The following is a 113,972-nucleotide window of genomic DNA, read 5'->3' as shown; positions in this document are numbered from 1 at the left end:
AACTAAGTTCCAGCCCACTTGCTCTTACACAGACTGCGTATCTTTCGCATCATGGCGCCCCTAATCCAGACGCAGGATTCCGTCATGATTCGTATGCCTTTGGCAACCGCCAGTCTGTTGGCCATCGCTGTCTCGCTCGCTGGCTGCGGGGAAGACAAGGACAAGGCTGCCGCCGTGCAGGCACCCGCTCCTGCCGCCGTCGTCACCGCGCCCGAAGCGCCCGGACATCTGGACGATGCAGCCGCCAAAGCGGTGGTCGCCAACTACGCCGACATGGTGTTCGCCGTGTTCAGCGATGCCGAGTCCACCGCAAAAAAACTGCGCACGGCGGTGGATCAACTGCTCGCCCACCCCGACGACAAAACCCTGAAAGCCGCCCGTGATGCCTGGGTCGCCGCCCGCGTGCCGTACATGCAGAGCGAAGTGTTCCGCTTCGGCAACAGCGTCATCGACGAATGGGAAGGCCAGGTGAATGCCTGGCCGCTGGACGAGGGACTGATCGACTACGTCGCCAACGACTATCAGTCTGCGTTGGGTAACCCGGGCGCCACGGCCAACATCATCGCCAACACGCAAATCCAGGTCGGCGAAAATAAGGTCAATGTGACTCGCATCACCGGCGAAACACTGGCCAGCCTGAACGAGCTAGGCGGCTCCGAAGCCAACGTCGCCACCGGTTACCACGCCATCGAATTCTTGCTGTGGGGCCAGGACCTGAACGGTAACGGTCCCGGCGCGGGCAACCGGCCGGCCACCGATTACGTCGAAGGCCCCGGCGCCACCGGCGGCAACAACGACCGCCGTCGCGCCTACCTCAAGGCGGTTACGGACTTGTTGGTGAGCGATCTGGAGACCATGGTCGGGCACTGGAAACCCAACGTCGCGAGCAACTACCGCGCGACCCTGGAAAACGAATCCGGCGAAAGCGGCCTGCGCAAAATGCTGTTCGGCATGGGCAGTCTGTCCCTCGGTGAACTGGCTGGCGAGCGGATGAAAGTCGCACTGGAGGCCAACTCCAGCGAAGACGAGCACGACTGCTTCAGCGACAACACCCACCACTCGCACTTCTACAACGGGCTGGGCATCCGCAACGTTTATCTGGGCGAATATACCCGGGTCGACGGGCAAAAAATCAGCGGGCCGAGCCTGTCATCGCTGGTGGCTAAAATCGATCCGGCCACCGACACCAAGCTCAAGGACGATCTGAACGACACCCAGGCCAAGCTGCAAGCCATCGTCGACCAGGCCAATAAGGGGCAACACTTCGACCAGTTGATCGCCGCCGGCAACACCGACGGCAACCTGATCGTGCGTGATGCCATTGCCTCGCTGGTGAACCAGACCGGATCGATTGAACAGGCAGCCGGCAAGCTGGGGATCACCGACCTGAATCCGGATAACGCTGAGCACAGGTTTGATTGATTGATGATGCGGTGTGCCTGACACACCGCCTTCGCCAACAATACGCATGTCCCTGTAGGCGCTGCCGGAGGCCGCGATAAGGCCGGAACGGCCTTCGCGATGCCAATTGATCGCAGCCTTCGGCAGCTCCTACAGACGATCGTGTACGCCTGTGGGAGCAGGCTTGCCTGCGAATAAAACTCACCACAACGCCCCTGCAGGAAACCTATGCTTTCGCCGCGCCACCTAACCCCCACCCTATTCTTGGCCATGGCCTTGAGTGGGTGCGATGACGCCCCGCGTTTCACCCAAGCCGAGCCCGATGAAGAACTGTCGGGCGGCCGGGCGACGGTCAGGAAGTTCGATCAAAACGCCTTCTCGATGCCGTCTGCCAACCTCTCGCCCACACGACGCCTGGACTTCAGTGTCGGCAACAGTTTCTTCCGTAACCCCTGGGTCATTGCGCCCTCGACTACCACCGCTCGCGACGGGCTGGGGCCGCTGTTCAATACCAATGCCTGCCAGAACTGCCACATCAAGGATGGTCGTGGTCACCCGCCGGAACCTAACGCCGACAATGCCGTGTCGATGCTGGTGCGGCTGTCGCTGCCCAATGATCCGGCCTACGCCAGCGTCATCGAAAAACTCGGCGTGCTCCCAGAGCCGGTGTATGGCGGGCAGTTGCAGGACATGGCGATCCCCGGCGTCGCACCGGAGGCCAAGGTCCGGGTGAGCTACCACTCAGTGCCCGTCACCTTCAACGACGGCACGCGAGTTGAACTGCGCCAGCCCACACTGCAAATCAGTCAGCTCGGCTATGGCCCGATGCATCCGCAGACCCGTTTCTCTGCCCGCGTTGCACCGCCAATGATCGGCCTCGGCTTGCTCGAGGCCATTCCCGAGGCGGCGATTCTGGCCAATGCCGATCCCGACGATAAAAACCGCGACGGCATCTCGGGTCGCGCCAACCGGGTCTGGGATGACACCCAGCAAAAGACCGTGCTCGGACGCTTCGGCTGGAAAGCCGGGCAACCGAGCCTTGAACAGCAAAATGCTCACGCCTTTGCTGGCGACATGGGCCTGACCAGCCGCCTCAAACCCACGGATGACTGCACCGCCAGCCAGACTGACTGCCTTCAGGCCGCCAATGGCAACGGCGTCGACGGCGAGTTGGAGGTCAGCGACAACATCCAGCGTCTGGTGCTGTTTTACAGCCGCAATCTCGGTGTGCCGGCCCGACGGAATGTCGCCGACTCGCAGGTGCTGGCCGGGAAAAATCTGTTCTACAAGGCCGGCTGCCAGCAATGCCATACCCCGCAGTTCACCACAGCGGCTGACGCAGCTGAGCCGGAACTGGCGAATCAAGTCATTCGCCCCTACAGCGACCTGCTACTGCACGACATGGGCGAAGGCCTGGCGGACCACCGCAGCGAGTTCCAGGCTTCTGGAAACGAGTGGCGCACGCCACCGCTGTGGGGCATCGGCCTGATCGGGCAGGTCAACGGCCACAGCCAATTCCTGCATGACGGACGCGCGCGCAATTTGCTGGAGGCGGTGCTCTGGCACGGCGGTGAAGCACAGGCCGCACAACAACAGGTGCTGGCCTTCACCGGCGAACAGCGCGACGCGTTATTGGCGTTTCTGAATTCCCTTTAATGTAAAAGCTCACAGGAGCCGGACATGTTCCGCCCCAAACTGTTACTCAGCAGCCTGACCGCCCTCGCCGCCCTGGCCACGGCGGCCTGCTCGCCACAGGATCCACAGGCCGTGACCTCGGCGGCCATTGCCAAGCAGGTGATCTTGCCGTCCTACAGTCGCTGGGTGGAAGCCGACCGTCAGCTGTCGATCAGCGCCTTGGCGTTCTGCCAGGGCACAGCCACGCTGGACACCGCCCGCGCCGACTTCCTGTATGCGCAAAAAGCCTGGGCCGAATTGCAGCCATTGTTGATCGGCCCGTTGGCGGAGGGTAATCGGGCCTGGCAGGTGCAGTTCTGGCCGGACAAGAAGAATCTGGTGGGGCGCCAGGTCGAGCAACTGCTGAGCGCGCAACCGCAGGTCGATGCCAGCGCATTGGCCAACGCCAGCGTGGTGGTTCAGGGGTTATCGGCCTACGAATACATCCTCTACGACACCAGTATCGACATGGCCAATGCCGAGCAAAAATCCCGTTATTGCCCGCTGTTGATGGCCATTGGCGAACGTCAGAAAGGCTTGGCCGAACAGATCCTCACCACGTGGAACAGCAGTGACGGCATGCTCGCGCAACTGAGCCAGTTTCCTAACCAGCGCTACGCCGATTCCCACGAAGCCATAGCCGAGTTGCTGCGAGTACAAGTGACCGCGCTCGACAGCTTGAAAAAGAAACTCGGCACGCCGCTGGGCCGCCAGACCAAGGGCGTACCACAACCGTTCCAGGCAGAGTCCTGGCGCAGCAAGTCGTCGTTGAACAGTCTCGAAGCCAGCCTGATCAGCGCGCAAAACGTCTGGACCGGGGTCGACAACCATGGCCTGCGCGGATTGCTGTCGAGCGAGCAAAAACCACTGGCCGAAAAAATCGACGCCGCCTACGCAAAAAGTCGTGCCCTGCTCGCAGCCTTACAACCACCGCTGACCGACTTGCTTGCCAGCGAAACCGGACGCCAACAGCTCAACGCCTTCTACGACAGCCTCAACGAGGTCCATCGCTTGCACGGCAATGACCTGGCCAAGGCGCTGGGGATTGCCCTGGGCTTCAACGCAAACGATGGTGATTGATATGTTGCGACGTCAGGCTTTGGGCCTGGGTGGCCTGCTGCTCAGCGCGCTGACCTTGGGCGGCTGGTCGCTGTTTCGCCAGAAAGACGCCAGCCCCTTACTGTTGTCGGCACGCGACGACAGCGACGGGCAGCATTACGCCGTGGGTTATCGGCTGGATGGCACGCAAGCCTTTGCGACTCGCGTAGGCCAGCGCTGCCACGATGTGGTCAACCACCCGCACCTGCCGCTGGCGCTGTTCGTCGCCCGCCGGCCGGGTACTGAAAGTTACTGGCTCGACCTGCGCGACGGCCGCTTGCTGCAAACCCTGACCTCGCAGCCAAACCGGCATTTCTATGGGCACGCGGTGATCCATGGCAGCGGCGAATGGCTGTACGCCACCGAGAATGACACGACCGACCCGGGCGCGGCGTGCTGGGCGTCTATCGCCTCGTCAACGAACGCCTGGAGCATAGCGGTGAACTTTCCACCCATGGTGTCGGCCCGCATCAGGTGTCGTGGATGCCCGACGGTGAAACCCTGGTGGTGGCCAACGGCGGCATTCGCACCGAGGCTGAAAGCCGGGTGGAGATGAACCTCGACGCCATGCAAGCGAGTCTGGTGTTGATGCGCCGTGACGGCAGCCTGCTGAGCCACGAAACCCTGCGTCAGCCAATGAACAGTATTCGCCACCTGGCCATCGCCAGCGACGGCACGATTGTCACTGGTCAACAGTTCATGGGCGATGCCCACGAGCCTGCTGAATTATTAGCCATTAAACGTCCGGGCGAGTTACTCGTCTCTTTCCCGTTGGCTGACCACCAACGCCAGGCCATGAACCATTACACCGCCAGCGTCGCCGTTCATAACGATTTGCGTTTGGTCGCCTTGACGGCTCCGCGCGGCAATCGTTTTTTCATCTGGGATCTGGACACCGGCAACCTTTGGCTGGACGCGCCGCTGCCCGATTGCGCCGGCGTAGGTGCGGTGGCCGATGGGTTTGTGGTGACGTCGGGCCAAGGCCGTTGCCGATTCTATGACTGCCGCAAACAAGCACTGCAGGCAACGCCGATGGACCTGCCCATGGGCCTTTGGGATAACCATTTACACCTGGTTTGATGCAGCGCCGCCACAGCAGGCCTATCCTGCGTCAGCGAACCTGCAGTCGTAAGCAACGTTGCCCATTGGCAACACCGGGCCGAGGATTCAACCGACCCGGCGGATTCAACTGTCTTTCCAAGGAAACGGGATATGCTGCGTCGCCGCATGCTGATTATGTTGGGTGTTGTACTACTGGTGGTACTGAGTCTGGGCGGCTACAAGGCCTTCACCATTTACCGGCAGATTCAGGTTTTCACCAAACCCAAACCACCCGTGAGTGTCGGCGTGGCGACGGCCACCGAACAACCCTGGCAAAGCTTGCTGCCTGCGATTGGCAGCCTCAAGGCCCTGCAAGGGGTGGACTTGAGCCTTGAGGTGGCGGGTACGGTCAAAGCCTTGCAGTTCGAATCCGGGCAGAAGGTCAAGGCCGGCCAAGTGCTGCTGCAACTGGACAACGACGTCGAGAAGGCCCTGCTCGGGACAGCCGAGGCTGATCTGGGCCTGGCGCAAATCGAACATGGCCGTGGCAGCCAATTAGTGGACAGCCGGGCGATATCCCGTGGCGATTTCGACCGCATGGCGGCGCAACTGAAAAAGGCCAGCGCCACCGTGGCGCAATTGAACGCCTCGCTCGCGAAGAAACGCATCCTCGCGCCCTTTAGCGGCACCATCGGCATTCGTCAGGTGGACGTCGGCGATTACCTGCCCAGCGGCACCATGATCGCCACCTTGCAAGACATCAGCAGCCTGTACGTCGACTTCTATGTGCCGGAACAGGCGCTGCCGAAACTGGCGCTCGGGCAGGTGGTTCAAGTCACTCTCGCCGCCTATCCCACGCAAACCTTCGAAGCAAAAATCAGCGCGATCAACCCGAAAGTCGAAGACGCCACGCGCAATGTGCTGATCCGCGCCACGCTGCCCAACCCGGACAGCACCTTGCTGCCGGGCATGTTCGCAAACCTGCAAGTGCTGTTGCCCGGCGCGAGCACCCGTGTCCTGGTTCCAGAAAGCGCGATCTCTTACACGCTGTACGGCAACTCGGTGTACGTCGTGGAGCCGAAGAAAGACGCCGACGGCAAGCCGGAAAAAGACGACAAGGGCGAACCGGTCATGACCGCCAACCGGCGCTTCGTCGGCACCGGCGAACGGCGCAATGGTCTCGCGGTAATCACTAAAGGGCTGCACGCGGGTGAGCAGGTGGTCAGCGCTGGCCAGCTCAAACTGAATGCCGGCGCCAACGTTGCGATCAGTGTCGACAAGACCCTGCAAGCCGATCAGAACAGTCCGCCGCGCGTCGACTGATCAAGGAAATATTCATGGCTTTTACCGATCCGTTCATCCGTCGCCCGGTGCTGGCCACCGTGGTCAGTCTGTTGATTGTGCTCCTGGGTTTCCAGGCGTTCAGCAAGCTGTCGATCCGCGAATACCCGAAACTGGAAAACGCCCTGATTACCGTCAGCACCGCCTATCCCGGCGCCAACGCGGAAACCATTCAGGGCTACATTACGCAACCGTTGCAACAAAGCCTGGCCAGCGCCGAGGGCATCGATTACATGACCTCGGTCAGCAGCCAGAACGTCTCGCTGATCTCGATCTATGCGCGCATCGGTTCGGACAGCGACCGCCTGTTCACCGAATTATTGGCCAAGGCCAACTCCGTCAAGAACCAGCTACCGAAGGACGCCGAGGATCCGGTGCTGAGCAAGGAAGCCGCCGACGCCTCGGCCCTGATGTACATCAGCTTCTACAGCGCCGAGTTGAACAACCCGCAGATCACCGATTACTTGTCGCGGGTGATTCAACCCAAGCTTGCAACTCTGCCGGGTATGGCCTCGGCGGATATCCTCGGTAACCAGGTGTTCGCCATGCGCTTGTGGCTGGACCCGGTGCGCCTCGCCGGTTTCGGCCTGACCGCCAGCGACGTCACCGATGCCGTGCGCCACTACAACTTCCTGTCGGCGGCCGGTGAGGTCAAAGGCGAGTACGTGGTCACCAGCATCAACGCCGCCACCGAACTGAAATCGGCCGAAGCCTTTGCCGCTATCCCGCTGAAAGTCTCGGGCGACAGCAGGGTGCTGTTGGGTGACGTGGCGCGGGTGGAAATGGGCGCAGAGAACTACAACACCCTCAGTTCGTTCGACGGCACGCCGTCGGTGTACATCGGCATCAAGGGCACACCCAGCGCCAACCCGCTGGACGTGATCAAGGAGGTGCGCAAGATCCTGCCGGAACTGGAGCGCCAGTTGCCGCCCAACCTGAAGGTCTCCGTGGCCTATGACGCCACGCTATTCATTCAAGCGTCGATTCGTGAGGTGGTGAAGACCCTGATTGAAGCGGTGTTGATCGTTATCGTGGTGGTGTTCCTGTTCCTCGGCGCCCTACGTTCGGTGCTGATCCCGGTGATCACCATTCCGCTGTCGATGATTGGCGTGCTGTTCTTCATGCAGTTGATGGGCTACTCGATCAACTTGCTGACCTTGCTGGCGATGGTGTTGGCCATCGGCCTGGTGGTGGATGACGCGATTGTGGTGGTGGAGAACATCCACCGGCATATCGAAAAAGGTAAAACGCCGTTTGAGGCTGCTCTGGACGGCGCCAGGGAAATCGCTATGCCGGTGGTATCGATGACCATCACCCTGGCGGCGGTCTACGCGCCCATCGGCTTTCTCGAAGGCCTGACCGGTGCTCTGTTCAAGGAGTTCGCCCTGACCCTCGCCGGGGCCGTGGTGATTTCCGGGATTGTCGCCCTGACGCTGTCGCCGATGATGTGCGCCCTGCTCCTGCGTCACGACCCCAACCCCAGCGGCCTGGCGCATAAGCTGGATGAGCTGTTCAATCGGCTCAAGTCTCGCTACCAGCGCATCCTGCACGGCACTCTGAACACTCGCCCGGTGGTGCTGGTGTTCACCTTGATCGTGCTGTGCCTGATCCCGGTACTGCTCAAGTTCACCAAGTCGGAACTGGCACCGAACGAAGACCAGGGCATCATTTTCATGCTGGCCACCGCGCCGCAGACGGTGAACCTCAACTATGTGAATGCCTACACCGACGACTTCATCAAACTGTTCAAGGAGTTCCCGGAGTACTACTCGTCGTTCCAGATCAATGGATTTAACGGCGTGCAATCCGGGGTCGGCGGTTTCTTGCTCAAGCCCTGGAATGAGCGCAAACGCACGCAAATGGAGATCCTGCCCGAGGTCCAGGCCAGGCTGTCGAGCATTCCAGGTTTGCAGATCTTCGGTTTCAACCTGCCGTCGCTGCCGGGTACCGGCCAAGGGCTGCCGCTCCAGTTCGTGATCAACACGCCGAACGATTACGCGTCGCTGCTGCAAGTGGTCGACCGGATAAAAAAACGCGCGCTGGACTCCGGCAAGTTTGCCTTCCTTGACGTAGACCTGGCCTTCGACCGCCCTGAAGTCATCGTCGACATCGACCGGGCCAAGGCCGCGCAGATGGGCGTCTCGATGCAGGATCTGGGCAGCACGCTGGCGACCTTGCTGGGCGAGGCAGAGATCAACCGGTTCACCATCGAAGGCCGCAGTTACAAGGTCATCGCTCAGGTCGAACGGCCGTATCGAGATAACCCAGAGTGGCTGAACAATTACTATGTGAAAAACAGCAAAGGCAAACTGCTGCCGCTGTCGACGCTCATCACGGTTAGCGATCGCGCCAAACCCCGTGCGCTAAACCAGTTCCAACAGCTGAACTCAGCGATTATCTCGGGCTTCCCCACCGTGAGCATGGGCGAGGCCATCGACACCATTCGCCAGATCACAGACGAAGAAGCCCCGCCCGGCTACGCCTATGATTATGCCGGCGGCTCGCGGCAGTTCATTCAGGAAGGCAACGCCCTGTGGGTGACTTTCGGCCTGGCGCTGGCGATCATCTTCCTGGTGCTGGCCGCGCAGTTCGAAAGCTTCCGCGATGCCCTCGTCATTCTGGTGACGGTGCCTCTGTCGATCTGTGGCGCCTTGATCCCGCTGTTCCTCGGCTGGTCGACCATGAACATCTACACCCAGGTCGGTTTGGTGACCTTGATCGGGTTGATCAGCAAGCACGGAATCCTGATCGTCGAGTTCGCTAACCAATTGCGTCACGAAAAGGGGTTGAGTGCGCGGGAAGCGGTGGAACAAGCGGCTTCGATTCGCCTGCGTCCGGTGTTGATGACCACCGCGGCGATGGTGTTCGGCATGGTGCCGTTGATCCTGGCCACAGGTGCCGGCGCGGTCAGCCGCTTCGACATCGGCACAGTGATCGCGACCGGGATGTCGGTGGGCACCTTGTTCACCCTGTTTGTGTTGCCATGCGTGTATACGCTGTTGGCGAAGCCGGAGAAGAAGGCAGCGGTATCTGTACAGGGTGCATAGATAACTTGTTGGCGAGCCGTTTGACCCGGTGTGTCAGGCACACCGTCTCGCGAACAAGTTCGCGCCTACACAAGATTGCAACCCTGAAGACAAAGGCCCCGTAAACGGGGCCTTTGTTTTTTCGCGTTGATTCATTGCCGGAAACCGAACATGAACAACAGCAAATCATGGTCGGGTCTGGCGGTTACCTCAACCTTGGCGACACGCGGCAACGGGCAATGCCCCGCCCCCGCTTGTGCGCTCAATATCTGCGTTCCCGGTTGCTCCCACACGGTAAGAGCCAAGGATGCAATCCCCAACGCCCCTACCAGAAACAAACCTCGCGCTATTTCGAGTTTCATTACCGTAAGCCTTTGATGGCGCTGCCGAACGCCTTCTCGTAAACGTAGACCAGTTTCTGCTGATCTGCGGCACTGAACGACGAGTGGCGGCGCGATTGTGTCATGTTGTGATGGGTGGCCTGACGAGCCCAAAGGCGGCCTCGGAATTGCTCCAAATCAAGCAGCGCCTCCTCAATTCTGGCCTCTGCACCTCGCCCGCGACCCTCACGAATACGTGCTTGATGTATCGATAACTGTGCTGACAACGCCCCAAGTGCACAGTGTCAATGGGTGCTCTGCGTCACCGACGTGATGTAATAAGCGCATACAAAACACTCTCTACTGCATTATCGGGCAAGTCGATAGCAAACGCCGATGTTTGCAAAACCTTTACTCGGGCAACTACTGCAGGCGGTTGCAGCTGAGTAGAAGTCTCTAAAATCGCAGGGAATTTGTCCGCATCGAAAAGAGTTTTACCTTAGGCAGGAAACCATCATCGCCAGGTCATATGCATGTGAAAATTTTGTATTGGAGTTAATCAAGTGTAACTAGGTTTTTCGAAGTATCCGAAGTAACTAATAGCACTCAGCTACTAATCTATTACTTCAAATCCACTTGAAAACGGCAGCCATTGGGCTCCATGGTACTCAGGCTCACGCGCCAGCCTTCGTTTTCACAAATACGCTGAACCAGTGAAAGCCCCAGGCCCAAACCTTCACCACGCTGCTCATTCCCGCGCACGAACGGCTGGAACATGGCTTCGCGCTTTTCTTCAGGAATGCCGACGCCGCTGTCTTCAACCACGAAGCCGCTGTTTTCAAGGGTCAGACGAATAAAACCTCTGTCTGTGTAATGCAGTGCGTTACGCAGCAGGTTCCCCATCACCGCCAGCAGGAAGGTGGTGTTATAGAAGTCGCCGGAAGTCGCCGCTGGCTCGAAGATCAACCGCAGCCCCTTGCGTTCGATGGGCTCGCGCCACAGCGAGGTCAATTGCTCGGCCACCGCGCCCAGAGAAATCTTCGAGGCGTTGGCATCCTCACGCTGAGTACGCGCCAACATCAGGAAGGTCTGCACCAGGTCGCGCATTTCTTCACAGGCCCTGGCGATACGCTCCACCTGGGCACGCGCGGATTGATCGAGGCCAGTGTTTTCCAGCAGCAACTCACAGGAGCTGGCGAGCACCATCAACGGTGTACGCAGTTCATGGCTGACGTCACTGGTGAACAGCCGCTCACGGGTCAGGGCTTGGCGCAGACGGCCCAGCGTCGCATCGAACGCCACGGCCAATTCACCCACCTCATCGGCGGCATAATCCGGTGCCAACGGCGGCGCCAGCCCCAGCAATTGATCGCGGTGACGCACCTGCCGAGCCAATCGGACCACCGGTGCCATCACCCGACGCGCAAGGATCCAGCCGAGGAACACCGCCAACGCCAGCGCCAGCACGAAGCCCACCAGCACCACGGCGAACAGCACCCGTTCACGCTCTTCAAAATCGCTTTGATCCTGCAACAGCACATAACGCCGGCCGTCAACGATCTCGACCATCGCGTGATACGAGATATCGCCACGGAAAACTTCATGAAACCCTGAATCAAGGCTGCGCAAGTCTTTCGGCAGCGCAAAGTCGCCACGACCGTTGCTGAAGTAAAACAGTTGATCCGGTTCGGGACGATGATTCCAGTCACTCACGCTGTCCATCAGCAGCAAGCGATTCAGGTCTCCCCCCAACCCGGCGGAAATCAGTTTTTCTTCTACCAGATGGACCGTCGCCACGATCCCGAGGGCGAACGACCCGGCGACCAACGCACTCATCAGCGCAAACGCAATAATAATCCGCTGCGCAAGGCTTTGCTTAAACTCCATCACGGCCCTCGGCCAGGCGATAACCCACACCATGCACTGTTTGCAACAGTGGCTTGGCGAAGGGCTTATCGATCACCTGACGCAATTGGTGCACGTGGCTGCGCAGACTGTCGCTGTCCGGGCAATCATCGCCCCACAACGCCTCTTCAAGAATCTCGCGACGCAGGACATGCGGGCTCTTCTGCATGAGCACCGCCAGCAGCTTTAGGCCTACCGGGTTGAGCTTGAGCAAACGCCCGTCGCGACTGACCTCCAGGGTATCTAGGTCGTAGATCAGATCCGCCACCTGCAATGTCCGCCGCCCGCCGCCCTGGGCACGGCGCAACACGGCTTCAATACGTGCAGCCAGTTCGGACAAGGCAAACGGCTTGAGCAGGTAGTCATCGGCACCGGAGCGGAAGCCTTGCAGGCGGTCATCCAGTTGATCCCGCGCCGTTAGCATGATCACCGGCGTATCGCGGCGTGCATCCTCGCGCAGGCGCTTACAGAGGGTATAGCCATCAATACCCGGCAACATGATGTCGAGTACGATCAAATCGTAATGTTCGGTGGCCGCCAGATGCAGACCGGAAAGACCATCCTGCGCGCAGTCGACGGTATAGCCTTTCAAACCCAGGTAATCCGCCAGGTTGGCCAGGATGTCGCGATTGTCTTCCACCAGCAGGATTCGCATGGAGCACTCTCTCCGTATCAGTAATGACCTTTGAAGCTGGCGCAGCTTAAGGCGTCGAGACGCGTTCGGCCAGACCTTATGGTCAGACCGCCTCCTACAAAAACAATGCTCCCACAGTTTTCCGTTACTCAACAAAAAAAACCCCGCACAAGGCGGGGTTCTTTTTGAGTACAGCTAAGGGGTAAAGCTGGCTTACATCATGCCGCCCATACCGCCCATGCCGCCCATGTCTGGCATGCCGCCAGACGGTGCCTTGTCATCAACCACGTCAGCGATCATCGCTTCGGTGGTGATCATCAGGCTGGCAATCGACGACGCAGCCTGCAGAGCAGAGCGAGTCACTTTAGCCGGGTCCAGGATACCCATTTCGATCATGTCGCCGTATTCGCCGGTAGCAGCGTTGTAACCGAAGTTACCCGAACCCTGCTTGACCTTGTCGACAACAACGCTTGGCTCGTCACCGGAGTTGGCAACGATCTGGCGCAGTGGAGCTTCTACAGCGCGACGCAGCAGAGCGATACCGACGTCCTGATCAGCGTTGTCGCCTTTCAGACCGGAGATAGCTTGCAGCGAGCGAACCAGTGCCACGCCACCGCCAGGTACCACGCCTTCTTCAACGGCTGCACGGGTAGCGTGCAGGGCGTCTTCAACGCGTGCTTTTTTCTCTTTCATTTCAACTTCGGAACCAGCACCGACTTTGATCACTGCAACGCCGCCGGACAGCTTGGCCAGACGCTCTTGCAGTTTTTCTTTGTCGTAGTCCGAAGTGGTGTCAGCCACTTGAGTGCGGATCTGAGCGATACGCGAGTCGATGTCCGAACGAACGCCAGCACCGTCGATGATGGTGGTGTTTTCTTTGTTCAGCACAACGCGCTTGGCATTACCCAGGTGTTCCAGGGTAGTGGTTTCCAGGCTCAGGCCGATCTCTTCGGAGATAACGGTACCGCCGGTCAGGACAGCGATGTCCTGCAGCATTGCCTTGCGACGGTCGCCGAAACCTGGAGCCTTGACGGCTGCAACTTTGACGATACCGCGCATGTTGTTCACAACCAGGGTCGCCAGGGCTTCGCCTTCAACGTCTTCGGCAACGATCAACAGCGGACGGCCGGCTTTGGCCACTGCTTCCAGAACTGGCAGCATTTCGCGGATGTTCGAGATCTTCTTGTCAACCAGCAGGATCAGCGGGCTGTCCAGCTCGGCAACCATGGTGTCTGGCTTGTTGATGAAGTACGGGGACAGGTAGCCACGGTCAAACTGCATGCCTTCAACGACAGACAGTTCGTTTTCCAGACCAGTGCCTTCTTCAACGGTGATAACGCCGTCTTTGGTCACTTTTTCCATGGCTTCAGCGATGATGTCGCCGATGGAATTGTCGGAGTTCGCGGAGATAGTACCTACCTGAGCGATAGCCTTGGTGTCGGTGCAAGGCTTGGACAGCTTGCGCAGCTCAGCAACGATGGCGATGGTCGCCTTGTCGATGCCGCGCTTCAGGTCCATCGGGTTCATGCCGGCAGCGACGGCTTTCAGGCCTTCGTTGACGATGGCTTGAGCCAGAACGGTTGCAGTAGTAGTACCGTCACCAGCGTCATCGTTGGCACGGGAGGCAACGTCTTTGACCAGCTGCGCGCCCATGTTTTCGAAACGGTCTTTCAGTTCGATTTCTTTAGCAACCGAAACGCCGTCCTTGGTGATCAGAGGAGCGCCGAAGCTCTTCTCGATGATCACGTTACGGCCCTTTGGACCCAGGGTCGCTTTTACCGCGTCAGCCAGCACGTTTACACCAGCCAGCATTTTCTTACGGCCAACGTCGCCGAACTTAACTTCTTTAGCAGCCATGATCGTTATTCCTTAAATACTTTGTAGTAACGGGAAAGTGCGCGGGAGATGCTCAGGCTTCGACGACTGCGAGAATTTCGTTCTCGCTCATCACCAGCAGGTCTTCGCCGTCAACTTTCACAGTGTTGCTGCCGGAGTACGGGCCAAACACCACTTTGTCACCCACTTTCACAGCCAGCGCACGTACTTCACCGTTGTCCAGCACGCGGCCGGTACCTACAGCGAGGATCTCGCCACGGTTAGGCTTTTCAGCAGCCGAACCCGGCAAAACGATACCGCCAGCGGTTTTCGATTCTTCTTCGCTGCGACGGATTACGACGCGGTCATGCAGAGGACGAAGCTTCATTGTCGATCTCTCCTAATTGTGGTTTTTAACGTCCGGTGTCGACACCGGTGGTTTAGAACATCCGGCGTTGCCGGTTGCGGTTCGGCGAGCGAACCGCAGAATACGGTCTGGCGATTTCACCAGAAACCTTGCGGTGACCCATACATAAGGGCGAGCGAGGTGATTACAAGGCTTGAGACATAATTTTTTTGCGAAACGTATCAATGGTTATAACGCCAACGGCGCCCGCAGACGCCGCGTAGACCGTGGATACCCTTACTTGTCGCGATGCTCGAATTCACCTTCGATCACGGTGGGCTGGCGCTGACCGGGCTGAACCGCTCCTGCACGGCCAGGGCCAGCGGCTTGCGGTTCATCGGCAAAGGCACGTTGGCGCATCGACTGCGCTTCGGCGCGCTTGCGGATGCCATTGACCAGCACCCGACGAGTGACCGGCAGCAGGCAGATCAGACCCAGCACATCGCTGATGAAACCTGGAAGCAGAAGCAGGCCGCCACCGACGGCGACCATCAGGCCTTCAAGCATCTGCTGAGCAGGCAATTCGCCACGCGACAGGCTTTCACGCGCGCGCAAGGCGGTGGCGAAGCCGGCGACACGGATAAGAAACAAGCCGAGCATCGAGGTGGCGACCACCAGCAGGAAGGTCGGCAGAAAACCGATGGCCATGCCGACCTTGACCAGAACGAACAGCTCAAGCACTGGAAACAGCAGGAAGAGAAACAAGAAAACGCGCATCAAAGGAGTTCCTGAACGGAAGATGACTTCCAATAAACCCTATGTGACGTCGCGGAATCGTGAATTCAAGCTTCCTCGGCTTCTGCGACGGGCCATTTTTCGGCGTGGGCCAGTTGGACCAAGGCTTCGCGAACTTGTATCGGGGTATTACAAGACTGCGCAAAGGGTAACCAGTATATGCCTGCAGCGATGCGCAGGTGCAGGCCTTCGCTGTCGATTCCAACCAATTTCGCCGGTTCGCTTTGCGGCAGACCCGACAGCGCCACGTAATGGGCGATGGCTTTGCTGTGGTCTTCGTTCATGTGCTCGACCATGCTGGTTTCGGCCGCGCCAGCGAACGGGTTGGCCACGGCGACATCGTCCAGCCAGTGAATGGCTCCGAAGCCACCGATAAAGCGGTAGCGCACCGGGGTCAGGACCCAGAAGTCAAAATCGTGAGCGCTGTGATAGCTCGCAGACTCAGGGAAGAAGCGGTAATAACGCAGGGCTGCGGCGTCAATGGCGGCGCTGTCAGTCAGCTTCGAGGCTTCGGCCAGCACCGTGACCCGCCCAACCGCCTGCACATCCTCGGCCTCACGCTCACCCACCAGCATCGAGCACTTGGGATCTTTTTGCAGGTTGTGGGTGTGTTGCGCGATGCGGCTGATCAGAATCAGCGGACGGCCTTGATCGTCCAGGCAATAAGGCACCACCGAGCCGAACGGATAACCCGGCATCGACTTCGAGTGCGTGGACAGAACGCCACGGTATTCCTTGAGCAGCAGCTCGCGGGCTTGCTTGACGGCTTTCGCACTCATCTTGTAACTCCTGGGGGCATGTACCTGCGATAGAGAGACAAGATAATAATTATCACTGGCGTTTGCAAAGTGGGAACCCTCGTGACTCCACGGAGTGGACGCCCACAATGTGCCAGAGGCAAGTCTTGTGTAGGAGCTAATTCACATGAGCCTTGCTGCGCGACCTACCACGCCACCCCAAACCCTGCGGTATAGCGCGTCTTGTTCAGATCGCCATCCGAGGCGCCGCTGATGATGTTCTTCTCGGCCTTGAGGTTCAGGGAAGCCCAATCGGTCACCTTGTAGCGCAAGCCCACTTCAGAATCCAGGCTGTAGTCCGCCGCGCCGCTCAATGGTTTACCCAATTCGCCGTTGGTGAAGAACTCGACTTTTTTGCCGATCAGGAAGCGGTTGTAATCCCACTTGAGCGCCGCCGAATAGAAATTCTGTTTCGAACCATTGGAGAATTCGTAGTCAGTACGGTTGATCAGCGACCCCAGTGAGAACGCGCCCAACTGATCGTCCCAGAACTGGTAGCCTGGACCTGTACCCACCACACGCTGGCGTGCCAGGTCTTCGACATAGTCGCGCTTGTAGGTCAAGCGGCCTTCCCAGAACCATTTGTCGGTGAGGAAACGGTCAGCCGAGTATTCGGCGCTCCAGTTGTTGGTATTGACCGTACTGTTGTCGGTCGTCTCGCGGCTGTACTCACCCTTGGCGTTGTGTCGCCAGTCGCCGTGGCGCGCGGTGGTCTTGAAAGCGATGTTGTAATCGTCGGTATTGTTTTGCGCTCGCTGGAAGTCCAGCGCAAGGTCGACGTTACCCTTCCAGACAAAATCCGTAATCAGCGGTTTCGGGCTCATGATCAGTTGAATACTGGACAAGTCCACGGTTTTCGGCGGCTCGCCGTTGGCCAGAATCACCTTGCCGTCTTCGGCCGGCTTTAACGCCTTGGCGATTTCATTATGCTTGTCTTGGGTGACCAACAGTTTCTGGTCACTTTCCAGGGTTTTGACCTGTTTCCAGTCGACGTTGATGTCACCTGCGTAATCGGTGTGCAGCAACAACTTGCCGCCATCGAACACCGTGATTTTGCCCGTCAAGCGATCACCGTTTTTCAACCAGACGGTATCGGCGAGCAAAGGCATAGACACACTGGTAAGCGCGAGGCAAAGCAAGGATCTGGACAACATAAGCACGGGACAACTCAAATTCGCGGAAAATCGGGCATCATCCCCCAAGGACGACAGCGAACTATCAAAGACCCAATGAATAGGCTGTAGTTCCACATACCCTGTTACAGATACCGATAAACGGGAATTAAACGCGTGACCGATGACCGATAGGGCACTTGACCACGACAACGCGGCTGAACCCACACCCGCTGAAATACGCCGCACGGCACTGTACGTGACCCTTCATCAGGTTCCTGAAGGCAAAGTGGTGAGTTACGGACAATTGGCCGAACTGGCGGGCTTGGGGCGTGCCGCACGTTATGTCGGACGCACGCTCAGCCAGCTGCCGCAAGGCACTTCACTGCCGTGGCACCGCGTATTGGGCTCCGGTGGCAAGCTCAGTCTGGCCGTCGGAACCGTATCAGGCGACGAACAACGTGCCCGACTGCGTGCGGAAGGCGTCTCTATCTCCAATAATCGGGTAGATATGCGCCGTCATGGCTGGCGCCCGATAGAGCACAGCGGTTAGAGTGCGCCCTTTGTTTTCGTAATCTGAGGCAGACTCCAGCCCATGCCCCGTAAAACCTGGCGCGCCGCGCTCGACGCTTACGCCAATCCCTCGACATTCGTGCTGTTATTGCTCGGATTTGCCGCTGGCTTGCCTTACATGTTGGTGTTTTCCACGTTGTCAGTCTGGCTTCGAGAAGCCGGTGTTGCCCGTGAAACCATCGGCTATGCGAGTCTGATCGGACTGGCGTATGCCTTTAAATGGGTCTGGTCGCCCCTTTTGGACCAATGGCGCCTGCCGCTTCTCGGTCGACTCGGTCGCCGGCGTTCGTGGCTGATACTCGCGCAGTCTCTCGTAGTCCTCGGCTTGATCGGTATGGGTTTCTGCGACCCGCAAAAGCATTTGTCCTGGCTGATCGCCATGGCGGTCCTGGTGGCGTTCTCTTCCGCCACCCAAGACATCGCCATTGACGCCTATCGTCTGGAAATTGCCGAAGAAAGCAGCCAGGCCGCCCTCGCCGCCAGCTACATGTCGGGTTACCGGGTCGCCGCCCTGCTGGCTACTGCCGGCGCCCTGTACTTTGCCGAAGGTTTTGGCTCGACTGGCTTCAACTACAAGCATTCGGCCTGGGCCGGCACCTACTTTCTGTTTGGTCTGCTGATGCTGCCTGCGCTGATCACAACGATGGTGATGCGTGAGTCACCCGTTCCAATGCGCACTCAATTGTCCGCCGCACGTTACGGCTTCGGCCACCAACTGGCTTCGGTCTTCGTCCTGATCGTCCTGCTGGTTTCCGTTCCGGCGATGTTCACTCAGCTGTATTACACCGACTTCGCTGGCGTGCTGTTCGACGGCGGCAGTTGGGCTGACCTGTTCATGGAAGACCGCGCATTCCTGCGGGCCATTCTCTATACCCTGCTGACCGCGCTGTGCCTCTCTTCTCTCGGCCGACGCGGGCTGGCACCGGTGCTGACGCCGATCAACGACTTCATTCGACGCTATCGCTGGCAGGCATTCCTGCTGCTGGGTCTGATTGCAACCTATCGCATGTCCGACACGGTCATGGGCGTGATGGCCAACGTGTTCTACATCGATATGGGCTTCACCAAGGATCAGATTGCCAGCGTCAGCAAACTGTTCGGACTGGTGATGACCCTGCTGGGGGCAGGCGCAGGCGGGTTGTTGATCGTGCGTTTTGGCACCCTGCCGATTCTGTTCGTCGGCGGCTTCGCTTCCGCCGCCACCAACCTGCTGTTCCTGATGCTCGCGGACATGGGTCCGAACCTGAAGATGTTGATCCTGACCATTTCGCTGGATAACTTCAGTTCAGGTATGGCCACTTCGGCGTTTGTCGCGTACCTGTCGAGCCTGACCAACCTGAAGTTCTCCGCGACCCAGTACGCCTTGCTCAGTTCGATCATGCTACTGCTGCCACGACTGATCGGCGGCTACTCCGGGGTCATGGTGGAGAGGCTTGGTTACCACAACTTCTTCCTCGCCACGGCCCTCATGGGCATACCGACGCTGGTGATGATTGCCCTGCACTGGTCTATGGAAACTCGCCGCACTCGGGCTGCCGAAGCGGCCAAGGCCGCCGAGGAGCCTCCGGCAAAGCCCCCCATCGAGGCCAGCGAGACACCCGTCAGTAATCGCCCTTAGGCACTGACAAAAAAGCCCCGACTCGTGAGAGCCGGGGCTTTTTGTTGAAGCGCGATAAATGCTGTGATCTTACGACTCTTGAAGCACCCGAACCATGCGCTGAGGCGCAGGGATGGAGATATCCGCCGACCTCAACCGATCCCGCGCTTCAACGTTGAAGTGTGAAATCACATCGCCATAGTCGCCGGTCTTGGTCCAGACCCGCAGCGACAGGGTGATCGAGTTTTCACCCAGGGCCGCAACCACCGCTTGTGGCGCCGGATCCAGCAAGATACGCGGCTCTTTGGCCATTTCCAGCAACACCTTCAGCGCCTGCTTGAGGTCGGCATCGTGAGCCACCACGGTATCGAACACCACCTTGCGGGTTGGCTGACGATTGGTGTTGGTGATGATGCCATTGGACAGAATGCCGTTGGGCACGATCACCGTCTTGTTATCACCCGTGCGCAACACCGTGTGGAAAATCATGATGTTGTCGACCGTGCCACTGACGTTCTGGGCCTCGATCCAATCACCGATTCGAAACGGACGGAACAGCAGAATCAGCACTCCGCCGGCAAAGTTTGCCAGGCTACCCTGCAAGGCCAAACCGATAGCCAGGCCAGCAGCACCAATGGCAGCCACAAAGGATGTGGTTTCGACACCGATCATCGAGGCTACGCTGACGATCAGCAGAATTTTCAGAATGATGTTGGCCAGGCTGCTGATGAAGCCTTGCAAGGCCAGATCGGCATTGCGCAATGCGAGCAGACCGCCCAGTTTGCGCGTCACCACGTTGATCACCCACCAGCCAATGCCAAGGGTGATTACCGCCAGTAACACCCGACTGCCGTATTGTAGGAACAGTGGAATCCAGGCCTGAGTGACCTTTTCCAGATGATCGACTTGTGCGGTCAGATCCATGGGTATCTCCTTGTAACGGCCGGAATTCGGCTCGCAAGACGGAACGAAAGAAGCCAGGGCCCTATCGGTCCAGATGCAGACTTTTAAAAAGCTGACGTTGGCCTATGACAGCGGTCCGGAAATAGAGGTTCCCCTCTCCCAACTGACCGATCAGAGACCAGGCGTCATCCTGTCGACCGTTGGTCAGTCGCGGAAGTTATTGAATTGCAGCGGCATGCCGAACTCGTGGCCACGCAACAGCGCCATGGCTTCTTGCAGGTCATCACGCTTCTTGCCGGTAACGCGCACTTGCTCGCCTTGAATGGCGGCTTGTACCTTCAACTTGCCATCTTTGATGTGAGCGACGATTTTCTTCGCCAGCTCCTTGTCGATGCCCTCTTTGAGGGTCGCTTCCTGCTTCATGATTTTGCCGGACGCATAGGCGTCCTTCAGTTCCAGGCACTGCACGTCAATCTTGCGCTTGACCAGGCACAGCTTGAGGATTTCAACCATTGCTTCGAGCTGGAACTCCGCCTCGGCGGTCATGTTCACAGTCAATTCCTTGAATTCGAAAGTGCCTTTGCCTTTGAGGTCGTAGCGACGGTCCAGCTCTTTGACCGCATTTTCGACGGCATTCGTGACTTCGTGTTTATCCAGTTCAGACACTACGTCGAACGAGGGCATGTAATTTCTCCAGATGAATGGCGCATGCTGCGGAGGTACGCCTGACTTGACGGTAATAAATGCGCCGTCATTATAACGAGACTTTCCCTACATAAACTGCGGGCCTGCCATGTTGAATCTCGATTCTTTCATCCTGCGGCTGGTCGTGAACGGTTAATGGCCACTCTCTGGCATGTTCTCGGCGCCGGTAGTCTTGGGAGCCTATGGGCCGCGAGACTGGCGCGTGCCGGGTTGCCCGTACGCCTGATCTTGCGCGACGCAGAGCGGTTGGCAGCCTATGAGGCCTCGGGCGGTTTGACCCTGGTCGAGCACGGGCAGCCTCAGCTCTTTGAGGTGTGCGCCCAGACCTGGGACGCCGACGAACCTATCGAACGTCTATTGGTCGCGTGTAAAGCCTACGACGCCGAAAGCGCTGTCTCACAGCTGGCCCCGCGCCTGCAGCCCAACGCTGAACTGATCCTGTTGCAAAACGGTCTTGGCAGCCAGGATGCCGTGGCTGCGAAAGTGCCCCAGGCCCGCTGTATCTTTGCCTCAAGCACCGAAGGCGCCTTCCGCGACGGAGACTGGCGCGTGGTGTTTGCCGGCCATGGTTATACCTGGCTGGGCGATGCGAGCGATCCCACTCCGCCCGCCTGGCTGGATGAATTACAGTCCGCTGGCATCCCCCATCAATGGACGCCTGACATCCTCACTCGGCTCTGGCGCAAGCTGGCGTTGAATTGTGCAATTAACCCCCTGACCGTCCTCCACGACTGCCGCAACGGCGGTCTCCAGGCGCACAACTGCGAAATCGCCATGTTGTGCGCAGAGTTGACCGACGTGCTCAATCGCTGTGGCCAACCGGCCGCCGCCGAAGCCTTGCACACTGAGGTCGAGCGGGTGATTCATGCAACGGCCGCCAACTATTCGTCGATGTATCAGGACGTCGCCCACAATCGGCGCACCGAAATCAGCTATCTACTCGGCCATGTCTGTGCCGTGGCCGCCCGCCATCAATGCCCAACGCCTTACCTGACTCAACTGCAGACCCGGCTGGTGGGCCACCTGCAATCACGCGGTTTGCCCACGGACTAGAAAGCGCTACCCTGATGGCTTATCAATAGCCTGTGATTTGCCGATGCCATTGCGCCAGCGCCTAGAAAACCTACCGGTGGGCCAGAAGCTTCTGGCAGCCCTGCTGGTCTTGCTGACAACCGTGTTGTTGGTGGCCAACCTGACCTTCATCAGTGCGGCCTATTACATCTCCCAGGAAAGCATGGCACCGCAGGCCTTGCAGACCATCGGCCGACTGATCAGCACGCCCAACCTCACGGCCCAGGCCCTCAGTTCTGCCAACAACGCCCAGGCACTGCTCAGGGAGCTGAAAAGCTACAACCCCTTGCGCGCGGCAGCGTTGTACGACAGCAACGGCGATCGTCTGGCCGAGTTGCAGCACGATGACAAACTCAAGCTGCCCGAGCGCTTCAAAAGCGTCGAAAGCTGGCGTCTGACCGAGTTTCGCAGCACGCAACTGATCACCATCCCCAAAGGCGCCGGCCAGGAGCCCGGGCATCTGCTGCTGGTCGCCAGTAGCGAATTACCGGCCGCTTTTTACACCGGCACGTTCACCGCCAGCGCCGGGATTCTGGTGTTCAGCGTACTGCTCTGGCTGGTGGTCGCGCGGCAGATTCGGCGCCTGATCACCCAACCGATTTACCAGCTCGAAGAGCTTTCACGCCAGGTCACCCGCGAAGAAAATTACGCATTGCGGGCCGAGCCGGGCAACAACGATGAAATCGGCAACCTCGCAGAAGCGTTCAACACCATGCTCTCGCGGATCGAAGCCCGCGAGCAGCAACTCAAGCGCGCCCGCGACGACTCGCAAGACGCCTACGACCAGGCACAGGGACTGGCGGAAGAAACCCGCCACACCAATCGCAAGCTGGAACTCGAAGTGCAAGTGCGCAGCAAGATCGAGAAAAAACTCACCGGTTTCCAGAATTATCTGAATAGCATCATCGACTCCATGCCCTCGGCCCTGATCGCACTGGACGAGCAACTGTACGTCACCCAATGGAACCAGGAGGCCAGTGCGCTTTCTGGCACGCCGCTGGATGAGGCCCTGAATCAGCCGATCTTCCTTGCGTTTGAACCGATGAAAGCGTTTCTGCCGAAGATCAAAGAGACCGTCGAACGCCATACCGTGGCCAAGATCGAGCGGGTCACCTGGGTCAAGGACGATATGCCGCACCACTACGCCCTGACGTTCTATCCGCTGACCGGCGGCGCGGGACGGGGCGTGGTCATTCGGATCGACGACATTACCCAGCGCCTCTCGCTGGAAGACATGATGGTGCAGTCGGAGAAGATGCTCTCCGTCGGTGGTCTGGCAGCGGGCATGGCCCACGAGATCAATAACCCCTTGGGCGCGATCCTGCATAACGTGCAGAACATTCGTCGACGCCTGTCGCCGGACCTGCCAAAAAACCTTGAGCAAGCCGAGCTGATTGGCGTTCCACTGGCGACGGTCAATCAATACCTGGCCGGCCGCGAAGTGCCGCAACTGCTCGATGGCATCCAGCAGGCGGGGGCTCGCGCGGCGAAGATCGTCAGCCATATGCTCAGCTTCAGTCGCTTGAGTAACCGCAAAATGGCCCCTTGCGATTTGCCGGCGTTGATTGATCAGGCGGTGGAGATCGCCAGCAACGATTTCGACCTGACCATCGGATTCGACTTCAAGGGCCAGGCCATCACCCGTCATTTCGACCCCAACCTCGGCCCGGTTCCCGGTACCGCCAACGAGCTGGAGCAAGTGCTGCTGAACCTGCTGAAAAACGCCGCGCAAGCGATTCACCAGCGCGCCGACGACGGCCAGCCAGGACGAATCATCCTGCGCACCCGACTGAATCCGCCGTGGGCGGAAATCCAGGTGGAAGACAACGGCGTCGGCATGCCGGAGAACGTACGCAAGCGCACTTTTGAACCGTTTTTCACCACCAAGGAAATCGGTCAGGGCACGGGACTCGGATTGTCGGTCTCGTACTTCATCATCACCAACAACCATAAAGGCCAGATGGAAGTGCAATCGACCCCTGGCCAGGGCACCTGCTTCACCCTGCGCTTGCCGCTGGCGGGCAGCACGATCAACGCCCAGGAACAGACCCTTTCGGAGTTATGAGTATGGGCTTTCGCCTATCAAAGATTTATACGAAAACCGGCGACAAAGGCGAAACCGGCCTCGGTGATGGCCGACGCGTGCCCAAAGACCACCCACGCATCGAAGCCATCGGCGAAGTCGATAGCCTGAACAGTCAGGTGGGTGTGTTGCTTGCCGGACTGGCGGAGCAGGTCGAACACTTTCCCGGCTTAACGGAAGTGATCGAGGTCCTTGCCCCCTGCCAACATCGCTTGTTCGATTTGGGCGGCGAGCTGGCGATGCCTGAGTACCGGGCGTTGAACACGCAGGAAATCGAGCGACTGGAAGCCGCCATCGACCTGTGGAATGAGGAATTGGGACCGCTGGAGAACTTCATTCTGCCGGGCGGCTCAGCGCTGATTGCACAGGCCCACGTCTGTCGCAGCCTGGCTCGCAGTGCTGAGCGGCGGTGCCAGCAGTTGAATGCGCTTGAGCCGTTGGCGGGGGTTGGGCTGGCTTACATTAACCGGCTGTCAGACCTGTTGTTCGTGGTCGCGCGGTTGATTGCCAAGCGTCAGGGGATCGCCGAGATCCTGTGGCAGCCTGCGCCGAAGCCTTAATGGCGTCCCCATGTAGGAGCGAACTTGTTCGCGAGGGGGCGTGTCAGGCACACCCAGTCAAGCTCTCGCCAACAAGTTGGCTCTTACACAGGATTTGCGCCTGACTCATAATATGTCAGGCCAAAACGCCCGAATCCCTGCCACACCCTGCGCCCCGGATTCCCAGGCTTTCTGCCGCTCATCAGGCCCGACACCACCCAACAAAAACACCGGCTTGCTGAAACCGGCAATCAACTGCGACGCCAATTCCCAGCCCAGCGGCTGCGCGTCCGGGTGAGTCTGGGTCAATTGCACTGGCGACAAGGTGACGAAGTCCACGCCCATTTGCTCGGCCAAGGCCAATTCTTCAGCGTCATGACAGGATGCCGCCAACCAACGGTCCTCAGGGAACGGACGGCCCTTGCTGGCGTACTTACGCAGCTGAGCCGCCGTAAGATGCCAACCCGCAGCCGGAAAGTCTCCCAGCCACTCCAGAGGGCCTTTGAGCATCAGTTGCGCCTTGCCAGCACACAGGCCCACCGCATCCACCGCCAGGTCGCGGTATTTCGGGTCGTAGCCATTGGGCGTGCGCAATTGAATCAGCTTGATACCGCCCGCGATGGCTTTCTGTATCCCGCGCAGCAACTCGGGGGTCTCCAGGCCATCGGGGGTGATCATGTATTCAGCGGGTAACCGCGCCGCCGCCACAATCGGCCGGTTGGCCGCAGGGAAGTCGTAATCGGCCAACTCCCGCGCCGACACCCAAGCCAGTGGCTGGCCTTCCGCACCATGGGGTTCGCCGGTAAACGACGAGACTTCCCAGACATCCAGCAACACCTGTTTGTCTGGGTAATCGTGCTGAACCTTGATCAGCGGGCGCGCAGCACCGACGACGATGCCCAGTTCTTCGTGCAGCTCACGGGTCAGCGCCGTTTCGACCGACTCGTCGGCCTCGACCTTGCCTCCTGGGAACTCCCACAAACCGCCCTGATGCTGGGTATCCGCACGCCGGGCGATGAGGATTTTGCCGTCTATACCGCGGATCACGGCGGCCGCTACATGAACTCGTTTCACCGCACTGCTTCCTCTAAACCTGCTTTCTGCCAGCGCTGAAAAGCGGGCCACTGATAAATCGTCTCGACATACGCCTCGGCCTCAGCAGGCAACGCCACGCGGAATGTACGCAAGCGCACGGCCACTGGCGCGAAGAAGGCATCTGCCGCACTGATTTTGCCAAACAGGTACGGACCGCTTTCGGTCGCGGCAGCCCGGCATTCGGCCCACAGCGCAATCATGCGTTCAATGTCCGCCTGCGCTTCAACCGGAATCACTTCCAGCGCCTCATTCTGACAAAGGTCAAAACCCATGTTCGAGCGCAGTCCGAAAAACCCACTGTGCATTTGCGCACACGCCGAACGCGCCTGAGCTCTTGCAGCTATATCCTGCGGCCAAAGCTGCGCGTCAGGGAAACGTTCGTTCAGGTATTCGATGATCGCGAGGGAATCGGAGATGGTGCCGTGTTCCGTCTTAAGCAAAGGCACCTTGCCGGTAGGCCCGTGCTCAAGCGCCTTTTGCAAGCTGTCGGGCTGGTTCAGCCAGATGATTTGCTCGGTATACGGCACACCGACCATATCGAGTGCCAACGCCGGGCGCAGGGACCAGGAGGAAAACCGTTTGTCGCCGATGATCAGGTGCAGGCTCATGCCAATCCTCTCAAGGAATACTCGATGACCTGTAGGAGCTGCCGAAGGCTGCGAAGGCTGTGTGCCTGAAACTGCGCGGTGTTTTTATCGCAGCCTGCGGCAGCTCCTACAAGTCTGTGCGGTCTTAGGTGCGATATTCCGCGTTGATTTTTACGTACTCGTGCGACAGATCGGTAGTCCAGATGGTTTCGCGGCAGTCACCACGACCCAGCTCGATGCGGATGGTGATTTCTTCCTGGGCCATGACCGCCGAGCCCTGCTCTTCGGTGTAGGTGGTCGCGCGGCAACCCTTGCTGGCGATGCACACCGAATCAAGGAACACATCGATCTTGCTCACGTCCAGGTCCGGCACACCGGCACGACCCACGGCAGCGAGGATACGGCCCCAGTTCGGATCGGAAGCGAACAACGCCGTCTTGATCAGTGGCGAATGCGCCACGGCGTAACCGACGTCCAGGCATTCCTGATGATTGCCGCCGCCGTTGACTTCAACGGTGACGAACTTGGTCGCGCCTTCGCCGTCGCGGACGATGGCCTGCGCCACCTCCATGCACACGTCGAACACCGCCTGCTTAAGTGCCGTGAACAACGGGCCTTTGGCTTCGGTAATTTCCGGCAGCGCGGCCTTGCCAGTGGCAATCAGCATGCAGCAGTCGTTGGTCGATGTATCGCCGTCGATGGTGATGCGGTTGAACGATTTGTTCGCGCCATCACGCAACAGATCCTGCAACACGTTCTGCGCCACTTTGGCGTCAGTGGCGATGTAACCGAGCATGGTCGCCATGTTCGGACGAATCATGCCCGCGCCCTTACTGATACCCGTGACGGTAATGGTCACGCCATCGTGCTGGAACTGACGGCTCGCACCTTTGGGCAAGGTGTCGGTGGTCATGATCCCGGTGGCGGCAGCCGCCCAGTTATCCACCGACAGATCGTCAAGGGCGGCTTGCAGCGCGCCTTCGATTTTCTCGACCGGCAGAGGCTCGCCGATCACACCCGTGGAGTACGGCAGCACGGCTTCAGCACTGACGCCGGTCAGTTCAGCCAGTTTGGCGCAGGTGCGCTTGGCGGCCTCCAGGCCTGGCTCGCCAGTGCCCGCGTTGGCATTGCCGGTGTTGGTCAACAGGTAACGAACCGCGCCTTGCACACGCTGCTTGGCCAGGATCACCGGTGCCGCGCAGAACGCGTTGAGGGTGAACACGCCAGCAACGCTGGAACCCTCGGCGCAACGCATGACCACCACGTCTTTGCGCCCAGGACGCTTGATGCCGGCGGAGGAGATACCCAGTTCAAAACCTGCAACCGGGTGCAGTGTCGGCAAAGGACCAAGACCAACAGCCATTAAGTGCGCTCCTTGAAAACTCTCTGCGCCGCCCGCGTCGGAACGGCGAAATCAATGGAAAAACGCCGCGACGGCTAGAGCCGGTCGCGGCGCGGGTATTTCATATAAACAACGCCGGCTCGAACTTAGTCGATCTTACCGTGGCAATGTTTGAACTTCTTGCCCGAACCACACCAGCACACTTCGTTACGACCCAGTTTCTGGTCATTGCGAACCGGTGCCGTGGCAACGGCTACTTCTTCGCCGTCATCCATCAAGGCTTGAGGCTGCTCAAGACCCGGTGCGGCAGCGTGTTCGAATTGCATGCGCTGAGCCAATTCCTCGGCTTCGCGACGCACGCGCTCTTCTTCTTCGATCGGATCTTCGCGACGAACCTGAACGTGGGACAGCACACGGATGGTATCGCGCTTGATCGAATCCAACAGTTCCTGGAACAGCGAGAAGGATTCGCGTTTGTATTCCTGCTTCGGGTTCTTCTGTGCGTAACCGCGCAGGTGAATGCCGTGACGCAGGTGGTCCATGGTCGACAGGTGGTCTTTCCACAAATCGTCGAGGACGCGCAGCAGGATCTGCTTCTCGAACGTGCGCAGTGCTTCGGCGCTGGCTTGTTCTTCTTTCTCGTTGTACGCCGCCAGCAGCTCATGCATCAGCTTCTCGCGCAGGGTTTCTTCGTACAGGTGATCGTCTTCATCGAGCCACTGCTGAACAGGCAGCTTCACGCCAAAATCGCTGCTCAGCGAAGCTTCCAGACCGGCGACATCCCACTGCTCAGGCAGGGACTGTGGCGGAATGTGCTGGCTGACCAGACCGTTGAGCACGTCCAGACGGAAGTCAGCGATGGTGTCCCCAATGTTGGTCGCAGCCAGCAGGCTGTTACGCATGTGGTAGATCACTTTACGCTGTTCGTTGGAAACGTCGTCGAACTCGAGCAGTTGCTTACGAATGTCGAAGTTACGGCCTTCAACCTTGCGCTGAGCCTTCTCGATCGCGTTGGTCACCATGCGGTGCTCGATCGCTTCGCCGGACTGCATGCCCAGCGCTTTCATGAAGTTCTTCACCCGATCAGAGGCGAAGATGCGCATCAGGCTGTCTTCCAGCGACAGGTAGAAACGGCTGGAACCGGTGTCGCCCTGACGGCCGGCACGACCACGCAACTGGTTGTCGATACGACGCGATTCATGACGTTCGGAAGCGATCACATGCAGACCGCCGGCCTGGATCACTTGCTGATGGCGTTTCTGCCAGTCGGCCTTGATCTGAGCGATCTGCTCTGGAGTCGGCTCTTCCAGGCTGGCGACTTCCACTTCCCAGTTGCCGCCCAACAGAATGTCGGTACCACGACCGGCCATGTTGGTGGCGATGGTCAGCGCGCCCGGACGGCCGGCCTGGGCGATGATTTCAGCTTCTTTTTCGTGGAACTTGGCGTTCAGAACCTTGTGCTCGATGCCTTCCTTGTTCAACAGGCTGGACATGTGCTCAGACGTTTCGATGGTCGCCGTACCCACCAGCACCGGACGATTCTCGGCCAGACAGGCCTTGATGTCGGCAACGATGGCCAGGTACTTCTCGTCCGCGGTCAGGTAGACCAGGTCGTTGAAGTCCTTACGCGCCAGCGGCTTGTTCGGCGGGATCACCATCACGGCCAGGGCGTAGATCTGGTGGAATTCGAACGCTTCGGTGTCGGCTGTACCGGTCATGCCGGACAGTTTGTTGTACAGACGGAAGTAGTTCTGGAACGTGGTCGATGCCAGGGTCTGGCTTTCGGCCTGAATATTCAGCACTTCCTTCGCTTCGATGGCCTGGTGCAGGCCTTCCGACAAACGACGACCCGGCATGGTACGACCGGTGTGTTCGTCGACCAGCAGGATCTGACCGTCTTGAACGATGTACTCAACGTTGCGATGGAACAGCTTGTGCGCGCGCAGACCGGAGTAAACATGAGTCAGCAGACCCAGGTTGTGCGCCGAGTACAGGCTCTCGCCTTCTGCCAGCAGACCGACTTCGGTCAGCATTTCTTCGACGAACTGGTGACCGGCTTCGTTCAGTTCCACCTGACGGGTTTTCTCGTCAACGGAGTAATGACCGGCCTTGGTGACCACGCCTTCCACTTCCTCGATGTGTTGCTCGAGTTTCGGGATCAGCTTGTTGATTTCGGTGTACAGACGGGAGCTGTCTTCGGCCTGACCGGAAATGATCAGCGGCGTCCGCGCTTCGTCGATGAGGATCGAGTCGACTTCGTCGATTACGGCAAAATTGAGTTCGCGCTGGAATTTTTCTTCCATGCTGAACGCCATGTTGTCGCGCAGGTAGTCGAAACCGAATTCGTTGTTGGTGCCGTAGGTGATGTCCGACGCATACGCAGCACGCTTCTCTTCCGGCGGCGCGAATGGCGTGACAACGCCTACGGTCAGACCGAGGAATTCATACAGCGGACGCATCCAGTTGGCGTCACGACGGGCCAGGTAGTCGTTCACGGTTACCACGTGCACGCCTTGACCCGACAGCGCGTTCAGGTACACCGCCAGGGTTGCTACCAAGGTCTTGCCTTCACCGGTACGCATTTCTGCGATCATGCCTTCATGCAAGGTCATGCCGCCGATCAGCTGTACGTCGAAGTGGCGCATACCCATGACCCGCTTGCCGGCTTCACGGGCAACCGCGAAAGCTTCAGGCAGCAGTTTATCGAGGGTCTCACCTTTGGCTAAGCGGGCCTTGAACTCTGCGGTCTTGGCACGCAATTGCTCGTCCGAAAGGGCCACCATTTGCTCTTCGAAGGCATTGACGAATTGAACCGTCTTGAGCATGCGCTTTACTTCACGCTCGTTCTTGCTTCCGAAAAGCTTTTTTAACAAAGGTGCAAACATATCGACAGGATCTTCCACACATAGGAATGGAGGGCGGCCCCGTGAGTCGCCCGTGCAGCCCTCATGGCCGCATGCGAACGAGCATTCTACCCGGAAACGGTGGTGAAGAAAGTGGCGTTGTACCACGATGCTGACACAGCGTTTTAACGGGGCAGAACTACAAATAGGGCCGTTTTCTCAGACTTCAAGCCATCAACCGTAGAAGTGGCTCTTCTTAACCGCGTATGAAAGCACGGAATGCCCATCCAGCGAAGCTATAACGATGCTTTCTGCTAACATGGCCGATCAGTAACCCAAGGTGTCCGCTATGGCATTTCGCCCCCTCCCCGCACGGGCACCCGCCGTCTTGCTTCGTGAAGCAAAACCGCTCAAAGCCATCTTCCACCAGGCCCAACGCCTGGGCCACCTGCAACGCCTGCTGGAAAGCCAACTGCAACCCGCCGCCCGCGAACACTGCCACGTCGCCTCATGGCGTGAGGGCACCTTGCTATTGATCGTCACCGACGGCCATTGGGCCACTCGACTGCGCTATCAACAGAAGCGTTTGCAACGGCAGTTGGTGGCTTTTGACGAGTTTGCCAGCCTGACGCGGATTCTTTTCAAAGTGCAGCCACCGACGGTGCAACGCGGCCCGGAGGGGCATTGCGCTAATTTGTCGGCTGTGGCGGCTGAGAGTATTCAGGCTACGGCGGAGGGGATTAGTGATCCGAATTTGCGGGCGGCGCTGGAGCGGTTGGCTAGTCATGGGAAGGCCAAGCCCTGAGCCAAGGGTTGGGCCACTTGCTTCTTGATATTTCGCATCAGGTAACAGCTTGTAGATGGTGCAAACAGAGTCGTCTATTTGATGTTTCTCCAAGTGCATCTCAAAGCCTTCGATTGCTAGATCCTTGTATCGCTTCCACAGGCAATACATGCAAGGGCCGATGACTGGCGGTCAGGTTGGCTTCGACTGATAAGCCACACAGTTCTATGGGAAGATGTAGTTTGGCCCAGTCAAGATCTTGGGCGGGAAGGGAAAATTTTGTTCTCCTCCCGCTCAGAGTTTCTGGCCTGCATCGGACCACAATATCGGTCCCTACCACTTCCACGGCGCTTCCGTGAATACGGCAGTCGATGGCAAAACTGCTTTCAGAGTATTAAGGTACACATCAAACAACTCTTTCGACAAATGAACATCAAAACCAACGTCCAAACGTGTCTGATGAGCAATGATCATCCGCCTTTTTCTATCCACGGTAACGAAATTGCATGAATGCCAGTAAGGGTACGCTTCAAATTTTTTTTCGATCTCCCATCCCAGGAAAAATTTTGCGCCACCTATTGCTATCCCAACGGGACCGGCGAGCCCCCAAACAAAAGCAGGGTCCACGGCAATCAAACAGACAACAACAAACAGTGAGATGCCGGACAGCCATTTGAAGAAAGCGCCCATATTCTCAGGATAGTCAGGCCAGGATTCAACCTCGCCACCTTGGTCGGTGATTCGGTAGTTAAAAACTGTTTTTTGACGTGCGCCCCTTATCCATAGAAAAAGACAACAGCAAAGCACAATGACACCCGTATATACTAGAGAATCATCATTATCACCAAGCGGCTGAAAAAAGTAACCATACACAATGAGGCTTATCGGCAATAGTGTTGCAACCCCCATCGTGATGTCAACTAAATGCATGGGATGAGGGTGAGCCTTGATGGTCCAACGCATTAATGTTTTCCCCTCCAATACGGGTCTTACATGCTCTTTATCGTCAACATCTTGAGTTTCATTGCCTGATAATTTAGTCATGGTGCGTCCCTTAATTCGGCACAAGAATAGCGATTGATTTTTCTCGACCACCTAAGGTTTCTATTTGTAAAGTGCCAGGATCAAGGCTCGCGAGACGCGTACCTTTCTCATCAGATACGCCCTCTTTGTCTAATTCAAACTGAAAGCGATATCCTCGGTCGCCTTCACTAGAGGCTAGAATTTCGGGCGAGTACCAGACCTGCATCTCTATAAATTGGACGTTCTCGGTCAGTGGCACCCATGTTTGCCAAACAACACCTTTCCCTTCCGGGGGCATGTCGTAACGCCCGTCATCCGGGCCGTCGGTTTTTATGTGATCTGGCGTATGACCCAACAACCCCGGCTCGACGATTACCCCGTGCTTGATAAACGGTTCTTGCAACGACTGGTCTATCGCTTCTACAGGTAGTACATACAACGGCCGATGACTGGCAGCCAGGTTGGCCTCGACTAATGAGCCACGCAGTTCTACGGGAAGATACAGCTGGATCCAGGCGCCGTTCAGAACGGGGAATTTTTGATGCCCATTGGGGTGAACGTAGATAAGCTTTGTTCCATAGGTCGGTTTGACGTAGAGCGATGGGCTGAGTTGTATTTCAAGAAAGGCCCGTTGTTCCTCCAGATGTCCGGATATATCATCAGGATGACGCTCCTCGCGGGAACGCGACCATGTTCCTTTACGCAACCATTGACCAATCGCGTCACGCTTCAAATAGTTAAGGGCATAGGAGGCGAACAGGTAGATCAAGCCGGTTGCCAGGGCGGCGCCAGCTACCCAAGGCCCCATTGCAATCATTACAATCGTAGGCGCTCCAGAGGGTGCTAAACCGCCTGCAAGAATTTGAATGACAGCTATTGCCAAAAATCCGAAAACGGCCCCGCGTTTAATTTTCAAAAATACCTTATCTACTGACGACTCTGTTTTATTCAAATCATCAGCGATGTCCCACATTTCCGCCGTTGTAGCGATCAACGTAAATGCCCCCAACGCTATCATTCGAGCACTAAACCCCTTCAGATGCTTCCCCCAAGCTTTGGTGTGATCATCAGCATTACTCCAAAACGCCGCCGCTTTTTCGGTTATCCCCACCGGTTTTTTCTCGAGAATAGTGGTCAGCCCTTTGATCGCCTCCCACTTCGTCCCCACCACTAGCGCCATCAATGCACTGCCGGTGTACGCCATCCCCGACTTGATTTTTACCCAGTCCTTAGCATCCAGACTCCCATCCCGAGACAAATCGCGATAAACCAACGCGGTGTTAATCAAGTTGGCCAACACCACGCCATAGGTAATCGCGCCGGCGACTGACCCGTGCTTGGCACTCCATGCCGTCATTAACTCGGGCCATTTTATTCGGGCCAGACCTCTGGTCACCGACTTGGCGATGGCCTCCTGAATAGTCCGTACATGCCGTGACTTTTGGTAATCAAACAACACCGGCAGGCGCAGCAGGTGTTGTTTGATTGCCTCGTTCACGTTCGCGGCGATGCGGCCCAGTTCCTTGGCGCCGTAGGCCTTGCGCCTAAAAAACCATGCGCTCATCGCGCGGTTGTAATTGTTCTTCAGTGCTTGCAGGTCGGCCTTCCACTGGTGGTAGTGTTTCTTGAAGCCCGGATCGAGTTCTACGCGCTCGGGATGCCCCATCAGAAAATGGCCCACGAGCATGTTTCGCAACAGGGCGCCAAGGCTCTGGCTGCTGCTGTAGGCCAGACGACTGTCCACCGCCAGCAGGGCCAACAGGGTCTTTTCCCCGGCCTGTTTGCCGGCTCCGGTGGCCATCTCGCCCAGCGCTTTAAAGGTCAGTCGCGCCGTTTCGCTTAGGGCCAGCATCCAGGGTTTGTTGGCGATGTCTTCATGGCTGAGAAAGCCATTCAGCTCCGCGAGGCGACCGATCAACGAAGTAATGTCGTTGTGGTCATTGACCAGCTGGTTGGCCTCTTTATCCAAAGCATCTTTGATCTGTGTCGAAAACCCGAACCGCGAAATACCAAACAGGGTGGTGGCTTTCTGGTCTTGCTCCGCCAGCCATTTCGACGCGGCAGTGTCTTGGGCCATGGCTTCCATCAGGTCCGCGACGATGGTTTGCAGGTAGAGCAGCGTGTCGGGATTGGTGGTGTCGATGAACAGCTTCAGCGGCTCGGTGCCGATGCGCTCGGCCCAGGTTTGCAAGTCGGATTGGGTGTCGTGCACTTGCTGGCGCAGGAGCAGGCTCTTTTCCTGTTGGTCCTCGACAAAACTGCGGGCGGCTTTTAGATCAACCTCCCTTCGCCACTTGCTGCGATTTTCCCAGGTCTCGCGCAGGGCAGCGGACGGCTCGCTGCCGTATTTGGCTTTGATCTTTTGCGCCAGCCCTTTGGAGGGCAGGTCGTGCAGGCCTTGCAGGATGCCGATATCGGCCTGCCCCGCGCCTTCTTCGACATTGAGCTGTTCGAAATAGGCTTCAACGTCGATCAAGTATTCTCGGGCTTTGCTGTCATCGCCACGAACCGAGGCTGGCAGTAATTCAGGATCGCCGCCCACCCCGCACAGCTGCTCGACGACACCGGCCATGCTCAGTTTGTGTTCATGCGCCTCTTGCCACTCCTGAAACGCAGCCTGGTCGGCGATGAGTTGCATGCCCAGGTCTTCCATCACCGCCAGCGAGTCGTCGAGAGCGACCATCACCGAACTGAATTTGTCATCGACGCTGCCGGTCCAGATCACGTGGGCGGCCAAGGGCACCACATGCTGTGAGGGACCGACTTCAGAGACCGAGGGATGCGCGGAGTCAGCGAAACGGCCGTCGTGATTGATCGGCCAGACGTCGACGTCGGCGACGATGTGTTTATCCAGGTCCATCAATTGCAGGGCGTGCGGCACGTCCATGGTGCGGCAGTATTCTTTGAGGTTCAGCGGCTGCATCCACAGGGCACGGCTGTCGCTGTGGGAACGCAGGTGCTCACAGACGCGCCACGTCCATTGCTGCGGCGAAAAGGCAATGTGCAGCTGGTTATTGCGCGGGTACAGCAGGTAGTTGCGGATTTCACCGCCCTCAGTGCTGCGTAGATCTTGACCAATGTCGGCATCGCTCCAGACGATGCGCGTCAGGTTGGCGTCCAGCGCCGAGTAGCTGTATTCATGCAGGGTGTTGGCGGTCTCGTCGAAGACGTAAACATAGCCGCCGCGCAGTTGGCGCAAGGTGTAGGTGCGGGTTTTCAGCTTGGGCAACCTGGCCCACTGACCTTCGGCGCACAAGGGTCTGAGCTGGGTCGGATCGACGTCATAGCGCGAGCGGTCCAGCGCGTAACGCATAGGTACGACAGCGACCTCAGGGTCCTTGAACGGGCAGGTGGTCATGCCGGTCAGCGGTGTATCGCTGAAACGGTCGTTGCGACGCTGTTGCAGGTTGCCGTTTTTGTCAGTCATGGGCGGTGTCCTTGTGCGAACGACGGAAGTGGTCGAAAGCTTTTATGCGCAACACTGGCATCAAGCGAAAATACTGGGCCTGATCAAGGTCGGCAAAATGTTCGTCGAACATTGAAGGCGGGATATTCGATGCGTAAGACATAAGCGTTTCTTCTCGCTGGGCACGAGAACAAAGCCTATAGGTCGATTCCTAAAGAATCTGCGAGCGAGGGAGACAAGCTATGTGGGAAATGTCCTAGATTTTTGTGGGCCAGTCCTTAAAGGATTGGCATCGACAAATCTCCATAAAAAAAGGCCGCCCGAAGGCAGCCTTAAAAAAACTAAAAGGAAAGAGAGTACTAATTACACCGCCGCAACTGGACGCATGTAAGAGATCGGTGCGGTGCTGGCGTCTTCGAAGGTCACGACTTCCCAGGCATCTGTTTGCGCGATCAATGTGCGCAGCAGTTGGTTGTTCAGTGCATGCCCCGACTTGAAGCCACGGAACTCGCCTATCAGGCTATTGCCCAGCAGGTACAGGTCGCCGATTGCATCGAGGATCTTGTGTTTGACGAATTCGTCCTCGTAACGCAGGCCGTCTTCGTTCAACACGCCGTCCTTGTCGACCACGATGGCATTTTCAACGCTACCGCCGAGTGCGAGGTTGTGCTTGCGCAGGTACTCGATGTCACTCATGAAGCCAAAGGTGCGGGCGCGGCTGACTTCTTTCACGAAAGAAGTGCTGGAAAAATCCACGCTGGCACTTTGGGTGCGGTTGCGGAATACCGGGTGATCGAAATCGATCTCGAAACTCACTTTGAACCCTTCGAAAGGCAGGAAAGTAGCGCGTTTACCGCCCTCTTCCACTGTGACTTCCTTCAGGATGCGGATGAATTTCTTGGCTGCGTCCTGTTCTTCCAGGCCGGCAGATTGAATCAGGAATACGAAGGGTCCTGCGCTACCGTCCATGATCGGGACTTCGGAGGCGGAGAGTTCGACGTAGGCGTTATCGATGCCCAGGCCAGCCATGGCCGAAAGCAAATGTTCTACCGTGTCCACCTTAACGTCCCCGCTGACCAATGTGGTCGACAGGGTGGTGTCACCGACGTTTTCCGCACGGGCAGGGATCTGCACCATAGGGTCAAGGTCAGCGCGGCAAAACACGATGCCGGTATTCACAGGTGCAGGCTTGAGGGTCAGGTAAACCTTTTCCCCGGAGTGCAGGCCGACACCTGTGGCACGGATAATATTTTTCAGGGTGCGTTGTTTAATCATGGCATTGGCCGCTTCAGCGCAAGTTGCGAACTGGTATCAACAAAGGCTGGCGATGATAGCAGACCCGGCCTTTGCTGAACACCAATCACCCTAATACCCCTGATACATTTCATCAATCAGCCTGGCGACGTAGGAAAGCTGGGATGTCCAGGTAGTCCAAATCGTCGTTAGGGTTCATCTTCGCAGCCGCTTGAGCACCGGCGTGAGCCTGATTGCGCATCACGGTCGGACGATCCAGGTCGCGATAATTCACGGCTGGCATTTCCTGACGAGTAGCATGTTGTTGCACCGACACGCTTGCAGTTTGCATGGTGTTATCGATCACCTTCACAGGTTTCTCGATTTTCGCGCCCAGGCCAGTAGCAACCACGGTCACGTGCAACTCGTCACGCATGTCCGGATCGATAACAGTACCGACCTTGACCATGGCGTGCTCGGAAGCGAACGCTTCGATGATGCTACCCACGTCCGAGTACTCACCCAGAGACAGGTCAGGACCGGCAGTGATGTTGACCAGAATGCCACGGGCACCCTGCAGGTTGACGTCTTCCAGCAGCGGGTTGCGAATAGCTGCTTCGGTCGCTTCACGGGCACGGTTCGGACCGCTGGCGCAGCCAGTGCCCATCATCGCCATACCCATTTCGCTCATCACGGTACGCACGTCGGCGAAGTCGACGTTGATCATGCCCGGACGCTTGATGATGTCGGAGATACCGCGAACGGCACCGGCGAGTACATCGTCTGCCTTGGCGAAAGCCGACAGCAGGCTGGCGTCTTTACCGAGGATGGTCAGCAGCTTCTCGTTAGGAATGGTGATCAACGAGTCGACGCTTTCCGACAGCAGGCGGATGCCTTCGTCGGCGATCTGCATGCGTTTGCGACCTTCGAACGGGAACGGACGGGTCACCACCGCAACGGTGAGGATGCCCATTTCCTTGGCCACTTCGGCGATGATCGGCGCAGCACCGGTACCGGTACCGCCACCCATGCCAGTGGTGATGAAGACCATGTTGGTGCCTTGCAGCACTTCAGCGATACGCTCGCGGTCTTCCAGTGCGGCCTGACGGCCCACTTCAGGGTTAGCGCCAGCACCCAGGCCCTTGGTCACACCGGTGCCCAATTGCAGGATGGTGCGCGCACCAATGCTTTTCAGTGCTTGAGCATCGGTGTTGGCGCAGATGAACTCGACGCCTTCGATGTTGCTCTTGACCATATGGTTGACAGCGTTGCCGCCGCCACCGCCGACGCCGATAACTTTAATTACCGGACTTTGCGGGACATTGTCTACGAGTTCGAACATTTTCCCTCTCCTTTCATTCTCTAGTTTTTTCGCCTACTACCGTCTTCCCACTACTGCTTTTGAAACTTAAAAGTTTCCTTGCACCCAGCGCTTGAGGCGTTCAAGCACGGGGGCTTTAGCGTCATCACTGCTATAGCTACTGCTGCTATTGCTACTGATGCCGGACAACGAGATGCCGTCGGACTGTTTTTGCAGTCCGTACAGCAGCAGACCGACACCCGTGGAATAAATCGGGTTACGCACGACATCTGCGAGCCCTTTGACGCTATGCGGAACGCCCAGGCGCACCGGCATGTGGAAGATTTCCTCGGCCAGTTCGACCGCGCCTTCCATTTTCGAGGTACCACCGGTCAGCACAATGCCGGCCGGGATCAAATCTTCGTAACCGCTGCGGCGCAGTTCCGCCTGAATCAGGGTGAACAGCTCGTCGTAACGCGGCTCGACCACTTCGGCCAAGGCCTGACGCGACAGCTCGCGCGGTGGACGATCACCCACGCTTGGCACCTTGATGGTTTCACCGGCACCGGCCAGTTTCGCCAGGGCGCAGGCGTAGCGAATCTTGATTTCTTCGGCGTATTGGGTCGGTGTACGCAACGCCATGGCGATGTCGTTGGTCACCTGGTCGCCGGCAATCGGGATCACAGCGGTATGGCGAATCGCGCCTTCGGTGAAGATCGCGATGTCGGTGGTGCCGCCGCCGATGTCCACCAGGCACACGCCCAGTTCTTTCTCGTCGTCGGTCAGGACCGAGTAGGCCGAAGCCAGTTGCTCGAGAATGATGTCGTCGATTTCCAGGCCGCAACGGCGCACGCATTTTTCAATGTTCTGTGCAGCGTTGACCGCGCAGGTCACCACGTGGACCTTGGCTTCCAGACGCACGCCCGACATGCCCAAAGGCTCGCGCACGCCTTCCTGGTTATCGATCACGTAGTCCTGCGGCAGAGTGTGCAAGACACGCTGGTCGGCAGGAATCGCCACGGCCTGGGCCGCGTCCAGTACGCGTTCGAGGTCAGCCATGCTGACTTCACGATCACGGATCGCGACGATGCCGTGGGAGTTCAGGCTGCGGATGTGGTTGCCCGCAACGCCGACGAACGCCGAGTGAATGCGGCAACCCGCCATCAGCTGGGCCTCTTCCACCGCGCGCTGAATCGATTGCACAGTGGACTCGATATTCACCACCACGCCCTTCTTCAGGCCGCGGGATGGATGGGTGCCGATACCGACGATTTCCAGCGTGCCATCGGCCGCGACTTCGCCCACCAGCGCCACCACCTTCGAGGTGCCGATATCCAAGCCGACGATCATTTTGCCGCTTTGCACGTTTGCCATGGTCCTGCCTCTTGTCAATTCTTCGCGACGGCGGGTTTGTCCGTCGTAGGCGCTGCCGGCGTACGCCATCCCACGGCGAGGCCGTTGGAATAACGCAGGTCGATGCGCTCGATATTCGTGATCTGTTCTTTAAGCGTTTTTTCGTAAATGGCGATGAAACGGCGCATTTTTTCCACGAGGTGATCGCGTCCCAGCAACAACTCGATACCTGGGCCTGCACTGCCTGCGCCAGTGGTCAAGAACCAACTGCCGCGTTCACGCAACTCCAGGCGCGCGATGGAGAAGCCCAAAGGCCGCAACATCTGACTCAACACCTGGTACTGCTGCATCACTTGCTGTTGGGCCCGCTGCGGGCCGAACAACTGTGGAAGATGTTCGTAGTTAGCCAATTCACGCGGGGCAAACGCCTGCCCCTGGTTGTTCAACAAAGCCTCATCGCCCCAGCGTGCTACCGGCAGTTGCTCTTCCAGACGAATCACCACCTGATCGGGCCAGACACGTCTGACCTCGGCGTGGGCAATCCAAGGCATCTGCTCAAGTTCGGTGCGCATGCTTGCCAGGTCGATGGTGAAGAAACTCGCCGCAACATAGGGTGCGATGCGTTGCTGCACGGCTTGCTGACTGATGTAACTCAAGTCGCCTTGCACGTTGATCTTGGTGATCGGTCGGTCGGCGTAAGGCAGCAGGCGCTGAGCCGCTTCGTAGGTGCCGAAGCCCAGCACCACCAATAGCACTGGCCAAAACAGGAACTTGAAGAAACCGAAGTTGGCCTTGGGCAGGCGCGCGGACAGCGGCTCTTTGGCCACCATTCGACTGGCACCACGCGGTACCGGCTTGCGGCCGGGAACGGGGGGTTGCTGATGACGTAGCATCGCGCCTTGCATGGGATTAACCTCGCGCCTCAACACTGTCGGCCAGAATCGCCAACACCAACTGCTGGAAGTCCAGGCCGGCAGCGCGCGCTGCCATTGGCACCAGACTGTGATCGGTCATGCCCGGAACGGTGTTGACTTCCAACAGCCAAAACTTGCCGTCGGCGTCCTGCATGACATCCGCCCGCGCCCAACCTGCGATGCCAACGGCTTCGCATGCACGCGCAGTGAGATCTTTAAGCTCTTGTTCCTTGGCGGCATCAAGCCCGCACGGAATCCGGTACTGGGTATCGGAAGCCAGGTACTTGGCGTCGTAGTCGTAGAAACTGTGGGGCGTGCCTAGCCCAATGGGCGGCAGAATCTGGTCACGCAACGTGGCAATGGTGAACTCCGGTCCTTGAATCCATTGCTCGACCAATACTTGCGAATCGTAGGTGCAGGCGGCTTTCCAGGCGGCGATCAATTCGTCGACGCTGGAGACCTTGGCCATACCGATGCTGGAACCTTCATGCGCCGGTTTGACGATCAACGGGAAGCCCAGTTCCGCAGCCGCAGAAATACAGTCGTCAGCAGAGCTCAACACCGCATGACGCGGCGTCGACAAGCCGAGGCTTTGCCAAACCTGTTTGGTGCGCAGCTTGTCCATCGCCAGCGCTGACGCCAGGACGCCGCTGCCGGTGTAAGGAATTTCCAGGCACTCAAGCAGACCTTGCATGCTGCCGTCTTCACCACCACGGCCGTGAAGCACGATGAACGCGCGGTCGATCTTTTCGCTGACCAGACGCTGCAGAAAGTCGTCACCCACGTCGATACCGAACGCGTCGACGCCTGCACTTTGCAGCGCATCAAGCACGGCATTGCCCGACTTCAACGACACTTCCCGCTCGGCACTTTTGCCACCGAAGAGCACGGCAACGCGGCCGAAGGCTTTCGGCTCCAGCGTGGAGCGCAGGGAGGATTGAGTGACCTGGGTCATTTCAATTTGCCTTCGGTCGAGGCCACAACAGCGCCGACAAACAATGGGCTTTTCAGCAATTGCGGCGCGAGGCCACCGATATCACCGGCGCCCTGGCACAGCAGAATGTCGCCGGCACGCAGCAGCGGCTTGACCAGCGGCGCCAGCTCGACGCCACGCTCGATGTAGATCGGGTCCAGTTGCCCGCGCTGACGGATGCTTTGCGCCAATTTACGGCTGTCCGCGCCCGGAATCGGCTCTTCACCGGCCGGATAGACTTCCATCAACAGCAACACATTGGCCTCACCCAGCACCTGCACGAAGTCATCGTAAAGATCTCGGGTACGGCTGTAGCGATGTGGCTGATAGACCATGACCAGACGACGATCCGGCCAGCCGCCACGTACAGCGTTGATCACTGCGGCGACTTCACGCGGGTGATGACCATAGTCGTCGACCAGCATCACGTTGCCGCCTTCGACGGGCAGTTCGCCATAGATCTGGAAGCGTCGGCCAACACCCTGGAAGCCTGACAGGCCCTGCACGATGGCTTCGTCGGAAACGCCTTCGTCGGTAGCAATCGCGATGGTCGCCAGCGAATTGAGCACGTTGTGATTGCCCGGCATGTTCACCGAAACATCCAGCGGCTCGCGGTCGCGACGCAGCACGGTGAAGTAAGTCACCATGCCCTGCTGACGCACGTTGATCGCACGCACGTCGGCTTCTTCGCTGAAGCCGTAAGTCAGGGTCGGACGCTTGACCAGCGGCAGAATATCGCGCACCACCGGATCATCGATGCACACCACGGCCAGACCGTAGAACGGCAGGTTGTGCAGGAATTCGACGAAGGTTTTCTTCAGCTTGTTGAAGTCGCCTTCGTAGGTCGCCATGTGGTCGGCGTCAATGTTGGTGACCACGGCTACCAGCGGTTGCAAGTGCAGGAAACTGGCGTCACTTTCATCGGCTTCGGCGATCAGGTAACGGCTGGTGCCCAACTGCGCGTTGGTGCCAGCAGCGTTCAAACGGCCACCGATCACGAACGTCGGGTCCAGGCCACCTGCGGCGAATACCGAGGCGATCAGGCTGGTGGTGGTGGTTTTGCCGTGAGTACCGGCGACCGCGATACCGTGGCGATAGCGCATCAGTTCAGCCAGCATTTCGGCACGCGGCACCACGGGAATACGACGCTCAAGCGCGCTGGCGACTTCCGGGTTGGACGTATTGACTGCGCTGGAAACCACCAGTACGTCAGCGTTCGCTGTGTTCTCGGCACGGTGACCGATGAAGATGTGCGCACCGAACGACTCAAGACGCTCAGTGACGGGTGAAGCTTTCAGGTCGGAGCCGGACACCTGGTAACCGAGGTTAAGCAACACTTCGGCGATACCGCACATGCCCACGCCGCCGATACCGACGAAGTGAATGTTACGGATGCGGCGCATTTCCGGCTGGGGCATCGCTCGTTGATTCTCAACCATGGGCCACCTCCAGGCAGACTTCGACCACAGTGCGCGTTGCGTCAGGTTTGGCTAGGCGGCGAGCCGTGCGGGCCATGGTGTTCAATTGTTCGGGTTGCATCAAAACCTCTTTCAGGCGTGCGGCCATTTCGGCTACGCCTGTTGTTGCTTGTGGCATGACGAAGGCTGCACCTTCGCGGGCCAGATAGTCGGCGTTGCGGGACTGGTGGTCGTCGATCGCATGGGGCAAAGGCACCAGGAGCGAGGGCAGACCGGCAGCCGCCAGTTCACTGACGGTCAGCGCGCCCGCGCGACAGACCACCAGGTCGGCCCAGCCATAGGCTTGGGCCATGTCTTTGATGAAGGGCGCCACTTGCGCCTCGACACCGGCAGTGCGATAGCGCTCTGCCGTGATTTCGTCGTGTTTCTTGCCGGCCTGATGGAACACTTCAGGACGCAGCTCTGCTGGCAACAGCTTCAGCGCAGCCGGCAGCAATTTGTTCAGCGGCTCGGCGCCCAGGCTGCCCCCCAGAATCAACAGGCGCGGCTTGCGTCCGTCCAGGGCCTGACGCGGTGTTTCGAGGAACAATTCGCTACGCACCGGGTTACCCGTGGTGCGACGCTTGGACGAGGCAGGGAAGGTATTCGGGAAGGCTTCACACACGCGGCTGGCGAACCGCGCCAGATTGCGATTGGCCGTGCCAGCGATTGCGTTCTGCTCCTGAATGATCAAGGGCACGCCCGCCAGTCTTGCCGCCAGGCCGCCAGGCGCCGTCACGAAACCGCCCAGGCCCAACACGCACACCGGCTGCAACTCACGCACAACCTTGCGCGCCTGCATCAACGCCTTGAGCAATACAAACGGCGCCTTGAGCAACGTCATCAGGCCCTTGCCGCGCAGACCGGTCATGCTGATCAGGTGCAGCGGCAGGCCTGCCTGCGGCACCAGTTCATTCTCGATACCGCGTGGCGTACCGAGCCAATGCACGGTGTAGCCGCGCGCCTGGAATTCCCGTGCGCACGCCAGCGCCGGGAACACATGCCCGCCGGTACCGCCGGCCATGATCAGCACGTTAGCGCCCATGGGTCGACTCCTCGGCGAAGTCGCTCTCGTTGAACTCGGTTTCTTCACTGCCGGTATTGGTCCGCGCTTCCCATTCGATGCGTAGCAACAAGCCCAGGCTCGCGCAGCAAATCACCAACGAACTGCCGCCGTAACTGAGGAACGGCAAGGTCAGGCCTTTGGTCGGCAGCAGGCCGACGTTCACCCCGATATTGATCAGGAATTGACCGATCCACAGGAATGACAAGCCGTACGCCACATACGCCGCGAAATACTGTTTGGCCTTTTCCGCCCACAGGCCGATGTACATGCCGCGAATACTGACGAACACGAACAGCGCCACGGTCAGCAGCGAGCCGACCACCCCCAGCTCTTCGGCCAGTACCGAGAACACGAAGTCGGTGTGCGCTTCCGGCAGGTAGAACTGCTTCTGCACGCTGTTGCCCAGACCTACGCCGAACCACTCGCCACGGCCAAAGGCGATTAGCGCCTGAGTCAATTGATAGCCCGAACCGAATTGATCGGACCACGGGTCGGTGAAGGTAATCAGACGCGCCATCCGATACGGCTGCGCTTGCACCAGCACGAACACCGCACCTACGGCCAGAATCACCATCAGGCTGAAACGGAACAGACCCACGCCGCCGAGAAACAGCATCGCTGCTGCCGCGCCCATCATTACAACGGTGGCACCGAAGTCCGGCTCCATCAGCAACAGGCCCGCCATTGGCAGCAGTACGATGAATGGCTTGAAGAAACCCATCCAGCTCTCGCGCACTTCCTGCTGGCGTCGTACCAGATAACCGGCGAGGAAAATCACCACGAATACTTTGGCGATTTCCGAGGGCTGTACGTTAAACATGCCAAAGCCGATCCAGCGCATCGAACCGTTAACTTCACGGCCAATACCAGGCAGCAGCACCATGATCAGCAAGCCAAAGGCGCCGAGCAGCATCAGCCAGCCCAGACGTTGCCAGGTAGCGACCGGAATCATCATGGTGGCGACGCAGGCACCCAGGCCCAGAACGATGTAGAACAAATGACGAATCATCATGTACAGCGGATTGCCGGACTGCACGGCGGCCACTTCCGACGACGCGGAAGTGATCATCACCAGGCCCAGGCCCAGCAACGCCAGGCAACCTGCCAACATCGGAAAGTCGACATCGATCCCGTGGCCGCTGATCAGCGGCGATGGGTAAGGTTTGATTACGCCGAGAATCATGACAAGGCCCCCACTGCTTGAGCGAACAGGCGGCCGCGCTCTTCGTAATTCTTGAACATGTCCAGGCTGGCGCACGCCGGCGACAGCAACACAGCGTCCCCGTCCTGAGCGATTTCGGCGGCACGCTGCACGGCTTCTTCCAGTGTCTTGACGCGAATTAATGGAACAGCTTCGCCGACCGCTTGCGCGACCAGCTCTGCGTCACGGCCCAACAACACCACCGCGCGGCAATGCGCTGCGACTGGCGCACGCAGGGCGCTAAAGTCGGCACCTTTGCCATCACCACCCGCGATCAACACCAATTTGCCGCCAATATCGGCGCCGAGCCCTTCGATGGCGGCCAGCGCGGCCCCCACGTTGGTGGCCTTGGAATCGTCGTAGTAACTGACCCCATCACGCTCGCGCAGCCATTGGCAACGATGCGTCAGACCAGTGAAGGTGCGCAGGCTGTCGAGCATGGCGTCGAATGGCAAACCGACCGCATGCCCCAGGGCCAGGGCAGCCAAAGCGTTGGCTTGGTTGTGCGCGCCACGAATTTTCAGTTCGCGAACCGGCATCAGTAAGTCGAACTGGAAGGCGAGGTATTTTTCGCCGTTCTCTTCGCGCAAACCGAAGCCGTGGAAATCGGGCTTGTTCAAACCGAAGGTCCAGCACGGCAGACCTTCGCCAATCAGCGGCCGCGACAACGCGTCCTGCCGATTGACCACCACCTGACGCGCGCCCCGGAAGATCCGGTGCTTGGCCAGGTGATAAGCCGGCAGACCGCTGTAGCGGTCCATGTGGTCTTCGCTGACGTTCAACACGGTTGCGACTTCAGCACGGAGGTCATCCGTGGTCTCGAGCTGGAAGCTGGACAGCTCGAGCACATACAGCTCGACCGAGTCATCCAGCAGGTCCAACGCCGGCGTACCGAGATTGCCACCGACCGCCACACGCTTACCCGCCGCAGCGGCCATCTCGCCAACCATGGTGGTGACGGTGCTCTTCGCGTTCGAACCGCTGATGGCCACGATCGGCGCTTTCGCGTTGCGCGCGAACAACTCAATGTCGCCCGACAATTTCACGCCACGAGCAGCCGCTTGCTGCAGAGCTGGGGTGGCCAACGCCAGGCCGGGGCTTACGTACAGCTCGTCGGCACGGCACAGGAACTCGACGTCCAGCTCACCACAACGCACTTCCACCTGCGGATATTGCTGGCGCAAGGTCGCCAGCTCAGGTGGATTTTCCCGCGTATCGGCCACTGCAAACGACACGCCCCGGTTCGCCAGGAAGCGAACCAGGGACATGCCGCTCTTGCCGAGGCCGACAACGATGCGGAAGTGGTCAGAAGCGATCAGAGACACTCGTTCTACCTCAGCTTCAGGGTGGCAAGGCCGATCAGCACCAGAATCACGGTGATGATCCAGAAACGGACGATCACACGCGGCTCGGGCCAGCCTTTGAGTTCAAAGTGGTGGTGAATCGGCGCCATGCGAAACACACGACGGCCGGTCAATTTGAATGACGCGACTTGAATCACCACCGAAAGGGTTTCCATCACGAACACGCCGCCCATGATGAACAAAACGATTTCCTGACGAACGATCACCGCAATGGTGCCCAGCGCAGCGCCCAGTGCCAGCGCACCGACGTCGCCCATGAACACTTGTGCCGGGTAGGTGTTGAACCAGAGGAAGCCCAACCCCGCACCAATCAAGGCACCGCAGAACACGATCAACTCACCGGCGCCGGGGATGTACGGAATCAACAGGTATTCAGCGAATTTCACGTTACCCGACAGGTAGCAGAAGATGCCGAGTGCGCCGCCGACCATCACCGTGGGCAGGATCGCCAGGCCGTCGAGGCCGTCGGTCAGGTTAACCGCGTTGCTTGAGCCAACGATCACGAAGTAGGAAAGTACGATGAAGCCGATGCCCAGAGCGATGCTGGCGTCTTTGAACATCGGGATGATCAAGGTGGTCTCGACCGCGCTTGGCGCTGTCGAATACAGGAAGATTGCTGCCACCAGGGCAAACACCGACTGCCAGAAATACTTCCAGCGGCTCGGCAAGCCTTTCGAGTTCTTCTCAATCACTTTGCGATAATCATCGACCCAGCCAATGCCGCCAAACAGCAACGTGACGATCAATACCACCCAGACATAACGATTGCTCAGGTCAGCCCACAGCAAGGTGCTGACGCCGATAGCCGACAGAATCAACGCGCCGCCCATGGTCGGCGTACCCGATTTGGACAGGTGCGATTGTGGACCGTCGTTACGAACCGATTGACCGATCTGGCGATTCTGCAAGGTGCGAATCATCCACGGGCCCAAGCACAGCGCCAGCGACAAAGCGGTGAGCACACCGAGGATCCCGCGCAGGGTCAGGTATTGGAAGACCGCGAAGCCTTTGTAGAACTGTTGCAGATACTCCGCCAGCAGCAGCAGCATTAATGTTTCTCCAGACTGGAACCGCATAAAGCCGTCACGACGTTTTCCATCGCAGCGCTGCGCGAACCTTTGATCAAAATAGTGGTGTTTGTGTCCTGCTCCGCGCCAAGCGCAGCGATCAGGTCGGTCTGGTTGGCGAAATGGCGAGCATTCTGGCCAAACGCGTTCACCGCGTGGGCCATCAACGGCCCAACGGCATATAAGGCGTCAACCTTGCCCACGGCATACGATCCAACCTGGCGATGGCCTTCCTCAGCCCAGGCGCCTAACTCGCCAATATCTCCGAGCACCAGGACGGTGCGTCCAGAAAAGCCGGCGAGTATATCAACGGCTGCGCACATTGAGGTCGGGTTGGCGTTGTAAGTGTCATCAATCACGCGGATGCCATTAGTGGCCAATTGCGCCACGGTGCGCCCTTTGACCGGCTGCACGGCGTTGAGGCCGGCGATGATACCGTCCATCGATACACCCAGCGCATGAGCCGCCGCTGCGGCGGCCAATGCATTGGTAACATTGTGTGTGCCCAGCAGATTGAGCTGGACCGAGGCCGCCCCCGCAGGACCGTGCAAGGTGAAGCTCGGGCAGCCACGGGCATCGCGCGACAGATCCCGGGAATAGAAGTCGGCGGTATCGTCACTCAGGGCAAAGCTCAGCACCTGTCGGCCTTTGGCCCGTGCATGCCAAATGTCGAAGGCCTTGTCGTCACGGTTGAGGACCGCAACGCCTTTGTCGTCCAGCCCTTCGATGATTTCACCCTTGGCCAGTACGATTTTGTCCGGCCCACCGAACTCGCCGACGTGGGCGGTCCCGGCGTTGGTGATCATCGCGACATGGGGTTTGGTCAGCGCCACGGTGTAGGCAATTTCGCCAACCCGTGAAGCGCCCAACTCGATCACGGCCGCCGTGTGCTCCGGCGCCAGCTCGAGCAGGGTCAGCGGAACACCCAGGTCATTGTTCAAATTGCCACGCGTGGCCAGCACCACACCACGGGTGCGCATGATGCTGGCGAGCATTTCCTTGACCGTGGTTTTGCCGCTGGAACCGGTAATCGCCGCCAGCGGTTTGTCGAACGCCTTGCGGTTAATACCACCCAACTGCGCCAATGCGTGACGGGTATCGCCCACCACCAATTGCGGCAACGCAGCACCCGGCACTTCGCGCTCGACCAACGCGCCCACTGCACCTTTGGCAGCGACTTCGTTGAGGTAATCGTGACCATCGAAACGTGGACCGGTCAGCGCAATAAACAGCTGACCCGGAACAATGTTGCGGCTGTCGATGCTGACACCATTGAAAGTGCACTCGCCGACCTGGCGGCCATTCAAGGGCACGACCAGTTCGCTGAAGGTCAGAGGCTTAAGCATGCGCCACCTCCCATGCGGCCAAGGCTTTGGCGGCTTCTTCAAGGTCGGAAAACGGATGACGTTGGTTATCGATTTCCTGGTAGTCCTCGTGGCCTTTACCGGCCAGAACGATTACGTCATTGGCCTGGGCACTGGCGACCAGTTGCGCAATGGCCACGCCACGACCGGCGACAAAACTGACGTTATCCACAACTGCAAAACCTTTGCGGATGTCATCAAAAATCTGTGCTGGCGCTTCGGTGCGCGGGTTGTCGTCGGTGACCAGCACGGTATCGGCCAGACGTTCGACCACTTCTGCCATCAACGGACGCTTGCCGCGATCACGATCGCCGCCACAACCGAACAGGCACATCAAACGACCTTTGGCGTGCGGACGCAGGGCTTCAAGGACTTTTTCCAGCGCATCAGGTGTGTGGGCGTAATCAACCACCACCAGCGGTTTTGTACCGCCACCCAAACGCTGCATGCGACCGACCGGACCTTCCAGCGACGGCAGCACTTTGAGAATTTCATCCAGCGCATAATCCAGCCCCAGCAACGCGCCAATGGCAGCCAGCACGTTACTCAGGTTGAAGCGGCCCAGCAGGCTGCTGCGCAGATGATGTTCGCCATGGGCAGTGACCAACGTGGCGCGCACGCCATCATCATCGAAGTGCGCATCACGGCAATAAAGGGAGGCGCCGGCATCGCTCACGCTGTAGGTGATCAGGCGCGAGTCATGCTTTTCAGAGGCCAACTGCCGACCGAAGTCGTCATCCAGATTGATCACCCGGCAACGCAGGTCAGTCCAGGCGAACAGCTTGGCTTTGGCCGCCGCGTAGGCCTCCATCGAACCGTGGTAGTCCAGGTGATCGCGAGACAGATTGGTCAACACCGCGACGTCGAACGCCAGTGCAGTCGCACGGCCTTGATCCAGCGCATGGGACGACACTTCCATGGCCACGGCACGGGCACCGGCTTTCTTCAAGTCCGCGAGGGTTGCCTGGACGGCAATCGGATCCGGCGTGGTCAAGCGACCGCTTTGCAGCGCGCCATAGAAACCGGTGCCCAGGGTGCCGATCAGCCCGCAGTGCTGACCCAACTGGTCCAGCGCTTGCGCGACCAGTTGCGTGACACTGGTTTTGCCGTTGGTGCCGGTGACGCCCACCAGATTCAGGCTGCGGCTCGGGTCGCCATAGAAACGCCCGGCAATGTCGGACAGCTGTGCAGCCAGACCTTTGACCGGGATCAAGGGGGCGTCGGTGAGTGGCAATACAGTCGAGCCTTCGACTTCATAGGCGACTGCTGCCGCGCCGCGCTTCAGTGCATCGGCGATGTGCGCACGGCCGTCAAACTTGCCGCCCTTGATTGCCAGGAACAGATCACCGGGACGCACATTGCGGCTGTCGAGGGTCAACTCGCGGATCAACAGATCGCGGTCGGCATGGGCGAAAATCTTGTTCAGACTAAAAGGCATCAACCACGCCCTCCTTTAACAGCGGGAACCACGGGCGCAGCATTAACCTGTTGTTCCGGTGGAGTGGGCGCGAGGTTATCCGGGGTGACGTTCATCAGGCGCAGCGTGCCGGACATCACTTTGCTGAACACCGGCGCAGAGACCAGACCACCGAAGTATCCCTTACCACCCGGCTCGTCGATCACCACCACGATGGCGTAACGCGGATTGCTCATCGGGCCAAAGCCGGCGAACAACGAGCGGTAAGCGTTCTCTTCGTAGCCCTTGGTGCCCGACGCGGTTTTACGTGCGGTACCACTCTTGCCCGCTACGTGATACGACGGCACCCGGGCACGGTAAACGCCGCGCGGATCTTCGATCACTTGCTGCATCATGCCCTGCAAGGTTTTCGCCGTGGCTTCAGGAATGGCCTGGGTAGCAACCGGCTCGGCGTCGGACTTGAGGATCGTCAACGGTACGATTTTGCCGTTGTTGGCGATGGCCGAGTAGGCGTGCACCAACTGCAGCGCAGTTACCGACAAGCCGTAGCCATACGACAGGGTCGCCGTCTCGGCTTTACGCCACTCGCGGTAGTTCGGCAGGTTGCCTACACGCTCGCCCGGGAAACCCAGACCGGTGTACTGACCAAGTCCAACGCGTTGCATGGCGTGGAAAATCGCTTCCCCGCCAATGTCGAATGCCACTTTACTCATGCCAACGTTACTGGAGTTGATCAGGATGCCGGTCAAGTCGAGGATCGGACCCTCGGTCTTGGTTACGTCACGGATGGTGTACTTACCGATTTGCAGCGTGCCCGGATAGACCTCGACTTTGTCAGTTGGTTTCCAGCGACCGCTGTCCAGCGCGGCAGTCATCGAGATCGGCTTCATGGTCGAACCCGGTTCGAACACGTCGATGATCGCGCGGTTACGCATCGCGGCCGGGACCATGGTGCGGCGGTTGTTCGGGTTGTAGGTTGGCGAGTTGACCATGGCCAGCACTTCGCCGGTCTTGACGTCCATGATCACCAGGCTGCCCGCTTTCGCGTCGTTTTCCTGGATCGCGTTGCGCAACTCGCGCGTAGCCAGATATTGCAGACGCAGGTCAATAGACAAAGCCAAGGTCTTTCCGGCCTTGGCGTTTTTTGTAACCTGGACGTCTTTGATCAATCGACCGCGACGGTCCTTGATCACCTGTCGTCTGCCGGGCACCCCGGCGAGCCAGTCGTCATAGGCGAGTTCCACCCCTTCTCGACCATGGTCGTCGAGGTCGGTGAAGCCCACCATGTGCGCCGTTACATCACCGGCCGGATAAAAACGCCGGAATTCTTCGATGCCATAGACACCCGGGACCTTCAGATCGAGTACGACCTGGCCCTGCTCCGGGGTCAGGCCACGGACCAGATAGATGAATTCTTTGTCGGCCTGTGATTCGAGGCGGTCGGTCAGCAATTTTGCGTCCTGCCCCAAAGCCGCCGCCAGCGCAGGCCATTTATCCTTGCCCTGCTGCATTTCCTTCGGGTTGGCCCACAGCGTGGTCACTGGGGTACTGACCGCCAATGGTTCGCCATTACGGTCAGTGATCAGGCCGCGGTGCGCCGGAATAGGGATATGACGAACGCTACGCGCATCGCCCTGTTGCTTGAGAAATTTGTGGTCGATGACCTGCAAGTCGACGATACGCCACGAAATCGCGGCCACCATGATGCCCAGCAGACCGACGACTACGCGAAAACGCCACGGATAGAGGCCGCCCTCAAGGTTCATCATGGCGCCACCATCCGTACTTCGGCGGCATTCGGGATGCGCATCTTCAGCTGTTCGGTGGCCAGGGTTTCGATGCGGCTGTGGGCAGTCCAGGTGCTCTGTTCAAGAATCAGGCGCCCCCACTCCGCCTGCGCTTTATCGCGCACGCTGAGTTCGTTGTAGAGCGAGTTCAGCAACTGCCGGTTCCAGTGGGCGCTATACGCCACGCCGATAGCCGAAACGAGGACGGCAATGAACAGCAGCAGCATGAAGAAACTGCCGCCTGGTAAAGGCTTGAAGTACAGCCGGGTCACCGAAGCTTCTCCGCCACACGCATGACCGCGCTGCGCGAGCGTGGGTTAGCTTTGGTTTCTTCGTCGGAAGCAAACTGTGCCTTGCCGAGGACTTTGATTTTCGGATCGAAGGCTTTGAACTGGATCGGCAGGTTGCGCGGCAGGTTGTCCGCCTCGCCCTTGGCCAGCTTGCGCATGAACAGTTTGACGATACGGTCTTCCAGCGAGTGGAAGCTGATCACCACCAGGCGGCCACCGATCTCCAGCGCTTCGAGTGCAGCCTCAAGCCCGGCTTCAAGATCGCCCAGCTCGTTGTTGACGTGGATGCGCAGGCCCTGGAAAGCACGGGTCGCGGGGTTCTTACCCTTTTCCCACGCCGGATTGGCCACTTTCAGTACTTCAGCCAGATCGGCGGTGCGCTCGAAAGGCTTGACCTGACGACGCTCGACCACCGCGTTGGCCATGCGTTTAGCGAAACGTTCTTCGCCGTATTCCTTGAAAACACGAGCGATTTCTTCGGCCGGAGCGGTGGCAATGAACTCGGCGGCGCTGACGCCACGGCTCGGGTCCATGCGCATGTCCAACGGGCCGTCGTTCATGAAACTGAAGCCACGCTCCGGGTCGTCGAGCTGCGGCGAAGACACGCCGAGGTCCAGCAAAATGCCGTTGACCTTGCCCGCCAGACCCTGGATTTCAACTTCGGACCCCAGCTCGGCAAAGCTGCGCTGCACAACGACAAAGCGGCCGTCTTCGGCCGCTAGCGCTTGCCCGGTGGCAATCGCTTGAGGATCTTTGTCAAAACCGAGAAGTCGCCCGTCAGGGCCGAGGTGCTTCAGTATTAAACGGCTGTGACCACCACGCCCGAACGTGCCGTCCAAATAGCAGCCATCGCTGCGCACCGCGAGAGCCTCTACGGCTTCTTCGAGCAGTACGGTGATGTGGGTAAAGCCGCTATTCATAGTCACAGGATCAAATCACGCAGTTCATCAGGCATAGCGCCCGGTTTTTGAATGGCTGCAAGGTCCGCTTCAGCAAGCGCGTTCCAGGCATCCTCGTCCCACAGTTGAAACTTGTTGAGCTGGCCAACCAGCATCACGCGCTTATCCAACTTGGCGTATTCGCGCAGGCGTGGCGGCACAACGAAGCGGCCGCTGCCATCAAGTTCCAGATCAACGGCATTCCCGATCAACAGTCGCTGCAGACGACGGTTTTCTTCACGGAATGTCGCCAGTTCACGCAATTTGGCTTCAATCAACTCCCATTCGGATAATGGGTACACGCATAAGCAAGGGTCGACAGCATCAATGGTCACGATCAATTGCCCGGCACTACGCGAATCCAACTCGTCGCGGTACCGGCTCGGCATGGCGAGACGTCCCTTTGCGTCGAGATTGATTGCGTTTGCACCACGAAACACAGGCGCGATCTCCGAATATTAACTTTTTACGCTGAAAAAACCCACTTCACGCCACTTTCTGCCACTTGCGCACACTATAGGAATGCGTCGACCACACCGTCAAGGCGCGGTCCTAAGGAAAACCCTTACAGATCGGAGATTTAGGAGAGGAAAAACAGGTGAAAGAACAATTTTTCAATTGTTTTTGCGGATAAATCTCAATCGACTCAGAGCGCTAACGCTCGAAGTTAAAGTGATTTATGAAGAGTAAGATTTTTTTGATATTACAAAAGCGGTTCTGCTGTGAAAAAGCAGAGAAGGGAAAAAGGTGGAGAGTCGATCTGTAAGCCGGGTTCTGTCGAGGACAGTCATTCCTCTACGATGGCCATCACTGGACATCTTTAGCAACCTACCCGGTTCCAGCGCGGGCCACGCCTTGGAACCCTATTTGGTCTTGCTCCGAGTGGGGTTTACCGTGACCACGAACTGTTGCCAGACGTGCGGTGCGCTCTTACCGCACCTTTTCACCCTTACCGGCACCGAAGTGCTTAGGCGGTTATTTTCTGTGGCACTTTCCGTAGGCTCGCGCCTCCCAGGCGTTACCTGGCACTCTGCCCTATGGAGCCCGGACTTTCCTCCCCCCTATTGCGGAACAATAGGAGGCAGCGACTGTCCAATCGACTCTCCACCGCCAAGGTTAGCGGCACGGAGGCTCGAGAACAAGCTTTAATCCGTCCTACACACTTTGGTCTATAGGCCCAAGGCAGTTATTCATGCGTCTTTTGTTTATCCAGCGCCACCTGATAAAGCAAATTCTTGCGCACGCCGGTAATTTCCGCTGCCAATGCCGCGGCGCGCTTGAGCGGCATTTCTTCCAGCAGTAAATCCAGAATGCGTCGCGCCTCGGCGCCAATCACGTCCTCGTCTTCCGGCACGGTCCAGCCCGCGACCAACACCACACACTCACCGCGCTGCTGGTTGCTATCGCCTTCGACAAACGCCCGCAACTCCGCCAATGGCAGCCCTTTGAGGGTTTCGAAGGTTTTAGTCAATTCGCGCGCGAGCAAGGCCGGTCGTTCGGCACCGAATACCAGCTCCAGGTCCTGCAGACACTCAAGAATACGGTGCGGCGCCTCGTAGAAAATCAAGGTGCGCGGCTCTTCCTTAAGCAGCTCAAGACGCGCTCGACGCCCTACAGCCTTGGCTGGCAAAAAACCTTCGAAGATAAATCGGTCCGACGGCAGGCCGGCAGCCGACAACGCTGCGATCAAGGCACAGGCTCCCGGCACCGGGACCACTTGAATCCCGGCAGCACGGGCCTGACGAACCAGGTGATAGCCCGGATCGGAGATCAACGGCGTGCCGGCATCGGAGATCAGCGCCACGTCCTCGCCTGCCAACAGTTTGGCCAAAAAGCGGCTACCCTCCTCCCGCTCGTTATGCTCGTGACAGGCCGCCAAAGGCGTAGGGATACCAAAATGCTGCATGAGACGCATCGAGTGCCGGGTATCTTCCGCAGCGATCAACGACACCTCGCGCAACACCTTCAGCGCTCGCACGCTCATGTCATCCAGGTTACCGATAGGCGTGGCGACCACATAAAGCGAGCCAGTAGCGGAATTCAAAGCACCTGGAGCAGTCAAAGCGCACACCTCTTGGGTTAAGCAAAAAGACGCATTGTACAGATTACGGCTTGGGCCAACGGCCAGCCGATAAAAGCAAACACTGAAATCAGATTGAAAAAAGCGTTTGTTTTCATTGCAACCAAGCCTCAGCGACACCGTAAAACAGTGGATTCACCCCTTATTTGCCTGCTCCACGACCAATATGACTGCTTTAACGCCACTAACATCGCGCCCCGGCCAGTGCTTGGGTACAATTCCACGCTAATTTGCTCGAGTATCAGGATCACACATGATCGCTTGCCTGCGGCTGTTTACTGCCCTTTGTCTTGCTGCCCTCTTGGCGGCTTGCGCCAGTTCGCCTTCGTCAAGCCTTGGCGAACTTCCACGCACCCCTGACGCCAGCATCGAGCAACTGCTCGAACAGGCCGCAGCGGCGAAAACGCCCGACCAGGCCGCGCTGCTGAGACTGAGCGCGGCCGACCAGGCCTTCCGCCAGGGCAACCCGGGCCGTTCGGCGAAGATCCTCGAACAAGTGCCGCTCGATCAACTCAAGCCGGCACAGCAAGTGTATGCCAGCACCTTGTCGGCCGAACTCGCTCTGACGCGCAACCAACCCAAGGCAGCCCTCGCCGCCTTGAACCACCCAAGCCTGCAACGCCTGGGTGAGTTGCCGGTCGAGCAGCAAGTGCGGACCGGTGTCGTTCAGGCGCGCGCCTTGGAAGCCGACGGCCAAACACTGGCTGCTGCCCGCGAGCGTGTGTTTATCGCGCCACTGCTCAAGGGTGCTGACGCTAGCGCCAATAACGATGCGATCTGGAGCCTGGTCGCCGCCCTGCCCACTGAGCAACTGCAAAGCACAGGCGCCGACGACCTTTCCGGCTGGATGAGTCTGGCCCGCGCCGTCAAAGGCGCCGGCACGCTGGAGCAACAGCAGGCCGCCATCGACACCTGGAAAGCACAGAACCCGCAACACCCGGCAGCCCAGCAATTGCCGAGCGCCTTGGTGAAACTGCGCGCGCTGACCAGCGAACCGCTGAACAAAATTGCCCTGCTGCTGCCCCAGGACGGTCAACTGGCCTCGGTGGCCCGCGCCCTGCGTGAAGGCTTCATGGCTGCGCACTACCAGGCGCAGAAAGCCGGTCAAAAGCCACCTGTCATCGAAGTGTTCGACAGCTCGCGCCTGACCTCGATGGATGATTTCTACCGTCAGGCCAAAGCCGCCGGCGTGCAACTGGTGATCGGCCCGCTGGAAAAACCACTGGTCAAACAACTGAGCAGCCGCCCGCAATTGCCGATCCCTACCCTGGCACTGAACTACAGCGACTCGCGTCAGTCGGGTCCGCCCCAGCTCTACCAATTCGGCCTCGCTGCTGAAGACGAAGCCCGCGAAGTCGCGCGTCGCGCCTGGGCCGATGGCAAGCGCAGTGCTGCCGCCATGGTGCCAAAAGGCGAATGGGGCGACCGTGTTCTGGACGCATTCCGGCAAAACTGGCAAGCCCTGGGCGGCACCTTCATCGTCTCTGAACGCGTTGACCAGCCGGTGGATCTCGCCAAGCAAATTGCTGACATGTTCCAGTTGCGCAACAGCGAAGCTCGCGCCAAGAGTCTGCAAAGCACGGTTGGCGGTCAGGTAGCCGCGCAACCGACGCGTCGTCAGGACATCGACTTCATCTTCCTCGCCGCCACGCCTCAACAAGCCCAGCAAATCAAACCCACACTGGTGTTCCAGTACGCGGGCGATGTCCCGGTGTATGCCACGTCGCACCTGTTCACCAACAGCGGCGACAAAGCACAGTACAAGGACCTCGAAGGCATTCGCTTTTGCGAAACCCCGTGGCTGCTCGACAGCAGCGATCCCCTGCACCAGCAAGTGGTCGCACAGTGGCCACAAGCCTCGGGCAGCCTTGGCCGCCTGTACGCCATGGGTATTGACGCCTATCGCCTGGCGCCGCGCCTGGACCAGCTCAAGGCCATACCTGACAGTCGCATCGACGGCCTGACCGGCAGCCTGAGCCTGGGCCAGGGTCAGCGGATCGAACGCCAATTGCCGTGGGCACAGTTCACCAGCGGTCAGGTTCAACGCCTGCCGGATACAGCCCACTGATGCCGAGCGCGTCTCGGCAAAAAGCAGGGCGCGAGGCTGAAACCTTCGCCCTGCAGTATCTGCAACAACAGGATCTACGCCTCGTCACACAGAACTGGTTATGTAAACGTGGCGAGCTTGATCTGGTCATGCTCGATGGCGATACAGTAGTATTCGTCGAAGTTCGCTATCGACGCCACGCAGGCTGGGGTGGAGCGCTGGAAAGCGTGGATTTTCGCAAGCGCGAAAAACTCGTACTCGCCGCTCAGCTGTTCCTGCAACAAGAGTCGCACTGGGCGGATTTCCCCTGCCGCTTCGACGTGATTGCCATCAATGGCGATCCCGGCAATGCGCCTTCGCTGAACTGGATCAAGAACGCATTTGATAGTTGATTCAAGGTGCCGATAACTGAACCTTGAACGCTTTGATATTGAACAACGCACACACAATGATTTTGCTTTTTGCTTTGCAGGCTGCACCTTTCCGTGCCTGGAGCAGTTGCCCTACTTAAGGTCACATTGATGGACATGCAATCCCGAATTCGCCAGCTTTTTCAGGCCAGCATCGACACCAAGCAGCAGGCAATGGAAGTTCTTGCACCCTACATCGAGCAAGCCAGCCAAGTGATGGTCAACGCCCTGCTCAACGAAGGCAAAATGCTTTCCTGTGGCAATGGCGGTTCGGCTGGAGACGCACAACACTTTTCTTCGGAACTGCTCAACCGTTTCGAACGTGAGCGGCCAAGCCTGCCAGCCATCGCGCTGACCACTGACACCTCGACTATCACCTCGATTGCCAACGACTACAGCTACAACGAAATCTTCTCCAAGCAGATCCGCGCACTGGGCCAGCCAGGCGATGTGCTGTTGGCTATTTCCACCAGCGGCAACTCTGCAAACATTATTCAAGCGATCCAGGCCGCACATGATCGCGAAATGATTGTCGTAGCTTTGACCGGTCGCGACGGTGGTGACATGGCCTCGCTGCTGTTGCCCGAGGATGTGGAGATCCGCGTACCGGCCAAAGTCACCGCACGAATTCAAGAAGTCCACCTGCTGACGATCCATTGCCTTTGCGATTTGATCGACAGCCAACTGTTCGGGAGTGAAGAATGACCCCTAATCGCCTCAGCCTACTGGCTCTGACACTGTGCCTCGGCCTCAGCGGATGCAGTTCGGTCCTGACCGCAACTCGCGACACACCGATCGAAGACGATCGCGGTACCCGGACCTTCGGCAGCAAAATTGACGACTCGCTGATCGAAACCAAAGTTGCGGTCAACGTCGCCAAAGCCAACCCGGACCTCGACGAGGGCTCGCACATCATCGTCACCAGCTTTAACGGCGTCGTCTTGCTCGCCGGCCAGACCCCTCGCCCAGAGCTGAAAAGCATGGCCGAACAAGCGGCCGGCACCGTGCAACGGGTGAAGAAGGTCAACAACGAGCTGCAAGTCATGCCGCCTTCTTCGATTCTGGCGCGCAACAACGACGCCTGGCTGACCACCAAGATCAAAACCCAAATGCTGACGGACAACACCATTCCTGGTTCACGCATCAAAGTCGTGACCGAGAATGGCATCGTCTACATGCTCGGCCTGGTGACCCAACAGGAAGCCTCGCGCGCCACCAACCTGGTGCAGGGCGTGTCGGGCGTACAGAAGATCGTCAAGCTGTTCGAGTACATCGACTGACAACGAGACACCGTGCATAAAAAAGGCGATCCCTGCGGATCGCCTTTTTTATTGGCTTTGGATCACTTGACCACTTTCAGACTCGGTCGACCGCTTGGGCGCGGAGGCTCGCTGTCCGGTGGTGGAGTATCGTCATCCGGGCCGATCCCGTCTTCGTCTTCCTCCTCCAGAGAAGGCTCCAGATCGAAAACCATGCCCTGACCGTTTTCCCGGGCGTAAATACCCAGGATCGCGGCGATCGGCACGTACAGCGTGTGTGGCACACCACCGAAGCGACCTTCGAAGCTCACGGCGTCGTTGTCCATGTGCAAGTGACGCACGGCACTGGGTGAAATGTTCAAAACGATCTGACCGTCATTGGCGAAGCCCTGAGGGACCTGTACCGACGGGTATTCCGCATTAACCAGCACATGCGGGGTGCAATCGTTATCCACGATCCACTCATACAGAGCGCGGATCAGATATGGGCGACTGGAATTCATCAAAGGCTCCTTAAGCCTTAGCGCATATCACGTTCAGCACCAGACAGACTCGTCTGGAAAGCTTCGCGCGCAAATTGGCGGTCCATGTAATCAAGCAACGGCTTGGCCTGCCGCGGCAATTCTATACCCAGCTTCGGAAGACGCCAAAGTATGGGCAGTAGACAGCAATCGACAAGACTTTGATCTTCACTGAGAAAAAAAGGCTTGTCGGCGAACAGCGGAGAGACACCCGTCAGGCTTTCACGCAACTCTTTGCGCGCCACGACGCGAGCGGCCTCTTTACTGCGTGAATCCAGAATCACATCCACCAGACCACACCAGTCGCGCTGGATTCGATGAATCAGCAGACGACTATTGGCCCGAGCCACCGGATAAACCGGCATTAACGGCGGGTGCGGGTAACGCTCATCCAGGTATTCCATCACCACCGTTGACTCGTACAACGCCAGGTCACGATCGATCAGGGTGGGTACGCTACCGTAGGGATTCACCTCGATCAACTTCGGCGGGTGCTGACCCGCCACAACATCAATGATCTCGGCGCTGACACCTTTCTCGGCGAGCACAATGCGCACGCGGTGGGAATAGTGGTCGGCGGGGTCGGAGTAACAGGCCAACCGGTTGGTCACGCCCATGGCGGTCCTCCTCGCTTGTAAAAGTTTTCAGAAGCAGAAAAACGAGCGCGCCCTAAGGGCACCTCCGATATCGACTGCACGGGAACAGGTAGCTTAAAAAACAACCGGTCGAGTCATCCGACCCGACCGGTTGCCTATTCTACCTGTTCCGAGCTCGTTATCGGAGACGCCCCAGGGCGCGCATCGCTAACAGCAGGGATTACAGCATTATCAATGGTGAACGTCTTTCCAGTATTCACGCTTGAGCAGGTAAGCGAATATGAAGAAGAAGGCCAGGTACAGCAACACATACGTACCAATGCGCTGATGCTCCAGCTTCACCGGGTTCGCCGAATAGGCGAGGAACGTCACCAGATTCTTGACCGTCTCATTGAACTGTTCTTCGTTCTGCGTACCGGTTTTCGGCATCACGGTCAGTTGATCACAGGCTTCGTGAGTCAGGGGCGAGCCGGTCAACGGATCGTATTGCTTCTTGCCCTCCTCAACCACCTGAATCTGCTTGCAACCAATGACCTGGCGACCTTGCAGGCCGGCCAGTACGTTAGGCATGCCGACGTTCGGGAAGACCTTGTTGTTCACGCCCCAAGGACGCGCAGGGTCTTCATAGAACGAACGCAAGTAACCGTAGAGCCAGTCAGTACCACGAACGCGAGCCACCAGGGTCAGGTCAGGCGGCGCCGCACCGAACCAGGCTTTGGCGTCAGCCGGCTGCATGCCGATGCTCATGTGGTCGCCAATCTTGGCGCCGGTGAAGATCAGCTTCGACAGCATCAGGTCATGAGGAATACCCAAGTCGTCCGCAACGCGTTCATAGCGCTGGAACTTGGCACTGTGGCAACCCATGCAGTAGTTGGCGAAGGTCCGCGCGCCATCTTGCATGGCCGCCTTGTCGGACACGTCGATATCGACCTGTTCCAGCTCAGGGCCGCCGTGCTCGGCTGCGAAGCTCAACGTAGGCAGAAGAGCAAACATTAATACAGCAAATAGCTTTTTCATCAGCCAGTCACCCTTTCTGGAACCGGTTTGGTCTTCTCGAGCCGGGTATAGAACGGCATCAGAATGAAGTAGGCGAAGTACAGGAACGTACAGATCTGCGAAATGAGCGTGCGCTCTGGCGTCGGCGGCAGAACCCCCAACATACCCAGGATCACGAACGAAACGCAGAACACCACCAACCAGATCTTGCTCAACCAGCCTTTGTAGCGCATCGACTTGACCGGGCTTCGATCGAGCCACGGCAACACGAACAGCACCGCAATCGATGCACCCATGGCGATAACCCCCATGAGTTTGTCCGGGATCGCTCGAAGAATCGCGTAGAACGGCGTGAAGTACCAAACCGGAGCAATGTGCTCTGGGGTCTTGAAGGCGTTCGCCACTTCGAAGTTCGGCTTCTCGAGGAAATAACCACCCATCTCCGGGAAGAAGAACACGATCGAGCAGAAAATGAACAGGAACACCACGACACCGACGATATCTTTCACGGTGTAATACGGGTGGAACGCGATGCCATCCAGCGGTATGCCGTTTTCGTCCTTGTGTTTCTTGATGTCGACGCCGTCGGGGTTGTTCGAACCGACTTCGTGCAGCGCCAGAACGTGCAACACCACCAGACCCAGAATCACGATCGGCAGCGCAACCACGTGCAAGGCGAAGAAGCGGTTCAGGGTAATGCCCGAGATCAGGTAGTCACCTCGAATCCACTGCGTCAGGTCGCCGCCAATCACAGGGATCGCACCGAACAGCGAGATGATCACCTGGGCACCCCAGTAGGACATCTGCCCCCAAGGCAGCAGATAGCCCATGAAGGCTTCCGCCATCAGCGCCAGGTAGATCAGCATGCCGAACAGCCAGACCAGCTCACGCGGCTTCTGGTACGAACCGTAGAGCAAGCCACGGAACATGTGCAGATAGACCACGATGAAGAAGGCAGATGCGCCGGTGGAGTGCAACAGGCGCAGGATCGAGCCGTACTCCACGTCACGCATGATGTATTCGACGGAGGCAAATGCTTCTTCAGCTGACGGCGTGTAGCTCATGGTCAGCCAGACACCGGTGACGATCTGGTTGACCAGCACCAGCAGCGCCAGGGAGCCGAAGAAGTAGAAGAAGTTGAAGTTCTTTGGTGCGTAATATTTGCTGAGGTGGTCTTCCCACATTTTTGTGGCGGGAAACCGCGCGTCAACCCAATCCATGAACTTGCTCATCACGCTTTCTCCTGATCAACGCCCACGACAATAATACTGTCGGACTCATAGGAATGCGGAGGCACGGGCAGATTCAGCGGTGCCGGTTGCGATTTGAAGACGCGGCCTGCGAGGTCGTAGTGGGAGCCGTGGCAGGGGCAGAAATAGCCACCGACCCAGTCTTTACCCAAGTCGGCTGGAGCCACTTCAGGACGGAAAGTCGGCGAACAGCCCAAGTGCGTACAAATCCCGATCAGCAGCAGCAGTTCCGGCTTGATCGAACGCACTTCAGGGTCAACATAGCTTGGCTGGGTCGAATTCTTGGACGTGGGATCAGACAACTGACCTTCGATTTTCTTCAGATTGCTTAGAATCTCTGGGGTACGGCGCACAATGAACACCGGCTGACCACGCCACTCAGCAATCATTTGCTGACCTGGCTCGACCTTGCTGATGTTCACTTTTACCGGTGCTCCTGCGGCTTTCGCCTTGGCACTGGGAAACCACGATCCCACGAACGGGACCGCAGCCCCCACCGCTCCTGCAGCACCCACAACAGATGTGGCTGCTACGAGGAAGCGACGCCGGCCTGTATTCACGCCGTCATTGCTCATTCCGTCCTCTCCCATCAGCTCTGTGGCCTGTTCAATCAGGCATCTACTTAGTTAGAAATCTTTGAACTGTGCTTAAAAATCCTGCCGAATGGTAAAGAAAAGCCCTGTAACTGACAAGGGAATTACCACCCCGAAACCAGCCGAAGCCTTATTACACGGGGGCCGGCGGATGTGGCACGTTGTCACACCTGACGCCCTCATCGTAGCTTCTTCTTACAAAACAGCAGACAAAAAAAAACGCCCAGCTCCGAAAAGGAACTGGGCGCTTTTGACAGTAGCAGCGAATTAACGCTTCGAGTACTGCGGACGCTTACGCGCTTTACGCAGACCGACTTTCTTACGCTCTACTTCACGTGCATCGCGAGTCACGAAACCAGCTTTGCGCAGTGCGCCACGCAGGGTTTCGTCGTACTGCATCAGGGCACGGGTAATGCCGTGGCGGATCGCGCCGGCTTGGCCGGTGGTACCACCACCGATCACGGTGACGTAGATGTCGAATTTCTCGGCAGTCTCAGTCAATTCCAGCGGCTGACGAACTACCATGCGGGCAGTTTCGCGACCGAAGAAATTCTCCAGCGAACGGTTGTTGATGGAGATGTTGCCAGTGCCCGGACGCAGGAAAACGCGTGCGGTTGCAGTCTTGCGACGGCCAGTGCCGTAATTTTGAGTCGCCGACATAATGAACTATTCCGTTAAAACTTCAGTTCTTGGGGCTGCTGAGCAGTATGAGGGTGTGCAGTGCCCGCATAGACTTTCAGCTTACGATACATGTCGCGACCCAGCGGGTTCTTAGGCAGCATGCCTTTAACCGCGGTCTCGATCACGCGTTCTGGGGCCTTGGCGATCAGCTTTTCAAAGTTGATCGACTTGATCCCGCCCGGAAAACCGGAGTGAGAGTAGTAGATCTTGTCGGTGGTTTTAGCACCGGTAACACGGATTTGCTCAGCGTTGATCACGACGATGTAGTCGCCGGTATCGACGTGCGGAGTGTACTCCGGCTTGTGCTTGCCGCGCAGACGGCTCGCGATCTCGGTGGCCAGACGACCCAGGGTCTGACCAGCAGCGTCGACGACGAACCAGTCGCGCTTAACTGTTTCCGGTTTAGCAGTAAAAGTTTTCATTCTTTATAGCCTCAGGGGCCGCCCTGACAAATTAGACGGCGGATCTTACTGAATAGTGCGTACTTTGACAAGGTCAAAGGCAGCCGGAAACAGACGCTATCGGGGGCTCGGGTCGGCGCGTCCGTTATACGGCAAGATTCTTCGGCAGACGGCGCATCACTTCCACTGCAAAGAGGTGCGGAATTATGCAGATTGCGAAAAAAAATTCAACCTGCTTTTATGTTTCACCTCAAATTTAGGAGAAGAACATGGACTACCGTCAACTGGGCCGAACCGACCTCAAGGTCAGCGCCCTCTGCCTGGGCACCATGACCTGGGGCGAGCAAAACAGCGAGCCAGAGGCCTTCGCTCAGATCGAACGAGCCAAAGCCGCCGGGATCAACTTCATGGATACCGCGGAAATGTACCCGGTACCGCCCAAAGCAGAAACCTACGCGACCACCGAAAAATTCATCGGTAACTGGTTCAAGTCTCGCGGCGATCGCGCCGACTGGATCCTGGCCAGCAAGATTGCCGGCCCGGGCAACGGGATTGATTACATTCGTGACGGCAAGCTCAAACACAACCGCGATCACGTGGTTGCCGCCGTGGACGCCAGCCTGAAACGCCTGCAAACCGACTACATCGACCTGTATCAGCTGCATTGGCCAGAGCGCAGCACCAACTACTTTGGTCAGTTGGGCTACACGCACAAGGAAGAGCAATTTACGCCGATCCTGGAAATCCTTCAGGCGCTGGACGAGCAAGTGAAAGCGGGCAAAATCCGCCACATTGGCCTGTCCAACGAAACCCCGTGGGGCACCATGAAGTTCCTCGCCCAAGCCGAAGCCCATGGCCTGCCGCGCGCCGCGTCGATTCAGAACCCGTACAACCTGCTCAACCGCAGTTTCGAGGTGGGTCTGGCAGAAGTCGCGATTCGCGAACAATGCGGGCTGCTGGCGTATTCACCCCTGGCGTTTGGCATGTTGAGCGGCAAGTACGCCAACGGCGCCCGCCCACCAAAGGGTCGCCTGAGTCTGTACAGCCGTTTCACCCGCTACTTCAACCCGCAATCGGAAGCCGCCTGCGCGCGTTACGTCGCCCTGGCGCACGAACACGGCCTGGACCCGGCACAAATGGCACTGGCGTTCGTCACCAGCCGTCCATTCGTGACCAGCAACATCATCGGCGCGACCTCGCTCGAACAACTGGACAGCAACATCGCCAGCTTCGAGTTGAAATTGTCCGATGAAGTGCTGGAAGGGATTGCAGCGATCCAGAAGGATCAGCCGAACCCTGCGCCGTAACGCATCGCAATGCCCCTGTAGGAGCGAACTTGTTCGCGAGGGCGGTGCAGGTGCGTCAGACAAACCGCCTCGCGAACAAGTTCGCTCCTACAGCGATCGGGTGTTGCCACAAACTTGTGCCAAGCCCTGATCTACAACGTCCGGGCGATGATCTCTTTCATGATTTCATTAGCCCCGGCATAGATCCGCTGCACCCGCGCATCCGCCCAAGCCCGGGCAATCGGGTATCCCCACATGAAGCCGTAACCGCCATGCAGCTGCACGCACTCGTCGAGCACTTTGCATTGCAGGTCTGTGCACCAGTACTTGGCCATCGCCGCCGTAGGGACGTCCAGCTTGCCTTCAAGGTGTTGCTCCAGGCAGCGGTCGACGAAAACCCGGCCAATCTGCACTTCGGTGGCGATTTCTGCGAGTTTGAAACGGGTGTTCTGAAAATCCGCAATCGCCTGACCGAACGCCTTGCGCTCGCGGGTGTATTCCAGCGTCCACTGCAACGCCGCCTCCGCCGACGCCAAAGCGCCTATGGCCACCGTCAGGCGTTCCTGCGGCAGTTCCTGCATCAGGTACGCAAACCCCTGCCCCGCCACGCCCAGGAGATTCTCCTTAGGCACCCGCACGTCCTGGAAAAACAACTCCGATGTATCTTGAGCCTTCATCCCGACCTTCTCCAGGCGCTTGCCCTTGGCGAAGCCCGGCGTGTTGGCTTCCACCAAAAACAAGCTGGTGCCTTTGGCGCCCGCCTTGGGGTCGGTCTTGGCCACCACAATCACCAGATCAGCTAGAAAACCGTTGGTGATAAAGGTCTTCGAACCGTTGATCACGTACTCGTCGCCGTCCAGCACTGCCGTGGTTTTCACTCCCTGCAGATCGGACCCGGCGCCCGGCTCGGTCATGGCGATGGCAGTCACCATCTCTCCCGACACCAGTTTCGGCAGGTACTTGAGCTTTAGCGCCTCACTGCCGTAGTGCAGGATGTACGGCGCGACGATGTCCGAATGCAGCGAGAAGCCAATGCCGGTCAGCCCCATACGACCGATTTCCTCGATCACCACGGTGCTGTAGAGAAAGTCGGCCGCCATGCCGCCGTACTCTTCCGGCAGATGCGAGCAAAGCATGCCCTGCTCGCCCGCCCTGTCCCACAGCGTGCGGTCGATGAAACCCTGTTTTTCCCACTGCGCATGAAACGGCTCGGCTTCTTGCTCGAGGAATTTACGCACACTGCTGCGGAACAGTTCGTGTTCGGGACTAAACAGGGTTCTGGGGATCATGCGGCACCTGTAAAAAAGTCAAACGCCCGTATTGGCCAACAGAGCCTAAGCCCATGATCTGCGCGAGGACACTGGACACATACGCCAAAAAATAAGACGATCACGCCGTTGCTTGACCACTATCCCATATAAGAACAAAAGAATTATGTCTACCCAACAGTCCGCGCCATTGCGGCGCGTCAGCATCCTGGCCATTGACCGGGTGTTCGCTTCGACCCTGATGCAAGCCAAGGATTTTTTTCACCTCGCCAGCCTACGCCACGGCAGGCAAATCGGCCCAGGCACCAAGTCAACCTTCGATATTCGCATCGTCAGCCCCGATGGCTTGCCCGTTCGCAGCTTCAGCGACGTGGTGCTGCCGGTCGACAGCGGTCTGGAACCCAGCGATGTGATTATCCTCCCTGCGTTCTGGGGCGACTTCGATGCGTTGTGCCAGCGTTACCCGCAGGTGCTGCCATGGCTGCGCGAGCAACACGCCAGAGGCGCCGTGATCTGCGGTGAAGCCGGTGGGGTGTTCTGGATGGCTCAGGCTGGCTTGCTGGATGGCAAGGAAGCGACCACTTACTGGCGCTTCTTCAGCGAGTTCGGCGAGCGCTTCCCCAAAGTGTTGCTCAATCCGGACAAACACCTGACTGATGCCGACAACCTGTACTGCGCTGGCGGCACGACGTCGGCCTGTGACTTGTACATTTACCTGATAGAACGCTTCTGCGGCGCCAACGTCGCTCAGGCCGTGGCCCGTGACATTCTGTACGAAGTGCAGCGCAATTATTCGCCGGGACGGATGGGCTTTGGCGGGCAGAAGCTGCACCAGGACGTGATCATTCTGCAGATTCAGCAATGGCTCGAAGAGCACTTTGCCGACAAATTCCGTTTCGAAGACGTCGCGCGCGAACACGGCATGAGCATCCGCAACTTCATGCGCCGGTTTCAGACCGCGACCGGCGACAAACCGCTGCATTACCTGCAACGCCTGCGCATCGAAACCGCCAAGGGCTTGCTGTCGGGAACGCGCAAGAGCATCAAGACCATCAGCTATGAAGTGGGCTATGACGACGCCAGCTTCTTCGCACGGTTGTTCCGCCAGCACACGGAGTTGTCGCCAAACCAGTATCGGCAGCAGTTTTTACAAGCGGCGTAGAGGCATCAGGAAAACGCGATGGTGTTAGATGTGACGCCATCGCAGACAAGTCAGCTCCTACAAAATTGGCGCCATGCGCACATCTGTAGGAGCGGGGCTTGCCCGCGATCAGCCAATTTAAGGCTTGTGCGCCCGCGACAGGAATTCGTGGGATTGCATCTCCAGCAGACGGCTAAGGGTCCGTTGGAATTCGAAATTCAGACGACCGCCGGTGTACAGATCCTTGAGCTCCACTTCCGCAGAGATGATCAGTTTGACGTTCCGGTCGTAGAATTCGTCGACCATGTTGATAAAGCGTCGCGCGATGTCGTCGGTGGTGACGCTCATCTGCTCGACACCGCTGAGCAACACGGCGTGGAAGATCTTTCCGAGCTCGATGTAGTCGTTCTGGCTACGAGGGCCGTCACACAGGGCGCGGAAGTCGAACCAAGCCACGTCATCGCAGGTGAGCAACGCATTGATTTCACGGTTTTCGATCATCAGCACATCATTTTCGATGGCCTGAGTGCATTCCGGGGTCAGCGCACGGAAACTCTTGCGCATGCTTTCTTCGGCCGCATCGTTCAGCGGGAAGTGGAACAGCTCGGCTTGCTCGAGGTGACGCAGACGGTAGTCCACACCACTGTCGACGTTGACGATCTCGGTGTTCTGCTTGATCAAAGCAATCGCCGGCAGGAAGCGCGCACGCTGCAAACCATCTTTGTACAGACCGTCCGGCACGATGTTCGAGGTCGCGACCAGGGTCACGCCGTTCTTGAACAATTCTTCCATCAGCGTGCCGAGGATCATCGCGTCGGTTATGTCCGACACAAAGAATTCATCGAAACAAATCACCCGCGCTTCATCGGAGAAACGCTTGGCGATGATGGTCAGCGGGTTTTTCTCGCCGTTGAGGGTCTTCATCTCTTCGTGTACGCGCTTCATGAAGCGGTGGAAGTGAGTGCGGACCTTTTCCTGGAACGGCAAGGCTTCGAAAAAGGTATCGACCAGATAGGTCTTGCCCCGGCCAACGCCACCCCAGAAATACAAACCTTTGACCGGCGTATGTTCTTTCTTGCCGAACAGTTTGCTGAATATCCCTGGCTTGCTGTTGTGCGCGGCGATCAGATCTTCGTACAAACGCTGCAAATGGCGCACAGCAGTTTCCTGCGCGGCATCGTGGAAGAAGTCAGGGCGCTTCAGATCAGCTTGATATCGTTCTAGGGGATTCATATTCGTTAGCAAGGCAACAAAAACGGGCCGCCACTGTAGCGACGGCCCTTGAAAATGGCAATCAGACCTATTGAGGGGTCAGTGCCACGGTCAGGTTTTCGAGGGCTGCATCACGCGCCGCACTAGTGGCGAACTCGGGGCTTTCGGCCACGCAGGCGTCGTCGATCCACAGGCTGAAGCGATCATCTTCGATGCGCAGATCGAGTTCATCACCCTGCTGCAACTGCTTGGTGATAGCACCCGCAGTCTTGCCATCGGCAAAGCGGCTGGACAACAGCAGTTGCTCACCATCGGCTGCCAACAGGCGGAAACGGAAGCTGCCGTCGTCTTCACGGAAGCTGACGAAGCGTGCACCTTTGGTCGCTTTTTTCTTGCCGCTGTCCGCGCTCTGCACCGTGCTGCGGAACGAACGCAGGCCGACTGCCTCGCGCAACTCACCGAGGAACGGGGTCGCCACACGGCGGGCTTTGGCGGCGCCGGCCTCGAGGATGTCTTCCAGATCGGCCGGACGCTGCATGAAACCGTGATAACGCTCGCGCGCCTCGCTCAGCTCGCCGTCAAGCAGTGTGAACAGGCGCTGCTTGGCCTCGCCCCAACCCAGACCCTGCAACAGCTCAGAACGGAACTCAGCGCCTTGCTCAGGGGTTGCGAAGGCCTGGTAGAGGGTGAACAGGTGCGAATTGTCCGGGTCCTTGGCTTCGCCCGGCGCGCGGGAGTCGGTGACGATGCGCGAAATCGCCTCTTTCATCTCTTTCGGGCTGCTGAACAACGGGATGGTGTTGTCGTAGCTTTTCGACATCTTGCGCCCGTCCAGACCCGGCAGCGTGGCCACGCTTTCCTCGATCAGGGCTTCCGGCATGACAAAAAATTCTTTGCCCTGGCCGAACAGATGGTTGAAGCGCTGGCCGATATCCCGCGCCATTTCCACGTGCTGGATCTGATCGCGACCGACTGGCACCTTGTGCGCGTTGAACATCAGGATGTCGGCCGCCATCAGCACCGGGTAGCTGTACAAGCCCATGGTGATGCCGGCATCCGGGTCTTCACCGGTTTCCACGTTCTTGTCCACCGACGCTTTGTAGGCGTGGGCGCGATTGAGCAGGCCCTTGGCTGCGACACAGGTCAGCAGCCAGGTCAGCTCAGGGATTTCCGGGATGTCGGACTGGCGGTAGAAGGTCACCCGATTCACATCCAGCCCGGCAGCCAGCCAGGTCGCGGCGATTTCCAGGCGCGAACGCTGGATGCGCAACGGCTCGTCGCATTTGATCAGGGCGTGGTAATCGGCCAGAAAGTAGAACGAATCGGCATCGCTCTGGCGGCTGGCAACGATGGCCGGGCGGATGGCACCGGCGTAATTGCCAAGGTGCGGCGTACCGGTGGTGGTAATGCCGGTCAGGATACGAGTGGTCATGGCTGGTCGCTTATAAAGTCTGGCGCCCGCAAAATCAGGCGCGTTGGGCTGCAATCAATTCGAAAGACGCGGCAGGACCAAATCCTTGAGATCGGTCAGCTTGCCGTGAAAAAAGTGTCCGCATTCTGCCACTTTCAGCAGCTCATGGGGACGTTCGAGGGTTTCGGACCAGCGATAGACCGCCTGCGGGTCGACCACTTCGTCAGTTTCTGGCTGGATGACAGTCAGCGGGCAGTTTTGTGGCACCGGTGTTTGGTCGTTAAGACGCATCACCGCGGCGGCAACCATGAACAAATGTTTCAGTTTCTCGCCCTTGGCTTCCAGGCGTCCACCCAGGGTGGCGGCAATAAAACCACCGAACGAAAAACCGAGCAAGGCCATCGGCAGATCCGGGTGTTTGTCGCGCAACCATTGTGCGGCGGCTTCGGCGTCGTCGACTTCACCGGTGCCCATATCGTGCGTACCGGCACTGGTGCCGACGCCGCGATAATTGAAGCGCAAGGTAATAAAACCGGCGTCGCGAGCGGTACGCTGCAACGTCGATACGACTTTATTGAGCATGGTGCCGCCCTGTACCGGGTTAGGATGGCAGATCAACGCCACGCCGTGAGCGCCCTCCAGATCGAGGTAAAGTGCTTCCAGCTGGCCAACCGGGCCGTCGATCAATACAGGGGTTTCGCGCATGAGCAAAAATGAACTCCGTGACCTCGAATTGGGTCGACTCGTCTAGCTGATTGTCTGCGACTAGGATATCCGTGAGCGTGTCACGGTATACAGCGCAGGTTCGAGCCGTTAACGTAAAGCAAAGCCGTTTATAGAGGAAGGACTCGTGGAACACTCGCTCTTAGTTTGGTTGTTGCCGACTCTTGCCCTGGTCGTGGGTGTCGTCATTGGTTTCCTGGCCGCGCGTCTGCTGCCCAACGCCGCGCCGAGCAGCACGCAGCGTCAGTTGGATGACGTACAGGAACGCTTCAACAGTTATCAGAACGAGGTGGTAACCCACTTCAACAGCACGGCGACCCTGGTCAACAAGCTGTCGCAGAGCTACCAGGACGTACAGGACCATCTCTCCGATGGCGCCAACCGTCTGGCCCTGGATGAGCTGACCCGTCAACGTTTGCTGGCCAGCCTGCATTCCGATGCCGCGCCAACGCCCCGCGACCGCCTGACCCCGCCACGCCACTCGGAACCGCCAAAGGACTACGCGCCCAAAACCCCGAATGCCCCCGGCATGCTTGATGAGCATTACGGTTTGAAGAAGTGATCTGACTTCTTCGCAATGAAAAGCCCGCCGTTCTGGACCGAACGGCGGGCTTTTTTGTTTCCAGCAAGACACCAACTTCCGTAGCAGTCCGGCGCAATAGCGAAACAAGTTGCGGACCCTTCCTACAAGCCTTTCGGAAGCTGGTGGATAGTTATGGAGTTATCTCGCCATTAAGCTCCTCCGATATTTGGAGGGGCGTATGAAATCAGTCGTGATGATCGTTAGTTTCTTAGTGCTTTCTGGCTGTGTGGGCGGTTGCCACAACGGCTGCGACATTAGTTGGCAGGGAGGGAGCATCCCTAAAAACCAGATATTAATATGTGAAAAAAACCCGTATCACCCTCAGTGCAGTGATGCCTTGTAATTATCGCTGTATTCGAGATTGTCACGACTCACTAAAAAGCCCACCTGACAGTTCGCTGGTGGGCTTTTTTATTTTCCGCAAGTGTTTTCAAAGGGATCGCACTGGCTCCATTGCGGGTAAGCCCGCAGTGCATGAAACATGTTACGGACTATTCCTACAACTTTTTCGGATGATGACGGATAGATAACATTTTGAATCGTCATTAAGCTCTCTCGAAATTTGGAGGAACGCATGAAAACAGTCGCAACAATCATCACCGCGCTAGTACTTACCGGCTGCGTGCCTGGGGACTGCACAGAAAATTGCTTCATATGGGCACGTCGCGGTTTTGACCTAGAGCACAAATGCGATATTAACCCACTTCACCCGGATTGCCCCGCTAGCCGGTAGTCAATTCACCCCATCAAAACTCCCAAGTCCATTTTTTCAAAATATTAGTGTGAGGGTCATTAACATTAACCAGCTTCGGTTTCCCAATACGTCCAGGCACAAACCCAAAACGCGCCCAACGCAAACCACCCGAACGATTGTCATAGATAACGAGATTTCCATCATCCTGGATAGCCAGATAATTGTTGTACCAAAATGACTTGTCGGTCGATTCGGTACTTCTGGCAATCCAGGTGCGTCTCCCCGGCCCGTCATACAGGAAACCACCATTACTCACCAAGAAAGTAATGACTGTACCGCCTTTTCGTTGCAACGTGCTGCTGTAAGGCTGTTTAGCATCAGCAACCCACGCAACCACTCCGTTATCTTTGATTACCAGATTCCCATCACCCCACAACTCCAACCGGAACCGCCCATTTGGAGATACAAGAAAGTGCCCGGGTGACATTTTCTGGTTAGGCGGCAGCACCGAAGAGCCGCTGCCTTGAAATGGAACATATTGAATACTCATTTTTATTGCCTCAATTACGATGAATGAGCCTCCACCTAATCAAGCTCTTTTCACCTGAGTGACATATATATGTATGTCATTTCACTCTTGTTTCACGCTTAACTGCCGCCACGTCCGGCTCTGAGCCCTCAGCATGCGGCCGTCGTCACCGGTGGCGTAGCCGTTTCACTGTGGTGGTTGTCGGAGGCAGGTGAACTCTTCGGCGGTCTGTCTGGCACACCGCCCTCGCGAACAAGTTCGCTCCTACAAGGGTTTCGTCAACCTGTAGCCCATAAAAAACCCCGCGAAAGATCGCTCCTTCGCGGGGTTTTCAGTCAGCGAGCGACGTTTAAATCGCGCCGCGACTGCGCAGTAGTTCCAGCACCAACTTCACGCTGTCGTCCAACGAGACGGTTTGAGTGTCGATAACCAGATCGGCATTCAGCGGCACGTCGTAGGGGAAGGACTCACCCGGGATGTTGTCGCCATTGGCGGCATACAAGCCCTGCGGATCACGCTCGCGGCAGACGGTTGGCGAGGCCTGGACGTAAACGATGATCATCCGATCAGCGCCGATCAAGGCTTTCGCCTGTTCACGACCTTCTGCATCCGGCGCAACGAAAGCCGCCAGCGTCAGCAGACCGGCTTCGTTGAACTGACGCGCAACGTGTGCTGCACGACGCCAGTTTTCAGTGCGGCCGGCACGGTCATTTGGCAGACCCTTGTTCAGGTCATGACGCAGGTTCTGGCCATCGAGTACATACACCGCTCGGCCCATGTCGAACAGCTTGCGCTCCACGGCATACGCCAGCGTGCTTTTACCCGCGCCCGACAGGCCGCTGAACAGCACGGTTGCCGGTTGCTGGCCGAAGCGACGAGCACGCTCTTCGGTGGCGACGTGGGCTTTATGGTCGTGGTGGCTGGTACCGGCCAGGACCGGACGGGCGATGATCATGCCCGCAGCCACGGTGCCGTTGGTCAAACGATCGATGACGATGAAAGAACCGGTGGTGCGGTTGCTTTCGTAGCCGTCCAGCGCGATGGCGGTGTCGAGACTGATCTTCACCCGGCCGATTTCGTTCAGCTTCAACTCGCTGGCGGGACCTTCGGCCAGGGTGTTGACGTCGACCTTGTGCGTAATGCTGGCAATCGAGCCCGGCACATAGCTGGTGGCGCGCTTGATGTCGTATTTCTTGCCCGGCAGCATCGGTTCTTCAGCCATCCAGACCAGCATGGCGTCGAAGTTGTCGGAGATCTGCGGGATGCTGTCGGCGTGAACCAACAGGTCGCCACGGGAGATATCGATCTCGTCTTCCATGGTCAGGGTGACGGCCTGACCTGGACCCGCCTGCTCCAGTTCACCTTCGAAAGTGACGATGGATTTGACGCGGCTGGTCTTGCCCGACGGCAACACGACGACTTCATCGCCCTTGTGCACGATGCCGCTGGCCAGGGTACCGGCGAAACCACGGAAGTTCAGGTTCGGACGGTTGACGTACTGCACCGGGAATCGCAAATCGGTGAGGTTGCGGTCAGCCGCGACTTCAACGGTTTCGAGGATTTCCATCAGGGTCTGACCGGTGTACCACGGCGAACGCTCGCTGTGGTTGACCACGTTATCGCCCTTGAGCGCCGACATCGGCACGAAGTGCATGGTGGTCGGCTTCAGCGCGACACCCTTGGCAAACTCCAGGTAATCCGCCTTGATCGACTCGAACACGCCTTCGTCGAAGCCCTTCAGGTCCATCTTGTTGATGGCAACCACGATGTGCTTGATGCCGAGCAACGAGGCAATGAAGCTGTGACGACGGGTCTGGGTCTGCACGCCGTAGCGCGCGTCCACCAGAATGATCGCCAGGTCACAGGTCGACGCACCGGTGGCCATGTTGCGGGTGTACTGCTCATGGCCAGGGGTGTCGGCGATGATGAATTTGCGCTTGGCGGTGGAGAAATAGCGGTACGCAACATCGATGGTGATGCCCTGCTCGCGCTCGGCCTGCAGGCCGTCGACCAGCAATGCCAGGTCGATCTCGTCGCCCGTGGTGCCGACTTTCTTCGAATCGCGGGTAATGGCTTCCAGATGATCTTCGTAGATCATCTTGGAATCGTGCAGCAAACGCCCGATCAGCGTGCTTTTGCCGTCGTCGACGTTACCGCAGGTTAGAAAGCGCAGCAGTTCCTTGCGTTCGTGCTGGCCCAGATAGGCGAGGATGTCCTCGCTGATCAATTCAGATTGATGCGACATGTGCAGACACCCTGTTTAGAAATAGCCCTGACGTTTCTTTTCTTCCATGGAACCGGCGCCATCGTGGTCGATGACCCGGCCCTGGCGCTCGGAAGTTCGCGTCAGGAGCATTTCCTGAATGATGTCGGTGAGGGTGACAGCCTCAGACTCGACCGCGCCCGTTAACGGGTAGTCGCCAAGTGTGCGGAAACGGACTTTCTTTTTGACGATGCGCTTTTTGTCCTCATCGCTGAGGTGGTTCAGCAGGCGATCGTCGTCGATCATGATCCAGGTGCCATTCATCTCGATCACATCGCGCTCGGCCGCGAAGTACAGCGGAACGATCGGGATGCCTTCGAGGTAGATGTACTGCCAGATGTCCAGTTCGGTCCAGTTCGACAACGGGAATACACGAATGGATTCGCCCTTGTTGACCTTGCCGTTGTAGACGTTCCACAGTTCCGGACGCTGGTTTTTCGGGTCCCAGCGGTGCTTGTTGTCGCGGAATGAGTAGACGCGCTCTTTGGCGCGGGACTTCTCTTCATCGCGACGGGCACCGCCGAATGCCGCATCGAAACCATGTTTATCCAGCGCCTGCTTGAGGCCCTCGGTCTTCATGATGTCGGTGTGTTTGGCGCTACCGTGGGTCAGCGGGTTGATACCCTGCGCAACACCATCCGGGTTGACGTGCACGATCAGGTCAAGGCCCAGCTCTTCGACCATGCGGTCGCGAAAGCTGTACATTTCCTTGAACTTCCAACGGGTGTCCACGTGCATCACCGGAAACGGCAGCTTGCCCGGGAAGAATGCCTTGCGGGCCAGGTGCAGCATTACGGCGGAATCTTTACCGACGGAGTACAGCATCACCGGGTTATCAAACTCGGCGGCGACCTCGCGGATGATGTGGATGCTTTCCGCCTCCAGCTGTTTCAGATGCGTCAGTTTGTCGACCATGGCTACTCACGAAAACGTACGGATTGACGGCCAGCGGGCCGTGTTCGAGCCGGGCACTTTATCACAGCGCCTGCTTATACTCAGGGAGCCAGCTAGATCGAAACGATCTATCAATAGAACGGCTCGTTTGGGTCGTTAGATCGGATTCGGGCAATCGATGAACAAATGCTCCAGCGCAAAGCGTCGCGCCAGATAATCGCCCAAGGCCTGGACCCCATAGCGTTCCGTGGCGTGGTGACCGGCGGCAATAAAACTGATGTCGTTTTCCCGCGCGCTATGGAAAGTCTGCTCCGATGCTTCACCGCTCAGGTACAGATCGACGCCTGCCAATACCGCCTGATCGATATAGCCCTGCCCGCCTCCCGTACACCAGCCGACCCGACGAATCATCTCGCTGCCTTCGATCAACAGCGGCTCGCGCCCCAGCGCGCTTTGCACGCGGCGCGCGAAATCGCGGGGTGTCATTGGCTCGGACAACGAGCCCACCAGACCGACAATACGCGGATTTTCAGGGTCCAGCGGGCCTTCGATGGTGATATCGAGTTGACGCGCCAGTTGCACGTTATTGCCGACATCGGGGTGCAGGTCCAACGGCAGGTGGTAAGACAACAAACTGATGTCGTGTTTGAGCAGCGTTTTCAGCCGACGCTGCTTCATCCCCGTAATACAAGGGTTCTCACCCTTCCAGAAATAACCGTGATGAACCAGGATCAAGTCCGCTTCAGCCTCGACCGCCGCGTCGAGCAATGCCTGACTGGCGGTCACGCCGCTGACGATGCGCATCACTTGCGGACGCCCTTCGACTTGCAATCCATTTGGGCAGTAATCCTGGATTCGAGCGCTATTCAGATAGCGATCCGCTTCCTCGACCAGGGTGCTCAGGGCAACAGCCATAAAAGACTCCTAAATATGCAGTTCAGACCTGCGCTGTACTCGTATAATGCCCGCCATTATGGCGCAAACCCGGCAAAAAGCCCTGCGCTTGGCATCCATCAGGACTTTGCTCAATGCTTAAAGCACTGCGTTTTTTCGGCTGGCCATTGCTGGCTGGTGTGCTTATCGCGATGTTGGTTATCCAGCGTTACCCGACTTGGGTCGGATTACCGACCCAGGATGTCAACCTGCAGCAGGCGCCGCAGTCCGCCGCTATTCAGCAGGGCCCGGTGTCGTATGCCGACGCGGTGATTATTGCGGCCCCGGCCGTGGCCAACCTGTACACCACCAAAGTGGTGAGCAAGCCCAATCATCCGTTGTTCGAAGACCCGCAGTTCCGTCGCTTCTTCGGTGACAACCTGCCCAAGCAACGCCGGATGGAGTCGAGCCTCGGTTCTGCGGTGATCATGAGCCCGGAAGGTTACCTGCTGACCAACAACCACGTGACCTCTGGTGCAGACCAGATCGTGGTGGCACTTAAGGATGGCCGTGAAACCCTGGCCCGAGTGATCGGCAGCGATCCGGAAACGGACCTGGCGGTCCTGAAAATCGATCTGAAAAACCTGCCGGCGATTACCATCGGCCGTTCAGACAACATTCGCATCGGCGATGTCGCACTGGCGATCGGTAACCCGTTTGGTGTCGGCCAGACCGTGACCATGGGCATCATCAGCGCCACCGGCCGCAACCAATTGGGCCTGAACACCTACGAAGATTTCATCCAGACCGACGCCGCGATCAACCCCGGCAACTCGGGCGGCGCATTGGTCGATGCCAACGGTAACCTCACCGGCATCAACACCGCGATCTTCTCCAAGTCCGGTGGCTCGCAAGGTATTGGCTTCGCGATTCCGGTGAAACTGGCGCTGGAGGTGATGAAGTCGATCATCGAACACGGCCAGGTGATTCGTGGCTGGTTGGGGATTGAAGTACAGCCACTGACTCAGGAATTGGCTGAATCCTTTGGTTTGAAAGACCGACCGGGCATCGTGGTCGCAGGTATCTTCCGCGACGGTCCGTCACAAAAGGCCGGCTTGCAGTTGGGCGACGTGATTCTCAGCATCGATGGCGAAGCGGCTGGCGATGGTCGGCGCTCAATGAACCAGGTGGCGCGGACCAAACCGGGCGACAAGATTGCCATTGAAGTGATGCGTAATGGCAAACAGCTTACGTTGACTGCCGAAGTGGGCTTGCGTCCACCACCGGCACCGGCGCCGGCTGAAGAGCAGTAATTTCAGCGGTACCCTGTAGGAGCTGCCGAAGGCTGCGATAAGGCCGGAATGGCCTTCCGGCCGTAGGGATCGCAGCTACCGGCAGCCCCTACAGGGTAGTGCGCGTCGCTTTAGAGAGAACCCAACCCATCCAGCAACGCCTGGTTCTGCTCCGGCGTGCCGATGCTGATCCGCAGGAACTGTGCAATGCGTTCCTGCTTGAAGTGCCGAACGATCACGCCCTGCGCCCTCAACTTCGCCGCTATCCCGGCAGCATCATGCTGTGGGTGACGGGCGAAGATGAAGTTGGCGGCTGACGGCAGCACTTCAAAGCCCTTGCCTTCCAGTTGCTCGATCAGTGCCTCACGGCTATCGATCACCGCCTTGCAGGTGCTCTCGAAGTGCTCACGGTCTTCAAACGCAGCGGTCGCACCGACGATGGCCAGACGATCCAGCGGGTACGAGTTGAAACTGTTTTTCACCCGTTCCAGCGCCTCGATCAAATCGGGGTGACCCACCGCCAGCCCTACCCGCAACCCAGCCAACGAACGCGACTTGGACAAGGTTTGCGTGACCAGCAGGTTCGGATAGCGATCCACCAGCGCAATCGCCGTCTCGCCGCCGAAGTCGATGTACGCTTCATCGACCACGACCACTGAGTCAGGGCTGCCTTTGAGCATTTGCTCCACCGCACTCAGCGGCAGCAGGCATCCGGTAGGTGCGTTCGGATTCGGGAAGATGATGCCGGCGTTGGGTCGCGCGTAATCCTCGATCCGAATCTGAAACTGCTCGTCCAGCGGGATCGCGTCGTATTCGATCTCATAAAGAGCGCAGTAAACCGGGTAGAAGCTGTAGCTGATGTCTGGAAACAACAACGGCTTGTCGTGCTTGAAAAACGCGCTGAACGCGTGGGCCAACACCTCGTCGGAGCCGTTGCCGAGGAACACCTGATTGCTTTGCACACCGTAATAGCTGGCGACGGCTTTCTTCAGCAAATCGCTGTTCGGGTCCGGGTACAGACGCAAATCGTCGGTCAGCTCGGCGCGCATCGCGGCCAGCGCTTTCGGCGACGGGCCGTAAGGGTTTTCGTTGGTGTTGAGCTTGACCAGCTTGGTCAGCTTCGGCTGCTCGCCCGGCACATAAGGCACCAGTTTGCTGACAAATGGACTCCAGAACTTGCTCATGCTTTTTTCCCTTGTGCCTGGTTGTCGACAATCCGATATTCCGCGCTGCGGGCGTGGCCGGTCAGCGACTCGCCGCGGGCCAGCACCGAGGCGGTTTTGCCCAGCTCGGATGCGCCCTGCTCCGAGCAATAAATGATCGATGAACGCTTCTGGAAATCGTACACACCCAGTGGCGACGAGAAGCGCGCAGTGCCGGAAGTCGGCAACACGTGATTCGGCCCGGCGCAGTAATCGCCCAGCGCTTCGGAAGTGTGGCGGCCCATGAAGATCGCGCCAGCGTGGCGAATCTGCGGCAACCAGGCTTCAGGATCGGCCACCGACAACTCAAGGTGCTCAGGCGCGATGCGGTTGGCGACGTCAATCGCTTGCTGCATGTCCGCTACTTTGATCAGCGCGCCACGGCTGGTGATCGAGGTGTTGATAATTTCCGCACGCTCCATGGTCGGCAGCAATTTGGCGATGCTCGCCGCGACCTTGTCGAGGAACTCGGCGTCCGGGCTGACCAGAATAGCCTGGGCGTCTTCGTCGTGCTCGGCCTGGGAGAACAGGTCCATGGCGATCCAGTCAGGATCGGTCAGGCCATCGCACACCACCAGAATTTCGGACGGCCCGGCGATCATGTCGATACCCACCTGACCGAACACGTGACGCTTGGCAGTGGCCACATAGATGTTGCCGGGACCGACAACCTTGTCGACCCGCGGCACGCTTTCAGTGCCGTAGGCCAAGGCAGCAACAGCCTGCGCACCACCAATGGTGAACACCCGGTCGACGCCAGCAATGCAGGCCGCCGCCAGCACCAGCTCGTTGATTTCGCCACGCGGGGTCGGCACCACCATGACCACCTCAGGCACGCCAGCCACTTTGGCCGGAATCGCGTTCATCAACACTGACGACGGGTACGATGCCTTGCCACCTGGCACGTACAGACCGGCGCGATCAAGCGGCGTGACCTTCTGGCCCAGCACCGTGCCGTCGGCCTCGGTGTAGCTCCAGGAATCCTGCTTTTGCTTTTCGTGGTAACTGCGCACGCGCTCGGCAGCGGTTTCCAAGGCGGTACGCTGTTCGGGCGTGATGCGCGTCAGGGCCAGTTCCAGACGCTCGCGCGGCAGGATCAGATCGGCCATGGACGCAACTTCCAGACCATCGAAGCGCTGGGTGAACTCCACCAACGCCGCATCGCCGCGTTCGCGGACCGCGTTGATGATGTCGAGCACGCGCTGATTGACCGAGTCGTCAGACACACTTTCCCAGCTCAGCAGATGATCCAGATGATGTGCGAAATCCGGGTCAGCAGCGTTGAGTCGGCGTATTGCAGTGGACGTGGTCATAGCGAGGGCCTCGATGATTGGCTATTTACTCAGGTGCCGCGTGGCTAAGCTACCAAGCCATCCGCGCGGGCACCTGAGAAATTTGGCTATGACACGGATAGCTGGGCGCAACTCAAGGTCGCGCGGGAGGACTAGCCGCGGTGTCGCGACTCGACTGCTTGACGCAGTGTATCGATCAGCGCCTGGATACGCGCGTGTTGCATCTTCATCGACGCCTTGTTCACCACCAGACGTGAACTGATAGTTGCAATCAGTTCCTGGGGTTCAAGGCCGTTGGCACGCAGCGTATTGCCGGTGTCGACAACGTCGATGATTTTGTCGGCCAGGCCGATCAGCGGTGCGAGTTCCATCGAGCCATACAGCTTGATGATATCGACCTGACGGCCCTGCTCGGCGTAATAACGCTTGGCGACGTTGACGAATTTGGTCGCAACGCGCAGACGGCCTTTAGGCTCGACGGCACCGATGGCGCCCGCAGTCATCAAACGGCACTTGGCAATTTGTAGGTCCAGCGGCTCATACAGGCCCTGGCCACTGTATTCCATCAACACATCTTTACCCGCGACACCCAGATCGGCAGCGCCGTGTTCGACGTAGGTCGGCACATCGGTCGCGCGCACAATCAGCAGGCGCACATCGGCCTGAGTCGTGGGGATGATCAGCTTGCGGCTCTTGTCCGGATTCTCGGTCGGCACAATGCCTGCTTCAGCGAGAAGCGGCAGCGTGTCGTCAAGGATACGGCCCTTGGACAGTGCGATGGTTAACATGGGAAACGTAAGTCCTTGGCAATCGGGCACATCCCTGTGCCCTACGTGTCCCGGGCACATCAGCCCGGAACATTAGCGTTCAAAACGTACTAGCCCGGAACGCGACGGATCTTGGCGCCCAGCATCTGCAGTTTTTCTTCGATGCACTCATAACCACGATCGATGTGGTAGATGCGATCGATCAAGGTGTCACCTTCGGCAACCAGCGCCGAGATCACCAGGCTGGCCGAAGCACGCAGGTCGGTGGCCATGACTGGCGCGCCTTTGAGCGTCTCTACGCCGGTGACAACCGCAGTGTTGCCTTCCACCAGGATGTGCGCGCCCATGCGGTGCATTTCATACACGTGCATGAAACGGTTTTCAAAGATGGTTTCGATGACTGCACCGGTGCCTTCACCGATGGCATTGAGCGAGATGAACTGCGCCTGCATGTCGGTCGGGAACGCCGGGTATGGAGCCGTGCGCACGTTGACCGCCTTCGGCCGCTTGCCGTGCATGTTCAGCTCGATCCAGTCTTTGCCGGTAGTGATTTCAGCGCCGGCTTCCTGAAGCTTGAGCAACACCGCTTCGAGGATGGTTGGATCGGTGTCCTTGAGCTTGACGCGACCACCGGTGGCTGCAGCAGCTACCAGGTAGGTGCCGGTCTCGATACGGTCGGGCATGACTTTGTAAGTCGCGCCGTGCAGACGTTTAACGCCATCGATGGTGATGGTGTCGGTGCCGGCGCCGGTGATGTTCGCACCCATGGCAATCAGGCAGTTGGCCAGGTCGACCACTTCAGGCTCACGGGCAGCGTTTTGCAAAACGCTACGGCCGTTGGCCAGGCTGGCTGCCATCATGATGTTCTCGGTACCAGTCACGCTGACGGTATCGAAGAAGAAGTTCGCACCACGCAGGCCGCCTTCTGGCGCCTTGGCCTTGATGTAGCCGCCTTCGACGTCAATGGTCGCGCCCATGGCTTCAAGACCACGGATGTGCAGGTCTACCGGACGCGAACCAATGGCGCAACCGCCAGGCAGAGCAACTTCGGCGTAACCGAAACGGGCAACCATCGGACCTAATACCAGGATCGACGCGCGCATGGTTTTCACCAGCTCGTACGGTGCGACCAAGGTCTTGATGGTACGTGCGTCGATTTCAACGCTCAGCTTTTCGTCGATCACAGGCTCGATGCCCATGCGCCCGAACAGCTCGATCATCGTGGTGATGTCGTGCAGGTGCGGCAGGTTGCAGACCGTTACCGGCCCATCGGCCAGCAAGGTTGCAGCCAGAATCGGCAGGGCAGAGTTCTTTGCCCCGGAGATGCGGATTTCGCCATCAAGACGAACGCCGCCAGTAATAATCAGTTTATCCATAAGAGTCTCGACGCCAATTGGCTCAGGTGCGCTCGGCCCATGCAGCGCGGCTGAAAAATTTCATGGTGACCGCATGGATGCTGCCATCGGCGATCCAGGGGTTCAAATGGGCATAGATCTGCTGCTGACGCTTGACTGGGCTAAGTGTAGCCAGTTCGTCACTGATCACGTTCAGCTGAAAATTGCAGCCTTCGCCTTCAACTTCTACCTGGGTTTCTGGCAGCTTTCCTTCAAGGAAGCTTTTAACTTCTACGGCCTGCATGCTTAACCTCAATCGGCGCCCTACGCGCGCGGGTCGGCCATCATACAAAAAAAGCGCCCTCCCTGCGAACCCCGGATAGCGAGACTCAGACGGAAAGCGCTTTTCTGATGGTTATTGATGTTGGTCCAGCAACTCGGTCAAGCCGGAGACCTGAGCGATTTCGCGCATGTCATCCGGCAGCGACTGAACGCTGACGATCTTCCCGGCCACCTTGGCATCACGCATGAACGCGAGCAGCAACGACAGACCCACACTGCTGGACTTCTGTACCTCGGAGCAGTCCAGAATCACGGCCGGAGCAGCGCTGGCCTTGATCAAATCCTGACCTTGCTTGCGCAAGGCCGGACCGGTGCGGTAGTCGAGCACACCACTCAGGAACAATTCACCTGCGGCGCCAAGACGTACGGCTGCCTCACTCATTGGGCTTGTTTCTCGGCAGCTTTATCCGCTGTGTCCTTGGCTTTGGCGACTTCGCCAGCCCAGCCATTGATGGTCTTGTCGAGATCGTTGCCGTTCTGCTGCATGGCGTCAGCGAACTGATCACGGAACAACTTGCCGATGTTGATACCGTTGATGATCACGTTGCGCACTTTCCACTCGCCACCGACCTTCTCGAGGGTGTACTGCACAGGGTAAACCGCGCCGCCGTTACCTTTCACGCTCATATCAACGCTGGTACGGTCGCCGCTTTCATCCTTGGGCGCAGCCACGGTAATGCCCTGGTTGTTGTATTCCAGCAGCGCATTGCCATAGAACTGAATCAAGCTGCGTTTGAAGTTTTCCTGGAAGGTCTTCATCTGCTGCGGCGTAGCCTTGGCCGAATACTTGACGGTCATGATGCTTTTCGAGATGCCGTCAGCGTCGATCACCGGACCGACAATACCGTTCAAGGCATCGTAGAAGGCGCTTGGATCAGCTTTGTACTTCGCCTTGTTGGCGGCCAGATCGGCCAACAGTTGCTTGGTCGTACCGTCAACAATGTCATGAGCCGACTGGCCCGGAGCAGCGTTGACCAACATAGGAAGCGCAGCCAACAAGATCAGCAGGCCGCGGCGCAAGGTGGAGAACATGGAGATATTCCTCATTTGGCGTCTTTACTCACAGTATTAAGCAGGAATTTGCCGATCAGGTCTTCCAGTACCAGCGCAGACTGGGTGTCATGGATCGTGCTGCCATCCTTGAGCACAGTTTCATCACCGCCCACGCTGATACCGATGTATTTCTCGCCCAACAGACCGGCGGTGAGGATCGACGCAGTGGAGTCAGTCGGCATGTTGTTAACCTGCTTTTGAACCTCCATCGTCACCCGACCGGTAAATTTGTCGCGATCCAGATCGATAGCTGTGACCTTGCCGATGGCCACACCAGCCATGGTCACCTTGGCTCTGACAGTCAAACCGGCGATATTGTCGAAGTAAGCGTAAATTTTATAGCTGTCATTGGTCGAACTCACGGTCAGACCACTGACCCGCAAGGCCAACAAGATCAAAGCCAGGATCCCGGCCAGCAGGAACAGGCCGACACCGGTTTCCAGGGAGCGGTTTTGCATCAGAAGTCTCCAAACATCAAGGCGGTCAAAATAAAGTCCAGGCCCAATATGGCCAGCGAGGCATACACCACGGTTTTCGTCGTGGCGCGACTGATCCCTTCTGAGGTGGGCTCACAATCGTACCCCTGGAACACGGCAATCCAGGTCACTACAAAAGCAAAGATAACGCTTTTAATTACACCATTGAGCACGTCGTTGTTGAAGGACACGCTGCTTTGCATGTTCGCCCAAAACGAGCCTTCGTAAACGCCCAGCCAGTCGATGGCGACCCATGAACCGCACCAGATGCCCACTACGCTGAAAATCATGGTCAGCAATGGCAACGAGATAAAGCCGGCCCACAAGCGCGGCGCGATGATGTACTTGAGCGGGTCGACGCCAATCATTTCCAGGCTGGAAAGTTGCTCGGTGGACTTCATGTTGCCAATTTCTGCGGTCAATGCCGAACCGGCACGACCCGCGAACAGCAACGCCGCCACCACAGGCCCCAATTCACGCAACAGAGTCAAGGCTACCAACTGGCCGACCGCCTGCTCCGAACCGTACTTGGTCAGAATACTGAATCCCTGCAGCGACAGCACCATGCCGATGAACCCGCCCGAGACGACAATGATCAGCAGGGACATGACACCGACCGAATACAACTGCCGAACCAGCAATTGAAAACCACCACCAATGCCGCGACCGGCCAAGGCGTGAAGCAGAAACAGCGCCGAGCGCCCCAATGCCGCAACAATGTCGAGTGCAGAGCGCCCGAACAGGTTGATACGGCCCAGTATTGTCTTTCTGCGCATCAGCGCTTCCCCAAAAGATCTTTGCGATAATCCGGTGCCGGATAATGGAATGGAACGGGGCCATCCGGCTCACCGGTCATAAATTGGTGAATGCGCGGATTATCCGAATTCATCAGCTCGGCCGGCGTGCCATGCCCGAGGACCTGCCCATCGCCGACGACGTAGAGGTAGTCGGCAATACTCGCGGTTTCGGCCAGGTCATGGGAGACCACGACACTGGTGATCCCGAGGGCATCGTTGAGCAGGCGAATAAGACGTACCAGCACCCCCATTGCAATCGGGTCCTGACCTACGAACGGTTCGTCGTACATGAGGATCTGCGGATCGAGGGCGATGGCTCGAGCCAGTGCCACGCGCCGCTTCATGCCACCAGACAGCTCATCGGGCATCAATTCAACGGCACCGCGCAATCCGACCGCCTGCAACTTGAGCAGGACGATGTCGCGAATCATGTCTTCAGGCAGCTTGGTGTGAACCCGCAACGGGAAGGCAACGTTTTCGAAGACGTCGAGGTCCGTGAACAGCGCACCGCTCTGAAACAGAACACCCATCCGCTTGCGGGCGTCGAACAGATCGCTGCGCGACAGCTTCGGCAGATTCTGACCGTTGACCCAGACTTCACCCTTGTCCGGACGCAGTTGTGCGCCCATCAAACGCAGCAAAGTAGTCTTGCCACTGCCGGAAGGTCCCATGATGCCGGTGACCTTGCCTCGCGGAATGTGAATATCGACATTATTGAAGATGCTGCGCGTACCGCGCTTGAAGGAAACACCCTTCAGCTCGACCGCGTAGGCGTTATCGGCGCTCATCTAAACTCCTGGCTATGCAGCCTCACTCTCCTGCGCCGAGTCCATGACGCAAGACATGCACTGGCTAGGTGGGCCGAACTGGCGGCGAACTATACCACCGCAAGCGCACCTGGCCCATGCAATGAAGCGTTTTTCCTGCAAACGAGCAGTAGGTAATTGGCACAATTGACTACAGCGAAAGACGCAGCGACAAGCCTCTGCCGTCAATTGAACCCCCTTAAGCAAGAAAGACCGACGATCAAGCGTGAGGGAATTGACCATTACCGCTATAATCGCCGCCTTTTCACCAGGCTAACTGATTTCTGACATGAGCCAATCCAGCGACCTGATCCAAACAGCACAGCGCACCATTCGCCTCGAAATAGAAGCCGTAGAAGGCTTGCTGACCCGCATCGATGCGGATTTCGTGCGTGCCTGCGAGATGATTCTGGCCGGCAAGGGACGCGTTGTAGTGGTTGGCATGGGGAAATCCGGGCATATCGGCAACAAGATTGCTGCCACCCTGGCCAGCACCGGTACTACTGCATTCTTTGTCCACCCAGCCGAAGCGAGCCATGGCGACATGGGCATGATCACTTCCGACGACATCATCCTGGCGATTTCCAACTCAGGCTCGACTGCTGAAATCGTGACCCTGCTGCCGCTGATCAAGCGCCTGGGCATCAAGATGATCAGTCTGACCGGCAATCCGGACTCAGCGATGGCCAAGGCCGCCGAGGTCAATCTGAACGTGCACGTCGAGCAGGAAGCCTGCCCGCTGAACCTGGCGCCGACTTCGTCGACCACCGCCGCGCTGGTCATGGGCGATGCCCTGGCAGTGGCGCTGCTTGAAGCGCGCGGCTTCACCGCCGAAGACTTCGCTTTCTCGCATCCCGGCGGCGCCCTGGGCCGTCGCTTGCTGCTCAAGGTCGAGCACGTCATGCACACTGGCGACGACTTGCCAAAGGTCCTGCGTGGCACCTTGCTGCGCGACTCGCTGATGGAAATGACTCGCAAGGGCCTGGGCATGACCGCCATCACCGAAGCCGACGGGCGTCTTGCCGGGATCTTCACCGACGGTGATTTGCGCCGCACGCTGGACCGCAACATCGACATTCGCAAGGCGACCATCGACGAAGTGATGACCGTCCACGGCAAGACCGCCCGCCCCGAGATGCTCGCGGCCGAGGCACTGAAAATCATGGAAGACAACAAGATTGGCGCACTGATCGTGGTGGACGAAAACGACCACCCCATCGGCGCCTTCAACCTGCAGGATCTTCTGCGCGCAGGGGTTATGTAATGAGCGAAGCGACCACCGATCTGCTGCAACGCGGCAAGAACATCAAGCTGGCGATTTTCGACGTCGACGGCGTGTTGACCGACGGCCGCCTGTACTTCCTCGAAGACGGCAGCGAGTTCAAGACCTTCAACACCCTCGACGGCCAGGGTATCAAGATGCTGATTGCATCCGGCGTGCGCACCGCAATCATCAGCGGCCGCAAGACTCCCGTGGTCGAACGCCGCGCGAAGAACCTGGGCATTCATCATTTGTATCAAGGTCGCGAAGATAAATTGGTGGTTCTCGACGAACTCCTCGCTGAACTCAACCTAAGCTATGAACAAGTCGCCTATCTGGGTGACGATCTGCCAGACTTGCCGGTCATTCGGCGCGTAGGCCTGGGCATGGCAGTCGCGAATGCCGCCAGTTTCGTTCGGCAACATGCCGATGGCATTACCCAGGCGCGCGGCGGTGAAGGCGCGGCCCGTGAATTCTGCGAGCTGATCCTGACCGCCCAAGGCAGTCTTGAAGCGGCCCACGCCGCCTACCTATAGAAGTTATTTATGCTGAGCAAAACAATTCGCAGGTTTTTGTTTCTGGGCGTGATCGCGGGGCTGGTAGCTGCCGCAGGCTACTGGAACATCAACCCTGAAACCTTTCTCGAGAAGAAGGCGGCACAGATTGACGCGGGCACGATCGACTTTTATGCGATCAATGCCCACAGCCGCCAGTTTCTTCCTGACGGCAAGCTGCAATACGACATGACAGCCGACAAAGTCGAGCACCTGCAGGTGTCCGACGTCACCCTGCTGACCATGCCGGACCTGAACATGTTTCGCGGTGCCGCTTACCCGTGGCACGTCCAGAGCCTGAAGGGCGAGGTTTCGCCAGGCGGCGATCATGTCGAACTGATCGACCAGGTTCGCATTGCCCGCACAGACGAAAAAAACCGCACGACCATCATTACCAGCAGCCGAATGACCGTATTCCCACAGAAGCAATATGCGCAGACCGAGCAAGCCGTTAGAATCGACGGTTTCGGCGGTGTATCTACCGGCACGGGCATGAAAGCGTATTTGAACGACGGCAGGATGAACCTGCTGTCCAAAGTAAGAGGACTGTATGAGGCTCGTTAAAACCCTCCCTTTTTTGCTCGGCCTGGGCACAGCACTGGGAAGCGTGAGCGCATGGGCTCTGCCGACGGATCGCGATCAGCCTATCCATATCCAGTCTGACGACGCGCAGCTTGATGACAAACAAGGCATTGCCACTTACAAAGGCAACGTCATCATCACGCAGGGCACGCTGAAGATCACCGGCAACACGGTGACCATCACCCGTCTGCCTACCGGCGAAATCAACGTATTCACTGCTGTTGGCAACCTGGCGTACTACGAACAGAAGCCGGAACTGAACAAGCCGATCGTGCAGGCATGGGGCGTGACCATCCAGTACTTTGCCACCCAGGATAAAATCGTCCTGATTGACAGAGCCAAGGTCGTCAATGATGGCAACACGTCGGAAGGCGAGAAAATCATCTATGACACCGTGAAGCAGATCGTCAACGCCGGGCGCGCCAACGGCGCCAAAGTAACCGCCCCGCGCCCACGGATCGACATGGTTATCCAGCCGAAAAGCAAACCCGACGCGCAGAAGGCTCCTTAATGGCAACGCTGAAAGCCCAGCATCTGGCTAAAAGCTATAAGGGCCGTCAGGTCGTTCGTGATGTCAGCCTGTCCATCGAAAGTGGGCAGATCGTTGGTCTTCTGGGGCCAAACGGCGCCGGCAAGACCACGTGTTTCTACATGATCGTCGGCCTGGTACGCGCCGATCAGGGCCGCGTATTGATCGATGACCTCGACGTCAGCCATCAGCCCATGCACGGCCGCGCACGCTCCGGTATCGGCTATCTGCCGCAGGAAGCGTCGATTTTCCGCAAGCTCTCGGTGGCCGACAACATCATGGCCATCCTCGAGACCCGTAAGGAACTCGACCGCGCCGCACGTCGCAAGGAGCTGGAAAGCCTGCTGCAGGAATTCCACATCAGCCACATTCGCGACAACCTGGGCATGAGCCTGTCCGGTGGTGAGCGCCGCCGGGTAGAAATCGCCCGCGCCCTGGCCACATCGCCCAAGTTCATTCTGCTCGATGAACCGTTTGCCGGCGTCGACCCGATCTCGGTCGGCGATATCAAACAGATCATCCACCACTTGAAAGCCAAGGGCATCGGCGTTCTGATCACGGACCACAACGTTCGTGAGACGCTGGATATCTGTGAAACCGCGTACATCGTCAACGACGGGCAACTGATCGCTGAGGGTGATGCGGAGACAATTCTGGCCAACCAACTGGTTAAAGAGGTTTACCTCGGCCATGAGTTCCGCCTGTAAGTTCTGCGGTGTTTCGCTCTTCATAGGCGACGGACACTAGGGTGCGGTGGTTGGCAAGTATATTAATTGTCACCACACCCTAGGCAAACACTTAGGTTTCAGGCATATAATTTGCTTAAGTTGGCGCTCCGGCGCCCTGTAGTGGATGGCGCATGTGCGCCGGCGAATAAGGTGTTTAGCCCCTGCCATGAAACCATCGCTAGTCCTGAGAATGGGCCAGCAGCTGACGATGACACCGCAGCTGCAACAGGCCATCCGTCTACTCCAACTGTCGACCCTGGACCTTCAACAAGAGATCCAGGAAGCGTTGGAATCCAATCCTATGCTCGAGCGCCAGGAAGAAGGCGACGACTTCGATAACGCCGACCCGCTGGCCGACAACATCGAGAAACCCAATCCTGATGTCCAGGAACCGACGTACCAGGAAGCTGCCCCCACGGTAGACAACCTGGAAGACGGCGAGTGGAACGAGCGCATTCCTAGCGAGCTGCCCGTCGACACCGCCTGGGAAGACGTCTACCAGACCAGCGCCAGCAGCCTGCCCAGCAACGATGATGACGAGTGGGACTTCACCACCCGTACCTCGGTCGGTGAAAGCCTGCAAAGCCATCTGCTGTGGCAACTGAACCTGGCCCCGATGTCCGACACCGATCGTCTGATTGCCGTGACCCTGATCGATTGCATCAACAATCAGGGCTACCTTGACGAGTCGCTCGAGGAAATCCTCGATGCCTTCGATCCGGAGATGGATGTCGAGCTAGATGAAATCGAAGCGGTCCTGCATCGAATTCAACAATTCGAGCCGGCCGGTATCGGTGCCCGCAACCTCAGCGAATGCCTGCTGCTGCAACTGCGCCAGATGCCGTTGAAAACCCGCTGGCTGGCCGAAGCACAGCGCCTGGTGACCGACTTCATCGATTTGCTGGGCAGCCGTGACTACGCGCAGCTGATGCGGCGCATGAAGCTCAAGGAAGACGAACTGCGCCAGGTGATTGAACTGGTACAGAGCCTCAACCCGCGTCCGGGTTCGCAGATCGAGTCCACCGAAGCCGAGTACGTCGTGCCCGACGTTATCGTGCGCAAGGACAACGAACGCTGGCTGGTCGAACTCAATCAAGAGTCCGTGCCGCGCCTGCGGGTCAATCCGCAGTACGCCGGCTTCGTCCGCCGCGCCGACACCAGCGCCGACAACACCTTCATGCGCAATCAGCTGCAGGAAGCCCGTTGGTTCATCAAGAGCCTGCAAAGCCGCAACGAAACGCTGATGAAAGTCGCCACGCAAATCGTCGAGCATCAACGTGGCTTCCTTGAGTACGGCGACGAAGCGATGAAACCGTTGGTCCTGCACGACATCGCGGAAGCGGTTGGCATGCACGAGTCGACGATTTCCCGCGTTACCACGCAGAAATTCATGCACACCCCGCGTGGCATTTATGAGCTGAAGTACTTCTTCTCCAGCCACGTCAGCACCTCCGAGGGCGGTGAATGCTCGTCCACGGCGATACGCGCAATCATCAAAAAACTGGTTGCGGCGGAAAATCAGAAAAAGCCGTTGAGTGACAGCAAGATCGCTGGTTTACTGGAGGCACAAGGCATTCAAGTAGCCCGTCGCACAGTCGCCAAATACCGCGAATCACTTGGGATCGCGCCTTCGAGCGAGCGCAAGCGATTGATGTGACGCCCAAGCCAGTCTGAGATTCGCTTACAGACCGGTCAGGCTAAGAGCCACAGCGTTCCAGTGGCAGGCATTCCAGCCTGCCTCTTTATGCACTGGCAACGAAGGAGAAGCTGTATGCAAGTCAACATCAGTGGACACCAGCTTGAAGTGACAAAGCCCATGCGCGAATACATTGAGGCCAAACTCAAGAAACTCGAAGGGCACTTTGACAAGATTACCAATGTGCAAGTGACCATGGCGGTCGAGAAGCTGAAACAGAAGATCGAAGCCACACTGCATATCCACGGTGGAGAGGTGGTCGCCAACGCCGAACATGACGACATGTACGCAGCCATCGACCTCCTGACTGACAAGCTCGACCGACAATTGCTCAAGCATAAGGAAAAGCAGCAAAGCATCCTCAAGGGTGCGACAGCTCGCTAACACCCCCTACTCATGATTCGACTTGAAAACATCCTGACCCCTGGCCGTTCACTCGTGAACGTGCCGGGTGGCAGTAAAAAACGCGCGCTCGAGACGATTGCCAATGTGATCGTCCGCGAAGTGCCCGAACTGTTTGAGCAAGATGTTTACGAGAGCCTGATCGCTCGTGAAAAACTTGGCTCGACCGGCTTTGGCAATGGCATCGCCATTCCTCATTGCCGCCTGAAAGGTTGCAGCCAGCCGATCAGCGCCCTGGTTCACCTGGATCACCCCATAGAATATGACGCCATCGATGGCGCGCCCGTGGATTTGCTGTTCGTCCTGCTCGTCCCCGAAGCCGCCACCGATGCACACCTGGAATTGCTGCGGCAGATTGCAGGCATGCTCGACCGCAAGGATGTGCGTGACAAGCTGCGCAGTGCAGCCAGCAATGAAGCCCTGTATCAAGTTGTCCTGGACATACAGAGCGGTCACTAATCATGCGCATGATTATCGTCAGTGGTAGATCGGGTTCCGGCAAGAGCACCGCGCTCGATGTGCTGGAGGACAGTGGCTTTTACTGCATCGATAATCTGCCGGCCGGTTTGTTGCCCGAATTGGCCGAGCGCGCGCTGATCCATACCGAACTGGCTCAACCCCAGGTTGCCGTCTCTATCGACGCGCGCAACCTGCCGAGCCACTTGTCGCGCTTCCCGCAATTGCTGGAAGAAGTCCGCAGCCGCCACATTCAATGCGATGTGCTGTATCTGGACGCCGACGAAGAAACCCTGCTTAAACGCTTCTCGGAAACCCGTCGTCGCCACCCATTGAGCACACCTGAGCGCTCGCTGGCTGAAGCGATACGTGACGAGAGCACCCTGCTCGGCCCGATCATTGACCTGGCCGACCTGAAGATCAACACCACCCAGCTGAACCTTTATCAGTTGCGCGACATGATCAAACTGCGCCTGCTCAACACCCCGGAACCGGGAACGGCGTTTCTGATCGAGTCATTTGGCTTCAAGCGCGGCATGCCGGTGGATGCCGACCTGGTATTCGACGTGCGCTGCCTGCCGAACCCTTATTGGAAGCCCGAGCTGCGCGAACAATCCGGCCTCGATCAACCGGTGGCGGATTATCTGGCTGCCCAGCCGGATGTCGAAGAGATGTTTCAGGACATCTTTACCTACTTGAACAAGTGGTTGCCGCGCTTCGCCGCCAGCAACCGCGCCTACGTCACCATTGCCATTGGCTGCACTGGCGGGCATCACCGTTCTGTCTACCTGACCGAACGCCTGGGCCGCGTCCTGCAACAATCCCTCAAGAACGTTCAGGTTCGCCACCGCGACCTCAACTGAAAGGATCTTCATCGCGATGCCTGTTCGTCAAATCACCATCATCAACAAGCTCGGCCTCCATGCCCGTGCCGCCGCCAAATTCGTCGGCGTCGCCGGCAGATTCCCCTGCCAGATCCGCGTCGGTCGCAGCCCTGAAAGCATGGTCGATGGCAAAAGCATCATGGCCGTGATGATGCTGGCCGCCGGCAAAGGCACTGACATCCACCTGTCTACCGAAGGCGAAGAAGACCAGGCCGCACTGGAAGGCCTGATCGAGTTGATCAATAACCGTTTTGATGAGGGCGAGTAATTCGCCCGGTTTTACACCAACGCCGTATCCATCACCATCATCAAACAAAACCCGGACAGCAACCCAAGGCTGGCGATCTTTTCGTGACCGTTACGCCGGGATTCCGGGATGATTTCGTGGGTCACCACCAGCAACATCGCACCCGCCGCGAGGGCCAGTCCCAGCGGTAGCAGTAATTCGGCAATGGCCACCAGCCAGGCGCAAAGCAAGGCGAATATCGGTTCTACCAGACCTGAGGCGGCGCCAATCAGGAAAGCCTTGAAGCGCGACATTCCCGCCCCGGCCAATACCAATGCGATGACCAACCCTTCCGGTACGTCCTGCAAGGCGATGCCCATGGCAAGGCTGTCGGCATCGGCCAAACCGCCGCCGGCCGAAACGCCTATCGCCATCCCTTCCGGGATGTTGTGCGCAATGATTGCGATGACGAACAGCCAGATCCGCGGCGCAATCGCCGGGCGCTCGGAGGCACCCGATAAGCGCCCGCCACGGGAAACCTGGTGATCGACCACAAACAAACCCAACGCACCCAGCAGGATGCCGAAACTGACCAGAGCGCCCGTGCCCCATTGGGAGAAACCCAGCCCTTGCGCGGCCTGCAGCCCCGGCACGATCAATGAGAACGCCGTAGCCGCCAGCATCACACCGGCACCGAACCCCAGCAGACCATCACCGACCATGATCGGCATACGCCGGATCACCAGCACCGGCAATGCGCCCAACGCAGTCCCTAACGCACACACCGCCCCGCCCTGCAGCGCGCGAAGCAGGTGCGGTTCCAGGCTCAACCAAGCCAGCCCCTGAGCCACCAGCAACGCTGTACCCGCCAGCGTCAGCAACGAACCCCACGCCAGACGAAACAACCGCCCGCTGCTGACCGCCAGTATTTCCGTACGCATAATCGGCCTTAATTGTTGTTTTTAGAGATCAGGCAACAGCCGCGTGATAGCGCCGAGCGACTTCGTTCCAGTCGATGACGTTGTAGAACGCGTTGATGTATTCCGGACGGCGGTTCTGGTAGCGCAGGTAATAGGCGTGTTCCCAAACATCCAGCCCAAGGATCGGCGTATTGCCATGCATCAGCGGGCTGTCCTGGTTGCCGCTGCTTTCGACCACCAGCTTTTTCTCCGGCGTAACGCTCAGCCAGGCCCAGCCGCTGCCGAAACGGGTCAGCGCGGCTTTGGTGAACGCATCTTTGAAGCTGTCGATACCGCCCAACTGAGCGTCAATGGCGTGCGCCAGATCACCTTGCGGCAACCCGCCTGCCCCGGGCGCCATCACGGTCCAGAACAGCGAATGGTTGGCATGCCCCCCGCCCTGATTGATCACCGCGGGTTGCAGCTTCTCCGGTAACTGACGAACGTTGGCCACCAGTTTCTCGATGGGCCATTGCGCCCACTGGGTGCCCTCGACAGCGGCGTTGAGGTTATTGATGTAGGTTTGATGATGCTTGGTGTAGTGAATCTCCATGGTCTGCGTGTCGATGTGCGGTTCCAGGGCATCGTAGGCATACGGCAAGGCAGGCAGGGTAAACGGCATCTCAATGTACTCCGTAGAAATGGCCGGTGATGGCCGCCGCATCGCGCTGCAAGGCAATGCCACTGTTGAGCAAGCGATGGGTGCGAGGGTATTCGCCGTATTCGCTGATGAACCCCAACAACTCGGCGTAGGTTTTATTGCTCTGGCGCAGCGCCGATTGACGCAGCGTCGGTGCCATTCGCGGGTCCTGCATGACCTGCAACAATCGCTGGTGGATTGCGCACAGATACTCCGCGCTCTCTTCCGGCTGGTGCAAATGCAGGTGAAGGTCGGCAAGGTTGTGGTGGGAAATTACACAGGCAGCCACTGCCTCGTCGGTATCGGGCCAACGCTCGAACAGCACTTGCGCCAAGGCAAGTGCTTGCAAATACAGCTCTCGAGCATCGATGTACTCGCCAAGGTTGAAGCAGCGATTCGCTCGTTCGATGGTGCGTTTCCAGAGTTCCATAGCGCGCCTCCAGAGGCAGTGGCCAGCCTGGGTCAGATCCCGCCGGCAGCGATTTTTCGGGGTCGAGCAACACTTGCAGTCGGTTGCGTTACAAATCGATAACGCAGCTCAAATCTTAATGATATTCATTATTAATTGATATTGAGAACCAAAACAACCCCGACGTTGGCCAAAGAGTGTTTTGCGAGAAATCCGAGGAGAGGGTGAAGGCGGGGATTTGTAGGAGCTGGCTTGCCTGCGATGCCGACGACGCGGTGTATCAGAAACACCGCGATCGCGGGCAAGCCCGCTCCTACAGAGGGTGGGCTTTTAGCTGCCGGCTACGGTCATGCGCTCGATGAGTACCGAGCCGGTGCGGATGTTGCTGCGCAGTTCCAGGTCGTTACCGACCGCGACGATCTGCTTGAACATGTCGCGCAGGTTGCCGGCGATGGTCACTTCCTGCACCGGGAACTGGATTTCGCCATTCTCGACCCAGAAACCTGCCGCGCCACGGGAGTAATCGCCCGTCACCATGTTCAAGCCACTGCCCATCAATTCAGTGACCAGCAAACCACGGCCCATGCGTCGCAACAATGCTGCCTGGTCTTCAATGCCGTGGGTGACGAACAGGTTATGCACGCCGCCGGAGTTGGCGGTGCTCGGCAGGCCCAGCTTGCGTCCGGAGTAAGTGCCCAGTACGTAGGACACTAAATCACCGTTTTCGACGAACGGTTTGGCGTAGGTCGCCAGGCCATCGCCATCGAATGCCGCACTGCCCATGGCGCGCATCAGGTGAGGACGCTCGTCGAGGGTCAGCCACTCAGGAAACAGGCGCTGGCCCATCGCGCCTTCGAGGAACGACGATTTGCGGTACAGGTTGCCACCGGAAATCGCCGACAGGAAATGCCCGAACAAACCACCGGCCAGTTCAGCAGAGAACAATACCGGCACTTCGCAGGTCGGCACCGGACGCGCGCCCAGACGGCTGGCGGCACGTTCTGCGGCACGGCGGCCAATGCTTTTTGCATCGGCCAGCAACTCACCCTGGCGACTCACGTCGTACCAGTAATCACGCTGCATCTGCCCTTCGCCTTCGGCGATCATCACGCAGCTCAAGCTGTGGCGTGTCGAGGCATAACCGCCGATAAAACCGTGGCTGTTACCGTAGACGCGACAGCCTTGGTGGGTGTTAAGCGTGGTGCCGTCGGCGTTCTTGATCCGACTGTCGGTATCGAACGCCGCCGCTTCACAGATCAACGCGCGCTCGATGGCTTGTTCCGGGGTGATATCCCAGGCATGGAACAAATCGAAATCCGGTTGCTCCTTGGCCATCAACGCAGCGTCGGCCAGGCCTGAGCTTTCATCTTCCGAGGTGTGCTTGGCAATCGCTAGTGCGGCAGCGACCGTCTCACGAATCGCATCGGCGCCACTGGCCGACGTGCTGGCCGAGCCTTTGCGCTGGCCCACGTACAAGGTGATGCCGAAACCCTGGTCGCGATTGAACTCGACAGTTTCTACTTCACGCTGACGCACCGAGGTCGACAATCCCTGCTCCAGCGACACCGCTACTTCGCAGGCGCTGGCGCCCTGACGCTTGGCTTCGGCAAGGATTTGCTCGACCTGTTGTTGCAGTGCCGGCAACGCTTGTGGGCCGACGCTTTGAGATTCACTCATGACTTTCTCCATCAAATTCTGCTTTCGGCACAGGCCGAGTACCGAGCGGGCCGGACAAGTGGCCCCCGACTGGTTATCATGGCGGCGATTATTAGCGGACTGCCCCCATGGTTGATTCTTACGACGACTCCCTCGACGGGGAGAAAAGCAAAACTCAGGTCAAACGCGAGCTACATGCTCTGGTTGATATGGGCGAGCGCCTCACGACCCTCAAGCCTGACCTGCTGGCGAAGCTGCCTCTGACCGACGCGTTGCGCCGGGCTTTGGCTGAAGCGCCGAAACACACGGCCAACATTGCGCGCAAGCGGCATATTCAGTTCATCGGCAAATTGATGCGCGACCAGGATCTGGACGCCATTCTGATGCTGATCGATCAATTGGATGCCTCCACTCGCCAATACAACGAACGTTTTCATAACCTGGAACGCTGGCGTGATCGCCTGCTCACTGGGACCGACGAAGTACTCGAGAAGTTTATGGGCGACTTTCCGGATGCGGATCGCCAGCAACTGCGCTCGTTCATTCGTCAGGCTCAGCACGAGCTGGCGCAAAACAAGGCGCCGGCTTCCAGCCGTAAACTGTTCAAGTACATCCGTGAGTTGGACGAGACTGTGCGCGGTCTGCGCTAGTCCCGATCCGGGGCGGGATGCCAGGCATCCTGCCCCGCTCACGTTCAAGCGCCCGTGCCACCGACTGTGATCGCATCGATCTTCAGCGTCGGCTGACCCACGCCTACCGGAACCGACTGACCGTCCTTGCCGCAGGTGCCTACACCGCTGTCCAGCGACAAGTCGTTACCGACCATCGACACTCGACTCATGGCTTCCGGCCCGTTACCGATCAAGGTCGCGCCTTTGACCGGCGCGGTGATTTTGCCGTCTTCGATCAAATACGCTTCGCTGGTGGAAAACACGAACTTGCCGCTGGTGATGTCGACCTGACCACCGCCGAGGTTGGCGCAGTAAATGCCACGCTTGACCGACGCAATGATTTCAGCCGGATCGCTCTGACCGGCCAGCATGTAGGTGTTGGTCATGCGTGGCATCGGCAAGTGCGCATAGGACTCGCGACGGCCGTTTCCGGTACGCGCCACGCCCATCAGACGCGCGTTGAGCTTGTCTTGCATGTAACCCTTGAGCACACCGTTTTCGATCAGTGTGGTGCATTCGGTCGGTGTGCCTTCGTCGTCGATACTCAGCGAACCACGACGACCGGCCAACGTGCCGTCATCGACGATGGTGCACAGCTTCGACGCGACCATTTCACCCATGCGCCCGCTGTAGGCGGAGCTGCCTTTACGATTGAAGTCACCTTCCAGGCCATGGCCAACGGCTTCATGCAGCAGCACGCCCGACCACCCGGAACCCAATACCACTGGCAGCGTGCCAGCAGGCGCAGGAATCGCTTCGAGGTTGACCAGCGCCTGACGCAGCGCTTCGCGGGCATAGCCCATGGCGCGGTCTTCGGCGAGGAAATAGCGATAGTCGGTACGACCGCCACCGCCATGACCACCGCGTTCGCGGCGGCCATTCTGTTCGACGATCACGCTGACGTTGAAGCGCACCAGTGGCCGTACATCTGCGGCCAGGCTGCCGTCGGTGGAGGCGATCAGAATCCGCTCCCAGACGCCGGCCATGCTCACAGTGACTTGTTGAATGCGTGAATCCAGTGCGCGAGTCGCGACGTCGATGCGTTTCAGCAATTCGACTTTCTCTGCGCGGCTCAGCACTTCCAGCGGGTTATCGGGTGCGTACAGTTGTGCGACGTCTTGAGTGGTGAACGCCTGCACCTTGCCTTCTTGCCCGGCCCGTGAGATTGAGCGCGCAGCGCGGGCCGCCAGGCTCAAGGCTTCATGGGTGATAGTGTTGCTGTAGGCAAAGCCGGTCTTCTCGCCCGATTGCGCACGGACACCGACGCCCTGATCGAGGTTGAAACTGCCTTCTTTGACGATGCCGTCTTCGAGGGACCAGGACTCGGAAATCTGCCCTTGAAAATACAGGTCAGCCGCGTCGATACCGGGACCGGCCAGTTCGCCCAACACCGACTGCAAGCTGTCGATCGTAACGCCGCCAGGCGCTAAAAGGTGTTCGCTGACAGAGGACAAGTCGCTCATATTCACTCCGAAGTGTGCGCAGGCCGCATGGCGTCCTGCGAAAAAAATCGCCGGTGACTGGATACCGGCATTCGCGCCCGTATGGACGCCTGTTCAATGCTGTCGCGTTCGGCCAGTAACACCGCTTCGCCTTGGGCCTGCTCCGCCAACACCCGACCCCAGGGGTCGACGATGGCGGCATGCCCGTAAGTTTCTCGTGGACCCGGGTGAACCCCACCCTGGGCCGCTGCCAGTACATAGCACTGGGTTTCTATCGCTCGCGCCCGGATCAAAATGTCCCAGTGCGCCGCGCCCGTCACTGCGGTAAACGCCGACGGTGCGGTGATCAATTCCGCGCCTGCTTCTCGCAACGCGCTGTACAACTCTGGGAAGCGCAGGTCGTAGCACACGCTCAATCCCAACCGCCCCACCGGGGTATCGGCTACCACCACGTTATTGCCATGAGCATAGTCGTCCGACTCGCGGTAGCGCCCACGGGTATCGGCCACATCCACGTCGAACAGGTGCAATTTGTCGTAACGCGCGACCTGCTCGCCGTGCTCATCAATCAACAAGGAGCAGGCGGTCACTTTGGCGTGGGGTTGATCGCGCGGCGGCAGCGGAATAGTGCCCGCCACTATCCATAACTTGAGGTCGCGGGCGGCCAATTTCAACCATGGCAGGATAGGTCCCTGCCCTTGAGCCTCGGCGCGGCCGATGTCGGCGACGTCACGACGGCCCATGGCGGTGAAGTTTTCCGGCAATACCGCAAGGCGTGCACCCGACTCGGCGGCCTGTTCCAGCAGCCGGCGGGCCTGGGTCAGGTTCGCCAGAACATCGCTCTGGCTGACCATTTGAATCACGGCAAAAGACATGGCGCGCTCCAGACAAGAGATGCGTCCACTGTACTCCATGCCGCGCTACCGGGGATTTTCAAACGGCTTGTCAAAGGTGATTTTCGGCTCTTTCCACGGGCCTTTGACGCTGTATTGCACACTGGCCAGTCGCGATACGCGATCACCGAACAACTTGTCTGCCAGGAACAGCGCACCACCGATGGCCGGAGCACCGATCAACAATGCTGCAATGGGCAGGTTATTAGTCACCGGCAAGGCCACCAATAGCTTGGCATCGATCCGATCATTGACCATGTCCAGCGTGCCGTTGAGCTCAATGTTACTCGACGGCCCGGTGACTGATATCGGATCGCGGGTCACGTACACCCCATCACTGGCCACCAGCAACCCTTTGACCTGATCGTAGCTCAGGCCTTTGCCGAACAAGTCCGAAAAATCCAGACGCAGGCGGCGGCCGATAGAGTTGAAGTTGAGGAGGCCAAACACGCGCAACGCTTGCGCGCCCCCTTCGACTTCGACGAACTGGCCCTGACGCAGCGTCGCATCGAGGCTGCCAGAATAACGTTTGGTGCCGATCCAGGCCGGCGACCCCGGCCAGCGGCCATCAACGTTGAGTTCAAAGCTCTGGCTGGTTACGGTCGGCGCAAAACCCCAGGCCTTGAGCACGTCCGCCAGATTCTTGCCGTCAATGCGTCCTTTGTACCAACTGCGCGTCGAGCCCGGCGTGCCGTCCCAACTGCCCTCGCCCTGCAACAGCATGCCTTTGAGACCCATGCTCAGGTCGGACAGACGAATACCGGTTGGCGTTGGGCGCGACTTGAGCGACCAGGCACCCACCAATTGCTCGCCTTGAAACAGCTGCAGGATTTTGATATCCATCGCCGGAATCTGCCGTGGGTCAACGTCCACCAACGGGTCCGGCGCATTTTCCACCACCGCCGCGTTCGGGTCGGCGGGCGGCAGTTTGATGTATTGAAGATTGATCGCAATCGGCGTGGTCTTGGCATCAGGCAGCATCGCCGTGCCTTTGACCAACGAGCTGGCCAGCGCCAAATTCCACGCTGCATCGCTTCGCGCAACTTGCACGCTGGCGTTTTCCAAGGTGGTTCCCAGAGCACTCAATTTGCCGATCTGCAAATCAGCGCTGTTCAACAGCTGCTTGGCGCTGCCGCCGGGATCATTCCCGGCGTAGAGTTCGGCCACCGATTTCCAGGGCGCAATGTCCAGCTCCGACAATGTACCGCGCAGCCGCAAGCCTTTGCTGTCAGGAAGCACCGCGCTGCCTTCGCCCAGAAATAGCTCGCCCCGGCCATCGCCCATTTTTCCGCTGGGCGCCGCAAACGCGAGATTGGCGAGCTTGCCGTAACTCACCCAGAACTGTCGTTCCGCGCCCTGCAAGGTCATGCGAAATTGAGTATCACGCGTCTCGTCGGCCGTCTTGCCAAATGGCGCGGGCAAATCGACCACCAACCCTTTGAGGTCAGAGTCGATCTGCAATTGGTTATCGGTGCCACCCAAGGTCAATTGCAATTGGTACGGCAAGTCACCCGATGCGGGCAATGGCTGGGTATTACCTAACCATTCGGCCAGACGCTTTTCGGTGATCACCCCACCCGCCTTCACTCGGGTAACGATTGCGCCGGGCTTGCCCTCGGCCAGAATCTGCGCGGTGATCGGATGTTCGAACGCCTGCGCGCTGATGCCCTCGCCACTCAAGCCCTTGGCACTGTCAAAGCGAAAGTTGCCTTTGAGTTGGGCCAACTCCAGCGCCGGATCGCTGATCTTCAAGCGAGCTCCGTTGGTGTTGAAATCCACCAGAATCTTCGGTTCCTCGCCCTTGCCCAGCGGAATATCGAGCTTGAGTTTGCCCGACAGCGGCCCATCGCCCTGCCAACCGGCAAAGGTGCTGCCGGTGCCGATCGGTGCTTCCTGAAGGATTTTCACGCCATCGGCCAAGCCACCGGCAAAATCGCCATCCACCATCAAGTGGCTGTTTTTCCCTTCCGACGCATGGGGAATGTTGACCAATACATTGCTGACATGAGTATTCAACAACTGGCCTTTGCTGGCCTTGACCCGGACCCCGGCGCCATCGACATAGACCTTGCCGTCCACCCCTGAAAGCTGAGGCCAACCCGGCTGGAACGCCAATGCTGCGTCGTGAACCTTGAAAAACAGGCTGATACTGCGCGCCGCGTCTACCGCATCGTGATGCAGCGAACCTTGATACTGGAAGAACCCTTCATCCACGGCACCGCTCAAAATCGAGGTGCGCAACCAGTGATCCAGCGTAGGGCTGAGCACCGCCGGCAGGTACTTGCCGGTGTAACTGCCGTCGCCGTCCAGCATGCCGACCCTCAGGTCCATGTAGTCTTCGAGGGTCGAGCCGTTGAAGTGCAGACGGATCAGGAAATCGCTGGCAATTTTGCCCTCGTCGCCCAACACCTTGATGTATGGCGCGATCAACGTGAAGCTTTGCGAATCGAGTTTCCAGGTCAGGCGGGCGTTGGCCTTCTGGTATCTCCACGGATTATTGAAGATTGGGTACAGGTGCAGCATGAAGTCGGTGGTATCCAGGCGCAGTTCGCCCTGCCCCATATCGCCGCTGATACTGCCGCTGACGTTCCCCGCCGCCGGCGCACCGTCATAAGCGTTGAAGCCGACCTTGTCGAGATTGGCGGCGAAGCTGACACGCTGGTCGCCCACCGCTTGTGGCCGGTAGTCGAGTAAGACGTTGCGCAGGCTACCCGTGACTTTCAGGTTGTCGAGCACCGTCATCAGCCCTTCCGGCAACGGCGCCAGAGAATCCAGCATCGGTGTGATCGGCGTCAGGTCCACGCGATCCGCCTGGAGATGCCAGAGCTCGTCCTTTTCGCCGCTGGCTGCTTGCTGGGTCAGTTGCACCCGGCTTTCCCAACGCTTGCCGCCCAGGTCCATCGCCAAGGGCGCAAGGGACAGGCTGAAGCCCTGCTCGTTGCGCTGGAACCAGGCATTGAGCGCCAGGTTATCGATGCTGGTGGCCTTGCGGTGGGCGTAAGCGCCTTTGAAATGCGGAACATTAAGACGAGCAACTGCGCTTTGCAGGGTGCCCTTGCCCCAGGTCAACCACAGTTCGCCACCGGCCTTGAGAGAAGACAGCTTAAATTGCTGGGTCAGGCTGGCAGGCAACCATGGCGCCCAATCGCTTTGCGGCAGGCTCAGGTAGGCAGCGACCTCACCCTCTCGCCATTTGGCCGGCTCGATGCGCGAACGCAGGTTGAGCGCCAGCGGCTGGCCGTCCGGCAAGGTCAAGCGCGCGTCCAGACGCTGGGTGCTGTAGGTGGTTTCCAGGGTGAAGCTGGCGTAGGTGAAGGTCAGCGGCGATTGGCCATACGGCTGCAGGGTGATCTGGCTGTCGAGCAACGACAGACGAGTAACAGCCTGGATTTGCGTCAGCAACTGCTCTGGATCGATGGGTTTGTCGTCTTTGGCCGGCAGCCCCTGAAGCGCCCAGCCGCCGTCCTGGTCTTCCTTGAGGTTCAGTTGCAAACCATCCAGTTCAAGGTGGGCGATCCGCACTTCGTGGGCTTTGAGACTGGCCCACAAGTCCGGCACTGCGCGCACGTGGTCGAGGCGCAAGGCACTGGCGCCCTCGCCCACGGTGACCTCATTCGCCAGCAGTATCGGGGTAAATCCACTCCAGCGGCCTTCGAGGCTGCCAATGCTGAGCGGCATATCCAGCGCGGCACGGGCTTTGGTTTCGATTTCGTAGCGGTATTCAGCGACCAACGGCACCAGTTGCCGGCCAACGCTGACGTAAAGCGCTGTCAGCACCAAAAAAAGTGCGCAAAGGCCCAAACCCAGACGGGTCAGAATTGCAAGAATACGTGTCAGCCCCCCCATATCAGAGGCCCCGCCTGGCAGAAGGCTGCACATGCAATCGGCGCTGCCGTGCAGTTATCCGGAGGATCGGGGATTGCTCATTTACCACGCACAGTTCTCATTAAAATTATCTGAAGCTGATGGATCGCTGATCAGAGCAGCACAACGTCATATTGTTCCTGGCAATACATGGTTTCGACCTGAAAACGAATGGTGCGGCCGATAAAACTCTCTAACTCTGCAACGTTGCCCGACTCTTCATCCAGCAAACGATCCACGACCTTTTGGTTAGCCAATACACGATAGCCTTCCGCCTGATACGCGCGTGCCTCGCGCAGGATTTCGCGAAAGATTTCGTAGCAGATCGTTTCCGGGGTCTTCAACTTGCCTCGGCCCTGACAACTGGCGCACGGCTCACACAGAATCTGTTCGAGACTTTCCCGAGTGCGCTTGCGGGTCATCTGCACCAGGCCCAGCTCGGTGATGCCGATGATATTGGTCTTGGCGTGGTCGCGTTCCAGCTGCTTCTCCAGCGTGCGCAAGACCTGGCGTTGGTGCTCGCCATCTTCCATGTCGATAAAATCGATGATGATGATCCCGCCAAGGTTGCGCAGGCGCATCTGCCGGGCAATCGCGGTGGCGGCTTCGAGGTTGGTCTTGAAGATGGTCTCTTCGAGGTTGCGATGGCCGACAAACGCCCCGGTGTTGACGTCGATGGTGGTCATCGCTTCCGCCGGGTCGATCACCAGATAGCCGCCCGACTTCAACGGCACCTTGCGCTCCAGGGCTTTCTGGATTTCATCTTCGACGCCGTACAGGTCAAAAATCGGGCGCTCGCCAGGGTAGTGCTCCAGACGATCAGCGATCTCCGGCATCAACTCGGCGACGAACTGCGTGGTCTTCTGGAAAGTTTCCCGGGAGTCGATACGGATCTTCTCGATTCGCGGGCTGACCAAATCGCGCAACGTACGCAGGGCCAGGCCCAGGTCTTCGTAGATCACACTCGGCGCACCGGCGGTCTGGATCTGTACGCCAATCTGATCCCACAAACGGCGCAGGTAGCGGATGTCCATGAGGATTTCATCGGCGCCGGCCCCTTCAGCCGCCGTACGCAGGATAAAGCCACCGGCTTCCTTGATACCTTCTTTGGCGACGCAATCGGTGACCACCTGCTTGAGGCGATCACGCTCGGCTTCGTCTTCGATTTTCAGCGAAATCCCGACATGGGCCGTGCGCGGCATGTACACCAGATAGCGCGACGGGATCGACAACTGGGTAGTCAGACGCGCGCCCTTGCTGCCAATCGGATCCTTGGTGACCTGTACCACCAGGCTCTGGCCTTCGTGGACCAGTGCACTGATGCTTTCAACCGCCGGACCTTCGCGCATGGAGATTTCCGAGGCGTGAATAAACGCCGCGCGATCCAGGCCGATGTCGATAAAAGCAGCCTGCATGCCGGGCAGAACCCGCACCACTTTGCCTTTATAAATGTTGCCAACGATACCGCGACGCTGGGTCCGCTCAACGTGGACTTCCTGCAGCACACCGTTCTCAACCACTGCCACGCGCGATTCCATCGGCGTGATATTGATCAGAATTTCTTCACTCATGGCTTATTACCTTCCAGGCGTTGCCAACAGGGTATGCCGAAACGGCCAAGCAGTTCTGCGGTTTCGCACAACGGTAAGCCAACGACTGCAGAATAGCTGCCCTGCAACCCCTCAACGAAGATTGCTGCGAGGCCCTGAATCGCGTAACTGCCTGCCTTGTCCCGAGGTTCGCCGCTGGCCCAATAGGCCTCGGCCACTTCCACCAGAATCGGCCGAAACCCTACGCGACTGCTGACCACGCGGGTTTCGCAGCGCTGACCGTCCAGCAGCGCAATGCCCGTCAGTACTTCATGCTCGCGCCCGGACAACGCATTCAACATTGCCAATGCATCGGCCTTGTCAGCCGGTTTGCCAAGAATGCGCCCCTCCAGCACCACAGCTGTATCAGCCCCCAACACGCAGCGTTTCGCCGGCCCGCCGCTGGAAAGCAGCGACGCCATGCCCGCCTCGGCCTTGCTGCGCGCCAGGCGCTCGACATAGGCCGTTGGGGTTTCGTTGAAGAGAGGGGTTTCATCGATGTCCGCGCCGACAACGGTAAACGGCACGCCAATTTGTGTCAGCAACTCACGACGGCGCGGTGATCCGGAGGCCAGGAAGAGTGGGGGCAAAAGACAGCTCCTTGTCGAGGTTCGTGGGCGTTGTCACTGGACAATAGAGCCATGCGACCCGTGCAACTATACGAAAAATGCCGCCTTGCGATCCGCTCAATAAATACTCAAGCGTTTACTCAGGCCACGCATGCCATAACTCACCCACGGCCACAGCAGGGCACTGACCAAGGCCGGCAAGACCAGCGCCAGTGTGGGTTGACGGTTACCGGTCAACGCGCTGAGCCAGAGTTGTACCAGTTGCGCCAGGCCGAATATCACCAGCAATACCAGGCTTTGCTGCCACATCGGGAAGGTGCGCAAGCGTTGCTGCAAGGACACCACCAAAAAGGTAATCAGGGTCAGGATGATCGCGTTCTGCCCCAACAACGTGCCATACAGCACGTCTTCAGCCAGACCGAGCAACCAGGCCGTGGTCATGCCGATCTTGTGCGGCAATGCCAACGCCCAGAACGCCAGCAACAAGGCCAACCAAAGTGGGCGAAAGATTTCCATGAACTGAGGCAACGGCGAAACACTCAGCAGCAGGCCAACCACAAAGCTGAACCAGACCACCCAACCGTTTTTCGCACGGGCAAGACTTACCATTACTCTTCCCTCTGATGAGGTACGACAGGCTCGACGACTGGTGGCTTGACCACCACAGGCTTGGGCGGCTTGTTGACCGGATGCGCGGGCTCATGCACCGCCGGCGCTGCCGGGGTTGCAGGGGCTGCTGGCGCAGGCGTTTGGGTCGCGGATGCGCGAGATCCAGGCACATGAGCGCCGGGTGCATGGGTCGAGGCCGTTGGTACATGAACAGGCGTCGCAGCAGACGCCGGGTTCGCGTGGGAAGCAGCCGGAGTCGCGGCCATGGCCGGGGTATGCGCGGCAGCCGCGGCAGGTGTCGCGTGTGTCCCGGCAGGCAGCGCAGCAGCGGGCACTGAAGGATTGGTGGCGGCCGCTGCATCCGTACCTTGCCGATCAATGGCTTCCTGGGCTTGCGCGGCCTCAGCGGCACGCTGCTCAGGTGAACGACCGTCACTGAACACCAGCAACAGGTAGCGACTGCGATTCAACGCCGCAGTCGGAACGGCGCGCACGATGGCGAATGGCTGACCGGAATCGTGAATCACTTCCTTGACTGTCGCTACCGGATAGCCCGCAGGGAAACGCTGACCCAGGCCGGAACTCACCAACAGGTCACCTTCCTTGATGTCCGCCGTGTCGGGCACGTGACGCAACTCCAGACGCTCCGGGTTACCAGTGCCGCTGGCGATGGCGCGCAGGCCGTTGCGATTGACCTGGACCGGAATGCTGTGGGTGGTGTCGGTCAACAGCAGTACCCGCGAGGTGTACGGCATCAATTCGACCACTTGCCCCATCAGACCGCGGGCATCGAGCACCGGCTGACCGAGCACCACACCATCGCGTTCACCCTTGTTGATGATAATGCGATGGGTAAAGGGATTGGGGTCCATACCGATCAATTCGGCCACTTCGACCTTTTCATTGACCAGCGCGGAGGAGTTGAGCAACTCGCGCAGACGCACGTTCTGCTCGGTCAAGGCCGCCAGCTTTTGCAGGCGCCCTTGCAGGAGCAAGGCTTCAGTCTTGAGTTTTTCGTTTTCAGCGATCAGTTCGGTACGGCTGCCAAACTGGCTGGCCACACCCTGATAAAGACGTTGCGGCAAGTCAGCAATCCAGTAGGACTGCATCAACACCAACGACATCTGGCTGCGCACCGGCTTGAGCACCGTGAAGCGCGCATCCACCACCATCAGCGCAACCGACAACACGACCAGCACCAGCAGGCGCACGCCCAATGAGGGACCTTTTGCGAAAAGCGGTTTAATAGGCCGCTCCTCCGAGGCTAATGATCAGTTGGATGTGCTTATTCATGCGGTATGGAACCGGCCTGGAAACAGATGGACAAAAATACGCCCTATTTTGGCGCAAGCCTAACGCACACAGGTAGCACGAGCGCTACCTGTTAACGAGGCCACCTGGAGCTGTACCTGGCGATTTTATTCGCTGGAGAGCAGATCCATGGTGTGCTTGTCCATCATCTCCAGCGCACGACCACCGCCGCGAGCGACGCAGGTCAGCGGATCTTCGGCAACGATGACCGGCAGACCGGTTTCCTGGGCCAGCAGCTTGTCCAGGTCACGCAGCAAGGCGCCACCACCGGTCAGCACCAGACCGCGCTCGGCGATGTCCGAAGCCAGCTCCGGAGGCGATTGCTCCAGCGCGCTTTTGACCGCCTGAACGATAGTCGCCAGGGATTCCTGCAGTGCTTCGAGCACTTCGTTGGAATTCAAGGTAAAGGCACGTGGAACGCCTTCAGCCAGGTTACGGCCGCGTACGTCGACTTCACGTACTTCACCGCCTGGGTAGGCAGTACCGATTTCCTGTTTGATGCGCTCTGCGGTGGATTCACCGATCAGGCTGCCGTAGTTACGACGCACGTAGGTGATGATCGCTTCGTCGAAACGGTCGCCGCCAACACGAACGGATTCGGCGTAAACCACACCGTTCAGCGAGATCAGGGCGATTTCAGTGGTACCACCACCGATATCGACGACCATCGAACCGCGCGCTTCTTCAACCGGCAGACCCGCACCGATTGCAGCAGCCATTGGCTCTTCGATCAGGAACACTTCACGGGCACCGGCACCGAGCGCCGACTCACGGATGGCACGACGCTCAACCTGAGTGGACTTGCACGGTACGCAGATGAGCACACGAGGGCTCGGCTGCAGGAAGCTGTTTTCGTGAACCTTGTTGATGAAGTACTGCAGCATCTTTTCGCACACGCTGAAGTCGGCAATGACGCCGTCTTTCATTGGACGAATGGCCGCAATGTTGCCAGGCGTACGACCAAGCATGCGCTTGGCTTCCATCCCGACAGCGACGACGCTCTTCTGGTTGCCGTGGGTGCGAATGGCCACAACCGACGGTTCATTCAGGACGATACCGCGCTCACGCACGTAAATAAGGGTGTTGGCAGTACCCAGGTCGATCGAGAGATCGCTGGAAAACATGCCACGCAGTTTCTTGAACATGGGAAAGGGACCCTGGGCAACGCGTGGGTAAAAAAGTGCGGCAAACTCTAACAACGACAGGGATTTTGGGCAAGGAGCCAATATGTTAAATTGGCGGTTTTTCCGAGCACTACCCTAGACGTTCGCGGCCTTATGACCGTAGAAATGCGTTAGTGTTCCACAATCTAACACACAGAATCCGTTCGTCTGTCTTCCACTGGAGAATCCCCATGGCACTTGACCGCTCCGACGTGGAAAAAATCGCTCATCTGGCTCGATTGGGCCTGAATGACGCCGATATTCCGCGTACTACCGAAGCACTGAACAGCATATTAAAGCTGGTCGATCAGATGCAGGCCGTCGATACCACCGGTATCGAACCCCTTGCGCACCCGCTCGAAGCCTCGCAACGTCTGCGTGTAGACGTGGTGACCGAGCATAATAACCGCGACACTTACCAAGCCATCGCACCAGCGGTCGAAAAAGGCCTGTATCTGGTTCCGAAAGTCATCGAGTAAGGGAAAAAGCCTTCAATGCACCATATGACTCTGGCCGAGATCGCCCGCGGACTCGCCGATAAAAAGTTTTCTTCCGAAGAATTGACCCGCGTTCTGCTGGCGCGCATCGCCCAGCTCGACCCGCAACTCAATAGCTTCATCACGCTCACCGAAGAGCTGGCCATTGGTCAAGCGAAAGCTGCCGACGCCCGCCGTGCCGCCGGTGAGAACGGCGCGCTGCTGGGCGCCCCACTGGCTCACAAGGACTTGTTCTGCACCCAGGGCGTACGCACCAGCTGCGGCTCGAAGATGCTCGACAACTTCAAAGCACCGTACGACGCCACCGTGGTCGCCAAGCTGGCAGCCGCCGGCACCGTGACCCTGGGCAAGACCAACATGGACGAATTCGCCATGGGTTCGGCCAACGAGTCGAGCTACTACGGCGCGGTGAAAAACCCGTGGAACCTTGAACACGTGCCCGGCGGTTCGTCGGGTGGTTCAGCGGCAGCGGTTGCCGCTCGTCTGTTACCGGCTGCCACCGGCACCGATACCGGCGGTTCGATTCGCCAACCGGCAGCGTTGACCAACCTCACCGGCCTGAAACCGACGTACGGTCGCGTTTCGCGCTGGGGCATGATCGCTTACGCCTCCAGCCTCGACCAGGCAGGCCCGATGGCCCGCACCGCTGAAGATTGCGCCCTGCTGCTGCAAGGCATGGCCGGCTTCGATCCGCAGGACTCCACCAGCATCGACGAGCCGGTTCCGGACTATTGCGCCAGCCTCAACGCTTCGCTGCAAGGCTTGCGCATCGGTATTCCAAAGGAATATTTCAGCGCCGGTCTCGACCCACGCATTGCCGAACTGGTCATGGCCAGCGTCAAAGAGTTGGAAAAGCTCGGTGCCGTGGTCAAGGAAATCAGCCTGCCGAACCTGCAACACGCGATCCCCGCTTATTATGTGATCGCGCCGGCTGAGGCCTCTTCCAACCTGTCGCGCTTCGACGGCGTGCGCTTTGGCTATCGCTGCGAAGACCCGAAAGACCTGACCGACCTGTACAAGCGCTCGCGCGCCGAAGGCTTCGGCCCGGAAGTCCAGCGGCGGATTCTGGTCGGCGCCTACGCGTTGTCGGCCGGCTACTACGACGCTTATTACCTGCAAGCGCAGAAAATTCGTCGCCTGATCAAGAACGACTTCATGAACGCCTTCACCGAAGTCGACGTGATCCTCGGCCCAACCACGCCAAACCCGGCGTGGAAAATCGGCGCCAAGAACGACGACCCGATTTCCGCGTACCTGGAAGACTTCTACACCATCACCGCCAACCTCGCGGGCTTGCCGGGCTTGTCCATGCCTGCCGGTTTCGCTGGAGGCCTGCCGGTCGGCGTGCAACTGCTCGCCCCGTATTTCCAGGAAGGCCGCCTGCTCAACGTCGCGCATCAATACCAACAGGTAACTGATTGGCACACTCGCGCACCTGAAGGCTTCTAAGGAGAAAACACATGCAATGGGAAGTTGTGATCGGGCTGGAGATTCATACCCAGCTGTCGACCCACTCGAAGATTTTCTCCGGCAGCAGCACTACGTTTGGCTCCGAGCCGAATACGCAAGCCAGCCTGGTTGACCTGGGCATGCCCGGCGTTTTGCCGGTGCTGAACCAGGAAGCCGTGCGCATGGCCGTGAAGTTCGGTCTGGCGATCGATGCCGAGATCGGTCAGCACAACGTGTTCGCGCGCAAGAACTACTTCTACCCGGACCTGCCGAAGGGTTACCAAATCAGCCAGATGGAACTGCCGATTGTCGGCAAGGGCCACCTGGACATCACCCTGGAAGACGGCACGGTCAAACGCGTCGGCATTACCCGTGCGCACCTGGAAGAAGACGCCGGCAAAAGCCTGCACGAAGATTTCAGCGGCATGACCGGGATCGACCTGAACCGCGCGGGCACACCGCTGCTGGAAATCGTTTCCGAGCCGGACATGCGTTCGGCCAAGGAAGCCGTGGCTTATGTGAAAGCCATGCACGCACTGGTGCGCTACCTCGACATTTGCGACGGCAACATGGCCGAAGGCTCGCTGCGTTGCGACTGCAACGTCTCGATCCGCCCTAAAGGCCAGGTCGAGTTCGGCACGCGCTGCGAGATCAAGAACGTCAACTCGTTCCGCTTCATCGAAAAGGCGATCAACACTGAAGTGCAGCGCCAGATCGAGTTGATCGAAGACGGCGGCCGCGTCATTCAGCAAACCCGCCTGTATGACCCGAGCAAAGACGAAACCCGCGCCATGCGCAGCAAAGAGGAAGCCAACGACTACCGTTACTTTCCCGATCCAGACCTGCTGCCGGTGGTGATCGACGATTCGTTCCTCGTTGAAATGCGCGCCACCTTGCCGGAATTGCCACCGCAGAAGCGTGCACGCTTCCAGGAGCAATTCGGCCTGTCGACCTACGACGCCAGCGTTCTGGCATCGAGCCGCGAGCAAGCCGACTACTACGAGAAAGTCGTGAGCATCGGCGGCGACGCCAAGCTGGCGGCCAACTGGGTGATGGTTGAGCTGGGCAGCCTGCTGAACAAGCTGGGCGTGGAAATCGATCAGTCGCCAGTCAGCGCCGAGCAATTGGGCGGCATGCTGCTGCGCATCACCGACAACACCATCTCCGGCAAGATCGCGAAAATGGTCTTCGAGGGGATGGCCAACGGTGAAGGCAGCGCGGACGAAGTCATCGAGCAACGCGGCCTCAAACAAGTGACTGACAGCGGCGCCATTGAGTCGATGCTCGACGAAATGCTCGCCGCCAATGCTCAACAAGTCACCGACTACCGTGCCGCCGATGAAGCCAAGCGCGGCAAGATGTTCGGTTTCTTCGTGGGCCAGGCGATGAAACTGTCGAAAGGCAAAGCCAACCCGCAACAAGTGAACGAATTGTTGAAAAACAAGCTCGAGGGATAAAAGCGGGCAAAATCTTGTCTGTGGATGTGTGCGCTGCCTGACACATCGCCCTCGCTGTAGGAGCCAACTTGTTGGCGAGCAGCCTGACACGGTTTGCCTGACTCACCGCCTCGCGAACAAGTTCGCTCCTACAGGGTGACGCAACCCTGTAGGTCCGGATTTGTCCGCGAGAACGTCAGCCCAGACAAACAAGCTTTCTTCGGCGTTCCAATCAAGGACTGACCCATGCTACGGCTTCTCGGTGCTTGCGCCTTCCTCACTCTCCTGGCTGGCTGTGCTACCCACGAGACCGACATCGACCCACACGGTTACAACCAAACCGGTGGCGCCTCCTATTACGGCGCCAAACATCAGGGCAAACGCACCGCCAGCGGTGAGCGTTTCGACCAAAACTCCCTGACCGCCGCACATCGCAATCTGCCTTTCGGCACCCGCTTGTTGGTCACCAACCTGGGCAATGACAAAAAGGTTGTGGTTCGCGTCAACGACCGTGGCCCGCACACACGTGGTCGCCTGATAGATTTGTCACGCAAAGCAGCCGAACAACTCGGTATGCTGGGCAGCGGTGTGGCGCAGGTACGCGTACAGACCTTGGGCGACTGACGGGTGATTTGAATTCTCGAGCTATCCACACTTCCACTGCCAAATCTGCTGCAACTGATTGGTGGGTTGTTAATGCTGGTGATTGGCGCCGAAGTCTCGGTGCGCGCGGCCGTGCGCCTGGCGGCCAGCCTGCGGGTTCGCCCGCTGATTATCGGCCTGACGGTGGTCGCCCTCGGCAGCAGCGCTCCGCAAATGGCGGTGAGCCTGCAAGCCGCGTTCTC

General features: G+C 58.5%; 106 protein-coding genes, 1 other RNA gene and 3 pseudogenes (1 of these 110 running past the window's edge). 36 read left to right on the top strand and 74 right to left on the bottom strand.

The features are described from left to right. The first annotated feature begins 84 nt into the window (after nucleotides 1-84). The 6 genes and pseudogenes from ACF0H7_RS03920 (at nucleotide 85) to ACF0H7_RS03895 (ending at nucleotide 9,602) form a co-directional block, all read left to right on the top strand. The gene (locus ACF0H7_RS03920) at nucleotides 85-1,422 is read left to right on the top strand and encodes an imelysin family protein (RefSeq protein ID WP_397451488.1); all 1,338 of its coding nucleotides are present in this window, start codon (nucleotides 85-87) and stop codon (nucleotides 1,420-1,422) included. 207 nt (nucleotides 1,423-1,629) lie between these two features. Continuing rightward, a complete protein-coding gene (locus tag ACF0H7_RS03915; RefSeq protein ID WP_397451487.1) occupies nucleotides 1,630-3,057 on the top strand; it encodes a di-heme oxidoredictase family protein in 1,428 nt (475 codons plus the stop codon). Between the two features lie 24 nt (nucleotides 3,058-3,081). Then, entirely contained in the window at nucleotides 3,082-4,155 is a 1,074-nt protein-coding gene (locus ACF0H7_RS03910) for an imelysin family protein (RefSeq protein ID WP_397451486.1), read from the top strand. Between the two features lies 1 nt (nucleotide 4,156). Continuing rightward, a pseudogene (locus ACF0H7_RS03905) lies at nucleotides 4,157-5,253 on the top strand (DUF1513 domain-containing protein). A 132-nt stretch (nucleotides 5,254-5,385) separates the two neighbouring features. After that, a complete protein-coding gene (locus ACF0H7_RS03900) occupies nucleotides 5,386-6,537 on the top strand; it encodes an efflux RND transporter periplasmic adaptor subunit (RefSeq protein WP_397451485.1) in 1,152 nt (383 codons plus the stop codon). A gap of 14 nt (nucleotides 6,538-6,551) precedes the next feature. Beyond that, a complete protein-coding gene (locus ACF0H7_RS03895) occupies nucleotides 6,552-9,602 on the top strand; it encodes a multidrug efflux RND transporter permease subunit (protein ID WP_397451484.1) in 3,051 nt (1,016 codons plus the stop codon). Nucleotides 9,603-9,733: 131 nt separating this feature from the next. On the opposite strand, the gene ACF0H7_RS03890 is transcribed toward ACF0H7_RS03895, so the two are convergent. From ACF0H7_RS03890 to ACF0H7_RS03845, 10 genes and pseudogenes are all read right to left on the bottom strand, one after another. Then, a complete protein-coding gene (locus ACF0H7_RS03890; protein ID WP_397451483.1) occupies nucleotides 9,734-9,943 on the bottom strand; it encodes a hypothetical protein in 210 nt (69 codons plus the stop codon). Beyond that, nucleotides 9,943-10,217 (bottom strand): annotated as a pseudogene (locus ACF0H7_RS03885) (lipopolysaccharide kinase InaA family protein); the annotation flags it as partial. The pseudogene ACF0H7_RS03885 and the gene ACF0H7_RS03890, both read right to left, overlap by 1 nt. Then, nucleotides 10,202-10,349, bottom strand: a pseudogene (locus tag ACF0H7_RS03880) (SAM-dependent methyltransferase); the annotation flags it as partial. The pseudogenes ACF0H7_RS03880 and ACF0H7_RS03885, both read right to left, overlap by 16 nt. A gap of 173 nt (nucleotides 10,350-10,522) precedes the next feature. Further along, complete coding sequence (locus ACF0H7_RS03875; RefSeq protein WP_397451482.1) at nucleotides 10,523-11,788, bottom strand: sensor histidine kinase; 1,266 nt, start codon at nucleotides 11,786-11,788, stop codon at nucleotides 10,523-10,525. Further along, on the bottom strand, nucleotides 11,778-12,461 hold the full coding sequence (gene colR / locus ACF0H7_RS03870; RefSeq protein ID WP_397451481.1) for a two-component system response regulator ColR: 684 nt from the start codon (nucleotides 12,459-12,461) through the stop codon (nucleotides 11,778-11,780). The genes ACF0H7_RS03875 and colR overlap by 11 nt, the downstream gene beginning before the upstream one ends. 192 nt (nucleotides 12,462-12,653) lie before the next feature. Next, entirely contained in the window at nucleotides 12,654-14,297 is a 1,644-nt protein-coding gene (gene groL / locus ACF0H7_RS03865; RefSeq protein ID WP_397451480.1) for a chaperonin GroEL, read from the bottom strand. A 52-nt stretch (nucleotides 14,298-14,349) separates the two neighbouring features. Next, entirely contained in the window at nucleotides 14,350-14,643 is a 294-nt protein-coding gene (locus tag ACF0H7_RS03860) for a co-chaperone GroES (RefSeq protein ID WP_020292988.1), read from the bottom strand. A 255-nt stretch (nucleotides 14,644-14,898) separates the two neighbouring features. Further along, a complete protein-coding gene (locus ACF0H7_RS03855; RefSeq protein WP_397451479.1) occupies nucleotides 14,899-15,378 on the bottom strand; it encodes an FxsA family protein in 480 nt (159 codons plus the stop codon). A 65-nt stretch (nucleotides 15,379-15,443) separates the two neighbouring features. Continuing rightward, complete coding sequence (locus ACF0H7_RS03850; RefSeq protein WP_397451478.1) at nucleotides 15,444-16,175, bottom strand: HugZ family protein; 732 nt, start codon at nucleotides 16,173-16,175, stop codon at nucleotides 15,444-15,446. Nucleotides 16,176-16,339: 164 nt separating this feature from the next. Continuing rightward, complete coding sequence (locus tag ACF0H7_RS03845; RefSeq protein ID WP_397453825.1) at nucleotides 16,340-17,347, bottom strand: DUF481 domain-containing protein; 1,008 nt, start codon at nucleotides 17,345-17,347, stop codon at nucleotides 16,340-16,342. A gap of 142 nt (nucleotides 17,348-17,489) precedes the next feature. On the opposite strand from ACF0H7_RS03845, the gene ACF0H7_RS03840 reads away from it, so the two are divergent. Together ACF0H7_RS03840 and ACF0H7_RS03835 are read left to right on the top strand one after the other, a co-directional pair. Beyond that, nucleotides 17,490-17,858: an MGMT family protein gene (locus ACF0H7_RS03840; RefSeq protein ID WP_397451477.1), complete on the top strand. Its 369-nt coding sequence runs from the start codon at nucleotides 17,490-17,492 to the stop codon at nucleotides 17,856-17,858. 42 nt (nucleotides 17,859-17,900) lie between these two features. Further along, entirely contained in the window at nucleotides 17,901-19,496 is a 1,596-nt protein-coding gene (locus ACF0H7_RS03835) for an AmpG family muropeptide MFS transporter (RefSeq protein WP_397451476.1), read from the top strand. A 69-nt stretch (nucleotides 19,497-19,565) separates the two neighbouring features. Here the strand turns inward: ACF0H7_RS03835 and ACF0H7_RS03830 are convergent, their stop codons facing one another. After that, on the bottom strand, nucleotides 19,566-20,399 hold the full coding sequence (locus tag ACF0H7_RS03830) for a mechanosensitive ion channel family protein (RefSeq protein WP_397451475.1): 834 nt from the start codon (nucleotides 20,397-20,399) through the stop codon (nucleotides 19,566-19,568). Between the two features lie 183 nt (nucleotides 20,400-20,582). Next, a complete protein-coding gene (locus ACF0H7_RS03825) occupies nucleotides 20,583-21,062 on the bottom strand; it encodes a YajQ family cyclic di-GMP-binding protein (RefSeq protein WP_397451474.1) in 480 nt (159 codons plus the stop codon). A 156-nt stretch (nucleotides 21,063-21,218) separates the two neighbouring features. Here ACF0H7_RS03825 and ACF0H7_RS03820 point away from each other — a divergent pair, with 156 nt between their 5' ends. Genes ACF0H7_RS03820 through ACF0H7_RS03810 form a run of 3 tightly spaced genes read left to right on the top strand, consistent with a single transcriptional unit; the run spans nucleotide 21,219 to nucleotide 24,797 of the window. Beyond that, complete coding sequence (locus ACF0H7_RS03820; RefSeq protein ID WP_397451473.1) at nucleotides 21,219-22,136, top strand: putative 2-dehydropantoate 2-reductase; 918 nt, start codon at nucleotides 21,219-21,221, stop codon at nucleotides 22,134-22,136. Nucleotides 22,137-22,179: 43 nt separating this feature from the next. Next, nucleotides 22,180-24,219: an ATP-binding protein gene (locus tag ACF0H7_RS03815; RefSeq protein ID WP_397451472.1), complete on the top strand. Its 2,040-nt coding sequence runs from the start codon at nucleotides 22,180-22,182 to the stop codon at nucleotides 24,217-24,219. A gap of 2 nt (nucleotides 24,220-24,221) precedes the next feature. Further along, nucleotides 24,222-24,797, top strand: a complete 576-nt coding sequence (locus ACF0H7_RS03810) for a cob(I)yrinic acid a,c-diamide adenosyltransferase (protein ID WP_397451471.1) — start codon at nucleotides 24,222-24,224, stop codon at nucleotides 24,795-24,797. A gap of 105 nt (nucleotides 24,798-24,902) precedes the next feature. On the opposite strand, the gene ACF0H7_RS03805 is transcribed toward ACF0H7_RS03810, so the two are convergent. The 4 genes from ACF0H7_RS03805 to secA form a co-directional block, all read right to left on the bottom strand. Then, entirely contained in the window at nucleotides 24,903-25,850 is a 948-nt protein-coding gene (locus ACF0H7_RS03805; protein WP_397451470.1) for a Nudix family hydrolase, read from the bottom strand. Then, entirely contained in the window at nucleotides 25,847-26,479 is a 633-nt protein-coding gene (locus ACF0H7_RS03800) for a glutathione S-transferase family protein (RefSeq protein WP_397451469.1), read from the bottom strand. Before ACF0H7_RS03800 ends, ACF0H7_RS03805 begins: the two co-directional genes overlap by 4 nt. Nucleotides 26,480-26,603: 124 nt before the next feature. Beyond that, nucleotides 26,604-27,821, bottom strand: a complete 1,218-nt coding sequence (argJ, locus tag ACF0H7_RS03795) for a bifunctional glutamate N-acetyltransferase/amino-acid acetyltransferase ArgJ (RefSeq protein ID WP_397451468.1) — start codon at nucleotides 27,819-27,821, stop codon at nucleotides 26,604-26,606. Between the two features lie 125 nt (nucleotides 27,822-27,946). Further along, on the bottom strand, nucleotides 27,947-30,685 hold the full coding sequence (gene secA, locus ACF0H7_RS03790; protein WP_397451467.1) for a preprotein translocase subunit SecA: 2,739 nt from the start codon (nucleotides 30,683-30,685) through the stop codon (nucleotides 27,947-27,949). A 307-nt stretch (nucleotides 30,686-30,992) separates the two neighbouring features. On the opposite strand from secA, the gene ACF0H7_RS03785 reads away from it, so the two are divergent. Beyond that, nucleotides 30,993-31,448: a DUF721 domain-containing protein gene (locus ACF0H7_RS03785; RefSeq protein ID WP_397451466.1), complete on the top strand. Its 456-nt coding sequence runs from the start codon at nucleotides 30,993-30,995 to the stop codon at nucleotides 31,446-31,448. A gap of 312 nt (nucleotides 31,449-31,760) precedes the next feature. Here ACF0H7_RS03785 and ACF0H7_RS03780 read toward each other — a convergent pair whose 3' ends face one another. From ACF0H7_RS03780 to rsmI, 21 genes are all read right to left on the bottom strand, one after another. Then, nucleotides 31,761-32,471 (bottom strand): hypothetical protein, encoded by a 711-nt coding sequence (locus ACF0H7_RS03780; protein WP_397451465.1) that lies wholly within the window; start codon nucleotides 32,469-32,471, stop codon nucleotides 31,761-31,763. A gap of 10 nt (nucleotides 32,472-32,481) precedes the next feature. Beyond that, a complete protein-coding gene (locus tag ACF0H7_RS03775; RefSeq protein ID WP_397453823.1) occupies nucleotides 32,482-35,808 on the bottom strand; it encodes a T6SS effector BTH_I2691 family protein in 3,327 nt (1,108 codons plus the stop codon). A gap of 61 nt (nucleotides 35,809-35,869) precedes the next feature. Further along, a complete protein-coding gene (locus ACF0H7_RS03770; protein WP_397451464.1) occupies nucleotides 35,870-36,019 on the bottom strand; it encodes a hypothetical protein in 150 nt (49 codons plus the stop codon). Nucleotides 36,020-36,219: 200 nt separating this feature from the next. Then, on the bottom strand, nucleotides 36,220-37,131 hold the full coding sequence (gene lpxC / locus ACF0H7_RS03765; RefSeq protein WP_397451463.1) for a UDP-3-O-acyl-N-acetylglucosamine deacetylase: 912 nt from the start codon (nucleotides 37,129-37,131) through the stop codon (nucleotides 36,220-36,222). Nucleotides 37,132-37,243: 112 nt separating this feature from the next. Further along, nucleotides 37,244-38,431: a cell division protein FtsZ gene (ftsZ, locus tag ACF0H7_RS03760; protein ID WP_397451462.1), complete on the bottom strand. Its 1,188-nt coding sequence runs from the start codon at nucleotides 38,429-38,431 to the stop codon at nucleotides 37,244-37,246. Between the two features lie 66 nt (nucleotides 38,432-38,497). Then, entirely contained in the window at nucleotides 38,498-39,763 is a 1,266-nt protein-coding gene (gene ftsA / locus ACF0H7_RS03755; RefSeq protein ID WP_397451461.1) for a cell division protein FtsA, read from the bottom strand. Between the two features lie 14 nt (nucleotides 39,764-39,777). Then, entirely contained in the window at nucleotides 39,778-40,647 is an 870-nt protein-coding gene (locus ACF0H7_RS03750; protein ID WP_397451460.1) for a cell division protein FtsQ/DivIB, read from the bottom strand. A 4-nt stretch (nucleotides 40,648-40,651) separates the two neighbouring features. Then, the gene (locus ACF0H7_RS03745; RefSeq protein WP_397451459.1) at nucleotides 40,652-41,611 is read right to left on the bottom strand and encodes a D-alanine--D-alanine ligase; all 960 of its coding nucleotides are present in this window, start codon (nucleotides 41,609-41,611) and stop codon (nucleotides 40,652-40,654) included. Further along, nucleotides 41,608-43,068, bottom strand: coding sequence for a UDP-N-acetylmuramate--L-alanine ligase (gene murC / locus ACF0H7_RS03740; protein ID WP_397451458.1), 1,461 nt, complete (start codon nucleotides 43,066-43,068; stop codon nucleotides 41,608-41,610). The genes ACF0H7_RS03745 and murC overlap by 4 nt, the downstream gene beginning before the upstream one ends. Next, entirely contained in the window at nucleotides 43,061-44,131 is a 1,071-nt protein-coding gene (murG, locus tag ACF0H7_RS03735; protein WP_397451457.1) for an undecaprenyldiphospho-muramoylpentapeptide beta-N-acetylglucosaminyltransferase, read from the bottom strand. The genes murC and murG overlap by 8 nt, the downstream gene beginning before the upstream one ends. After that, complete coding sequence (gene ftsW / locus ACF0H7_RS03730) at nucleotides 44,121-45,332, bottom strand: putative lipid II flippase FtsW (RefSeq protein WP_397453821.1); 1,212 nt, start codon at nucleotides 45,330-45,332, stop codon at nucleotides 44,121-44,123. Before ftsW ends, murG begins: the two co-directional genes overlap by 11 nt. Continuing rightward, nucleotides 45,332-46,678: a UDP-N-acetylmuramoyl-L-alanine--D-glutamate ligase gene (murD, locus tag ACF0H7_RS03725; protein ID WP_397451456.1), complete on the bottom strand. Its 1,347-nt coding sequence runs from the start codon at nucleotides 46,676-46,678 to the stop codon at nucleotides 45,332-45,334. The genes ftsW and murD overlap by 1 nt, the downstream gene beginning before the upstream one ends. Before the next feature lie 5 nt (nucleotides 46,679-46,683). After that, nucleotides 46,684-47,766: a phospho-N-acetylmuramoyl-pentapeptide-transferase gene (gene mraY / locus ACF0H7_RS03720; protein ID WP_397451455.1), complete on the bottom strand. Its 1,083-nt coding sequence runs from the start codon at nucleotides 47,764-47,766 to the stop codon at nucleotides 46,684-46,686. Continuing rightward, nucleotides 47,766-49,130: a UDP-N-acetylmuramoyl-tripeptide--D-alanyl-D-alanine ligase gene (gene murF / locus ACF0H7_RS03715; protein ID WP_397451454.1), complete on the bottom strand. Its 1,365-nt coding sequence runs from the start codon at nucleotides 49,128-49,130 to the stop codon at nucleotides 47,766-47,768. The genes mraY and murF overlap by 1 nt, the downstream gene beginning before the upstream one ends. After that, the gene (locus ACF0H7_RS03710; RefSeq protein ID WP_397451453.1) at nucleotides 49,123-50,586 is read right to left on the bottom strand and encodes a UDP-N-acetylmuramoyl-L-alanyl-D-glutamate--2,6-diaminopimelate ligase; all 1,464 of its coding nucleotides are present in this window, start codon (nucleotides 50,584-50,586) and stop codon (nucleotides 49,123-49,125) included. The genes murF and ACF0H7_RS03710 overlap by 8 nt, the downstream gene beginning before the upstream one ends. After that, entirely contained in the window at nucleotides 50,586-52,334 is a 1,749-nt protein-coding gene (locus tag ACF0H7_RS03705) for a peptidoglycan D,D-transpeptidase FtsI family protein (protein ID WP_397451452.1), read from the bottom strand. Before ACF0H7_RS03705 ends, ACF0H7_RS03710 begins: the two co-directional genes overlap by 1 nt. Then, nucleotides 52,331-52,624, bottom strand: coding sequence for a cell division protein FtsL (ftsL, locus tag ACF0H7_RS03700; RefSeq protein WP_397451451.1), 294 nt, complete (start codon nucleotides 52,622-52,624; stop codon nucleotides 52,331-52,333). Before ftsL ends, ACF0H7_RS03705 begins: the two co-directional genes overlap by 4 nt. Further along, the gene (gene rsmH, locus ACF0H7_RS03695) at nucleotides 52,621-53,562 is read right to left on the bottom strand and encodes a 16S rRNA (cytosine(1402)-N(4))-methyltransferase RsmH (protein WP_397453820.1); all 942 of its coding nucleotides are present in this window, start codon (nucleotides 53,560-53,562) and stop codon (nucleotides 52,621-52,623) included. The genes ftsL and rsmH overlap by 4 nt, the downstream gene beginning before the upstream one ends. Before the next feature lie 2 nt (nucleotides 53,563-53,564). Continuing rightward, nucleotides 53,565-54,020 (bottom strand): division/cell wall cluster transcriptional repressor MraZ, encoded by a 456-nt coding sequence (mraZ, locus tag ACF0H7_RS03690; protein ID WP_397451450.1) that lies wholly within the window; start codon nucleotides 54,018-54,020, stop codon nucleotides 53,565-53,567. A 307-nt stretch (nucleotides 54,021-54,327) separates the two neighbouring features. After that, nucleotides 54,328-54,684: RNase P RNA component class A (gene rnpB / locus ACF0H7_RS03685), an RNA gene on the bottom strand. Nucleotides 54,685-54,766: 82 nt separating this feature from the next. Further along, nucleotides 54,767-55,564, bottom strand: a complete 798-nt coding sequence (rsmI, locus tag ACF0H7_RS03680) for a 16S rRNA (cytidine(1402)-2'-O)-methyltransferase (protein WP_397453818.1) — start codon at nucleotides 55,562-55,564, stop codon at nucleotides 54,767-54,769. Between the two features lie 349 nt (nucleotides 55,565-55,913). Here rsmI and ACF0H7_RS03675 point away from each other — a divergent pair, with 349 nt between their 5' ends. From ACF0H7_RS03675 to ACF0H7_RS03660, 4 genes are all read left to right on the top strand, one after another. Further along, nucleotides 55,914-57,728 (top strand): penicillin-binding protein activator, encoded by a 1,815-nt coding sequence (locus ACF0H7_RS03675; protein ID WP_397451449.1) that lies wholly within the window; start codon nucleotides 55,914-55,916, stop codon nucleotides 57,726-57,728. Further along, entirely contained in the window at nucleotides 57,728-58,099 is a 372-nt protein-coding gene (locus ACF0H7_RS03670; protein WP_397451448.1) for a YraN family protein, read from the top strand. Before ACF0H7_RS03675 ends, ACF0H7_RS03670 begins: the two co-directional genes overlap by 1 nt. Before the next feature lie 129 nt (nucleotides 58,100-58,228). Continuing rightward, on the top strand, nucleotides 58,229-58,822 hold the full coding sequence (locus ACF0H7_RS03665; protein WP_397451447.1) for a phosphoheptose isomerase: 594 nt from the start codon (nucleotides 58,229-58,231) through the stop codon (nucleotides 58,820-58,822). Continuing rightward, nucleotides 58,819-59,397, top strand: a complete 579-nt coding sequence (locus ACF0H7_RS03660) for a BON domain-containing protein (RefSeq protein WP_397451446.1) — start codon at nucleotides 58,819-58,821, stop codon at nucleotides 59,395-59,397. Before ACF0H7_RS03665 ends, ACF0H7_RS03660 begins: the two co-directional genes overlap by 4 nt. Before the next feature lie 62 nt (nucleotides 59,398-59,459). Here the strand turns inward: ACF0H7_RS03660 and ACF0H7_RS03655 are convergent, their stop codons facing one another. From ACF0H7_RS03655 to rplM, 7 genes are all read right to left on the bottom strand, one after another. Further along, on the bottom strand, nucleotides 59,460-59,879 hold the full coding sequence (locus ACF0H7_RS03655; protein WP_397451445.1) for a ClpXP protease specificity-enhancing factor: 420 nt from the start codon (nucleotides 59,877-59,879) through the stop codon (nucleotides 59,460-59,462). Between the two features lie 17 nt (nucleotides 59,880-59,896). Further along, nucleotides 59,897-60,514 carry a glutathione S-transferase N-terminal domain-containing protein gene (locus tag ACF0H7_RS03650; protein WP_397451444.1) on the bottom strand — a complete coding sequence of 206 codons (618 nt, stop codon included), beginning with the start codon at nucleotides 60,512-60,514 and terminating at the stop codon, nucleotides 59,897-59,899. Nucleotides 60,515-60,724: 210 nt separating this feature from the next. Beyond that, nucleotides 60,725-61,510 (bottom strand): cytochrome c1, encoded by a 786-nt coding sequence (locus ACF0H7_RS03645; RefSeq protein ID WP_397451443.1) that lies wholly within the window; start codon nucleotides 61,508-61,510, stop codon nucleotides 60,725-60,727. Beyond that, nucleotides 61,510-62,721: a cytochrome bc complex cytochrome b subunit gene (locus ACF0H7_RS03640; RefSeq protein WP_397451442.1), complete on the bottom strand. Its 1,212-nt coding sequence runs from the start codon at nucleotides 62,719-62,721 to the stop codon at nucleotides 61,510-61,512. Before ACF0H7_RS03640 ends, ACF0H7_RS03645 begins: the two co-directional genes overlap by 1 nt. After that, nucleotides 62,721-63,314, bottom strand: a complete 594-nt coding sequence (gene petA / locus ACF0H7_RS03635; RefSeq protein WP_397451441.1) for a ubiquinol-cytochrome c reductase iron-sulfur subunit — start codon at nucleotides 63,312-63,314, stop codon at nucleotides 62,721-62,723. The genes ACF0H7_RS03640 and petA overlap by 1 nt, the downstream gene beginning before the upstream one ends. 285 nt (nucleotides 63,315-63,599) lie before the next feature. After that, on the bottom strand, nucleotides 63,600-63,992 hold the full coding sequence (rpsI, locus tag ACF0H7_RS03630; RefSeq protein WP_397451440.1) for a 30S ribosomal protein S9: 393 nt from the start codon (nucleotides 63,990-63,992) through the stop codon (nucleotides 63,600-63,602). Nucleotides 63,993-64,006: 14 nt separating this feature from the next. Beyond that, on the bottom strand, nucleotides 64,007-64,435 hold the full coding sequence (gene rplM, locus ACF0H7_RS03625) for a 50S ribosomal protein L13 (RefSeq protein ID WP_025166857.1): 429 nt from the start codon (nucleotides 64,433-64,435) through the stop codon (nucleotides 64,007-64,009). 248 nt (nucleotides 64,436-64,683) lie between these two features. On the opposite strand from rplM, the gene ACF0H7_RS03620 reads away from it, so the two are divergent. Continuing rightward, complete coding sequence (locus tag ACF0H7_RS03620) at nucleotides 64,684-65,721, top strand: NADP(H)-dependent aldo-keto reductase (protein WP_397451439.1); 1,038 nt, start codon at nucleotides 64,684-64,686, stop codon at nucleotides 65,719-65,721. A gap of 131 nt (nucleotides 65,722-65,852) precedes the next feature. Here the strand turns inward: ACF0H7_RS03620 and ACF0H7_RS03615 are convergent, their stop codons facing one another. Beyond that, nucleotides 65,853-66,989 carry an acyl-CoA dehydrogenase family protein gene (locus tag ACF0H7_RS03615; RefSeq protein WP_397451438.1) on the bottom strand — a complete coding sequence of 379 codons (1,137 nt, stop codon included), beginning with the start codon at nucleotides 66,987-66,989 and terminating at the stop codon, nucleotides 65,853-65,855. Nucleotides 66,990-67,209: 220 nt separating this feature from the next. On the opposite strand from ACF0H7_RS03615, the gene ACF0H7_RS03610 reads away from it, so the two are divergent. Beyond that, nucleotides 67,210-68,130, top strand: a complete 921-nt coding sequence (locus ACF0H7_RS03610) for a GlxA family transcriptional regulator (protein ID WP_397453817.1) — start codon at nucleotides 67,210-67,212, stop codon at nucleotides 68,128-68,130. Nucleotides 68,131-68,247: 117 nt separating this feature from the next. Here ACF0H7_RS03610 and zapE read toward each other — a convergent pair whose 3' ends face one another. The 3 genes from zapE to ACF0H7_RS03595 all read right to left on the bottom strand — a co-directional run bounded on the left by zapE (nucleotide 68,248) and on the right by ACF0H7_RS03595 (nucleotide 71,437). Then, on the bottom strand, nucleotides 68,248-69,342 hold the full coding sequence (gene zapE, locus ACF0H7_RS03605) for a cell division protein ZapE (protein ID WP_397451437.1): 1,095 nt from the start codon (nucleotides 69,340-69,342) through the stop codon (nucleotides 68,248-68,250). A 67-nt stretch (nucleotides 69,343-69,409) separates the two neighbouring features. Further along, a complete protein-coding gene (locus ACF0H7_RS03600) occupies nucleotides 69,410-70,753 on the bottom strand; it encodes a tryptophan--tRNA ligase (protein WP_397451436.1) in 1,344 nt (447 codons plus the stop codon). 54 nt (nucleotides 70,754-70,807) lie between these two features. Then, nucleotides 70,808-71,437 carry an alpha/beta hydrolase gene (locus tag ACF0H7_RS03595; RefSeq protein WP_397451435.1) on the bottom strand — a complete coding sequence of 210 codons (630 nt, stop codon included), beginning with the start codon at nucleotides 71,435-71,437 and terminating at the stop codon, nucleotides 70,808-70,810. A 145-nt stretch (nucleotides 71,438-71,582) separates the two neighbouring features. On the opposite strand from ACF0H7_RS03595, the gene ACF0H7_RS03590 reads away from it, so the two are divergent. Beyond that, nucleotides 71,583-72,017 (top strand): YhcB family protein, encoded by a 435-nt coding sequence (locus ACF0H7_RS03590; protein ID WP_397451434.1) that lies wholly within the window; start codon nucleotides 71,583-71,585, stop codon nucleotides 72,015-72,017. Nucleotides 72,018-72,784: 767 nt separating this feature from the next. Here the strand turns inward: ACF0H7_RS03590 and ACF0H7_RS03585 are convergent. The 4 genes from ACF0H7_RS03585 to ACF0H7_RS03570 all read right to left on the bottom strand — a co-directional run bounded on the left by ACF0H7_RS03585 (nucleotide 72,785) and on the right by ACF0H7_RS03570 (nucleotide 77,333). Further along, complete coding sequence (locus ACF0H7_RS03585; protein WP_397451433.1) at nucleotides 72,785-73,282, bottom strand: hypothetical protein; 498 nt, start codon at nucleotides 73,280-73,282, stop codon at nucleotides 72,785-72,787. 328 nt (nucleotides 73,283-73,610) lie between these two features. After that, a complete protein-coding gene (cysN, locus tag ACF0H7_RS03580; protein ID WP_397451432.1) occupies nucleotides 73,611-75,506 on the bottom strand; it encodes a sulfate adenylyltransferase subunit CysN in 1,896 nt (631 codons plus the stop codon). Nucleotides 75,507-75,521: 15 nt separating this feature from the next. Next, complete coding sequence (cysD, locus tag ACF0H7_RS03575) at nucleotides 75,522-76,439, bottom strand: sulfate adenylyltransferase subunit CysD (RefSeq protein ID WP_397451431.1); 918 nt, start codon at nucleotides 76,437-76,439, stop codon at nucleotides 75,522-75,524. A gap of 135 nt (nucleotides 76,440-76,574) precedes the next feature. After that, the gene (locus ACF0H7_RS03570) at nucleotides 76,575-77,333 is read right to left on the bottom strand and encodes a Nif3-like dinuclear metal center hexameric protein (RefSeq protein ID WP_397451430.1); all 759 of its coding nucleotides are present in this window, start codon (nucleotides 77,331-77,333) and stop codon (nucleotides 76,575-76,577) included. A 113-nt stretch (nucleotides 77,334-77,446) separates the two neighbouring features. Between ACF0H7_RS03570 and algW the strand changes: the two genes are divergently transcribed. Then, nucleotides 77,447-78,604 carry a Do family serine endopeptidase AlgW gene (algW, locus tag ACF0H7_RS03565; protein WP_397451429.1) on the top strand — a complete coding sequence of 386 codons (1,158 nt, stop codon included), beginning with the start codon at nucleotides 77,447-77,449 and terminating at the stop codon, nucleotides 78,602-78,604. A 110-nt stretch (nucleotides 78,605-78,714) separates the two neighbouring features. Here the strand turns inward: algW and hisC are convergent, their stop codons facing one another. The 10 genes from hisC to ACF0H7_RS03515 all read right to left on the bottom strand — a co-directional run bounded on the left by hisC (nucleotide 78,715) and on the right by ACF0H7_RS03515 (nucleotide 86,634). Continuing rightward, on the bottom strand, nucleotides 78,715-79,767 hold the full coding sequence (hisC, locus tag ACF0H7_RS03560) for a histidinol-phosphate transaminase (protein WP_397451428.1): 1,053 nt from the start codon (nucleotides 79,765-79,767) through the stop codon (nucleotides 78,715-78,717). Beyond that, entirely contained in the window at nucleotides 79,764-81,098 is a 1,335-nt protein-coding gene (gene hisD, locus ACF0H7_RS03555) for a histidinol dehydrogenase (protein ID WP_397451427.1), read from the bottom strand. Before hisD ends, hisC begins: the two co-directional genes overlap by 4 nt. Nucleotides 81,099-81,229: 131 nt before the next feature. Continuing rightward, on the bottom strand, nucleotides 81,230-81,865 hold the full coding sequence (gene hisG / locus ACF0H7_RS03550) for an ATP phosphoribosyltransferase (RefSeq protein WP_397451426.1): 636 nt from the start codon (nucleotides 81,863-81,865) through the stop codon (nucleotides 81,230-81,232). An 89-nt stretch (nucleotides 81,866-81,954) separates the two neighbouring features. Beyond that, nucleotides 81,955-83,220, bottom strand: coding sequence for a UDP-N-acetylglucosamine 1-carboxyvinyltransferase (gene murA / locus ACF0H7_RS03545; RefSeq protein WP_397451425.1), 1,266 nt, complete (start codon nucleotides 83,218-83,220; stop codon nucleotides 81,955-81,957). A 22-nt stretch (nucleotides 83,221-83,242) separates the two neighbouring features. Continuing rightward, on the bottom strand, nucleotides 83,243-83,482 hold the full coding sequence (locus ACF0H7_RS03540) for a BolA family protein (protein WP_397451424.1): 240 nt from the start codon (nucleotides 83,480-83,482) through the stop codon (nucleotides 83,243-83,245). 111 nt (nucleotides 83,483-83,593) lie between these two features. Continuing rightward, complete coding sequence (locus tag ACF0H7_RS03535) at nucleotides 83,594-83,902, bottom strand: lipid asymmetry maintenance protein MlaB (protein ID WP_397451423.1); 309 nt, start codon at nucleotides 83,900-83,902, stop codon at nucleotides 83,594-83,596. Next, nucleotides 83,899-84,552 (bottom strand): phospholipid-binding protein MlaC, encoded by a 654-nt coding sequence (locus tag ACF0H7_RS03530; protein WP_397451422.1) that lies wholly within the window; start codon nucleotides 84,550-84,552, stop codon nucleotides 83,899-83,901. Before ACF0H7_RS03530 ends, ACF0H7_RS03535 begins: the two co-directional genes overlap by 4 nt. A gap of 11 nt (nucleotides 84,553-84,563) precedes the next feature. After that, the gene (mlaD, locus tag ACF0H7_RS03525) at nucleotides 84,564-85,031 is read right to left on the bottom strand and encodes an outer membrane lipid asymmetry maintenance protein MlaD (RefSeq protein WP_397451421.1); all 468 of its coding nucleotides are present in this window, start codon (nucleotides 85,029-85,031) and stop codon (nucleotides 84,564-84,566) included. Beyond that, nucleotides 85,031-85,825, bottom strand: a complete 795-nt coding sequence (gene mlaE, locus ACF0H7_RS03520) for a lipid asymmetry maintenance ABC transporter permease subunit MlaE (protein ID WP_397451420.1) — start codon at nucleotides 85,823-85,825, stop codon at nucleotides 85,031-85,033. The genes mlaD and mlaE overlap by 1 nt, the downstream gene beginning before the upstream one ends. Beyond that, entirely contained in the window at nucleotides 85,825-86,634 is an 810-nt protein-coding gene (locus tag ACF0H7_RS03515) for an ATP-binding cassette domain-containing protein (protein WP_397451419.1), read from the bottom strand. The genes mlaE and ACF0H7_RS03515 overlap by 1 nt, the downstream gene beginning before the upstream one ends. A 307-nt stretch (nucleotides 86,635-86,941) precedes the next feature. On the opposite strand from ACF0H7_RS03515, the gene ACF0H7_RS03510 reads away from it, so the two are divergent. The 10 genes from ACF0H7_RS03510 to ACF0H7_RS03465 all read left to right on the top strand — a co-directional run bounded on the left by ACF0H7_RS03510 (nucleotide 86,942) and on the right by ACF0H7_RS03465 (nucleotide 94,012). Beyond that, on the top strand, nucleotides 86,942-87,916 hold the full coding sequence (locus tag ACF0H7_RS03510; RefSeq protein WP_397451418.1) for a KpsF/GutQ family sugar-phosphate isomerase: 975 nt from the start codon (nucleotides 86,942-86,944) through the stop codon (nucleotides 87,914-87,916). After that, complete coding sequence (gene kdsC, locus ACF0H7_RS03505; protein WP_397451417.1) at nucleotides 87,916-88,449, top strand: 3-deoxy-manno-octulosonate-8-phosphatase KdsC; 534 nt, start codon at nucleotides 87,916-87,918, stop codon at nucleotides 88,447-88,449. Before ACF0H7_RS03510 ends, kdsC begins: the two co-directional genes overlap by 1 nt. A gap of 9 nt (nucleotides 88,450-88,458) precedes the next feature. Further along, a complete protein-coding gene (gene lptC, locus ACF0H7_RS03500; protein WP_397451416.1) occupies nucleotides 88,459-89,031 on the top strand; it encodes an LPS export ABC transporter periplasmic protein LptC in 573 nt (190 codons plus the stop codon). Next, the gene (gene lptA / locus ACF0H7_RS03495; RefSeq protein ID WP_397451415.1) at nucleotides 89,018-89,560 is read left to right on the top strand and encodes a lipopolysaccharide transport periplasmic protein LptA; all 543 of its coding nucleotides are present in this window, start codon (nucleotides 89,018-89,020) and stop codon (nucleotides 89,558-89,560) included. The genes lptC and lptA overlap by 14 nt, the downstream gene beginning before the upstream one ends. After that, a complete protein-coding gene (gene lptB, locus ACF0H7_RS03490; protein WP_397451414.1) occupies nucleotides 89,560-90,285 on the top strand; it encodes an LPS export ABC transporter ATP-binding protein in 726 nt (241 codons plus the stop codon). Before lptA ends, lptB begins: the two co-directional genes overlap by 1 nt. 187 nt (nucleotides 90,286-90,472) lie before the next feature. Next, complete coding sequence (locus ACF0H7_RS03485) at nucleotides 90,473-91,963, top strand: RNA polymerase factor sigma-54 (RefSeq protein ID WP_397451413.1); 1,491 nt, start codon at nucleotides 90,473-90,475, stop codon at nucleotides 91,961-91,963. Nucleotides 91,964-92,077: 114 nt separating this feature from the next. Continuing rightward, on the top strand, nucleotides 92,078-92,386 hold the full coding sequence (gene hpf / locus ACF0H7_RS03480) for a ribosome hibernation-promoting factor, HPF/YfiA family (protein WP_397451412.1): 309 nt from the start codon (nucleotides 92,078-92,080) through the stop codon (nucleotides 92,384-92,386). A gap of 12 nt (nucleotides 92,387-92,398) precedes the next feature. Then, the gene (gene ptsN, locus ACF0H7_RS03475) at nucleotides 92,399-92,863 is read left to right on the top strand and encodes a PTS IIA-like nitrogen regulatory protein PtsN (protein ID WP_397451411.1); all 465 of its coding nucleotides are present in this window, start codon (nucleotides 92,399-92,401) and stop codon (nucleotides 92,861-92,863) included. A gap of 2 nt (nucleotides 92,864-92,865) precedes the next feature. Continuing rightward, nucleotides 92,866-93,723, top strand: coding sequence for an RNase adapter RapZ (rapZ, locus tag ACF0H7_RS03470; RefSeq protein WP_397451410.1), 858 nt, complete (start codon nucleotides 92,866-92,868; stop codon nucleotides 93,721-93,723). A gap of 16 nt (nucleotides 93,724-93,739) precedes the next feature. Beyond that, nucleotides 93,740-94,012, top strand: coding sequence for an HPr family phosphocarrier protein (locus ACF0H7_RS03465; RefSeq protein ID WP_397451409.1), 273 nt, complete (start codon nucleotides 93,740-93,742; stop codon nucleotides 94,010-94,012). 11 nt (nucleotides 94,013-94,023) lie between these two features. Here ACF0H7_RS03465 and ACF0H7_RS03460 read toward each other — a convergent pair whose 3' ends face one another. The 4 genes from ACF0H7_RS03460 to pmbA all read right to left on the bottom strand — a co-directional run bounded on the left by ACF0H7_RS03460 (nucleotide 94,024) and on the right by pmbA (nucleotide 97,655). Then, nucleotides 94,024-94,911, bottom strand: coding sequence for a ZIP family metal transporter (locus ACF0H7_RS03460; RefSeq protein WP_397451408.1), 888 nt, complete (start codon nucleotides 94,909-94,911; stop codon nucleotides 94,024-94,026). A gap of 28 nt (nucleotides 94,912-94,939) precedes the next feature. After that, nucleotides 94,940-95,551: a superoxide dismutase gene (locus tag ACF0H7_RS03455; protein WP_397451407.1), complete on the bottom strand. Its 612-nt coding sequence runs from the start codon at nucleotides 95,549-95,551 to the stop codon at nucleotides 94,940-94,942. 1 nt (nucleotide 95,552) lies between these two features. Then, nucleotides 95,553-95,999, bottom strand: a complete 447-nt coding sequence (locus ACF0H7_RS03450) for a hypothetical protein (RefSeq protein ID WP_397451406.1) — start codon at nucleotides 95,997-95,999, stop codon at nucleotides 95,553-95,555. Between the two features lie 309 nt (nucleotides 96,000-96,308). Continuing rightward, entirely contained in the window at nucleotides 96,309-97,655 is a 1,347-nt protein-coding gene (gene pmbA, locus ACF0H7_RS03445; protein ID WP_397451405.1) for a metalloprotease PmbA, read from the bottom strand. 107 nt (nucleotides 97,656-97,762) lie between these two features. Between pmbA and yjgA the strand changes: the two genes are divergently transcribed. Further along, the gene (gene yjgA, locus ACF0H7_RS03440; protein WP_397451404.1) at nucleotides 97,763-98,284 is read left to right on the top strand and encodes a ribosome biogenesis factor YjgA; all 522 of its coding nucleotides are present in this window, start codon (nucleotides 97,763-97,765) and stop codon (nucleotides 98,282-98,284) included. A 44-nt stretch (nucleotides 98,285-98,328) separates the two neighbouring features. Here the strand turns inward: yjgA and tldD are convergent, their stop codons facing one another. The 8 genes from tldD to mreB form a co-directional block, all read right to left on the bottom strand. After that, the gene (tldD, locus tag ACF0H7_RS03435; RefSeq protein WP_397451403.1) at nucleotides 98,329-99,768 is read right to left on the bottom strand and encodes a metalloprotease TldD; all 1,440 of its coding nucleotides are present in this window, start codon (nucleotides 99,766-99,768) and stop codon (nucleotides 98,329-98,331) included. A 2-nt stretch (nucleotides 99,769-99,770) separates the two neighbouring features. Then, nucleotides 99,771-100,622: a carbon-nitrogen hydrolase family protein gene (locus tag ACF0H7_RS03430; protein ID WP_397451402.1), complete on the bottom strand. Its 852-nt coding sequence runs from the start codon at nucleotides 100,620-100,622 to the stop codon at nucleotides 99,771-99,773. Nucleotides 100,623-100,667: 45 nt separating this feature from the next. Then, nucleotides 100,668-104,486: a YhdP family protein gene (locus tag ACF0H7_RS03425; RefSeq protein ID WP_397451401.1), complete on the bottom strand. Its 3,819-nt coding sequence runs from the start codon at nucleotides 104,484-104,486 to the stop codon at nucleotides 100,668-100,670. A gap of 131 nt (nucleotides 104,487-104,617) precedes the next feature. Beyond that, nucleotides 104,618-106,075 carry a ribonuclease G gene (rng, locus tag ACF0H7_RS03420; protein WP_397451400.1) on the bottom strand — a complete coding sequence of 486 codons (1,458 nt, stop codon included), beginning with the start codon at nucleotides 106,073-106,075 and terminating at the stop codon, nucleotides 104,618-104,620. Continuing rightward, nucleotides 106,072-106,683: a Maf family protein gene (locus tag ACF0H7_RS03415; protein ID WP_397451399.1), complete on the bottom strand. Its 612-nt coding sequence runs from the start codon at nucleotides 106,681-106,683 to the stop codon at nucleotides 106,072-106,074. The genes rng and ACF0H7_RS03415 overlap by 4 nt, the downstream gene beginning before the upstream one ends. Before the next feature lie 96 nt (nucleotides 106,684-106,779). Beyond that, the gene (gene mreD / locus ACF0H7_RS03410) at nucleotides 106,780-107,271 is read right to left on the bottom strand and encodes a rod shape-determining protein MreD (protein ID WP_397451398.1); all 492 of its coding nucleotides are present in this window, start codon (nucleotides 107,269-107,271) and stop codon (nucleotides 106,780-106,782) included. Further along, nucleotides 107,271-108,482, bottom strand: a complete 1,212-nt coding sequence (gene mreC, locus ACF0H7_RS03405) for a rod shape-determining protein MreC (protein ID WP_397453816.1) — start codon at nucleotides 108,480-108,482, stop codon at nucleotides 107,271-107,273. Before mreC ends, mreD begins: the two co-directional genes overlap by 1 nt. A 207-nt stretch (nucleotides 108,483-108,689) precedes the next feature. Next, a complete protein-coding gene (gene mreB / locus ACF0H7_RS03400) occupies nucleotides 108,690-109,727 on the bottom strand; it encodes a rod shape-determining protein MreB (protein WP_020292894.1) in 1,038 nt (345 codons plus the stop codon). Between the two features lie 209 nt (nucleotides 109,728-109,936). On the opposite strand from mreB, the gene gatC reads away from it, so the two are divergent. From gatC to ACF0H7_RS03375, 5 genes are all read left to right on the top strand, one after another. Further along, nucleotides 109,937-110,224, top strand: a complete 288-nt coding sequence (gene gatC / locus ACF0H7_RS03395) for an Asp-tRNA(Asn)/Glu-tRNA(Gln) amidotransferase subunit GatC (protein WP_397451397.1) — start codon at nucleotides 109,937-109,939, stop codon at nucleotides 110,222-110,224. Between the two features lie 15 nt (nucleotides 110,225-110,239). Next, nucleotides 110,240-111,691: an Asp-tRNA(Asn)/Glu-tRNA(Gln) amidotransferase subunit GatA gene (gene gatA, locus ACF0H7_RS03390; protein WP_397451396.1), complete on the top strand. Its 1,452-nt coding sequence runs from the start codon at nucleotides 110,240-110,242 to the stop codon at nucleotides 111,689-111,691. Between the two features lie 11 nt (nucleotides 111,692-111,702). After that, entirely contained in the window at nucleotides 111,703-113,148 is a 1,446-nt protein-coding gene (gatB, locus tag ACF0H7_RS03385; RefSeq protein WP_397451395.1) for an Asp-tRNA(Asn)/Glu-tRNA(Gln) amidotransferase subunit GatB, read from the top strand. A 225-nt stretch (nucleotides 113,149-113,373) separates the two neighbouring features. Further along, entirely contained in the window at nucleotides 113,374-113,751 is a 378-nt protein-coding gene (locus tag ACF0H7_RS03380; RefSeq protein WP_397451394.1) for a septal ring lytic transglycosylase RlpA family protein, read from the top strand. Nucleotides 113,752-113,796: 45 nt separating this feature from the next. Then, nucleotides 113,797-113,972: the 5' portion of a calcium/sodium antiporter gene (locus ACF0H7_RS03375; RefSeq protein WP_397453815.1), read on the top strand. Its footprint extends 862 nt past the window's final position; the window shows 176 of its 1,038 coding nt (coding positions 1-176); the start codon lies at nucleotides 113,797-113,799; its stop codon lies off the right edge, out of view.

The organism is Pseudomonas sp. NA-150 (assembly GCF_044336365.1).
In the GTDB taxonomy this organism is placed as follows: Bacteria; Pseudomonadota; Gammaproteobacteria; order Pseudomonadales; family Pseudomonadaceae; genus Aquipseudomonas.
This window is presented reverse-complemented; position numbering and strand designations above follow the sequence as displayed.

Bases quoted from the DNA above. Each gene is read 5' to 3' on its own strand.
- ACF0H7_RS03860 (WP_020292988.1), bottom strand. From the start codon at position 14,643: ATGAAGCTTCGTCCTCTGCATGACCGCGTCGTAATCCGTCGCAGCGAA.
- mraY (WP_397451455.1), bottom strand. From the start codon at position 47,766: ATGCTGCTGCTGCTGGCGGAGTATCTGCAACAGTTCTACAAAGGCTTC.
- ACF0H7_RS03430 (WP_397451402.1), bottom strand. From the start codon at position 100,622: ATGTCTTTTGCCGTGATTCAAATGGTCAGCCAGAGCGATGTTCTGGCG.
- ACF0H7_RS03800 (WP_397451469.1), bottom strand. From the start codon at position 26,479: ATGAGCCTGCACCTGATCATCGGCGACAAACGGTTTTCCTCCTGGTCC.
- rplM (WP_025166857.1), bottom strand. From the start codon at position 64,435: ATGAAAACTTTTACTGCTAAACCGGAAACAGTTAAGCGCGACTGGTTC.
- murA (WP_397451425.1), bottom strand. From the start codon at position 83,220: ATGGATAAACTGATTATTACTGGCGGCGTTCGTCTTGATGGCGAAATC.
- ACF0H7_RS03750 (WP_397451460.1), bottom strand. From the start codon at position 40,647: ATGCAAGGCGCGATGCTACGTCATCAGCAACCCCCCGTTCCCGGCCGC.
- ACF0H7_RS03895 (WP_397451484.1), top strand. From the start codon at position 6,552: ATGGCTTTTACCGATCCGTTCATCCGTCGCCCGGTGCTGGCCACCGTG.
- ACF0H7_RS03920 (WP_397451488.1), top strand. From the start codon at position 85: ATGATTCGTATGCCTTTGGCAACCGCCAGTCTGTTGGCCATCGCTGTC.
- algW (WP_397451429.1), top strand. From the start codon at position 77,447: ATGCTTAAAGCACTGCGTTTTTTCGGCTGGCCATTGCTGGCTGGTGTG.
- ACF0H7_RS03890 (WP_397451483.1), bottom strand. From the start codon at position 9,943: ATGAAACTCGAAATAGCGCGAGGTTTGTTTCTGGTAGGGGCGTTGGGG.
- hisD (WP_397451427.1), bottom strand. From the start codon at position 81,098: ATGACCACGTCCACTGCAATACGCCGACTCAACGCTGCTGACCCGGAT.
- argJ (WP_397451468.1), bottom strand. From the start codon at position 27,821: ATGGCTGTTGGTCTTGGTCCTTTGCCGACACTGCACCCGGTTGCAGGT.
- ACF0H7_RS03460 (WP_397451408.1), bottom strand. From the start codon at position 94,911: ATGCGTACGGAAATACTGGCGGTCAGCAGCGGGCGGTTGTTTCGTCTG.
- mreD (WP_397451398.1), bottom strand. From the start codon at position 107,271: ATGGTAAGTCTTGCCCGTGCGAAAAACGGTTGGGTGGTCTGGTTCAGC.
- ftsZ (WP_397451462.1), bottom strand. From the start codon at position 38,431: ATGTTCGAACTCGTAGACAATGTCCCGCAAAGTCCGGTAATTAAAGTT.
- gatC (WP_397451397.1), top strand. From the start codon at position 109,937: ATGGCACTTGACCGCTCCGACGTGGAAAAAATCGCTCATCTGGCTCGA.
- rng (WP_397451400.1), bottom strand. From the start codon at position 106,075: ATGAGTGAAGAAATTCTGATCAATATCACGCCGATGGAATCGCGCGTG.
- rpsI (WP_397451440.1), bottom strand. From the start codon at position 63,992: ATGTCGGCGACTCAAAATTACGGCACTGGCCGTCGCAAGACTGCAACC.
- ACF0H7_RS03815 (WP_397451472.1), top strand. From the start codon at position 22,180: ATGCCATTGCGCCAGCGCCTAGAAAACCTACCGGTGGGCCAGAAGCTT.
- lpxC (WP_397451463.1), bottom strand. From the start codon at position 37,131: ATGATTAAACAACGCACCCTGAAAAATATTATCCGTGCCACAGGTGTC.
- mlaE (WP_397451420.1), bottom strand. From the start codon at position 85,825: ATGCGCAGAAAGACAATACTGGGCCGTATCAACCTGTTCGGGCGCTCT.
- ACF0H7_RS03745 (WP_397451459.1), bottom strand. From the start codon at position 41,611: ATGACCCAGGTCACTCAATCCTCCCTGCGCTCCACGCTGGAGCCGAAA.
- cysN (WP_397451432.1), bottom strand. From the start codon at position 75,506: ATGTCGCATCAATCTGAATTGATCAGCGAGGACATCCTCGCCTATCTG.
- rsmI (WP_397453818.1), bottom strand. From the start codon at position 55,564: ATGAGCGTGCGAGCGCTGAAGGTGTTGCGCGAGGTGTCGTTGATCGCT.
- ACF0H7_RS03535 (WP_397451423.1), bottom strand. From the start codon at position 83,902: ATGAGTGAGGCAGCCGTACGTCTTGGCGCCGCAGGTGAATTGTTCCTG.
- gatA (WP_397451396.1), top strand. From the start codon at position 110,240: ATGCACCATATGACTCTGGCCGAGATCGCCCGCGGACTCGCCGATAAA.
- ACF0H7_RS03855 (WP_397451479.1), bottom strand. From the start codon at position 15,378: ATGCGCGTTTTCTTGTTTCTCTTCCTGCTGTTTCCAGTGCTTGAGCTG.
- ACF0H7_RS03455 (WP_397451407.1), bottom strand. From the start codon at position 95,551: ATGCCGTTTACCCTGCCTGCCTTGCCGTATGCCTACGATGCCCTGGAA.
- ACF0H7_RS03775 (WP_397453823.1), bottom strand. From the start codon at position 35,808: ATGACCACCTGCCCGTTCAAGGACCCTGAGGTCGCTGTCGTACCTATG.
- ACF0H7_RS03670 (WP_397451448.1), top strand. From the start codon at position 57,728: ATGCCGAGCGCGTCTCGGCAAAAAGCAGGGCGCGAGGCTGAAACCTTC.
- secA (WP_397451467.1), bottom strand. From the start codon at position 30,685: ATGTTTGCACCTTTGTTAAAAAAGCTTTTCGGAAGCAAGAACGAGCGT.
- ACF0H7_RS03785 (WP_397451466.1), top strand. From the start codon at position 30,993: ATGGCATTTCGCCCCCTCCCCGCACGGGCACCCGCCGTCTTGCTTCGT.
- mlaD (WP_397451421.1), bottom strand. From the start codon at position 85,031: ATGCAAAACCGCTCCCTGGAAACCGGTGTCGGCCTGTTCCTGCTGGCC.
- lptB (WP_397451414.1), top strand. From the start codon at position 89,560: ATGGCAACGCTGAAAGCCCAGCATCTGGCTAAAAGCTATAAGGGCCGT.
- groL (WP_397451480.1), bottom strand. From the start codon at position 14,297: ATGGCTGCTAAAGAAGTTAAGTTCGGCGACGTTGGCCGTAAGAAAATG.
- ACF0H7_RS03515 (WP_397451419.1), bottom strand. From the start codon at position 86,634: ATGAGCGCCGATAACGCCTACGCGGTCGAGCTGAAGGGTGTTTCCTTC.
- tldD (WP_397451403.1), bottom strand. From the start codon at position 99,768: ATGAGCGACTTGTCCTCTGTCAGCGAACACCTTTTAGCGCCTGGCGGC.
- ACF0H7_RS03910 (WP_397451486.1), top strand. From the start codon at position 3,082: ATGTTCCGCCCCAAACTGTTACTCAGCAGCCTGACCGCCCTCGCCGCC.
- yjgA (WP_397451404.1), top strand. From the start codon at position 97,763: ATGGTTGATTCTTACGACGACTCCCTCGACGGGGAGAAAAGCAAAACT.
- hisC (WP_397451428.1), bottom strand. From the start codon at position 79,767: ATGAGCAAGTTCTGGAGTCCATTTGTCAGCAAACTGGTGCCTTATGTG.
- ACF0H7_RS03820 (WP_397451473.1), top strand. From the start codon at position 21,219: ATGGCCACTCTCTGGCATGTTCTCGGCGCCGGTAGTCTTGGGAGCCTA.
- lptA (WP_397451415.1), top strand. From the start codon at position 89,018: ATGAGGCTCGTTAAAACCCTCCCTTTTTTGCTCGGCCTGGGCACAGCA.
- ACF0H7_RS03660 (WP_397451446.1), top strand. From the start codon at position 58,819: ATGACCCCTAATCGCCTCAGCCTACTGGCTCTGACACTGTGCCTCGGC.
- murG (WP_397451457.1), bottom strand. From the start codon at position 44,131: ATGGGCGCTAACGTGCTGATCATGGCCGGCGGTACCGGCGGGCATGTG.
- ACF0H7_RS03570 (WP_397451430.1), bottom strand. From the start codon at position 77,333: ATGGCTGTTGCCCTGAGCACCCTGGTCGAGGAAGCGGATCGCTATCTG.
- ACF0H7_RS03380 (WP_397451394.1), top strand. From the start codon at position 113,374: ATGCTACGGCTTCTCGGTGCTTGCGCCTTCCTCACTCTCCTGGCTGGC.
- rsmH (WP_397453820.1), bottom strand. From the start codon at position 53,562: ATGAATAGCGGCTTTACCCACATCACCGTACTGCTCGAAGAAGCCGTA.
- ACF0H7_RS03450 (WP_397451406.1), bottom strand. From the start codon at position 95,999: ATGGAACTCTGGAAACGCACCATCGAACGAGCGAATCGCTGCTTCAAC.
- hisG (WP_397451426.1), bottom strand. From the start codon at position 81,865: ATGTTAACCATCGCACTGTCCAAGGGCCGTATCCTTGACGACACGCTG.
- ptsN (WP_397451411.1), top strand. From the start codon at position 92,399: ATGATTCGACTTGAAAACATCCTGACCCCTGGCCGTTCACTCGTGAAC.
- ACF0H7_RS03875 (WP_397451482.1), bottom strand. From the start codon at position 11,788: ATGGAGTTTAAGCAAAGCCTTGCGCAGCGGATTATTATTGCGTTTGCG.
- ACF0H7_RS03915 (WP_397451487.1), top strand. From the start codon at position 1,630: ATGCTTTCGCCGCGCCACCTAACCCCCACCCTATTCTTGGCCATGGCC.
- ACF0H7_RS03620 (WP_397451439.1), top strand. From the start codon at position 64,684: ATGGACTACCGTCAACTGGGCCGAACCGACCTCAAGGTCAGCGCCCTC.
- ACF0H7_RS03825 (WP_397451474.1), bottom strand. From the start codon at position 21,062: ATGCCCTCGTTCGACGTAGTGTCTGAACTGGATAAACACGAAGTCACG.
- murF (WP_397451454.1), bottom strand. From the start codon at position 49,130: ATGCTTAAGCCTCTGACCTTCAGCGAACTGGTCGTGCCCTTGAATGGC.
- ACF0H7_RS03710 (WP_397451453.1), bottom strand. From the start codon at position 50,586: ATGCCTTTTAGTCTGAACAAGATTTTCGCCCATGCCGACCGCGATCTG.
- rapZ (WP_397451410.1), top strand. From the start codon at position 92,866: ATGCGCATGATTATCGTCAGTGGTAGATCGGGTTCCGGCAAGAGCACC.
- gatB (WP_397451395.1), top strand. From the start codon at position 111,703: ATGCAATGGGAAGTTGTGATCGGGCTGGAGATTCATACCCAGCTGTCG.
- ACF0H7_RS03425 (WP_397451401.1), bottom strand. From the start codon at position 104,486: ATGGGGGGGCTGACACGTATTCTTGCAATTCTGACCCGTCTGGGTTTG.
- ACF0H7_RS03780 (WP_397451465.1), bottom strand. From the start codon at position 32,471: ATGACTAAATTATCAGGCAATGAAACTCAAGATGTTGACGATAAAGAG.
- ACF0H7_RS03770 (WP_397451464.1), bottom strand. From the start codon at position 36,019: ATGTCTTACGCATCGAATATCCCGCCTTCAATGTTCGACGAACATTTT.
- mreB (WP_020292894.1), bottom strand. From the start codon at position 109,727: ATGTTCAAGAAACTGCGTGGCATGTTTTCCAGCGATCTCTCGATCGAC.
- ACF0H7_RS03845 (WP_397453825.1), bottom strand. From the start codon at position 17,347: ATGTTGTCCAGATCCTTGCTTTGCCTCGCGCTTACCAGTGTGTCTATG.
- lptC (WP_397451416.1), top strand. From the start codon at position 88,459: ATGCTGAGCAAAACAATTCGCAGGTTTTTGTTTCTGGGCGTGATCGCG.
- cysD (WP_397451431.1), bottom strand. From the start codon at position 76,439: ATGGTCGACAAACTGACGCATCTGAAACAGCTGGAGGCGGAAAGCATC.
- ACF0H7_RS03665 (WP_397451447.1), top strand. From the start codon at position 58,229: ATGGACATGCAATCCCGAATTCGCCAGCTTTTTCAGGCCAGCATCGAC.
- ACF0H7_RS03600 (WP_397451436.1), bottom strand. From the start codon at position 70,753: ATGACCACTCGTATCCTGACCGGCATTACCACCACCGGTACGCCGCAC.
- pmbA (WP_397451405.1), bottom strand. From the start codon at position 97,655: ATGAGTGAATCTCAAAGCGTCGGCCCACAAGCGTTGCCGGCACTGCAA.
- ftsA (WP_397451461.1), bottom strand. From the start codon at position 39,763: ATGGCAAACGTGCAAAGCGGCAAAATGATCGTCGGCTTGGATATCGGC.
- ACF0H7_RS03610 (WP_397453817.1), top strand. From the start codon at position 67,210: ATGCAAGCCAAGGATTTTTTTCACCTCGCCAGCCTACGCCACGGCAGG.
- ACF0H7_RS03510 (WP_397451418.1), top strand. From the start codon at position 86,942: ATGAGCCAATCCAGCGACCTGATCCAAACAGCACAGCGCACCATTCGC.
- kdsC (WP_397451417.1), top strand. From the start codon at position 87,916: ATGAGCGAAGCGACCACCGATCTGCTGCAACGCGGCAAGAACATCAAG.
- ACF0H7_RS03810 (WP_397451471.1), top strand. From the start codon at position 24,222: ATGGGCTTTCGCCTATCAAAGATTTATACGAAAACCGGCGACAAAGGC.
- ACF0H7_RS03655 (WP_397451445.1), bottom strand. From the start codon at position 59,879: ATGAATTCCAGTCGCCCATATCTGATCCGCGCTCTGTATGAGTGGATC.
- ACF0H7_RS03900 (WP_397451485.1), top strand. From the start codon at position 5,386: ATGCTGCGTCGCCGCATGCTGATTATGTTGGGTGTTGTACTACTGGTG.
- ACF0H7_RS03485 (WP_397451413.1), top strand. From the start codon at position 90,473: ATGAAACCATCGCTAGTCCTGAGAATGGGCCAGCAGCTGACGATGACA.
- ACF0H7_RS03705 (WP_397451452.1), bottom strand. From the start codon at position 52,334: ATGATGAACCTTGAGGGCGGCCTCTATCCGTGGCGTTTTCGCGTAGTC.
- ACF0H7_RS03645 (WP_397451443.1), bottom strand. From the start codon at position 61,510: ATGAAAAAGCTATTTGCTGTATTAATGTTTGCTCTTCTGCCTACGTTG.
- ACF0H7_RS03595 (WP_397451435.1), bottom strand. From the start codon at position 71,437: ATGCGCGAAACCCCTGTATTGATCGACGGCCCGGTTGGCCAGCTGGAA.
- colR (WP_397451481.1), bottom strand. From the start codon at position 12,461: ATGCGAATCCTGCTGGTGGAAGACAATCGCGACATCCTGGCCAACCTG.
- ACF0H7_RS03675 (WP_397451449.1), top strand. From the start codon at position 55,914: ATGATCGCTTGCCTGCGGCTGTTTACTGCCCTTTGTCTTGCTGCCCTC.
- ACF0H7_RS03850 (WP_397451478.1), bottom strand. From the start codon at position 16,175: ATGAGTGCGAAAGCCGTCAAGCAAGCCCGCGAGCTGCTGCTCAAGGAA.
- zapE (WP_397451437.1), bottom strand. From the start codon at position 69,342: ATGAATCCCCTAGAACGATATCAAGCTGATCTGAAGCGCCCTGACTTC.
- murC (WP_397451458.1), bottom strand. From the start codon at position 43,068: ATGGTTGAGAATCAACGAGCGATGCCCCAGCCGGAAATGCGCCGCATC.
- hpf (WP_397451412.1), top strand. From the start codon at position 92,078: ATGCAAGTCAACATCAGTGGACACCAGCTTGAAGTGACAAAGCCCATG.
- petA (WP_397451441.1), bottom strand. From the start codon at position 63,314: ATGAGCAATGACGGCGTGAATACAGGCCGGCGTCGCTTCCTCGTAGCA.
- ACF0H7_RS03840 (WP_397451477.1), top strand. From the start codon at position 17,490: ATGACCGATAGGGCACTTGACCACGACAACGCGGCTGAACCCACACCC.
- ACF0H7_RS03530 (WP_397451422.1), bottom strand. From the start codon at position 84,552: ATGTTCTCCACCTTGCGCCGCGGCCTGCTGATCTTGTTGGCTGCGCTT.
- ACF0H7_RS03615 (WP_397451438.1), bottom strand. From the start codon at position 66,989: ATGATCCCCAGAACCCTGTTTAGTCCCGAACACGAACTGTTCCGCAGC.
- ACF0H7_RS03640 (WP_397451442.1), bottom strand. From the start codon at position 62,721: ATGAGCAAGTTCATGGATTGGGTTGACGCGCGGTTTCCCGCCACAAAA.
- ACF0H7_RS03585 (WP_397451433.1), bottom strand. From the start codon at position 73,282: ATGAGTATTCAATATGTTCCATTTCAAGGCAGCGGCTCTTCGGTGCTG.
- ACF0H7_RS03650 (WP_397451444.1), bottom strand. From the start codon at position 60,514: ATGGGCGTGACCAACCGGTTGGCCTGTTACTCCGACCCCGCCGACCAC.
- ACF0H7_RS03835 (WP_397451476.1), top strand. From the start codon at position 17,901: ATGCCCCGTAAAACCTGGCGCGCCGCGCTCGACGCTTACGCCAATCCC.
- ACF0H7_RS03540 (WP_397451424.1), bottom strand. From the start codon at position 83,482: ATGCAGGCCGTAGAAGTTAAAAGCTTCCTTGAAGGAAAGCTGCCAGAA.
- ACF0H7_RS03465 (WP_397451409.1), top strand. From the start codon at position 93,740: ATGCCTGTTCGTCAAATCACCATCATCAACAAGCTCGGCCTCCATGCC.
- ACF0H7_RS03830 (WP_397451475.1), bottom strand. From the start codon at position 20,399: ATGGATCTGACCGCACAAGTCGATCATCTGGAAAAGGTCACTCAGGCC.